The organism is Corynebacterium incognita (assembly GCF_014217255.1).
Classification (GTDB): domain Bacteria; phylum Actinomycetota; class Actinomycetes; order Mycobacteriales; family Mycobacteriaceae; genus Corynebacterium; species Corynebacterium incognitum.
The window spans coordinates 2,122,477-2,237,819 of sequence record NZ_CP059404.1 but is presented as its reverse complement, the minus strand read 5'-3'; the positions used below and the strand labels follow the sequence as shown (position 1 = coordinate 2,237,819).

Below are 115,343 nucleotides of genomic sequence, written 5' to 3'. Positions count from 1 at the left end.
CCCAAGGGCACCATGGCTGATGAGCTCATCACCGCTGCGAGCTCAGTCCCGAATGTGGAGGTGGACTCCATCCGGCCATTCGTCGGCACCATCGATCGGCGCGGCCACATTGCGCTTCTCGCGCGCGTCGCGCAAGCACAATCGCGTGACGACGCCCTACGTACCCTCGTCGATGGCCTTCCCAGCGCAATGACATCCACCTGGGCGATCGTTGCAGATTCTACCGCCCCGATGCACCGTGTGGTCTCTTCCGACGCCGCACCTACCGACGACGGCACTGTCCCAGAGAACCCAAAACTCAATTCTCCGCGTACCCTGCACCGCGACAACGACCCTTGGGTGCCTGAACCGTGGACCCTTTTGGATTCAGCACTCGCCGTCGCCCCGGTAGGGCCCGACGGCCTAGTAGTCATCCTCGGCCGCACCGGCGGCCCTGACTACTTAGCCTCAGAAGTCGAGCACTTGGGCAACATCGGCTCCATCGTGGGCGCCACGCTGCGCTAAGACTGCACCGCCTCGGGTCCTTTCTCAAGGAGTTCGGTGAAACCGTCCTCGTCGAGAATCGGAACGCCTAGCGCTTCCGCCTTCTCCGCCTTGGAGCCTGCGTTGGCGCCCGCCACGACAAAGTCGGTCTTCTTGGACACCGATCCCGCCGCCTTCCCGCCGCGGGAGATAATGGCCTCCTTGGCGCTGTCTCGTGAGAAGTTCTCTAAAGTTCCAGTGACCACCACGGTGAGTCCCTCGAGGGTCTGCGGGGCCTTGTCCGACTGGTCGTCTTCCATGCGCACCCCCGCCGCGGCCCATTTGTCGACGATGTTGCGGTGCCATTCCACCGCGAACCAATCTTTAAGCGCCTGTGCCGAGATACTGCCGACGCCGTCGGTCTCCGCGAGGTGCTCCACTGGGGCGTCGATAAGCGCGGGAAGCGCGCCGTACCGCGATGCCAGAGCACGCGCGGCGGTGGGCCCTACATGGCGGATAGACAAAGCCACGATGACTCGCCACAGGTCCGCCTGTTTTGCCTGGTCTAGGTTCTTGAGGAGCTTCTTTCCGGAGGCGTTGACCTTACCGGCCTTGGTGGTATACACCGCCGATTTCTCGAGCTCTTCTTCGGTGAGGTTGAAGAGATCTGACTCGTCAGTAAGGACGCCGCTCGTGATGAGGTCGAGGGCTCCCTTCTCCCCTAGCGCTTCAATGTCGAACGCGCCTCGTCCGGCGAGGTATTCCAACCGCGCCGACAGCTGCGCCGGGCACGATTGGGTATTGGGGCAGCGCCAGTCCGCGTCCCCCTCCTTCTGCGGCGCAAGCGTAGTGCCGCACGATGGGCAGTCCTTGGGGAACTGCCACTCGACTTCGGTGCCGTCGCGCTTTTCTGCGACGGGTCCCAAGACCTCGGGGATGATCTCGCCGGCTTTGCGAATCACCACGGTGTCGCCGATGCGTACGCCCTTGCGCTTGACCTCTGTCTGGTTGTGCAGCGTTGCCATGGACACCGTGGAACCGGACACGAACACCGGCTCCATGACGGCGTACGGGGTCACGCGCCCGGTGCGCCCCACGCCGACCTGAATGTCGATGAGCTTGGTGGTGACCTCCTCCGGCGGGTACTTGTAGGCAATCGCCCACCGCGGGGCACGCGACGTCGCGCCCAGCTGGCGCTGCGAGGCAAGGTCATCGACCTTCACCACCAGTCCGTCCATCTCAAACACAGCATCGTGGCGATGATCTGCCCAGTAGCTAACACGCTCTTGCACTTCGACGGCGGTGTGTACGCGCTCCGTGTACTGCGATACCGGCAGCCCCCACGCCTCCAATGCTTTGTAGGCGTCAAACTGCGATGCCGGCTCGAAGCCCTCCCGGGCGCCGATGCCGTGGCTGACCATGCGCAGGCGCCGCTTCTTGACGTCCTCTGGGTTCTTCATCCGCAGGCCACCGGCGGCCGAGTTGCGCGGGTTGGCAAACGTCGGCTTGCCCTCCTCCGCGCGCTCGGCGTTAATCTCCGCGAAATCCTCCGGCGTCATGTACACCTCGCCCCGAATTTCCACGAGCGCTGGCACGGGATACTCAGCGGTGCCGGTGAGCCGATGCGGAATGTCGGCAATAACCTTGGCGTTGGTAGTGATGTCTTCGCCTACGCGGCCGTCGCCACGAGTTGCCGCGGTGGCGAGTTCGCCGTCGCGATACACCAAGTCAATGGACGCACCGTCGATCTTGAGCTCGGTGAGATAGGTCTGCGCCGGCGTGCGATCCAGCCAGTCTTGCAGTTCGGCAGCGTCGAAGACGTTGTCCAGGCTCATCATGCGTTCAAGGTGCTCGATGTCCGGCAACGCGGCGTCCACCGGCGCGCCGACCTCCATCGTCGGCGAATCTGGAACGGCAAGCTCCGGGTGCTCCGCCTCCAACGCCTGGAGTTGTTGGAACAGCGCGTCAAAGTCTGCGTCGGGGATAGTGGGCTCACCCTTGTAGTACAGCTCGCGGTGGTGTCGCACCTCGTCCGCTAGCTCGCTCCATTGCCGTTGCAGGTCGCTCATCTCAGTCTTGTCAGTCACGCTGGCCATTCTAATGCGCCCTGCAGCATTTTCCCGACGCCCATGCCATCATGTCTCGGGGGCAGTTAGAGTGTTAGCTATGAATTTCGACGCCTCCCGCATGCTGTCTTTCGACCTGGAAACTACCTCTGCCAATCCGCTCGAAGCCCGAATCGTCACCTCGGCTCTCGTGCGTATCGACGGCTCGCAGGTCGACGCCAAGGAGACCCTCGCCGACCCCGGAGTAGAGATCCCCGAGGAAGCAGCGAAGGTACACGGCATCACCACGGAGAAAGCCCGCGCGGAGGGACGCCCGCACGACGAAGTCCTCCAGGAGACCGTCGCAGCCATCAAACAGGCTTGGAACGAGGGACTCACGCTCATCGTCTACAACGCACCGTATGACCTCACGGTTCTGCGCCACCTGACCGGAGACTTTACGGTGACGGGTCCGGTGTTCGACCCGTTCGTCATTGACCGCGCCAAGGATCGCTACCGCAAAGGCAGCCGCACCCTAAGCAATGTGTGCGCGGAATACGGCGTCAAGCTCGATAACGCCCACGAGGCAACCGCCGACGCCATGGCGGCCGCCCGCATTGCGTGGGTGCAGGTCCGCAACCGCTTCCCGGAACTGGCTCAGATGGACGTCGGCGAACTCATGGAATTCCAGGCCACCAGCTTCTACGATATGCAGATTAACCTCAAAAAATACCTCGATGGCCAGGGCAAGGATGTCACGAACCTGAGCACCTCGTGGCCAATGCGGGGATAGGAACCAACATTTCAAAGCTCAACTAACGTTGCACATTTTCCAAATTTCTGTATTTTTAAACATATGGAAAATTCCTCGTACGGAAATGAACTAGAGTCACGGCTGCAGGCTCTCGAGGAGCGCGTAGCGCAACTGGAAACGTCTATCCCTGAGACTGCTTCCAATCCCCCCTTAGACTCGAATGCCGGCGAAAAGTTTTGGGCAATCGAAGAGCTGGCATCGGAAGACATTCCGAACGGCTCTGTCATCTTTGCCGGAATATCACGCTTGCCCAGCGGCGAAGAAGTGAGCTACCAGTGGCAACGGACCACAGATTTTCTTCGCACTACTGAATGGGACATCCATTTCGCCCGGCTCGCCGCCATTAGCCATCCCATTAGAGGGAAAATCGCTCAGCGCCTTCTCCACGGCCCCATGTCGATTCACAAGTTCGTCGAGGAAGAAATCGTTAGCTCCATCGGAGCGGCTTATCACCACTGCGGAGAACTAGAAAAGGCTGGCTGGATTATCAAGGAAGGTAAAGGAATCTACCGCCTCGCTCCTGCGCGAATCATCCCGCTTCTCACCATCATCGCTGCTACAGAAGGACATTAATCCATGAATACGACACCAACTCGGCTACTCGCGATAGTCGTGACCACCTTGTCCGTCGCGGGAATTCTTTTCGCTCTCGGCCCCCGGCCCATTTCGATGGCTGAAAACCAGACTGGAGATAAAACACTTTCGAACACGATCCTTAACAACGCCAAACCGGGCCATCACCAGATCAGCAGCTTCGCCCTTTTCGGCGATGACGTTGTTTTTGGTGGGCTAGGAGCGGACGCCGATACCGAAATTGAAATTGGCTCTATAACTAAAACGTTCACCGCGGAATTACTGCGCCAGCAGATTGAAGCCGGCGACATATCCCTAGATACCCGCGTGGGCGAGATCCTTGACGTAGGCGACACCGCAATTGCGGATGTCACTATGAAAGAACTCGCCACGCACACCTCAGGATTGCCTAGAGTAAGAGTAACTCTGCGAAGCCTCACTGCCGGTTTCAGCAATGTAAATCCTTACGCGGGCGAAACAACGCACGACATAATTCATAAGGCCAGCAACTCCAAACTCTCTAAGCGTGGCGAATCTAACTACTCCAACCTCGGCTTCGGCCTCTTGGGGGCTGTTCTCGCCGAAAACGCCAAAGTTACTTACCCGGAATTGGTACAACGACAAATTTTTCAACCGCTCAACATGAACGATACTTACGTTATGGAGCCCGGCACGGTTCCTGAAACCGCACCGCGAGGCTTGTCGTTCAATGGCAAATCAGCAGATCCCTGGGAAATGGAAGGCTGTGCCGCGGCGGGTGCTATTCGTTCAACTCCCCGGGACATGGTCAAGTTCGCAAAGCATATGCTCGAAATAACTCCGCCGGAATACACCTGGATCGCTGAAGAAGACGGTATCTTTTGGCATAACGGTGGCACCGGAGGCTACTCCACAATGTTGTTGATTGACGTTGCACAGCAGCGCGCAGCGTTTGTTGCCGGTGATACGCCGCAAGACACGGAATACCTCGCAAAACAACTCTTGGAGGTGAAGGAACAGTGAGTGGCCTTGTCCTTTTGGTACTCGCCTTCGTGATAGTCGCTAGCAGTGCCTACAACCTGATCCGCGGCCGAAAAACTAATTCTTACCTTTGTTCAGAGGCGATACTAACCGTCGTTATCGTCCTCCTCTTGGCACAGCTAATCCCCTGGGGTCAGGATATTCCCTACCCGCTCTGGTACGCACTTGCCGGTACTACACTCTTCTATTGCGCCGGTGTAGTTTCCCGCACAACCCGCCACCTTTCGCTGGCACTGACGCCGAATGTTCAAAGGTCACCCGCATCTCGCGCGAGCATTTCACCGGTGACGCGTGCGAAGCGGTAGCGGCGTGCGGCGTCGAGTAGCTCGCCATCCTGCGCCTGGCCTCCGGCCTCGTGAATAATGACCTGGCGGGTGAGGCGGTCCCGGTCAAGACCCAATCGGTCGAACAAGCGCGCTACTTTCGTCGCCGCGGCGCGCGGGGCGGCGAGGTCCTCGTCCACGGTGTCCTGGGCGCGCACCACTCCGAGACCGACGCGTGGCCCCAGCTCGACCAATTGGGCAAGCCCGTCGAGGTCGCGGTTGTTGCGTGTGGCTTGGGCAGCGTCGAGTAGTACCGCTGCCACGGCGGCGCTGTCTACGCCGTCTCGCCTCGAGAGCTCGTGCGCCACCTCCCAGTCCACGGTGCGGTGCTCGTGTGTCAGGTTGAGCCAGACCTCATCCACGGTGTCATCGACACGCAGTACTGCGGCGAGCTCCGCTATCCGGCCGGCCGCAATGTCACCAGGAACGGCGGGAATACCATCGAAGTCGGTGGTGCCGCGCAGCCGCCCGCCCGTGACGTCGGAAAGCAAAGGTTCGTCCACCTGCACGGTGACCGTCCCATGGAAGCGCCGCGCCAAGTCTGCGGCGCGAAGTTTTATACCTTCTGCCAGCGTCAAGCTCAGATCCCGCAACGCACCCGGGTCCGTGATGGCACGGTGACCGGAAGGCAGCTCGAGCGCCGCGGCCAGCGACCACGGACCCACCACCTGCATCTTCAGGTGCTCGACTGTCTCGCCCCAGACCTCCTGGATCACGTCCGTGTCCCGCGCGACGTCATCCCGCATGTGCCGGGTGAGCAACTGCGGGCGCGCCGTGAGCGCCCATCCCCGCGGTCCCCGCTCCACATCAATGCTCGGCAACAACACGGCGGTCCGCGCAATGTGGTCGTGGCCTAGCCCGCGCTGGGGCAGGTCCGGGAGGTGCGGGAGGTCGCCGAGCTCACCGCGCACCACGTCGGCGGCCTGGGCAATGTCGGTTCCCGGAAGCGGGCTAAGCCCGATGGCGCGGGGCATCCTATGCCGTCCCGCAGATGGTGCCGGAGCCCAGCACGATGTCGCCGAGATCATCAGGGCTCGGCAGGTACAGCACCGCCGCCTGCCCGCGGGCCACGCCGCTCAGCGGCTCATGCAGACGCAGCTCCATGCGGTCATTGTCCCGATCCACGCGCGCGGTGCACTGGACCACGGAGCCATGGGCGCGCACCTGAACCTCACAGTCAAACTCACCGTCCATTGCTGGGTGTAGGTACTTGAGCCGGTCGGCCACGATGGTATCGACCGCCAGGTCCTCGCGCGCCCCCACCGTGACGGTTCCGGTTTCCGCATTGATGTCGGTAACGTACCGGGGGCGGCCGTCCACGGTCGGGGTCTTAATGTCCAAGCCCTTGCGCTGACCAATGGTGTAGTTCCACGCGCCGTCGTGTTCTTTGAGTGCTGTGCCCTCCTGGTCAACGATCATTCCCGGGCGCAACCCAATGCGCTTGCCCAGAAAAGCTTGTGTGTTGCCGTCTGGGATGAAGCAGATGTCGTAGGAATCCGGCTTGCTGGCCGTGGAAAAGCCGTGGGCTTTCGCCTCCTCGCGAATCTGCGGCTTCGGGGTATCCCCGATAGGGAAATAACAGTGGCGCAGCTCTGAAGCCGAAATCACACCCAGCACGTAGGACTGGTCCTTATTCTCGTCCTTGCTGCGGCGCATGTAGCCCTCGTCATCGAGGGTGGCGTAGTGCCCGGTGGCCACCGCGTCAAAGCCCAAGGCCATGCCCTTTTGCAACAGCGCCCGGAACTTGATCTTCTCGTTGCAGCGCAAGCACGGGTTAGGGGTCTCACCCCGGGCGTAGGAGTCCACGAAGTCTCCGATGACCTCTTCCTTAAAGCGGTCGGAGAAGTCCCACACGTAGAAGGGGATGCCCAATTTGTCGCAAATGCGGCGGGCGTCCGCGGAGTCCTCCAGCGAGCAGCACCCACGCGCCTTTTCGCGGGTCTGCTGCGCGTCTTGGTGCAGCGCCAAGTGCACACCCACCACGTCATGGCCGGCTTCTACCGCCCGCGCCGCTGCCACGGACGAGTCAACGCCACCGGACATCGCCACTAGAACGCGCATCGTCTCCCCTTTTCATTCCTACGTCGTGCATTGTCAGCCGCATGTCACTTTCTTTCAACATCGCCGCCCCTCGGCGGTATTCCGCACCTCCGAGCCAGCGGTAGCCTACTGGCACAATCTACTCGCGTTGGCGCGCGAGACGAAACGACCTTTGGTGATTTTCGTAGCGTGTGCGAAAGTGAGGGGGACAAGCACCAGATAGGGCAACAAGGAGCCAAACACACAGTGGGACGGCAGCGAAAAAGTCGCGGCGCGCAATCAGACGCGACCAGGGACATCGTGGGGACCTACGGCATCTCCACCGGCACCGCCGAGGTTGTGGCTGACGACTACCGCCCGGGCGCCTACGTGGTGCATGTCAACGGTGTGCCGAGCTCCCACATCGTCCCCGGGGAGCCGCGGGCCTTAGAATTTGAATACATGCGGTGGATGGCCGCGGCCCTCGAACGTGGCATCACCGCGCGGCCGGAGTGGGACGCGGCAGCCTTGCGCGTCACGCATCTTGGTGGCGGCGCCTGCACCATGGCGCGTTATCTAGCCGCTGTCTGGCACGGTTCGCGCCACACGGTAGTGGAGTTGGACGCCAAGCTCGGCGACTTAGCACGCCGCCTCTTCGATATCCCCCGCAGCCCCATCGTCAAGATTCGCGCCGGAGAAGCGCGCGCGGAAACGGAAAAGTTCCTGCCCGCTAGCCGGGACATCATCATCCGCGACGTCTTCGCCGGCGCCACTACGCCACAACCGCTCACCACCGTGGAGTTCTTCCAGGCAGCCCATCGCTCCCTAGCGGCGGGCGGCATCTACATCGCGAACTGTGGCGACCACTCGGACCTCGCGGGCGCCAAGGCGGAGATCGCGGGAATGCGAGAAGTCTTTGCCCATGTCTCTTGCATCGCTGACCCGCCCATGCTCAAGGGCCGTCGCTACGGCAACATCATCCTCATCGGTTCAGACGCACCCCTTGTCGAGGAAGGATCTGCTGCCCTGGCAGGCCTGGGCAAAGACCTACTCGGCGGTGCTGTGCCGGCACATTTCAAAGACGAGTCATGGACAGCGCGGTTGTCAGGCGGCGCTTCCCCGCGCCACGACACGCCCGCACCCACGGCGGAGTAGCGCTTAGCCGAAACGACGCATGGTGGCGGCGAGGGCGTTAACATCACGCGCCACCTGGTGGGCATCAAAGTCCGGGACGCTCACGCCGGCGCCCCGCGCAGCCCCGGCGGCGGCCTTGACCTGGGACGCGTCAGCCTTCTGGGGAGCACCGCCACCGCGGCCGACCGCCCGCTCCTTCTGTGCGGCGTCGAGATGCTGGGCGTTGTCGAGCAAAATCAGCAGATCGCCGATGTTGTAATCCCCGACCGCCATCTTCTTCAGATCTGCCTTCGGCAGCTTTCCGGCTTTGTCGAGCGCCTTAACCTGGCCCAGAATTTCCTGCGCACCGGAGCCAGACAGGCCTGCCTTCTCAGCAGCGTCGATCACCGCTGGCGCCGCGGCGCCGGTGGCTGCCAGAGCGAGGATCGCGCCGATGAGTGCGGTGTTGTCGGCCCCGAGGGCGTCGAGAGCCCCACCGGGGAGGACCAGGTCATCGATGACGCCGCCGAAGTTGTTGAGGTTTCCGGAGCTAAAGGACGCCAGCTGACCGGCATTGCCGTTGAACAGGTTCATGTCCACTGGGGCGGCGATGCCCTTGACGCGACCAGAGTCCGAGCGCTGCCAGAACGCCATCTCATCCCAACCGCCCATGGGCTTCGGCGCCTTGGCCTGGTACGCCGCGAGCCACAGCGGGTACTCGGAGAACTGAGTCGTGTTGCCCATGTGGTCGGTCCAGAAGTAACGGTAGGTGTAGACCATCGGCTTCTGTCCCGTCAGCCGCTCAGTTTCGGACAAGAAAACGCGGGTCCAGTTGATGAGCTGCTGCGGGGACTTCCCTTCGGAAACCTCGATGTCCAAGACGGGTGGCAGAGAGCCCGCGGGCAGCTGCTCCACCTTGGAGGCGAAGTGCTGTGCCTGGCGCGCGGGGTCGTCGGAAGGCAGGGCGTAGTGGTAGGCACCGACCTTCATGCCGGCAGCCTGGGCCTGGCGGACGTCGTCAGAGAAGTGATCGTTGGTGAAGTCGGAGCCCTCAGTGGCCTTGATAAAGGCGAAGGACTGACCGTCTCCGCGCACCTTGTTCCAGTTGATTGCCTGACCACCGGGGTGCTGGTGCGCCGCAACGTCGACGCCCGATGGGGCGGCGGTTCCGGGGATGGCGTGCGCGACGCCACCGCCGAGGGTGGCGGTGGCACTGATGGCGAGTGCGGAAAGTACTGCTACAAGGCCTCGGGTCGAAGTCATGACGAACACCTTATAACAGACATCAACATCTGTCACTCTAAACCACTAAAATCACTCTAAAAACTTTAGTCACATTAGTAACATCAGTCTCAGTGGGAGATTTAGCCATGCACCAAGCGCGCTCGCTCAATAACCTCCGGGAGGTGCGTCAGGAGCTTGTCGACGTCCCCCTGGGTCGTCGAAGGCCCGAGGGTAAAACGCAGCGACCCCAGGGCCAGGCTCTCCTCCACACCCATCGCCTCGAGTACGTGTGACAACCGATTGACCCCAGCGTTGCACGCCGAACCCGTCGCCGCCTCGATCCCCAACTGGTCCAGAAGCAGGATCAAACTGTCCCCGTCGGTGCGCTCGAACGACACGTGGAGGTGCCCCGGCAGCGCCGGCTCCGCCGTATTAATCACCGCGCCCGGAATGTTGTTCCTCATGTATTCGCGAATCTGGTCCCGAAATACACCTACTCGGGCGGCTTCCTCCGCGGATTCCGCCAGGGATTCCCGCAGCGCGGCCGCCAACGCGCTGGCGCTCGCCACGTCCACCGTGCCCGGGCGGATCCCCCGTTCCTGTCCGCCCCCGCGCATGATGGGTTGCGGCGCCGGAGTGCGCTGTGCCAGCAAGAGCCCGGCACCGCGCGGACCACCAAATTTATGCGCGCTCGCCGCCAGTGTCGTCACACCCAGCTCAGCGAAGTTCACCGGCTGCTTCCCCACCACCTGCACCGCGTCTGTGTGCACCGGGGTGCCCGTGGCCTGGGCCCGTTCAACGATCTCCGTGATGGGTTGGATGGCGCCGGTCTCGTTGTTCGCCCACATGCACGTGGCCAGCGCCGCCGGGGCATCTAACGCGTCGAACCGTTCCACGTGTCCGGAGCGTCCCACGTCGAGAAAGTCCACGTGGGCCCCCGCGGCATGGAGTGCAGCAACAGGCTCCTTGACCGCCGAGTGCTCAATACGGGTGGTCACTACTCGTCCTGCGCCCGGCGCCTCGGCCACGGCGGCCGCAGCGTACAAGCCTTGAACGGCGATGTTGTCGGCTTCCGTGCCCGACGACGTGAAGATGACTTCGATGGGTTCGCACCCCAAGAGCTCCGCGACGGTCTCGCGGGCGTCGTCAAGCAGGCTGCGGGCGTGGCGCCCCGACGCATATTGCGCGCCGGAATTGAGCGCGCCCGACGCCGCCACCCACGCCTCCACGGCGCTGCGGCGCATGGGCTGAGTAGCGGCATGATCGAAATAGGCCATCGGCGGGCTTTGCTCCTACTGGCCGCGGCGAGCCTGGATCTCCCGCGTCAGTGCTGGGGCGATCTCATGCAGGTCGCCTACGACGCCGAGGTCAGCGATCTTGAAGAAAGGCTCGTCCTGGTCCTGGTTGACTACCACAATGGTGCCCGCGGTCTGCATGCCTGCGGTGTGCTGGATGGCACCAGAGATACCCAGGCCGATGTACAGATCTGGGGACACAGTAACGCCGGTTTGGCCGATCTGATGCGCGGCGTCGTAGTGCCCCTCGTCCGCCACGTCGCGGGTGATACCCACCGCGGCGCCCAGCACATCGGCGAGTGGCTCCACAACGTTGGCGAAGCCCTCAGCATCGCCCACGCCGCGGCCACCGGCCACGACGGTCTTGGCAGACACCAGGTCGGGGCGGTCGGAGACCTCGGCTGGGGTAAAGCCAATGACCTGGACGTCCTTTGCCGTGGCTGCGGGCAGCGGCATCGCTGCTACCGCGCCGGCGGCCGCCACGGGCTCAGCCACCACAGCACCCGGGCGCACCGTGAAGATTGGGCAGGTTCCCGCAGCCTGCGCAGTTGTGGTCATCTTGCCGCCGAAAATCGAGTGCTCCGCGGTGCGGTCGGCGTTAATGGCGGTGACGTCGTACAACGCTCCGGAGGCGAGGCGCGCTGCCAGACGGCCGGCGATCTCGTTGCCCGCCGCGGACGCCGCAATGACCATCGGGGCCGGGTTGGCGGCACCGAGACCGTGCAGGGCGTCGACCTCGGGCAGGATGAGGCGCTGGTCGTAGTCCGCGGCGGAGGCGTCCACTACCTGCGCCGCCCCCAGCTGCGCCAGTTCCGGAGCAAGCTTCTCAGCAACACCGGGGGCGCCGACCACCACGGCGGAGACCGCACCCAGCGGGCGGGCGGCGGTGATGAGCTCAGCGGTGGTGTCCGACAGCTGGCCGGCGGCATGCTCAACAAGTACGTATGCGTGAGACATAATTGTGTTTCTCCCTTAGATGAGGTTCTTCGCTGCCAGGTAATCTGCGATCTGCTGTGCCGCTTCGTCAGGGCTTACGCCCTCGATGCGCTCGCCTGCGGTGCGTTCCGGGCGCGCGGTAGCGGCCGTCACCGACGTCGTCGCGGCGGCCAGGCCCACGTTCGCCGGGTCGACCCCAATGCCAGCCAGATCCAGAACGGTAATCTCAGCCTTCTTCGCAGCCATGAGGCCCTTGAAGTTGGGGAAGCGCGGCTTGTCCGCTTTGTCGGTCACGGAGACGATGGTCGGAAGGTTAGCCTTGAGCTCCCAGGTGCCACGAGAATCCTCGCGGGTCGCGGTCAGCGCTCCCCCGTCCAACGCCACAGTGCGCACGTTGGTCACCGCAGGCAGCTGGCGGTACTCAGCCAGCAAGCCAGCCACGGCGCCGGTCGAACCGTCGGAGGACTGGTTGCCCATGATGACGATCTGCACGTCGTCGATGGTGTTCAACGCGTTGTTGAGCGCCCAGGCAGTACCCAGGGCATCTGAGCCAGCAAGCGCCGGGTCGGTGACCTGTACCGCTGCGTCCGCACCCATGGCCAGCGCCTTACGGAGCGCCTCATCGGACTTCTCCGGCCCCATGGTCAGTGCAACCACGGTGTACCCTGCGTCCGGGTTGTCGTCGCGCAGGCGCAGCGCCTGCTCCACCGAGTACTCGTTGATCTCATCGATTACGTTGTCCACGGACTCCCGGTCGAGGGTGTGGTCGGCCTCCAGGGCTTTCTCACTCCACGTATCAGGAACGTGCTTAACCAGCGCCACAATAGCGGGCATCGGCAACCTCTTTCACATATTCCGAAACTTCAATGTTGTGTAATTATCGCTCCCCGCCATCGTAGCGCGGCGCGGGCTACGAGCACACACTCCCGTAGGCTTAGCTGCTTCTCGCCTCGCATATTATTCCGACACCATCGCGTCCGATCCGGGTCAGCACGAGCGCCCGTGGCGTCGCCCCCTTCAGCTTGAGCTTCTTCCGCACGGTATCCGGATCGGCATCAATGCCGCGGACCAAGATTTCCAGGGACCCAGCATCCCACGCGGACACGGCCGCACGCAGTTTCTTCATCGGCACCACGTCGAGGATCCTAAAACCGGTCGTCCCCTCGGGGATCCGATCACCGGTGAGGTAAGCAATGCGAGGGTCCAACTGCCACAGCCCCTCCCGCGCCGCGTAGTGCCGCACCAACCCGGCGCGCACGATGGCGCCGTCTGGGTCGATGAGGTATGTGCCCAACGGACGGTCCGAGTCCGCCTCGGTGATTTCTGGGTCACGGTCACTGATCACGTAGGGGTCGCCTGCGCCCAACACCACGGCTTCTCGACGCCCCGCCCCGCCCAAGCCGGGGCTATACAAACAGGTCTCCTTGACCCCGCCCGCGACACTGACCACGCTGACGAGGCCGCCCCACTCGGAGTAGTCGATGCCCGGCGCGCACTTGATTGCGCACTCGCTGCCCTCCCAAGCTTCCAGAAGAGCCGGGAGCGGCGGGAGCAGCTGCGCCGGATCGGTGATGCGCTTGCCTCCCGCTCGGCGCGCCGGGTCCGCCACCACGACGTCGCCGTCGCCGAGGCCTCGCACCGCGGGTACCAGGGCGTCGGCACGCAGCAGAAGTGCGTCGGCCCCGAGGTTGGCGCGTGCCATTCGCACTCGGACGGCATCGAGGTCCGAGCCAACGTAGTGCAACCCGGCGGCGCCGAGGGCATGTCCCTCCGTGCCGATGGAGCACGTGACGTCGAAGGCCCGGGTCACTCCCGCGGCACGCAGCTTTTCCGCGCGGTAGCGGGCTACCGGTTCCGGGGTCGCCTGCTGCGCGGAATCGGAATCCGCAATCCAGTGTGCGGGGATTTTACCCACTCCTGCCCGACGCGCAAGGAGCAACTCCGCCACCGCTCGTCCGCGGTCGCCGAAGCTAGACCGCAGCGCCGCGACGTCGTTAAGCATCGTCGCCTTGGTCAGCGCCAGGTCCGTGCCTGCGGCGGTAATAACGCCGCGTTGCTCTTGGAAGTACGCGATGTCGTCGATGGTGAAACTCATGCTGCCTTAGCTCAGGGTGTCAGGGGTGTCAGGTCTAAGTGGCTCCCCGATGTCATATTTTGGCCCAATACGGTTGGTGGGCGTGGTGGTGAAGTACTCGCGGTAACGTTCATCGTCCACTGGGTCTCCAATCACCGGCCGCATATCGGAGTAGTCTGCGTCCGCCATCACCCCGGCTACGCTGTTATGCCGTGCCAGCCTCTTAAGCTGGGCATACGTCGGGGCCGCGAGTCGAACCAGCCCGGCCCGCCACCCGTCAAGCAACAATCCCGGTGGGAACCACCCGGCGTCATCTGTCTCCCCGGAATCGCCATCGGGTTCCTGGCCCGGAGGGGCGTAGGCGATGAAGAAGAACGTATCAAACCGGTTGCCTGCCGACGACGTGCCTACCCACCGGCTCCAGGGGCGAATAAGGTCGGCGTTCACGCGGAGCGCGTTGTCATGGAGCAGGTCCGAAAACGCCGCGGCGTGGGTTTCTAACTGTTCGCGGTAGTCGTGAAACATGTGGGCGTCGCGGATGAGATCGCCCTCGTCATTGACCACGAGCAGGGTGCCGGATTCTTCAAATACCTCCCGCAAGGCCGCGAATACGAGGGCATGCGCTTTGTATTTGGTCACGCCCATGCGCCGAGCCACGGACACAACCGAAGGTCCAGTCCAGAGGTTGCCCGAGTCCCAAGAACGGGGTGGGAAATCACGGGGGTCCACTCCGCCGCCGGGAAACACCGTCATGCCTGGGTAGTTGCGCATGGTTACCACGCGTTCTTGGGCCCACACCTCTAGCTTCCCGCGGTCGTCGCGCACCAAAATCACCGTGGCAGATAGCCGCGCTCCATTGAAGCCGCGCGAGTCATTCGGGTCGATCGCATCGAGGTCCCGATGAATCGCACTCGTCACGGCATCGGGGTTGTGCGCACCATGAGGCCCTGATCTCAGGGTCGGCTCGTCGCGGGAGGTGCTCATGCCTTCCCAGGATAGTGGAAATCTAGCGGGCGGTGCGGCGAGCGAAGTAGCGTTCCCCGATGCGATCCACTTGAATGGGTTGGTGGAATGCCTTCGACAGGTTTTCGCTGGTGAGCACGGAGTTGATAAGGCCTTGTGCGACAACCTCGCCTTCATCGAGGAGCATCGCGTGCGTAAAGCCGTAGGGAATCTCCTCAACGTGGTGAGTAATCATCACGATGGCCGGGGCGTCAGCGTCGAGCGCCAGCTGACCGAGGTAGCCCACGAGGTCTTCACGGCCACCCAAATCCATACCAGCGGTGGGCTCGTCCAGGATGAGCAGCTCCGGGTTAATCATGAGGGCGCGTGCCAGGATGACACGTTTCTTTTCCCCCTCGGACAGCGTTCCCCACGTGCGCTCCTTGAGGTGGGTTGCGCCCACCATCTCCAACAGCTCGTCAGCGCGGGAGAAATCCAGCTCGTCATATTCCTCGCGCCATCGGCCCAGGACGGCGTAACCGGCGGAGACCACGAGGTCTTTGACAATCTCACCGTTGGGGATGCGTTGCACCAACGCCGAGGAGGAGATGCCGATGGCGGCGCGCAGGTCGCGCATATCGGTCGCGCCCACCTTCTCCCCCATGATGTACGCCTGTCCCCCGGAGGGGAACTCCTCCGCGGAGGCCATGCGCACGAGCGAGGTCTTGCCCGCGCCGTTCGGGCCAATGATGACCCATCGCTCGTCGAGTTCTACCTGCCAGGTCACCGGGCCGACCAGGGTGCGGCCGCCGCGCCGTAGGGCTACCTCGCGAAAATCAATGAGGGCGTCCGGGTTGAGCGGGGCGTCGGAAAGCGCGCCTGCGTGGTTCGTTCCAAGCTCTGAGCCGTGTTCTGGGTAAGTCACATCCCCCATTGTGGCCGATTTGTTGGTTGCCCGGTGAAACTGACACAGCTGCACTAGTCTGGATGGCATGCATGCCTCCCTACAGCGCCTGAATCTGGACGATATCCGCCCCCGTATTTCCGATGGTTCCTTGCCCGCAAAGGCCGTGGTTGGGGAGGTTATCCCCGTGACTGCCTTGGCGTGGCGTGAAGGCCACGATGCCATCGCAGCGACGTTGACCGCATGGCCCGCGTCCGGTTCGAGCGAGGTGCGCTCCTCCATCACGATGACCCAGGATCCCTACAACCCCGATCGCGTGCATGGCGTCTTTACTCCCGGCACGGAGGGCACGTGGCACTTCCAGGTGTCAGTATGGTCCGACACGGTATCCACGTGGTACAACGCGATGGACAAAAAGCTGGCCGCGGGACAGGATATCGCGGCACTGAGCAACGATATCGCCCAGGGAATCGAACTCTTGCGCCGTGCGGCCCAGGACATGCCGGGCAAAGAGGGAAAGCCTGTAACGAAGGCCGCCAAGGCCCTGGGCGACGCCACCCTCCCCCTGGAAGAGCGCGTGGCGAAGGCACTGTCCGAGGAGGTCCGGGAATTACTGCGCACCTACCCGGTGCGCGACATGCTTATCGACGGTCCCGTGTGCGAGGTCCTTGTCGAGCGCCCCAAGGCGTTGTTCAGTTCGTGGTATGAGCTCTTCCCGCGATCCACCGGAGGCGTCGATGAGAACGGCCAGCCGGTCCACGGCACTTTCGCCACCACCGCCAAGGCTTTGGAGCGCGTGGCTCGCATGGGCTTCGACACCGTCTACTTCCCGCCGATTCACCCCATCGGCCACATCAATCGTAAGGGTAAGAACAACACGCTAACTACCGAGGACGGTGACGTCGGTTCGCCCTGGGCTATTGGTTCCCGCGACGGTGGCCACGACGCAGTCCACCCCGAGCTAGGAACCATGGAGGACTTTAAGGCCCTAGTAGAGCGTGCGGAGGAATTGGGGTTGGAAATCGCTCTAGACCTCGCGCTGCAGGCTGCGCCCGACCACCCGTGGGCCAAGGAGAACCCCGAGTTCTTCACCGTGCTGCCGGACGGAACCATTGCCTATGCAGAAAATCCGCCGAAGAAGTACCAAGACATCTATCCACTGAACTTCGACAACGCTCCAGACGAGATCTACGCGGAAATCTACCGCGTGGTGATGGTGTGGGTTGAGGCCGGAGTGACCACCTTCCGCGTGGATAACCCGCACACTAAGCCGGCGAACTTCTGGGCGTGGCTCATCGCTAAGGTGCACGCTACCCACCCGGAGGTCATCTTCTTGTCTGAGGCCTTTACCCGCCAGGCGCGCCTACTGGGCCTCGCTAAACTGGGGTTCACGCAGTCCTATACCTACTTCACGTGGAAGACCACCAAGTCTGAGCTCATGGAGTTCGCCCAGGAACACGTGGGCCACGCCGACATTTGCCGCCCCAACCTCTTTGTTAATACCCCGGACATCCTGCACGAGTCGCTGCAGACAGGGGGACGCGCCATGTTCGCTATTCGGGCGGTCTTGGCCGCCACGCTGTCCCCGCTGTGGGGCGTGTACTCGGGCTACGAGCTCTACGAGCACGTGCCCTTAGCACCCGGTAGCGAAGAATACCTTGATTCCGAGAAGTACCAGCTGCGGCCGCGCGATTTCCAGGCCGCGGCTAACGCGGGCAACTCGCTCGAGTCCTACCTACGCTTGCTCAACCACGTCCGCAAGGAAAACCCGGCGTTGCAGCAATTGCGCAACCTCCACTTCCACCCGGTGGACAACGACAACATCATCGCCTATTCCAAGGCCGACCCCGCCACCGGAAACGTGGTCTTGGTAGTCGTGAATCTGGATCCGCGCAATGCCCAGGAGGCTTCCGTCTCCGTCGACATGGAAGAAATCGGCCTGCGCCCCGGCGACATCTTTGGTGTCCAAGACGCCATCACCGGCGCGGCCTATACGTGGTCGGACCGCAACTTCGTCCGCTTGGAACCACTGCGCGACGTCGCCCACGTCTTCATTCTGCCCGCGGTAGACCAGGAGCGCCGTGAGCGCCTTGCGTGGCGTAAGGTAACCGATTACCGCGCATAGCTAGGAGCCAGCTCTCAGACAGGCGCCACTCAGTTTCGCACCCAATAATATTCAAACCCCACGCCATCACTGGCATGGGGTTTCTTTGTCTAGCCAACTAAATCCTTAGAGTTCATCGTGAGTTTACTCATCTAGCATTGAAAATTTTAATCCTCAGATCGACAATATAGGTTCGACTGATAGAAACGGCCGAGGATTCAGAAACCAAAAACTGTAGCCAAAAAGGGAATATCCGTTTAAATCCGGAACACCACTCCCTTAGGATTGAAGATGCGAGGCGTCAAGAATGTTAGCAGAAACTTATCAGTATTTAAGTATGACCATCTACGGCGTTGCCGTAGTCTTATTCTTTATCGTTAATAGTCACCCAGTCGTCAAACGAATTACCGCGGCTATCACCGTTCCACTCTGATCGTCCGCACGGCCCGCATTGGTCTTGCTCTCGCCGCCAGATTCGGGCTCATCGGCGCGGTCACACAGTACGGAATGTGGGACTACGCCGCCATCATGGCGATCTTAGTGTGCACCTTCCTCTTTTCCGGCCTCCTGCTCACCCAGCGCATCAAGATGCAGGAGCAAAAGCGGAAGGCGTCCGTCCTCATCCTTGCCGCCCACCCTGATGACCTAGAAATCGCCTGCGGCGGCACCATCGCTACCCTCATCGATCGCGGCCACGCCGTCCACGCGGTCATCATGTCCAACGGCGCCAAGGGCGGCGACGCCTCGGTGCGCCCCGGCGAAGCAAAGCGGGCCGGACGCTTCTTGGGTATGGACAGCGTCGACGTGAACGACTTCCCGGATCTCAACCTGGCCAGCGTCACCAACGACATGATTGGCGTCATCGAGCGCCACATTAAGCAGCGCGACCCCGATTTGATTCTCACCCACTCCGAGCACGATATTCACCAGGACCACTACGCAGTACACCAGGCGGTTCTGCGCGCGGCACGCAACCACCACTCCATCTTGTGCTTCGAGTCTCCTTCTGTGACCAAGGACTTCACCCCTTCTGTCTTCATCGACGTCAGCGAGTACGCAGACGTGAAGAACACCGCAGTGAACGCTCACGCCAACCAAATGAGCAAGCCCTACATGACCCGCGACATCATCGATGGCATTACCTCTTTCCGCGGTCGCCAGGCCCGCATCAACCGCGCCGAAGGATTCGAGCCAGTCCGCCTCCGCCTCGACGATCCGCTGAACCTCTAGTGTGCCGCAGGCGCAGCGATCAGCGCCTCACACCACCACGACGTACACCACAGAACCAGTCAAGGAACACGCCACACAATGAACTCCCCCTCAATCGACTCTGCACGCTCGCGCACGGTTTTGCTGACCGGCGTGGGTGGACCTGCCGGAAAGTCTCTAGCTCGGCAGCTTCAGGATCGCGGCCACACCGTCATCGGCACAGATATCAAGCCGACGGATACCCCCGTCTCACGATTCATCCAAGGACCGCGCGCCGATGACTTGGCACTCGTTCCCTTCCTCACCCGCGTTCTCTCCGACCCCGTTCTGGGCATTGACACCTTCATCCCCACAGTCCAAGATGAGCTTCCGGCCGTGGCCGTCGGCGCCCCGCTTTTCGACGCCGCGACGGTGGTGTCCAACGCCGGCGCTGCCGCACTCTGTCAGGATAAGTGGCTGACGTGCCGCGCCCTGGATGCTTACGGGGTCGCGGTGCCCACGACCGTGGCGGGGAACGAAGAACCGCTGGATTTCCCGTTCATCGCAAAACCCCGTGTGTCGCGTGGTGGCCGCGGCGTCACCGTCGTGACCGGAGAATCTGAATTGCCCCACCCGGACGCCACATTGGTGTTCCAGTCCTTTGCCACTGGCGTCGAGTATTGCCCGCAGGTCTACCGTTCGCCGCTCACCGGAGAGGTCACTGTCCGCGTGTTGGAAAAAACTAAACTCCGAGACGGCAACGTGGGCAACGCCGACGCCGTGGAGCTCGCCGAGGGGGACGCTGTCGCGGATATTGAGGCGCTGGCGACCGCGGCCGTGGAGAAGCTTGATCTCGTCGGGGCGGTGGACATGGATATCCGCCGCACCGCAGCGGGCCAGCCGGTGATTTTGGAGATTAACGCCCGCTTTGGTGCCAACTCTGCGCACACTCCGGAGATGCTAACGCTGCTGCTGGCCGATCTGGAAGCAGGGGCCTTCGCTCGCCCCCATTCTTAAGAAGAGGGTGAAATCTGTGTACGTTCTCGAGCCCTTAGTGGACGCCGTGGCGCTCGCCGCCTTTGTGCTGTTCACTATCACCACGGGCGTGTTCTTGTTCCGTATCTTTTTCGTCCCCTTGGCCTTCGTGCATCAACGCATTGACCTGCGCAGACGCGAAGAAGGCGACACCGGTGCGCTGGCTGATACTCCGAGTATCTCGGTGGTGATCCCGGCGTACAACGAAGAGGCCACGCTGGAGTCATGCGTGCGTTCCATCGCCTCCACGGATTACCCCAACATCGAAATCCTCATTGTCGATGACGGCTCCAAAGATCGCACGGAAGAAATCGGTCGCGCCCTCGACGCCGATGACCCTCGGGTGCGGTATATTCGCCAGGTCAACGGCGGGAAAGGTTCGGCGCTCAATCACGGCTACCGCGAATCTACGGGCGAGTTTCTTATGTTTATTGATGCGGATTCCGTCTTCACCAATGACACCATTCCCGAGATGCTCCGTGGCTTCCGCCATGAAAACGTGGGCGCGGTGTGTGGTGACGACCGCCCAGTCAACCTCAACCGCGTCTTGACCCGGTTCCTGGCGCTCATTACCTACGTAGGCACGGCCTTGGTCCGCCGCGCTTTCGACGTCTTGGGCTGCGTGCCTGTGGTCTCCGGTAACTGCGGCACTTTCCGCAGGGAGGCTTTAGATGAGCTCACTGGAAGTGGTCCTGGCCCGTTGCGAGAAGACACCATTGGCGAGGACTTGGAAATGACCTGGCGCTTCCACCGCCACGAGTGGGACGTCGCGTTCGCCCCACGCGCCATCGTCTACGCCGAGTCGCCGTCCACCTTCAAAGCCCTGTGGAAGCAGCGTGTGCGCTGGGCTCGCGGGCTCCTCCAATCGCTGGGCTATCACTGGCGCTGCGCCCTGTCACCCCGTTACGGCGCCTTCATGCCGTTTCTCATCTTCACCATTTTTGCCATGGCGATTCTGCCGCCAGTGCAAATTCTCTCCCTACTCATCGTCGTCGGCTGGGGTGTGTGGTCCGCGTGGCAGCGCTACCAAGAAACCCGCAACGGTGGGGCACCCGGCAACGCGGGGGACGGCCCATCGCGCTGGCTCGACGAGATTCTTTCGTGGGAGGTGGCCTGGATTATTCTCTTCGGTTCCGGCCTCGTGGTCTCCCTCGTACTTCTGGTCATTGCCATGGCCATGGCCAATTCGCTGCGCGATCTCCGCTTCATCTGGACCATACCCATCTGGCCCTTCTACTCCACTGCCATGTCACTGACCATGATTCGCGCCTGGTACCTCGAAATTGCCAAGAAACCTCAAGTGTGGAACAAGCCCGAAAGAACAGGAGTCATCTCACACCGTGATGCAACCGCGCTCACCCCGAAAACCAACGCACCACAACCAGCAATCGCCGCAGCCTCAAAGCCGGCTACGAAGCCAGGATCGACCGCACGCCCAGGCACGGGCAACGTCAGCATGGCCGGGGATTCTCAGCCGGCGCCGTAACCGCGTGGCGCTCGGCGTCCTCCCCCTCGTTCTCATCGTCTTAGGTGTCGCAATGTTTGGACTATTGTCGAAAAAGGCCCCACCGCTAGCCATTGGCATCGGTATGGAATCCCTCCAGGACGGCACCGATTTCGCGCAGGTGGCGCAACGCTTCGATGACGCGAACGCCACCGGCTACTCCCTGGCGGTCGGCCGCATCGAATGGGTGGCTTTTCCGTGGAAGGACCACGAAGATAAATTGTCTGGCATCGCGGAACGCGCCGCCGAAGAAAACACTGATCCGGTGAAGTCCGCGATGGACGTTCTCGGCCGAGAGCGAGAGGCCACACTCACCGTGGATATCCTCACCCCGTCCACCAATGAGGAGAACCCAGAGTATATGGGCCGCTTTGCTAACGGGGAGGAAGCCAGTGCCTTCCCTAACGCCGTGGCGCTCGCTGAGGGCAGCGTGGGCGAGGACGTCGAGAAGCTCTGCAGTGAAATCTCCCAACGCTATTCTCCCGACCGAATCGCACTTACCGAATTGATGGGTGACGCCTTCTTTTCCGAAGGCGACGAAGAGCTCTATTCTGCAATGACAGGTGCCCCTGGCTTCCCACGGCAGCCGGATGGTTCTATCAATACCGCAGATCCCCAGCTCACGGCGTGGCAGTCCGACATCATTACTGGTCTTCTGGACCGCTGCCACCAGGCAGCCGGCGTACCCGTAGAAATGGACGCCCGTGTCAACTGGGACAACCCCGGCGCTAACCGCGACGACTCCGGCCACGACTACGAGAAGTTTCTCAACGCGCAGCACCACCTCACACTGTGGGCGTACACGGATATCGATGGCCAACGCCCAGAGACCACCGCAAAGGTCGTTAAAGGGCTCAAGAAACGATTGGGCGCACAGGCGCTGGACAACATCACCATGTCTGTGGGCCTGTGGGCACGCGGAGACGCCCCGCTGAACCCCGCCGATCTCAAGACGTCAGCCGAGCACAGCGACGGGGCCTCGCGCGTATTAGTCACGCCGTTGTCGAAGATGACCGACGATCATTGGAAGGCGCTTGAGGAGATGAACCGCTCTTAGGGCACTGTTTTTCGGTAGCCTTAAACCTATGACCTCGCCCCATTCCTCTGCTCCTGTCCCCGCTGCCTCCGATGCGGCAGTCCCCGATGCGCTGCGCCCTTTCCCCGAGGATGCGCAGCGTCTGGCGCAGTGCCAGCACCACGACCCACATGGGGTTTACGGCTGGCACGCCATGGATAATGGATCCCTCATCCGCACCCGTCAGCCGGGTGCGGAGAAGGTGGAGGTCGCCCTGGAGTCTGGGAAGGTGCTGCCCATGGTGGCGCTTGGCGAGGAACTCTGGGCAGTCGAGCTCGACGACGCGAATAAACCAGACTACCGCTTGCGCGTGACCTACCCTGGCCGCGAGGCAGTCGAGGTCGCAGATCCTTATCACTTCCTCCCCTCCGTCGGCGCCATGGATCTCCACCTCATTGGCGAGGGACGTCACGAGCGGTTGTGGGAGGTCCTGGGCGCCAACGTGACAACCTACACCACCGCCATGGGCGAGGTTTCCGGCACCGCCTTCGCTGTCTGGGCGCCGCACGCCAAGGGCGTCGCGGTGGTTGGTCATTTCTGTGGCTGGAACCCCATCCAGTACCCAATGCGTGCGCTGGGCTCTACCGGCGTATGGGAGGTCTTTGTCCCCGGAATCGGGGCGGGCGAGCACTATAAGTTCGCGGTCCAGACCAGCGCGGGGCACCGCGTCGACCACGCCGATCCCCTGGCCAAGGCCAGCGCCTGCCCGCCGGAGACCACCTCCGTCATCGCCCCCCCAGCGGGCACCTACCAGTGGCAAGACAACGCGTGGATGGGGGCGCGCGGAAGCCTGGATCCGCAGCCGATGAGCGTCTACGAGGTGCACGTGGGCTCGTGGAAGAAGGATTCCAACTACCACACGATGCGCGAGGAACTCATCCCCTACCTCGTGGAACACGGTTTCACCCACGTGGAGCTGCTTCCCGTCGCCGAGCACCCATTTGGCGGTTCGTGGGGTTACCAGGTGACCGGCTACTACGCACCTTCGGCGCGCTGGGGTTCACCGGACGATCTTCGCGCCTTCATCGATGCCTGCCACCAGGAGGGCATCGGTGTCATCGTGGACTGGGTCCCCGCCCATTTCCCTAAGGACGAGTGGGCACTGGGCCGCTTTGACGGCGAGGCCTGTTACGAGCACCCGGATCCCCGCCGCGGCGAGCAGTCAGACTGGGGCACGTACGTCTTCGACTTCGGGCGCAACGAGGTCCGTAACTTCCTCGTGGCCAATGCCCTGTACTGGGCCGAGGAGTTTCACATCGACGGTTTGCGTGTCGACGCCGTCGCGTCGATGCTCTACCTGGACTACTCCCGCGATGAGTGGCTGCCCAACATCCATGGCGGCCGGGAAAACCTCGAGGCCGTCCAGTTCCTCCAGGAAACCAACGCCACCCTGCACCGCACCCACCCGGGCGTGATGACTATCGCCGAGGAATCTACCTCGTGGCCGGGGGTCACGGCGCCGACTCACGAAGGGGGCCTGGGCTTCGACTTCAAGTGGAACATGGGCTGGATGAACGACACCTTGGAGTATTTCACCCTCGACCCGATCTACCGCGGCTACCACCACAACGACATCACGTTCTCTTTGGTCTACGCTTATTCCGAGCGCTTCGTCCTGCCGTTTAGCCACGACGAGGTCGTGCACGGCAAAGGCTCGCTCTGGGACCGCATGCCCGGCGATACGTGGAACAAGGCCGCCGGCCTGCGCAGCCTGTTCGGCTACATGTTCTCCCACCCCGGCAAGAACCTCATGTTCATGGGTTGCGAGCTGGGACAGCCAACCGAGTGGGCGGAAGGCGATTCCGTGGGCTGGTGGGCTCTGGAGGGTTGGGAGTCTGAGTACCACCGCGGCATCAAGCGCTTGGTCAAGGACATCAACGCCATCTACCGCTCCACCCCGGCGCTGTATACGCAGGACGACAAACCGGAGGGCTTCCAGTGGATCAAGGGCGACGACGCCGCCAACAACCTGCTGGCTTACCTACGCTGGGGTTCCCAAGGCGAGGCCCTCCTTGCGGTCGTGAACCTTTCCGGTTCCTCGCATCCGGAGTACCGCTTCGGCGTCCCTCTTCACGGTGAGTGGGAGATGGTGCTCAACACTGACGACTCCGTGTACGAAGGCGCCGGTAACGATCTCCCGCGCCAAATCCATGGCTCCGCGGAAGGCTGGGATGGACAGCCCCACTCACTGACGGTTCACGCCCCCGCCAATTCCGTGCAGTGGTACGCCTTCCGCGGTTAGCAAAATGACGTGAGCTGGATGGCGTGAGCTACAGCTCTTCGACGAGCTGGCGGACGCGGGCATCAATGTCGTCGCGCAGCACCCGCATGCGCTCCATGCCCTCGAGTCCCTGTTCGGAGGGCTCGGGGGTGTCCCAGCGGATGAGTTGTCCGCGGGCGTCGGCAGGCCACTCGAGGTCCGCGGTGCCCACGACGACCACGGCGTCGGCGGTGCGCAGCAGCTCCGGATCTACGGGCTTGGGGGTGTCATCGGACATGTCCGCACCCACTTCCTTGAGTGATTCCGCGGACTCGAGGTTCACGTTACCCTTGGTGCCTACCTCAGACACCTGCACACCGGCGGAGTAGATATCCCACTCCGGCGCATGTTTGGCGGCCAAACCGGCTGCCATCTGTGACTTACCCTTGTTGGAATTGCACAAGAACAAGACCTTCTTGGTCATCAGTTGCTCACTTTCTGATTACGCGGAACGGTGGCGTCGCCGGCGAACAAGCGCGGTGCCAGCCACAAGGATACGTACACTAGTCCCACGAGGACGGGTACTTCAACTAAAGGACCAATGGTGCCCGCTAGTGCCTGCGCACTAGTCATCCCGAAGGTACCGATGGCCACGGCGATGGCCAGCTCAAAGTTGTTGCCTGCGGCTGTAAAGGCCACCGTCGCGGTGTGCGCGTAATCCATCCCTGCCGTCCGAGCGATAAAGAACGCCAAGAAAAACATGATGACGAAGTAGCCCAGCAACGGCACCGCCACCTTAGCCACGGTGCCCGGGTTAGCAAGGACCTGCTCGCCTTGCAGCGCGAAGAGGGCGACGATGGTAAACAACAATCCGATAAGCGCCAACGGAGACACCGCCGGGAGGAAAGTTTCCTCGTACCACTGACGCCCGCGCGTCTTTTCACCGATGATGCGGGACAGCGCACCCGCGAGAAGCGGGATGCCAAGGTAGACCACTACCGAGGCCACGATCGCCCAGAAGGAAAACTCCACCGAAGTCGTCTGGAGGCCGAACCAACTCGGGAGCACCTGCAGGTAGAACCAGCCCAGCACACCGAACATGAGAATCTGGAACACAGAGTTGATGGCCACCAAAACTGCGGCGGCTTCGGTGTCGCCGCACGCGAGGTCGTTCCACACCAAGACCATGGCGATGCAGCGCGCAAGGCCGACGATGATGAGGCCGGTGCGCAGCTCGGGCTCGTCAGGAAGGAACGCCCATGCCAGTGCAAACATGAGCACCGGTCCGAGAACCCAGTTCAGCAGGACCGAGACCACCAGCAGCTTCTTGTCCGCGGCGACCTCGGCCGTTTTGTCATAGCGCACTTTGGCCAGTGGCGGATACATCATGACGAGTAGACCGATGGCGATGGGGACTGAGTTTCCAGCTACCTCCCAGGACGCCAGCACGTCGCCAACGGCTGGCACGAAGCGACCGAGCAGCAGCCCGAGCACCATTGCCAGGCCGATCCAGACCGGCAAGAGCCGATCAAGGAGTGAAAGTTTTTCGGACACGTCGCCTCCTGATATAGATGAGTATCAATGTGTACAGTAGAACACATCACTACCCACCGCAAGACAGGACCCGCCGTGCCACCGACTCCCAGCTGCTCCCCCACCACCGAGTGCTGCGCCATGACTACCCGGGCGCTGACGCCCGAAGAATCCGCCTCCTACGCAGCCCGACTCAAGGTTCTCGCCGACCCTACTCGGCTGCGCCTGCTCTCCCTCATCGCCGCCGACGGCTGCCGCAGCGTGACTGCCGGAGACCTCGTCGGCGAGCTCGGCATTACCCAACCCACCGTGTCCCATCACATTGCGCGGCTGGTGGAAGCCGGTCTACTAGAACCGGTACGACACGGCAAAACGCAGCTCTACAGGGTCCTTCCGGAACACTTCGCAGAGCTGCGTACCATCCTGCAGATGGATTAAACTACTTCGCCGCGGCGTCACCCTCGTAGGCGGACAGGTCCACCTGCGGGGTCGGCTGCAGCGACTCGGTGGCCGGGTTAACCACCTCAGGCTTCTTCAGATCCACGTTGTGGTCGCCGCCGGTGTCCACGTATGGAAGCTCACCGGACAGCACCTTGCGGGCGCGGGTGGCATCGAAGGTACCGGTCTTGCCCACTACGCCCGCGATAGCGCCGAACGCGCCGATGGGAGCGATCCACAGGATCATGGTGAGGACCTTGAACGTCAGGCGCTGCAGGTGCGCGATACCGGCGAGGATTGGCTCACCGCGGGTACCCATGGACTGGACCGCAAAACCAGTGAGCAGCGCGATAAACAGCACCTGGAGCACCGAGCCCGAGGTAAACGCGGAGAATACCGTGTCCGGAATAATGTCGGAGATAAAGTCAGTCAAGCCGGCCTGGCTCGCCTCGTCAGCCTTGGCGGCGTATTCCGCACCTTTGTCCGCGGTAGCGGCAATGTTCAGGCCGGACCCCGGCTCGATGATGTTACCCACGAGCAGGCCAGTAGCCAGCGCGAGGGTGGACATGAAAATAAAGTAGCTCAGCGCGATGCCGCCAGTCTTACCCACCGACGCCGCGGCGCGGACGGATCCGATACCCAGCACGATGGTGCAGAAGATCACCGGAGCGATGATCATCCTGATGAGTTTGACGAACATCTTGCCCACGACCGATATTGGTGCGGCGACCTCCGGCGCGATAAGCCCCAGGGCGATACCGCCCACGACGGCGATAATAACGCCGATGTACAACCAGTGGGTGCGGTCTTTGCGCGGACCTTTGGGTTCAGCGATGTGCGGGCCAGAGGTATTTAGTGTGGCCACGGAAAGTCTCCTTCTTCTGGGAGCACATCGTGCGGTGCCGCCTCCCCCAAAAAGGGGGTGGTGTATGACTGTTGAATCGTAAACCCAAGGAAGGCGAGATTTATAAACCGAAGATCCCGCCAATCGTGACTCAGTCAACAAGTAACGGGGCAGAAACATTACTCCGGAACGGCGGTCACAGAGCCCCAATTCAAACCTAAACCGGAAGAACAATGGGAGAGCCGCCCCACAACACGGCCTCGACTCCCCCTATTCCTACCCCCTGTTGTGATCCGCGAAATTGTGGCCTATTTCTTTTTGTTAAGTTGGCCACACCAGGTTTTGGCCACGGTATGAAGCTGTTTGAGCTGGGGAGATGCCGTCTAGTACAGAGCGCTCGCCAGCGCCCGTCGCGCATCCAGTACCCGCGGATCGGCCGCGTCGAACATCCCGAACAACTCCAACAGGCGTTCCCGGATGCGGTCCTTCTCCCCCGGCACCTCGCGCATGCAGGCAATCAAACGGGCAAAGGCCTTCTCCGGCGCTCCGGCGACAATCTCGGCGTCGGCGGCAACCATCTGCTTGTCGACGTCTCCCGGCGCCGCGTCCGCATCGTCCACCGGGTCGCCGTCGCGCTCGGCGGGGTTGAGCCGCTGCAAGAGTTTTGTAGTGTCCAAAGCCTGCTTTATCTCGGAGTTGTTCGGCTCCTCGCTCAGGATGCCTTCGTACATCGCGATGGCGCCGTCAAAGTCACCCTTGTTGAGCAGTTCCATCGCGGCGTCCAGGCGTGGGTCCGCGGGGGTGTCCGGCGCATCGTCTGCTCCGCCCTGCCCCGCTGTCCCGCTGGCGGAGTCAGGATTCTCGGCAAGCCCCGAGAGCTGCGGACCAACCTGCTCCACGAGGGCAGTGACCCACTGCTCCAGGGCTGCACGTGGCTGGGCCCCCTCGAAGTTGGTGAGCGGCTGCCCTGCGCCGAGAGCGATGACAGTGGGAAGCGCACGGACACCGAATACCTGCGCCAGCTGCGGGGTGACGTCGGCGTCGACGTAAGCGACGACGAATTTCTTCCCACCTTCCAAGGCCAGGCTCTCGAAGTCGGCCTTCAGCTGTTCAGAAGCGTCTGAGCGTGCTGTGCCGACCAGCACCACCACCGGCACCTGCGCCGAACGGCGCACGACATCAGACTCGAAATTCCCCTCCGTCGCAGTAAAGAAAGGTGCCACGCCGCCTGTTGCGGCTGCATTCGCTTGATCAACGCCGTCCTCGCGTTCGGCCTTGGCGCGCGCCTCTTCTGCCTTGGCACGGGCTTCCGCGCGCGCCTTCACCTGCGCTAGATCAATGGCCCCGCCAACGAAGCCCCCTTGTGGATTAGTCATCGCATACCTGCCTTATGTGCTTAGTCGTGTATATCCTGAGCCAAATGCCGCTCCACCGCGTCTACTTTGGCGCGCAACTGTCCACTGTAACCCGGCCGAATATCGGCCTTAATGACGAGGCTGACTCGCGGAGATACTCGCTCTACCGCGGCCGTGGCCGCTTTGATCACGGCGAAGACCTCGTCCCACTCGCCCTCGATGAGGGTGAACATGGCGTTAGTTTCATTGGGTAGTCCGGATTCGCGCACCACGCGAATCGCGGCGGCGACGGCCTCCGACATTTCTGCCTTCGCGTTGGGCACCTCCGTCGGCGCGACCGAAAAAGCGACAATCATGGCCTCGATCCTACCTGGATTCCCAGCAGCGTTTGTGCCAGTGCCGCCTATCGTCCACACCGCGCCCAGACTCCACAGGCCAGGCCACGATGTGACTCATGCCGGGCGGGATATTGTGGTTGCACCCCGGGCACACGTAGTACTTCGTCGCGCCGGCCGGGCCAACATGCCGCATCTGATAAGGCCGTCCGAAGTCCCACGAGGGACCGTCCACGCGCTGTGCTCCGAGAAACACCGCGCCGTCGCGAGGCAAGGAACGCTGCGGCAGCGGCTCGCCCCGCTTGTTCGTCGCGCCTTTCGGGCGCCTATTCTTCCGCGGCACTAGAACAAGCGCAGCTCGTTGGACTCGATCCCGCGCAGCTCGTCATAGTCGAGCACAACGCAGCGGATCCCCCGGTCTTCTGCCAAAGTGCGGGCCTGCGGCTTAATCTCCTGCGCGGCGAACACACCGGTCACGGGAGCAAGCAGGTCATCGCGGTTGAGCAGATCCAAGTAGCGGGTCAGCTGCTCCACGCCGTCGACTCCTCCACGGCGTTTAACCTCTACTGCGACGTGCTTGTTATCGGCGTCGCGCGCCATGAGATCCACGGGGCCAATTGCCGTGGGATATTCGCGGCGCACCAAGGTGTAGCCCTCGCCCAGGGTGGTGATGTGCTCCGCGAGTAGTTCCTGCAGGTGCGACTCCACGCCGTCTTTCACCAAACCCGGATCCTCACCGAGCTCTATGGAGGTGTCGTGGTGGATCTCTGAGATGGTGATGCGCAGCTGCTCGCCCTTGGAGTTCTCCACGGTCCAGAGCTTGTCGCCGGTAGGTTCACCATCCAGGTCCTCGATATCCGACTCGGTGAGGGTGCACGGCGGCGTCATCCAGTTCAGCGGCTTGTACGCGCGGTCATCCGCGTGCACGGACACGGATCCATCCGCCTTGATAAGGATGAGCCGGTCCGCCTTGGGCAGGTGAGCATCAAGGCGGCCGACGTAATCTACTGAACATTGGGCGATGACTAAACGCATGCGCTCTACTCTATCGCGCGCCCAAGATGAATCACGGCTAGGGCTTGGCGACGCACCTCTTAGTCCTTGTCGAACTTTCGGCGCAGCCTCTGCACATCAATGCGTTCTTGGCGCTGATGGGGAGCAGACTCGACCCAGGCCCGCAGCGCCATAGCGCTACGGGGAGCAAGGGCTAGCTCATATGTGCCGGAAGGTGATTCAAGGACACACACCACGTGGTGCGCATCCATGAAACCAGCTTCGCCTGCAGTGAGCTCGCGGGTCTCCACAAAGTCGAGGGAGCTGCGAGAAAGCTCGACGTCCGCCTGTGGGGAGACTGAACGCAACTTGAAGAACTGCAACTCGTAGCCACCGTATTTAATGACGCCGTGCCGCCACCCGCGCGTTCCCGGGTTCGGGACGCGACGCATAATGGCTGACGTACCGCGCGAACGCAATGTCATAAATCGCCACGCCGCGAGGAGGACCGCGATGCACAGCAGGGCAAACAGGAGCCACATCAGGGCGTCGAGCACCGTTTCCAACCTCCTTGTACGACCGTATGAACGACTGGACAAAGCACCGAGCGCTTAGTCTTTGGGGACGATGGTTTTATCCATGTAGCTTACTACAAAGCGCAAAAATCCCACCACCGTCCCGGATATCCGGGGCGGGGTGGGATTAACGCTGTATGAAGGAGAGGAAGGGCAGGTACTGCCCCATCCACGACAGCCGAGTTAGACGGTCATCTTAGCGCGGCGCAGGGCGCGCAGCGCAGCGTCACCACGGGACTTACGAATCTCGTCGTCGGAATCGACGTCGGTGGAAGCCTGGGACTCGTCGATTTCGTTGGACCAGATGGCCCAATCGGCGAGAACCGTAACCTTCTCCGCGTTCACGGAGAGGAAGCCACCCTGCACGGCGGCGACGCGACGCTCGCCGTCAGCTGGGGTGATGGTGACGACGCCGTTCTCAACCAGTTGGCCGAGCATCGGCTCGTGGCCGGGAAGCACACCGATCTCACCCTCGGTGGTCTCAGCGGTGACCATGGTTGCCTCGCCGGTCCAGACGAGACGATCAACCGAGACCAATTCAACGGTGATGGATGCCATGTGCCTACTCCTACTTCTCGGTCATCTTCTTGTATGCAGCCTCGACGTCGTCCAGGCCACCCAGACCATTGAAGGCCTGCTCTGGGTAGTGGTCGAACTCGCCATCGCAGATGCGCTCGAAAGCGTCGATGGTGTCGGTCAGCGGCACGTAAGAACCTGGCAGGCCGGTGAACTTCTCCGCAACGAAGAAGTTCTGGCCCAGGAAGCGCTCCAGACGACGTGCACGCTGCACGGTGATCTTGTCTTCCTCGGACAGCTCGTCCATACCCAGGATGGCGATGATGTCCTGCAGCTCCTTGTTCTTCTGCAGAATACCGATGACGCGCTGTGCAATCGCGTAGTGGCGCTCGCCCACGATGGACGGCTCCAGAATACGAGAGGTAGAGGTCAGCGGGTTCACTGCCGGGTAAATACCCTTAGAAGCGATGGAGCGGTCAAGCTCGGTGGTCGCATCCAGGTGGGCGAAGGTGGTTGCCGGAGCCGGGTCGGTGTAGTCATCCGCAGGGACATACACGGCCTGCAGAGAGGTAATCGACTTACCCTTGGTGGAGGTAATGCGCTCCTGGAGAACACCCATCTCGTCAGCCAGGGTCGGCTGGTAACCCACGGCGGAAGGCATACGGCCCAGCAGGGTCGACACCTCGGAACCGGCCTGGGTGAAGCGGAAGATGTTGTCGATGAACAGCAGCACGTCCTGGTTCTGCACATCGCGGAAGTACTCCGCCATGGTCAGGCCGGACAGAGCCACGCGCATACGAACTCCTGGCGGCTCGTCCATCTGGCCGAACACCAGGGCGGTGTCCTGCAGCACGCCCATCTCTTCCATCTCGAGGAAGAGGTCCGTACCCTCACGGGTACGCTCGCCAACGCCGGCGAACACGGAAGTACCGGAGAACTCGCGGGCGATACGGGTAATCATCTCCTGAATCAGGACGGTCTTACCCACACCTGCACCACCAAACAGGCCAATCTTGCCGCCCTTGACGTACGGGGTCAGCAGGTCGATGACCTTGATGCCGGTCTCCAGGATCTCGGTCTTACCCTCGAGCTGGTCGAATGCCGGCGGCTCGCGGTGGATGCCCCACTGCTCGCCATCGCGACCCAGGCCAGGCTGGTCCAGGCAGTCACCCAGTGCGTTGAACACGTGGCCCTTGACCACGTCGCCCACCGGCACGGAGATTGGCTTGCCGGTGTCAACGACCTCAGCACCGCGGACCAGGCCGTCGGTTGGGGCCATAGACACGGCGCGGATGATGTTGTCGCCGAGGTGCTGAGCGACCTCGAGAGTTACGGTCTTCGCAACGGCTTCGAGGGAGACCTCGACCGTGAGTGCGTTGTACAGTGCCGGCAGCTCGCCGCGTGGGAATTCCACGTCAACGACCGGACCGATGACGCGCACTACGCGGCCGGCAGTCGCCGAAGCCTGTGCGTTCTGCTCTTGCAGAGCTGTAGTCATAATCTAGTCACTTTCTGCGCTTTCGGCGAGCGCGCCAGCGCCACCGACGATTTCTGTGATTTCCTGGGTAATCTGCGCCTGACGGGCCTGGTTAGCCACGCGGGAGAGGTCCTTGACCAGCTCGGTTGCGTTGTCAGTAGCAGACTTCATTGCGGTACGACGAGCCGCCGACTCGGAAGCCGAAGCCTCCAGCATCATGGCGAACAAGCGACGCGACACGTACTTGGGAAGCAGCTCCCCCATCAGCGTGTCAGCATCGGGCTCAAACTCGTAGTCCGGAGATACCTCACCGGCGTCCTTGCTATCCAGCGCGGACTCACCAGTGTCGAACTCCTCTTCCTGAATCACCGGAACGACGGGCAGCAGCTGGTGCGCGCGTGCGGTCTGGGTCAGCATGGACTCGAACTCGGTGTACACCACGTGTACCTGGTCGAAGCCGCGCACGGTGTAGCCCTCACCAACGTTGAGGCCCTCACGGTACTTAGCTTCGTCCTGCGAGCCAGCCAGGAAGCCATCAATAAGGTGGTGACGGACGTCGTGGGTCGAATCCCAGGACGGATCCTGGGAGAAACCGGTCCACGCACCAGCAACCTCTTCCTCGCGGAACTTATAGTAGCCCACAGCCTTGGAACCGGTGACGTAGCGGACGACCTCGTATCCCGCGCCCTCAAGCATGGCCTGCAGTTCAGCAGCCTTCTTGAAGACGTTGTGGTTGTAGCCGCCACACATACCGCGGTCAGAGGAGACCACGAGGATTGCGGCGACCTTGCCGTCCTCACGCTCACGGAGCATGGGGTGATCGAGGGAGCTTGCCGCCGCGAGCCGGTTCATGACATTGGTCAACTCGTGGGCGTACGGCATAGAAGCTTCCACGCGTGCCTGCGCCTTGGTGATGCGCGAGGTAGCGATCAGCTCCTGAGCCTTGGTGATCTTCTTGGTCGAGTTCACGGACCGAATACGGTCACGCAATTCGCGAAGATTAGCCATGGTTCACACTCCTCCCTTCAGTCTTTGTAATGGTCAATGTGAACGACACGTTAGTCGTGCCTACTTTGCCTGGGACTTGCGGGAGACAGTGAGCTCGGTCTTCTTAACCTCGCCGGCGTCCAGTGGATCCACTGGCTCTTCGGCGCCGAGGTTGTGGCCCTCGGTGGTCTGGAAGGACTTGGAGAACTCCTCAGACGCGGCGAGCAGTGCCTGCTTGGAATCGTCATCCAGAGCCTTACCGCCTGCAATCTGGTCGTAGACCTGCGGGGTGTTCTGCTGGAGGTAGTCCTGCAGCTCGAACTCGAAGCGGCGCACGTCTTCGACGGGAACGACGTCGAAGACACCCTCGCCTGCGAGCCAGATGGAGACCATCTGGAACTCGACCGGCTGCGGAGAGGACTCTGCCTGCTTCAGCAGCTCGACCAGACGCTGACCACGCTCCAGCTGAGCCTTGGAGGCGGAGTCCAGGTCGGACGCGAAGGTAGCGAATGCTTCCAGGTCACGGTATGCGGCAAGATCCAGACGCAGGTTACCCGCGACCTTCTTCATGCCCTTGGTCTGCGCAGCGCCACCCACACGGGAGACGGACACACCGACGTTAATTGCCGGACGAACGCCCTGGTTGAACAGGTCGGACTCCAGGAACACCTGGCCATCGGTAATGGAGATAACGTTGGTCGGAATGAAGGCGGAGACGTCGTTCGCCTTCGTCTCGATGATCGGCAGAGCGGTCATCGAACCAGCGCCCATGTCATCGGAGAGCTTCGCAGCGCGCTCCAGAAGACGAGAGTGCAGGTAGAAGACGTCGCCCGGGTAAGCCTCGCGGCCCGGCGGGCGGCGCAGCAACAGGGAGATCGCACGGTAGGCCTCAGCCTGCTTGGTCAGATCATCGTAAATGATGAGGACGTGGTTGCCCTGGTACATCCAGTGCTGACCCAGTGCGGCACCGGAGAACGGTGCAAGCCACTTGAAGCCCGCGGAGTCGGAAGCCGGAGCAGCCACGATGGTGGTGTATTCCATAGCGCCGTGCTCCTCGAGGGTGCGGCGAACACCGGCGATGGTGGAGCCCTTCTGACCAATAGCAACGTAGATACAACGCACCTGCTTGGTCTTGTCACCAGACTCCCAGTTGGCCTTCTGGTTCAAGATGGTGTCGATGCAGACCGCGGTCTTACCGGTCTTACGGTCACCAATGATCAGCTGGCGCTGGCCACGGCCGATCGGGGTCATTGCGTCGATAGCCTTGATGCCGGTCTGCATCGGCTCTTCGACCGGCTGGCGCTGCAGCACGGAAGGTGCCTGCAGCTCGAGGACGCGGTCCTCTTCAGCCGTGATCGGGCCCAGGCCGTCGATAGGCTGGCCCAGGGGGTTGATAACGCGGCCGAGGAAATCCTCGCCCACAGGGATAGAAAGGACCTCTCCGGTCCGCTTGACCTCGTCGCCCTCCTTGAGGGACTCGAAGTTACCCAGGACCACGACGCCGATGGAGTTGGTGTCAAGGTTCTGTGCGACGCCAATCACGCCGCCTGGGAACTCGAGCAGCTCATTCGCCATAACTGAAGGCAAGCCAGATACCTGGGCAATACCGTCAGCCGCCGAAATAACCACGCCGACCTCCTCACGGGAGGCCTCCGCGGAGTAGCTCGAGGTGTAGTTCGCAATCGCGCTACGGATCTCGTCGGAGGAGATCGTCAGCTCCGCCATGTTGTTCCTGCTCTCGGTTGTCTCGTCCAGCAATTTCTTAAATGTTTTCAAACAGTGTCGATGTTGAGCGTCTTAAGCCATCTGGGCGCGCAGGCGGGCAATCTTGCCTGCCGTCGAGCCGTCGATAACCTCGTCGCCAACGCGGATGGTCATGCCACCGAGGAGGCTGGTGTCAACCTCAGAGTGGATGGACATCGCACGACCGTAAATATTTCCCAGCTTCTCAGCGAGTGCCGCCTGCTGGCCTTCGGAAAGCTCCCCAGCAGTGACCACATGTGCCACCTTACGACCCTGCAGCGAAGCTGCAAGCTCTGCCAGCGAAGCCATATCGTCAATGGGGTTGTGCTCGGGGCGGTCGATGGCCTGAAGCGCGAGCGCCTCGGTAGCCATGGTGACCTTGCCTGCAAGCACGTTGGCCAACAGTCGCCGTTTGTTAGCGGATTCGGCATTTCGATCAGTAAGCAGCTGGGTGAGCTCTGCTTCGCGGTCCAAAAGGCGGGACAAGCGGAAAAGCTCGTCCTCAACCTGACCCAGCTGGCCCTGCTTCTCAGCGCCACGCAGAAGTGCGCGGCGACCAAGCTCAACCAGGCCGGCTTTCAGGTCACGCGGTGCGGACCAGTGAGCGGACACGACAGCTTCCAGAATCTCCTTGGCAGGAGCGGTAAACTTCGCGCCAAACAGGTCATTGACCAGCGCCTTGCGAGCCTCGACGGGAGCGGCAGCGTCGGCCATGGCAACGCGAACTTCGCGCTCCCCTGCTACGACGTTGACTGCTTCGAAGAGGTCCAGACCGGTCTTGGCAGAAGCGTCGGCATCAGCAGCACCCAGAATCTCATCCAGGCGCTGGGAAACCTGCGCTAGTGCTTCGCGGCTCGCTGCTTTCATCTTCGTTGCCTACTTTCCGGCTACTGCCACGTGGTCAAGCTCGGACAGGAACTGATCAATCGTGCCGGAACGCTTGGTGGAGTCAGAAAGCTCGCCACCGAGCAGCTTCTCAGCAAGGTTGATGGAGTTCTGGCCGATGTCGGAGCGCAGCTCCGAGATGACCTTGGTGCGGGAAGCCTCCAGCTGCTGGTTGCCAGCGGCAACGATGCGCTTGGACTCTTCCTCAGCATTGGCCTTAGCCTCCGCCTCGATCTGCTTACCGCGCTCGCGCGCCTGCTCACGGATCTCTGCGGCCTCCTGGCGTGCCTCGGCGAGCTGAGAGTTGTACTTCTCCAACGCAGCCTTGGCCTCGGCCTGCTGCGCTTCAGCGCGCTTGATGCCGCCCTCAATCCGGTCTTCGCGCTCCTGCAGCATCTCCTGGTACTTCGGAAGCACTAGCTTCCAAAAGACGAGGAAGATGATGATGAACGGAATAAGAGACCAGACGATGTCATACGACTTGGGCAAAAGGATCGAGTTGCCGCCTTCCAAGGGAAGGGTCTCAGCTCCTTCTGCCGCAAGGTAGTAAAAGACGTTGTTCATGAGTCTCCAGTCTTAAAAAGGGTGGGTATGGGATGTACGCGCGCTTTTTAGAACAGGAAGCCTGCAACCAGGCCAATCAGGGCGAGCGCCTCAACGAAGGCGATACCCAGGAACATGGTGGTGCGCAGCTGGCCAGCCATCTCCGGCTGACGAGCCATGCCCTCGACGGTCTTGCCGACCAGGATGCCGATGCCCAGGCCCGGGCCGATGGTTGCGAGGCCGTAGCCGATGGTGCCCAAGCCCTCAATGCTCTGAGCTGCGTCCTGTGCCAAGATGATCTCGTTCATGAAAGTCGTTCCCTTTCGAAAGTTTCCCCGCCGGCTTTATTGCCAACGGAGGCGGTGTTGGTTTGATGTGGGGTATTCAGTTGACCGCGAGGTTCGCGGGTTGTGCTAGTGCGAATCTGCGTGCAGCGACAGCTCGATGTACACCGCTACCAGCAGGGCGAAGATGTACGCCTGCAGGAAGATAACGATGATTTCGTACACCGTGAACAGTACGGCTGCAAGGATCGTGACACCAGACAGCGCCGTCCATCCGTTGAACTGGAAGAAGAAGAAGTTCGTTGCGGAGTAGAGCAGCACCAAAATGATGTGGCCAGCCAAGAAGTTCGCCATCAGACGAAGGGCCAGGGTGACCGGGCGCAGAATGAACGTCGAGAAGAACTCGATCGGCACAACAAGGATGTGCAGCAGCGGCGGCAGATTAGGAATCACCACAGAGGACTTCACAAACTTGCCAAAGCCATAACGCTTAGCACCGGCGTAAATCATGGTGATGTAGCCGACGATGGCCAAGACGATTGGCATACCAATGCGAGCGTTCGGCGAGATATTCAGGAACGGGATAATCGTGGACACGTTCATGAACAAGACGGTGAAGAAGATCGTCGCGATAACCGGCAGGAATCGCTGACCCTCCTTCTTGCCCAGGATGTCTTCCGCGATGTTCACCCGCACGAAATCAAGCGCGTGCTCAGCGACGTTCTGCATGCCCTTGGGAACCAGTTTAGGGTTCTTGAAGGCAAGCACAAAAAGGATCACCAATACCGCCGCCATGAACAGGCGGACAAGCATAATGCGATCCAATGCGAACCAGCCTCCGGCAATATCGCCAAAGAGGAGCTGGTCATAGTATTGCCCCGGGAAAAATTCTGGGTCCAATTCGGGTGCGTGAAATTCACCCTTCATGGCCAATGTTGTAACGCTCAGCGTTCTCTCCCGTGTTTCGGGCCGCAGACCATTTCAGTCTACGGTGCGATGGACGTCTCAAACTCTCTACTGCAGCTACGGACTCCGTCGCACATCAGCGAAGCTACAGCAGGGATTCACCGCTACGGACATCAACCACTCGGAGAAATACCGCTGTTTTCACAGCCGATATTTCCAAAAACTGCAGTTCACAGTAAGCGAAGGCCGACCTCCGCGGTAACCCGCAGGAAATAATATCAGTTAGCTTCTGTTTTTTCGCGAACGAGGGCTGTCTTTCTACGCCCATCCAGGGCCACATTCCGCGCAGAACCCAGGAATTCCCCAACGAAGATTGCATCTGTCATGGTCACAGGCACGAGGTTAGCTTTGTCACACCCACTTCAAAACCCATCTTTGTGGGGGTAGTTGACACGGCAAATACCAGTGCGCGGACACCACATACCCACTGTTTAAAACAGGAAATCCCCCATGCCCGACAGAGCATGTCGACGCCGCGTCGCGCGATCGCTATGCCATGCGTGTGCTGTGCTATGCCGACACCGCGTCGTGCATCCCGCTGTGAGACGCTCCCGCACCGAGGCCCCGCGCCAACCGGCAGCACCGCTTATAGCCATCCCCCACGGAAATGATGAAGGCCTTTAGCTCACGTAAGTCACGCGCGCGGTGATAATGCCCCAGACTTCGGTCCCCAGCACCACGAGCAAGGCGGCGACCACGGTGACAAATAGCGCTGCGGTGTCATAAAACTCCATGTCACGGATCACGACCAGCACGCCAATCAAGAGCACAATCTTGACTAGCCAGCCTCCCAACACCACGGCCGCGGTGTTAGCCGGCGTCGTATTCGAGGTCACCAGCACCGAAAGCGCGGTCAGCAGCACAAAGCCCCCTCCGATCGCAGCGCCGATGAGAACGCCCCACAGCCCAGGCAGCCCACGGAGCGCGCCCCACGCGATAAGGGACACGATGGTGATGCCGACCAGCGCGATGGCGCCAAAGCGCACCGCGCGGACAAGCTGGCGGCGGGGATCGTCGAATTCGGACGGCGAATCGCCCACAACGGAATGGTCAGGACGGCCGCCGTGAGTAGCGGATGGATGTGAAGTCATGGCTAGGTATCCTACCGCGGATCCTCAGAAGCGACGATGCGTGTCCCCGGTTCGGGCGCGATGCGGCCGATCTTGCCCTGCCGCAACGGAATCATCGTCACGCCGATGGCCACCACGATGGACAACACCGCGATGCCCGCCGCCACCGGCGTGGGGACCATAGAGAAGCTCACCGCGCCGAAGGCGACGGCGGACACCCACAGATACAACACCAACACCGTACGGCGGTGAGTATGCCCCAGGCTCAAGAGACGGTGATGGATATGCAACCTATCCGCTGCAAAGGGCGAGCGGCCGGCCTTCACGCGGCGAATGACCGCCCAGGTCAGGTCGAGGACCGGTACAAATACCGCCGCGGCCACCACGATGATGGGCGACATCAGCGCCACCACGTCCGCGGTGCCATACAACGCCATGTTGATCTTGCCGGACGCGGACGTCGACGCCGCCGCGAGCAAGAGGCCAATGAGCATGGCACCCGAGTCCCCCATAAAGATTCTCGAGGGTTCGAAGTTATGGGGCAAGAAGCCCGCGCACACTCCCACCAGGGCCGCGGCGATGATAGCCGGCGGATATGCGGAGACCGCGCCGCCTTGGTCATGAAGCACCGTGAGTGAAAACAGCAGGATGGAAGCACCTGCAATCATGCCCAACCCCGCCGCCAGGCCATCGAGGCCATCGACAAAGTTGACGGCGTTAATAAGCAACACAGTAAAGAACGAAGTCAAGATGACTGACTGGACTTGGTCGAGAACGACCGTTGTGCCGCCGTCCAGCGGGAAGAACAAGAGATTCCACATCAGCCCCAAAGACGACATCACGATAGCCGCGACAACCTGCCCCGCGAGCTTAACCAATGCACTGAGCTCAAACAGATCATCGAGCACGCCCACCACCACGATGGCGCACGCGCCCCACAACACCGCGGTCATCTCCGGGGTCACGGGGGCAAAGCCACGGGTCAGTGCCGGCAACTGCGAGGCCAAGAACGTCGCGGCCACCAGGCCGCAAAACATCGCCACGCCGCCGAGCTGCGGCGTGGGCTGGGTATGCGAATCACGTTGCCGGATTTCCGCCACTATGCCGTTGCGCACCAACAGCGAGCGGACGACGCCGGTGGCTAGATATGTGATGGCCGCGGCCACCAGCAACACCAGCCCCAGTTCACGCAGGGGAATTCCGGACGCTCCCATCCTAAGCGCCGGCCTCCGGTGAGCCTTCCTGACCCGGGCGCAGGCACAGGATATTCGGATCGCCGCCGATCACGTCGGTGATCTGCTCCGCGGAAATGGCACCTTCGCGCAGCAGGTAGGGGCGTCGACCCGACAGATCGATGATGGTGGACGGCTTGCCCACCGGAGTCTCGCCGCCGTCGAGGTAGACGCTCACAGCCTTACCCAATTGCTGTTTCGAGGCAATCGCCGTGGTCGGCGGGGTATGGCCGGAGATATTCGCCGAGGACACAGCCATTGGCCCTACCTCCCGCAGGAGTTCGATAGCAATCGGGTGCAGCGGCATCCGCAACATGACAGTGCCGCGCGTATCGCCAAGGTTCCAGGGCAGCGACGGCGCCTGCGGCACCACGATGGACAAACCGCCCGGCCAAAATGCCTTCACCAGTAGTTCGGTGTTTTCCGGGTAGGTGGCCACCAGGCCCTTCACCGTCTCCCAGGAACCGACGAGCACGGGCACCGGCATATCCGGGCCGCGGTGCTTCGTTGCCAGGAGGTTGGCCACCGCGTCGTTGTCAAAGGCATCGCAGCCGATGCCGTAGAGAGTGTCGGTCGGGATAACTACCAAGCGCCCCCCACGTACTGCCTGCGCGGCGGCATCCATGCCTGCTGCGCGTGATTCTGGATCAGCGCACGAGTAAATCTTTCCCTGCATTTAAATCTTTCACACTTTCGTATTGACGCATCCGCATTTACTCAACGTATCGGCTCATCATAACGCCACCAGAGGCACCTCCACCATTTGAAAGCGCCGCGGGCGTCCGTCATTGACGGCGCCCCAGCACAAACCTCGGCGTGCCAGTGAGGTCTTCCAATGGGCGAACGTCGACAAAGCCCTCCTGGAGGGCGCCTTGGACGGCGGCCGACGTGGCGTCGTCATGCTCAATGCCCACTGCCCCACCGGGGGCTAGAAGGTGACGCACCAGCGGCACCATCGCGGTGATGACCGTCATGCCGTCGGCGCCGCCGAAGACGGCCTCATGCGGGTCGTGGTACACCTCCGCGTCCAAGTCGGGGGTCTCCGGGACATACGGCGGGTTGCTGACCACCAGGTCAGCCTGTCCATGAAGCTGGGCAAGCAGGCCCGGGTCCGTGACGTCGCCCCGGATGAGTTCCACTGCGTCGTCACTGCCGGTGACCGCGCGGATATTGCGGCGGGTATAGGCGATAGCCTCCGGCGACTTCTCCACGGCCACCACCTGGGCGCCCGGGACCGCGTGCTTGATATACAGCGCCAGGGCGCCGGAACCGGTGCACAGGTCCACGACAAGGGGCCGGTAAGAGCGCGGATCGGGAGTGTTTTCCTGCTTTTCGACGCCGCGTGGGGCACCGCCACCTATCGCACCGCCGCGGGAGGCGTCCGGGAAGCGCTGCGCCAGGTAGCGCACCGCCCAGTCTGCCAACACCTCCGTCTCCGGGCGCGGGATGAACACCCCTGGACCCACCTCAAGCTCTAGCGGGCCGAACGGGGCGACGCCCAGGATGTGTTGCAGCGGCTCGCGCGTGGCGCGCCGGTCCACCAGGGCGTCGAACAGCTCCTGGAACCGCTGCGCCTGAGGGCCGTCGAGAAGCCCCGGCGGGTCCCCCGCGCGCACGACGTCCATGTGGCTGACGCCCAGCAGATAACCCGCGATGATACGGGCCTCAACGGCTGCGGAGTCGACTCCGGATCGGGACAGGCGCCCCGCGGCATCGCGAAGCGCCTGTGAGATATTCACCTGCACGGTGCGTGACTCCCTTTGCTTAGCCTTCGGCCTCAAGGCGCTCGGCGCGCTCCTGATCCTGCAGCGCCTTGATGAGGTCATCCATCGCACCGTTGAGTACGGCGTCTAGGTTGTTCGCCTTGTAGCCAATGCGGTGATCAGAGATGCGGTTCTCTGGCCAGTTGTACGTGCGGATGCGCTCCGAGCGGTCCATGGTGCGCACCTGGGAGGCGCGCTGCTCGCCCGCCTCGGCCTCGGCCTTCTCCCGCTCCATCTGGTCCAGGCGAGCCTGCAGCACCTGCATCGCGCGCGCCTTGTTCTGGATCTGGGAACGCTCCTTCTGACACGTCACCACCAGACCGGTGGGCAGGTGGGTGATGCGCACCGCGGAGTCCGTGGTGTTGACACCCTGGCCGCCCTTACCGGAGGAACGGTACACGTCAATGCGCAGGTCCTTTTCGTCAATATTGACGGCCTCGATCTCGTCCGGCTCCGGGTACACCAGCACGCCCGCGGCGGAGGTCTGGATGCGGCCCTGAGACTCGGTGACCGGCACGCGCTGGACGCGGTGCACGCCGCCCTCGAACTTAAACACGGACCACGCACCGTCGCGCGACGGAGTCTTGGACTTGAACGAAATCGACATGTCCTTCACGCCGCCGAGATCGGACTCAGTCAAGCCCAAAACCTCCCAGGCAAAGCCGGCCTTGTCGGCGTAGCGCTCGTACATGCGCGCCAAATCGCCAGCGAATAGCGCGGCCTCCTCGCCGCCGGCACCGGCCTTGATTTCCATGATGATGTCGTCGCCATCATGCTCGTCGCGCGGCGCCAAGAGGTCAGCGAGCTTTTCTTCCAGCTCGTCCACCTCGGTCGTCAGCCGGTTCGCCTCAGCCTGGAACTCATGGTCCTCGTAGGCCATTTCCTTAGCGTCCTCGAGGTCTGCGCGGGCCTGCTCCAGCTGGTTGTTCACCGCGATGATCGGGCGCAGCTCCGCGTAGCGCTTGGACAGCTTGCGGAAGAGCTTCTGATCGCCGGCGACCTCAGGGTCGCCCATCTGGGCCTCGATACCTTGATATTCGGAGACGATGTCGTCAACGAGTGAGACTTGCTTTGCCATTTAGGAGTACTCCTCCTCGTCTTCCAGACCCGCCATCGGCGCGCTAGAAGCCAACTGCATGAGGAATTCACCGTTGGACTTGGTCTTCTTGAGCTGCTTGATCAGCAGGTCAATAGCCTGGTGGGAATCCAGGCGCGAGAGGATCCGGCGCAGCTTAAGCATGATCTTTGCTTCCTCCGGAACGAGCAACAACTCGTCCTTACGGGTGCCGGACGGAGACACGTCCACGGCCGGGAAGATGCGGCGCTCGGAAATCGAGCGATCCAGCTTGAGCTCGGCGTTGCCGGTGCCCTTGAACTCCTCGAAGATGACGGTGTCGCCAGTAGAGCCGGTCTCCACCATCGCGGTCGCGATGATGGTGAGCGAGCCACCGTTTTCGATGTTGCGGGCGGCACCAAGAAAACGCTTCGGCGGGTAGAGCGCGTTCGAGTCCACGCCACCGGACAGGATGCGGCCGGATGCCGGGGAGGAGTTGTTGTATGCGCGGCCCAGGCGGGTGATGGAGTCCAGCAGCACCACGACGTCCTTGCCCTGCTCCACCAGGCGCTTTGCGCGCTCGATGGCCAGCTCGGCTACAGCGGTGTGCTCTGACGGCGGGCGGTCGAAGGTGGAGGCAATGACCTCGCCCTTGACCGAGCGCTGCATGTCCGTCACTTCTTCCGGACGCTCGTCCACCAGGACCACCATGAGGTAGCACTCCGGGTTGTTGGTGGAGATAGCGTTCGCGATGTTCTGCAGGATCGTGGTCTTACCGGCCTTCGGCGGGGACACGATGAGCGCGCGTTGGCCCTTACCGATGGGCATGATGAGGTCGATCACGCGGGTGGTCAGGATTTTCGGCTCGGTCTCCAGACGCAGGCGCTGGTTCGGGTACAGCGGAGTCAGCTTGGCAAACTCGGGGCGCTGCTTCGCTTCCTCCGGAGTAAGGCCGTTGACGGAATCCACCTGCACCAGCTGGTTGTACTTCCGGCGATTGCGGCCGTTGCCGTGGGTGTGGGCGTTGCCGTTCATCTTGACCTGGCCGGTGATGGCGTCGCCATCACGCAGCCCCAGTCGGCGAACCATGTTGTTGTTCACAAAGACGTCGGACGCGCCAGCGCGGTAGCCGGTGGTGCGTACGAAAGCGGCGTTGTGGTCCACGATGTCCAGGATGCCGCCGACTGCCTGCAGCTCATCGCCCTCGCGCACCTGCGGCTCACTGTTGTTGCCGCCGTTGTTACGGCCGCCTTCATTGTTGCCGCGGTTACGGCGATTGCGGCGGTTGCGGCGCCCGCGACGCTCGTTATTGTCCCCGCGGTTGTCCCCACGGCCGCGGTTGCGATCGTTCCGGTCATGTCGATCGTTGCGGTTCCCCTGCTGTTCTCCGTCGCCGTCGCGCTGTGACTCACGGGAGCGGTCGTCGGAATCACCGTCACGGCCTGGGCCGTTGTCGCCCCCGTCAGCGTGGTGGTCACCGCGGCGGTTGTCCCCGGAACCCTGCGCCTCATCGTCGCGGTTCTCGCGCTCGTCGCGAGCTTGAGCACGGGCACGGTTACGGCGGGCACGGCGCGCCTGTGAACGGGACTCAGCGCGACCATCATCGCCCTGCCCGTTCTCGCGCGCAGACTCCTGCTGGCCATCCTGAGGGTCCTGGTTGGCGGACTGTTCACCGCTCTGGGTGTCGTCGGCAGAGCGGCGCGTGGCGCGGCGGCGGGAAGCCTTCTTCGTGTCCTCCCCCTGTGGCTCCGCTGTGTTCCCCGATGCGGAGTCGCTCGTGGCACCTTCGGCGGCGGCAGCTTCAGCCGCAGCCTTCTTCGCCTTCGCCGGCACGGTGCCAGTCTGGATAGCGGTGATGAGTTCACCCTTACGGAGCCCAGAGATTCCCTTGAGGCCCTGGCCCGCGGCGATTTTACGGAGGTCCGCCAGCTTCAGCGCGGCGAGATCCTGCGGTGCACCTGCGTTGTTGTCCGTAGTGGTCACGGATATCCTTTCGTTGCTTAACCAGTCTCCCGCACGCGGGTGTCACGTGTGGTTGTCTCCCCCGGCGCCTGGTTGCGGCGCAGTCAGGAAAGAGTTCGCGTCCGGAAGTTGTCTGCGGTAAAGCCTTATGTGCAGTTAATTGAAAGTTTGTCATCAAGTCCGCCCGCGCCGCCCTTCATCAAGAAGACGAGGCTCCCCCTAGCTTGAGCGACCTAGGCCCTACGGCCGGCACACTCGCGCCACAAGGTACGGCGAAAAAGCGCAGTGATGTAAAAATCTAGCCTCAAAACACGCTTGCCCTCGTCAGGCGAAGCGGATAGGCCCAGAGTTCTGTGCCCTTCCACATGGTTGTCACCCCGGCAACGTAGTCGATTGTGTCGATGTACCGTTCCGTGATGATTGAGGCTTCTACAACTATAACGCATTCACGCATCTGCGCCACATTAGACACCCATTACCTAGCGAGCGCTAAAGTGAGGAGCATGCGTTCCACTATGCAAAACGTCCCCCTCAGCGTTGCTCGGATCCTCGACTACGGCCGTTCCGTCCACGGTTCTACTGCGGTCACCACTTATCATGGCAGCGCGGAGTCTGGGGACGACGCCGAGGTTGTCACCTTTGAAGACATCGGCGCGCGTGCTGCGGCCTTTGCCTACGCATTAGAAGAGGACCTGGGCATCGACGCCGATCAACGGGTGGGGTCCTTTATGTATAACTGCGCCGAACACCTCGAGGTCATGTTCGGTACAGCCTGCAAGGGTGCGGTCTTTACCCCGCTCAATAAGCAACTGATGAATGACCAAATCCGACACATCATCAACCATTCCGGCACCGAGGTCATCGTCGCGGATCCCCGCCTGGCACCACAGCTGGGCGCGGTGCTCGAGGGCGCGGAATGTGTGCGTGCGGTGGCATTTGTAGGGCTTGCCGACGTTGCGGCGTTGGAGCAGGAACTGCCCGAAAACGTCTCGGTGTACTCCTATGAGGCCCTTCTCGATGGTAAGTCCACAATCTATGAGTGGCCGGAGCTGGACGAGAATACTGCAGCGGCCTTGTGCTACTCAACCGGCACCACGGGCGCACCGAAGGGCGTAGCCTATTCACACCGCTCCATTTTTTTGGAGGCTATGCTGCTGCGCGCCACGGACGGGCTGGCCATCACTCACGGCGAAACTTTCTTGTGTTGCATCCCGATTTATCACGTATTGAGCTGGGGCGTTCCCTTCGCGGCCTTCATGACCGGTACGCCCTTGGTGCTCCCAGACGCCGATGTTTCGGCGCCAACGCTGGCCCGCATCGTCGCGGAGTGCCACCCTCGCGTGGCGCACGGCGTGCCCACGCTGTGGATTCAGCTCATGGTGCACTACAACAACAATCCGCCGGAGCGCATGTCACTGCAGGAGATCTACGCCGGCGGCTCCCCCGTGCCGCCCGCGCTCATCAAACTCTGGGAAGAAAAGTTCGGTGTGGACGTCATTCACGTCTGGGGAATGGCCGAGACCTCCACGGTGGGGACCGTCGCCCGCTCGCCTTCCGGCGCAGGCGGCCAGGAGCGGTGGGCCTACCGCATTTCTCAAGGGCGTTTCCCCACTTCGCTGGAATACCGCGTGGTCAACGACGGCAAAGTGGTCCGCTCCAGCGATCGCAACCAAGGTGAAATCCAGGTCCGCGGCAATCTAGTAGCAGGCTCCTACTTCACTACCGAGCGCGCAGATGGCGACGGCCCGGCGGCCACCTTCCGCGGCGAACGAGTGGAAGCCGCCCGCCACAAGTTCACGGAGGACGGCTGGTTACGCACCGGCGACGTCGGCTCCGTGACCGAGGACGGGTTCCTCACCGTCTCCGACCGCGCGCGTGATGTCATCCGTTCCGGCGGCGAGTGGATCTATTCCGTTCAACTCGAAAACCTGGTCATGGAGGCTCCGGAGGTCGTCGAATGCGCAGTCATCGGCTTCCCTGATAAGAAGTGGGGCGAACGCCCGCTTGCGGTCACGGTGCTGCACTCTGGTGTCGATCCTTCCATCTCCACCGCTGAGACCCTCCGAGATCGCCTCCGCGAGTCTCTCCCGAGCTGGATGCTGCCTGAGTACTGGACCTTCGTCAAGTCCATCGACAAAACATCAGTCGGCAAGTTCGATAAGAAGGACTTGCGCAAACACCTCGCCGCGGAGGAATTCAACATCATCCGTCTTGCGGGGCCTGGCGAGCGGCGACGCCTAACGAACTCTCAGAATGATTAATTCCAGTATTTAGTTGTTAAAATGCGAGCATGACTTCTCCGCGCAACTCTCGGCCGATGAATCTGCCTCTGCCTACGGTAGGTGGTCCACGGCCGCAAGGGCTCGCGGATGGCGGGTCCTTGGACACCACCCCACCGGATCTCCCGGCCGCCCACGACGATGGTTCCCGCAGCCTCGTGGACAAGTACGGGCGCGTGGCCCGCGACCTCCGTGTCTCCTTGACCGACCGCTGTAATCTCCGTTGCACTTACTGCATGCCCGCGGAGGGTTTGGACTGGATGCCTACGGAGCAGACACTCTCCGATGAGGAAATGATCCGACTCATCACCATCGCCGTGGAGCGCCTCGGGATCCACCAGGTACGTTTCACCGGCGGCGAGCCACTCCTACGCAAATCCTTGGAAGAGATCATCGCGGCCACCAAGCAACTCACTACGGATGAGGGATGCTCCCCATCTACGGCTCTCACCACCAACGGCCTGGGCTTGGACAAGCGCGCCGGGGCGTTAGCTCAGGCGGGGCTTGACCGCGTCAATATTTCGCTCGACACCATCGACCACGAGCGTTATGCGCGACTAACTCGCCGCGACCGGCTTCACGACGTCCTGGCCGCCATCGACGCTGCCACCGCTGCGGGTCTCACTCCCGTGAAGATCAACGCCGTCGTCATGCCAGGTGTGAATGAGGACGACGTCGCTCCTCTCGCCCACTTCGCTCTCACGAAGGGCGCGCAGCTGCGCTTTATCGAACAGATGCCGCTCGGCCCGCGGGAGCAGTGGCGCCGCGATCAGATGATCACCGCCGACGATATCCTGATGCGCCTCCAACAGCACTTTGAGATGACTCCCGCCCGCGAACCTCGAGGTTCCGCCCCGGCAGCCCTGTGGGATGCGGTAGCCGCGGACGGCACGCACGGCAAGATCGGCATCATCGCTTCGGTATCGTATTCGTTCTGCGGCGACTGCGACCGTACCCGCCTGACCACCGACGGGGCGGTCCGCAACTGCCTGTTTGGCAATTCCGAGACGTCGCTGCGGGACCTGATGCGCGCCGGAGCCACCGACGAGCAGATCATGGAAGCCTGGGCAGGCGAAATGTGGCGCAAGCTCCCGGGCCATGGCATGAACGACGAGGGATTCTTGCAGCCCGATCGGCCGATGTCCGCCATTGGCGGCTAAGGCGCTAACTTATCCCCTATGAGTTCTCCATCCGCTCACCCCGGTGAGCACCGCAGTATCGCCGAGCACCTCACTGCCGTGCATGAGTTGCTTCATGACGCCACGTCGCGGACGCCGCGTTCTACCGAGCGCGCCGCGGTCTCCGCCGCGCTGGCGGGTCGTGTCGTGGCACAAGACGTGTACTCCCAGCTGGCAGTACCCTCTTTCTCACACTCAGCTATGGACGGCTTTCTCGTGCATGCTGCCGACGCCGTGCCTGGTGCAACGCTACCGATCTCGGGCGATGTTCCAGCGGGCGCCGCACCACAATCCGTGCCCGCAGGCACCGCCGTGCGCATCATGACTGGCGCTCCAGTCGGCGACCCCGTCGATCCGGGACTGAGGGTTATCCCCGTGGAAGATACTTCCATTCCTCCGGGGCCGCACCCGCTCCCCGAGTACGTCACCCTTAACTCAGTGAAGAAGGACCGCCCACACATCCGCCACCGCGGGGAGAATCTCGCCGATGGTTCCTTACTACTTCAGCGTGGGCACACGTTGGATCCGGCCGCCATCGCGGCGCTCCTGTCCGCGGGCATCCGCGACGTCGACCTCGCAGCCCCACTGAAGATCGCGGTGGTGTCATCAGGCGATGAACTCGTCCCCTTCGACGCCGAAGGTCTGGCCACGACCACGGCAGGTACGCTAGGCACGCGGCCAGAACAGCTGCCCCCGGGGCACATTCCAGATTCCAACCGCCCGATGCTCGCGGCTCTTGTCGCGCAGGTCGCCGGCCCTGCGGCTGCAGTATCGCAATACCACTGCGCCGATGACACCACCATGGTTGCGAACCTATTGCAGGACCTCGCCGACAACACTGATCTCATCATCACCGCCGGTGGTGTTTCGGCTGGCGCCTTTGATGTCGTTCGTGCCGCGGTCGGGGAACTGGCCTCCGCCCAGCTGGCCACCGCGTGGTTCGGTGAGGTGGCTCAAAAACCCGGCGCGCCGCAGGGTCTCGGTCAGGTAAGAAGCACACCCCTCATGTGCCTGCCGGGAAATCCCGTGGCGGCGTTCGTAGCCTTCCACCTCTACGTCTCCCCGGCACTTCGCCACCTGGCAACGGGAAGTGTTGAACAGCGCGCGTTGCTACGGATGCCCGCTGGTGCTGACTTCCCTGTTCCCCGCCCGGGCAACCGTGACTTGGTTGTGCCCGTAAGGTGGGGGCTCGACGCTGCCGGGCAGGCCCAAGCTATCCCCTACAATGGCCCTCACTTGGGGTCACACTTGGTGGCCTCCTTGCTGGGCACTCGCGGCCTCGTCCGGGTCCCAGCCGGGGCCACCGCGCCTGCCCACGGCGAACTGGTCGAAGTGATCCCATTTTTGTCACCTATCCCCGATACCTGGAGGTTCCCGCAGTGAAGTTCACGCATCTCAACGAAGCTGGCTCTGCCTACATGGTGGACGTGACGGAAAAGAAGCCCACGGTGCGCGCCGCCACCGCCCACGGTGAGGTCTTTTGCTCCCCTGACGTTCTGCAGGCCCTCACTGACGGCACCGTGCCCAAGGGCGACGTGCTAGCTGTCGCGCGCGTGGCGGGAATCGCGGCGGCGAAGAAAGTACCGGAGCTGTTGCCGCTAGCCCATACCATTGGCGTTCATGGCGCAACCGTGGACCTGGAGATTCGTGAGGACCACGTGTTCATTGAGGCCACTGTGCGCACCGCGGATCGCACCGGTGTAGAGATGGAGGCGCTGACGGCGGTGAACGTCGCCGCCCTCGCAATCATTGACATGGTCAAGGGTGTCGACCGCGCAGCATACATCCGGCGCTGCGGCATCGTGGCCAAGTCCGGTGGCCGTTCCGGTGACTGGTCCCGCGAGCTTCCTCGCTTGCGCGCTGACGACGCCATCGCAGAAGACTCGACCAAGTAGAACAGTCGCGAGGAGCACAGACCATGCCAGCGTTGGACAGCCGCAACAACCCCGCTGGGGGATCTCATGGACCACCGTCGACCTCGCTGGGTGTCATCGTGGTGGCCGGAGGCCGGGGCTCCCGGATGGGCGGAGCCAACAAAGCGGCACTGTCGTGGGGAGGACAGTCGTTCCTCCGGGTGTTGTTAAATTACCTCTCGGCTGCTGCCCCCGCCCCTCCTGCCGGCACGAGCGCCCGTACCGGAGCTGGATCCCACATCATCCGTGATGTGGTGGTGGTGAGTTCCCGCGACATCCCCGCAGACTGCACGGAGTGTGCTGGCGCGGCGCACGAAGGCACAGGAGAGCCAACTCGTTACGCCGTGGTGGCCGAAATCCCCGCCTTCTCGGGCCCTCTGGCCGCGATCGCAGCGGGTTCCCAGACCTTGCTGTCGCGACCGGAGAAGCACGACTACATCGCGGTGTTCGCCGTGGACGCTCCCGCCTCCCCGCTGTTGCTCCCGGGATTGACCGCAGCAGTGTCTGGGGATCTAATCGAGGCCCCCTCCAATTCCCCGGCTGACGCCGTTGATGTCGCGTTGGTTGTGGATAGCGAAGGCTTCCGGAACCCTCTGTGCGCGCTATGGCGCGCTGAGGCGCTCCACGCGGCCGTCGACAAGCTTGCCGAGCGCGACGAACTAGTCAACGGCTCCGTCCGCTGGCTGCTGCGGGAACGGCGCATAGCCGAGATACCGGCCACCACGAACGTGCGTGATTTTGATACCCCTGAAGACCTTGCGGGCCAGGCGGGCGCAGCTATTCCGTGACCACGATCTTGCCGTGCTGCCCCTTCTCGGCATTGGTCATGATGTGGTTGACGAAGGTGTACGTGCCAGGCTCATCGAAGGTCATCTCCACGTAGCCACCCTGGGCAGGCAGTAGCGGCAGCACCTGGGCGCCGGTGGTGCCCTTGGCGTTTCCGCCGCCACCATCCTTGACTGTAAAACCGCCCTCGGTGAACACCGTGTCAAAGATTTCGCCGACAACGTGGAAACTCAACGGCTGATCGGGGCCGACGTTCATCACCCAGATTCGAATCGTGTCGCCCACCTGGGCCTTGATGGGACGGTGGTCGTACTGGTTCGGGTAATAGTTAAACGCCATGAGGTCGAACTGGCCATTGGTCACGCGGTTGGGGTCCGCACCCTCTTCCTTGCGGCCCAGGAACATGTCACTGGCGACGAGCGCGTATTCGGCATCGACGTCGGCAAGCTCCAGGTCGGAATCACTCGGGGGATCGATGATGACGGCCCCAGCCATACCGTTGGCGATGTGCAGACTCATGGGCGCGGTCGCACAGTGGTACATCCATATTCCCGAGCGCTTCGCGGTGAATTCGTACACTACTTCCTCGCCCGGCTCGATGGTGGCCATGGGTGCGTCGGGGCTGACCTCGCCCGCGTGAAAGTCCACGGAGTGGCCCATGGTGCCGTCGTTGCGCAAGGTTATCTTGAACTTGTCGCCGACCTTTCCCCGCAACGTTGGCCCCGGCGCTTGTCCGTTGAACAACCACTGGGCTTGTTCGACCCCAGGGGCCACCTCGCGGACTTCTTCGGTGGCCACCCAGGTGTACTCGTGGGTCCTGCCGGTCGGGGCGGGGTTAAGCTTCGGATCGAAAGCCTGGAAGCCCTCCCCGGGGTCCTGCAGGCGCTTCGCGGAATCTGGCACCTCCACGTGCGGGTTAGCGGCGGGAGCCATGGCGTGGTCGTGTCCGCCCGTGGCGCTGCCTGCAACGTTCACAGTGAGCTCCATACCCTGGGTGCGGTGCCCGGCAATGGTGCACCACCCCACCGTGGTTTCATTGAATACCCCGGCATCGAGAGTGACCGTGTCCCCTGCCTTGATTCGCCCGGTTTCAGCACCATTGATCTTGAGGTCATGGGTTTGGTCGCCGCCATTGGTCACCTCCAGAATGAGATGGGTCCCTGGCGCGACCTCAAGGCTGTTAGGGACGAAGGCCATGCCCTCCACGTCGATTTTTTTCGTGACGGTCTCGCCACTTCCAGGCGCACCGCCGGCGGCCCCACCCGCAGCACCGCCTGAACCGCCGTTGCCGCTGCCGTTGCCGCCTCCCAGTGTGGATACGGCAGCCAAAATTACCACCGCCATGATCGCGATGCCGATGAGCAACCACGCCGCCCAGCCACCGGCCTGGGATGCTCCTGCGCTACTGGGCGCCCCTGTCTTCCCACCAGGCGACGTTGACTGCTGCGCGCCGCCGTTATCCTTGTTCGCGCCCGACGGGCCCTGGGGTGACAAAGGAATGCTCATGGTGTGTCCAATCGTTTCTGCTTGTAGACCGCCGCGGCGAGCGCGACGACGTGGCCGAAAAGGCCCATGACAATGAGGATAAACCCCACCCCCAACTGTTCGGTGGGAAGGAGGGTCAGTAGTGCACCGGCATTAATGAGAAGCAGGCGTGCTGGGCCTCCACAGTCCGCGGTCTGTCGGCCGGCCCAGACCTTCTCGGGCCCACCGCCGCGCAAGGTGGGCAGCAAGTGCAACAGCACGCCGGTGATAAGTTGGGCGAGTCCACCACCGAGCAGGGCCGGAGCGAACTCCAACGTGACACGCCGCGGGAAGACGCCCGCAGCCAACATCGCCGCATCGCCCCAGCACAAAGCGATGAGCCAGACGAGCCCCGCGACCACGGACACGGCCGCCGTGCTGCGCCGGGCGCCGGGGGTAAAAACCCCAGCGATGACGGGCTGTGCCACAAGGACAGCGGCGAGGCCCACGAACGCGAGGCCTAAACCGGCAAGAGCCGCGGACTCGGTAACGAGAGCGGCGATAGCGATTGCGAGGCCGAGGCAGTGCACCATCAATGCTCGGCTACAGCGTGCCCGGGCTACTGGAGAAATGGCAGTGCCCGAGAGTGTCGGCAGCAAGGTCACGACGGTGCCCACGACGGTCAACCAGGCAAAGCCCCACACCGTCGCCCGCGAATGCGCGGCAATCAGCGCGGAATACTCCCCCACGCCATGGCCGGCCACGATGGCCAGAACAATTGCCGCGATGAGGAAGCACACCGCCGCGATATAGAACGGCACGGTGACCGCGAAGCTTCCAGACAAAGAGCCCCGTAGCGCGCGCCCGACGACCACCGCTTGCCATAGCGCCGCCACTATAACGAGCACCGCGCCGGCATCAGCGAGCGCGCCCCAGTCAAACCCGGCACGGTCCGCCAACAAAAGCACGAGTCCCCCGTGCACGAGCGCGATCCGCGTGGCCACCCACCGGTAGGGTGCGGCCTTGGTCCTGGTCAGGGCCTCGGTGAAGTGCGTGGAATAGGCAAAAATAGCTGTCGTCACCGCGCCGAGGGTGAGCGAGTGGATGATGTCCCACCACACCACGGCAGCCCCGGCCCGAGCGGCAATGATAAGCCCTGCTGTGACCAGCATCCAACCGCAGGCGACCGCGGCAACGAGGCTGTGCCACCGGCCGCGATCCCGCAACGAGACGTCTGAGACCTGCAAGGAGGATGTCTGCGGTGAAGGTTTGTGCATGTCTGCTCAGGCCTCCTTTCGGGCGTGGCGAATACCGAGGGTGCTAGCAGTGGCAAGGAAACAGATGATGGCGACAACGCCGACAATGCCTCCGGCTTGCCACCCCATTATCGCGCCGCGGGCATCGCCGATAAAACGCACCACGAGGCTTGCCTGCAGAAGCACCAGTGGCACGTAGAGCGCCGGGTGATACGGCACCTTTACTCGCAGGACGGAGGTCACAATGATGGGTGCGTGGGCGAAGATCATGGACATGACGAAGCCAACAAATACAGCGTGGACCGCGACGTCGTAGGTCAGGCCACCCGCCGCATGGCCGAAGGCGACCCACACCACCCCGGCGAGTACCAGCCACAGATAGCCTGCCAGCATACAAGCCGCCGAGTATCGCGGCAGGCCGGAACTATGGACGAGACGACGCGCGACATCGACCCGTGCCGTGACGACCGCGACCGCCAAGAGCGCTACGCCCATGAGGACATATCCAATGGCCGGGCTCTCCAAGAAAACAAGTGCTGCCAACGCCAGGGCATACACCGCAACAGTGATGTGAACCTCGGCGCTGCTCCCAGCCACCGTGAGGCGCGCGAGTTCCATGCGTTCGCCGATGATGGTAGCCACGACGTACAACACTGCTAGCGGCATCGCGGTGGCAAAGCTGAAGCCCACACCCCAGAGCACCGCGGCGCTCACCCCGCCAACAACGCCGGTGGCCTGCACCAAGATGGACAACGTCGCTTGTCTGCGATAGATGGTGGTGTATATGGCACCGAGCACCACAAAGCTCAGCGCAAAGAAGAAGGCAGGCGCGGTGGTGGGAGCGCCCGCCAGCAGCGTCAGGACCCCCAAGACATGGAACACCGGGCCGGCCCAGGCCCACGAAGCGCGCACCGCCACGGTGCGTTCAAGACCAATGGCGCCGCCAACGAAGCCGAACACCATGAGGGGACCATGGTCGGCAGCAAGCCGAGCTGGTACGGGGGCGACGTCCAGGAGGCCGAGCGCGGCGACGAGTCCTGCGACCAACCCCACACCGGCGGCGACGAGGAACGCGAACCGGGGCACCCTAGAATTGTTTTCCACGACTTTCATCGTACTAATAATTGTTCTAGGGTGGAAGTCGCCACCGACGCCCAGGCACCCGCCGCAGCGCCAGCGGTGACAAGAGCTACAACCCGCTTTCGTCTAGTCCCGTTGATTGAAGGAGAACTCGTGCAACTTCCCATCTCTGACGCCCACTCTGCTGGCGACATCCCCGTCCTCAACGCCTCGGAGATTCCGCACGCGGTCCGCCACGGCGCCATCCACGGCGCGCTGGACACCCGAAACGTCGGCGAATCCATGATCCTCATCGCCCCACACAACCCAGTCCCACTCCTCAAGGAAGTAGAAGACCGCGAAGAAACCTTCGAGCTCGAATACCTCAAAGAGGATCCTCAAGACTTCCACATCAAGTTCACGCGCACGGCTTAAAATTCACACCCACTACCTCACTGCTCCCGCCAGCCCCGGCACACCACGTGACAATTCCCCTTTGAAGGCCGCCGACGCCCCACGGGTAGGATGAACGCAGTCTCATGCGCTGGAGTCTCATGAGCTGGAAAACGGTGAAGAAAGGACGGTCGCGGAGCCTGTGAAAATCCATCCCCCTCGTCTAGCTCGCGCGCGAGCCTTGGCTGCATGCGGGGCCGCCGTGTTCGCAGGCGCCGCCTTGTGCAGTTGCCTGCCCGGCCCCCCAGGCGAGGATGTATCCGGAAGCCCTCGCGGGGCGTCGGAAGGCTCTGCGACTGTCCCCCTCACCATCGCTGGGGCTTCCTCAACCAGGGTGCTGAACGACGCCCTGTCCGAGCGCGCCGCCGCTCAGACCCCGCCACTACACCTGGATTTCAACAACGCCGGTTCCTCCACCTTGGTCCAGCAGCTTGCCGACGGTGCCCCCGCTGACGTCCTCCTCACTGCCTCGCGCGCGACTATGGACCAAGCAGTCAAGGACGGCACCGTGACCGCACCAGTAGAACTGGCCTCCAACCACATGGTGATGGTGGTTCCCCGCGGCAACCCGGCCGGGATTATTTCGGTCGCCGATCTCAGTACACAGCACGCATTCGTTGCGTGCGATCCCCAGGTCCCGTGCGGGGACACCACTGCCACGCTCAGTGCACGCAACCACCTGACACTGGACGCAGATTCCTTGGAGCACCAGGTCGCCGATGTACTCGGCAAGGTAGCCTCAGGCGAAGCCGACGCCGGATGGGTGTATTCCACCGATGCCGCCGCGGCTGGAGAGAGCGTTGAGGTCATTGATATCCCCGGCGCACACGAATTTTCTAACGCAATCATGGGTGCAGTAACGACCTCCTCTGCCCACCCCGAGGAGGCACAGACACTGCTCACCCTCATCGACACAGACTTTAACGCCGAATGGAAGCGCCACGGTTTCGATGACTAAGCCATCCGCGGCGACACTGCAACCCCGCCCCCACCGCGCGCCGTGGCCGCTGATTCTCGTTGCTGTGGCCGCGGTGTGTTACATCCTCGGGCCCATGGTGGCCCTGTTGACGCGGGTGCCATGGGGCAGGCTTGGCGACGCCCTGTCTTCCGCTGACACCGCGTCCCTGTTGCGGGTGAGCCTGTGGTCCTCGGTGGAAGCCACAGCGATGACGGTGCTGCTCGGTGTCCCCCTGGCGCTGTGCTTGCAGTACTTGCGTCGCGGCGCACTGATTGCCCGCGGCTTAGTCTTGCTCCCCTTGGCCATGCCCCCGGTCGTAGCAGGCCTCGCACTCACCGCGGCGGTAGGACGCCAAGGGCTCGCGCAGCCTATCCTCGATCTATTCGGTATTCAGCTGGCCTTCGCTTTCCCCGGCGTCGTCGCCTCCCATGTCTTCGTGTGCCTGCCCTTCGTGGTGGTCACAGTCGACTCAGCGCTACGCCACCTAGACGGTGAAATATCCGCGTCCGCGCGCAGCGTCGGTATGAGCGACGAAACGATCGTCCGGCGTATCACGCTGCCGACCATCGCGCCGGCACTCGCCACGGGCGCCGGGTTAGCCTTCGCTCGCTCCTTAGGGGAATTCGGTACGACCCTCACGTTCGCCGGTTCCATGCCCGGAGTCACACGCACTATGCCGCTGGGTATTTACCTCATCCGCGAGGTGGATCAAGAGGCCGCCTACGCGCTGTCTGCGTTGCTAATTGGTTTGGCAATCGCTTGTCTCGCCGTGGCCAGCATTCCTGCTCTGCTGCGGCGCTCCCCTGAGCCCCGCCCACGGACCATTCACCCGCTGGATGCCGAGGCTTTGGAGCGGCTCACCACCCCCCGCGGCTCCGCGATGGCGATAGATGTCCAGACGGCCGGCGCGCCTTTACGCTTTTCTTCCGGTCACACCACGACCGTCGTGGGGCCAAACGGGTCCGGAAAAACCACGCTCATGAAAGCCATCGCCGGGCGTATTCGTGGACCCGAGGTCAGCTACGGCGACGCGGGGACATCCGTGGACGCTGTACCGGCTCCTGGCATGGTAGTCATGCTTACACAGAACCCAGGCCTGCCGCCGCGCGCCTCCGCCGCGCAGGCGATCACCATGGTTACTCGCTCCGCCGCGCGGACTCACGAGCTGCTTGAAGCGGCGGGTCTGCAGGAACTGGCAGATGTGCGCGTGCCTGCGCTGTCCGGCGGCCAGGCTGCCCAGATCGCACTGGTGCGGGCACTGGCAGCTCGCCCTCGCGTGCTCATCCTGGACGAGCCACTCTCGGCCATTGATGCTTCTTCGGCCGCGCGATGGCGGCGCCTGCTCCGCGCGGGCGCCCACACGCGAACCACGCTGCTGGTAACGCACGACGCCACAGACATCCACGCCCTTGCCGACGAGGTAGCCACTATGGAACACGGTCGCGTCGTCTCCATCGTGCCGGCTGCTGAGTTTCGCGATGCCCCTCCGACCGCTTTTGCCGCCGGGCTCGTCGGGCACAACGTCATCAGCGGAGCGGTGCTAGCGGTGAAGGATGCCGCCGAAGCCACCACGGCTAACGGTGCAACGTGCCGACGCCGTGCCGTCACTCTGGGGTTGCGCGGAGGCGCCGCACCGAACCTGAATCTCACTGGCTACACCATCGATTCGGGGATTCAGGCCGGCGATGTGGCGTGGGCTAGCTTCACGCCCCACGCCGTCCACCCTGTAGATACCGCCGCGCTGAGCGCTACCAGCGAGCACAACCTCATCCGGGGCACCGTCGTAGCCATCGAGGACTTGGGCGCGCAGGCAAAAGTAACGCTCGAGTGTGGTGAGTACGACATCACAGTGTTGTTATCACCACACGATTTCTCCAATTTTTCCCAGTTATTTGGTACTACAATTGATTGTCAGCTCATGCCTTATAACCTGCGCGTCGAAAGGAGCCAATGAATGGCTACTCAACATTCCGCGCCCCGCGCTGCAGCGGAACTCTTCCCGGAATCCCTCACGCTTTCACCGAAGCAACGAGAGGTGCTCAATACCCTACAAACGTTCCCGGAAGGCGCCCGCGCCGCCGACGTTGCGGCCAAGCTAGGCATGCATGTCAATACCGCCCGCGGACACCTAGACGAACTTGTAGCGCACGACGCCGTGCGCGTCGTGACCGCCCCAGCGAAGGGCCGCGGCCGCCCGTCTCTGATTTTCCAAGTGCGCGTGCCGGACAATCGCTCCATCGCAGAAGAATACGTCACGCTCATCGAGGTCCTGGCCGGCATGGTGGCGTCGCGGGATGATCTCAGCTCCGCCGACCTGAATATGGCCCGGGAGATCGGCACAAAGTGGGCACGCACAATGAAACTCTACGGAGAAGACCTGGCGAACTCGGGCAGCGTGCTCGCACCGGTCTTCCGCCGCTTACGCGACATGGGCTTTGACCCCACAGTCCAGCCCGACACACCTTCGGGCGAGTCCCAGGTGGACCTCAATGCCTGCCCTTTCACCACGGCGTCTGCCCAGCCCTCGCCCTTCATCTGTGCAGTGCACGACGGCTTCCTCCAAGAGGCCATGCGTTCTCACACCGACGGCAAGACCTCGTTGACGCTTATCCCTCGTTCCGGCCCAGGCACCTGCGCTGTTCGCCTAGCACCGGCGGGTGAAGAACGAGACGCATCCACGCCAAGCGCCTAAAAGTTCGGGTCAATTCGAGTCGTATCAGGCTACACAGAAGCAGTAGCCCCGCGGTCCGGCCGCAGCGAATAGACCACGAGACCTTCCTCCTCGGCGCGGGTGAGCAACTCCGGAGCCAGGGGTTCGGTGTGCAAGGCCAGTACCGTGGGCCCCGCGCCAGACAAGAACGCCGCGACGCCCGCCTCCCGCAGGCGTCGCACCCACTCGAACGACACACCCAGCACGCCCGCCCGATACGGCTGATGCAACACGTCTCTCGTGGCCTCAAAAAGTAGCTCCGGATTGTGTTGCAGAGCGAGAACCTGAAGTGCTCCGCGAGCGACATTAAACGCGGCGTCGGCATGCGAAACGGTGTCAGGCAGGACCCCGCGCACCTCATTCGTGGAAGCGTGGAACTGCGGGACGAACGCCGTCGCGCGAATGTCCTCGTGCACCGCGAAGCATTGTGCCTGGTATTGCACCCCAGACGTCGCGGTGTCGCTTCCGGTCCAGGACACTACAGCTCCACCGAGTACCGCGGCCGCGGCATTATCGGGATGGCCCTCAAATTCAGAGGCCAGCTGGACGACGTCCGCGTCGCTCAAGGAAAACCCAGCCAGGGCGTTGCCCGCCATTACGCCTGCGACCGCCGCGGCGGCCGAAGACCCCAGCCCCCGCGACTGCGGGATGTTGTTTGTGCAGGACACCTTGAGGCCTGGCACTTCCATCCCGGCAGCACGCAGCGCAGCAGTGATCGCACGGACCACCAGGTGCCGTTCATCGCGCGGGAGAGTCTCTGCTCCCTCACCGTTGATGACGACGGCGATCCCGGAATCCACGACCTCCACCGTAACCTCGTCATACAGGCTCAGGGCCATGCCGAGGGTGTCATACCCCGGGCCTAAGTTGGCCGAGGTCGCCGGGACCGAAACCCGGACAAACGAAATCTTCGACACGCTATGCACCCAGCCGGATCACTGAATCCACAGCCTTGACGCCCGGGACGTTGGACAGCGCATGGACGGTAGCGTCTAGAACTTTTTCTTGTGCGGAGTGGGTAACCACGATGAGGCGCGCGGTATGACCTGTGTCCTGCTGTCGCACGGTACGGATGGACACGCCCGATTTGGCGAATTCCTGAGCCACGGCGGCGAGCATGCCAGCACGGTCATCGACCTCCATATCGATGTGATAGCGCGCGGTCACTTCGCCGAAGTCTGCGAGCGGCAGGTTGGCATAGGTGTTCTCACCTGGCGCGCGGCCTCCGTGCACCTTGTTCCGGGCGGCACCCACGAGGTCACCGAGCACGGCGGACGCGGTTGGGTTGCCACCCGCGCCGTTGCCGTAGAACATCAGCGAGCCCGCGGCCTCGGCCTCCACGAAAATGGCGTTGTAGGACTCGTTAACGCTAGCCAGCGGGTGTTCCTTGGACACGAGTGTCGGGTGGACGCGCGCGTTGACCGATTCGCTGCCGTCCTCCGCGACGAGGCGCTCGCAGATCGCAAGGAGCTTGATCACGTAGCCAGCCTGGTCGGCGGCGGCAATGTCCTTCGCCGTCACTGCAGAAATACCCTCGCAGTGCACGTCCTCAAACTTCACGCGGGTATGGAAGCCCAGCGAGGCCATGATGGCGGCCTTGCTAGCAGCATCGTGCCCTTCGACGTCCGCGGTCGGATCAGCCTCTGCGTAGCCCAACCGGGTAGCCTCAGCCAGCGCTTCGTCATAGGAAGCACCTGTGGAAGCCATGGCATCCAGGATGAAGTTGGTGGTGCCGTTGACGATGCCGGAAATGCGCTGGATTTTGTCGCCTGCCAGCGAGCGCCGCAGCATGCCGACGACGGGGATCGCGGCGGCCACGGCCGCTTCGAAGTACAGGTCGACATCGGCGGCGTCGGCGGCAGCCGCCAATTCGTCCGCGTGGGCGGCGACGAGCGCTTTGTTGGCGGTCACCACGGACTTTCCTGCCTTCAGCGCCGCCAGCACGAGTTCACGTGGATAATCAATACCACCGATGACTTCCACCACGACGTCCACGTCGTCTCGATTGATGAGCGCATGTGCATCATCAGTAAGCAGTTCATCGGGCACTCCCGGACGTGGCTTCGACATATTGGAGACGGCGACGCCCTTGATCTCCACGGCCCCGCCGATGCGGTGCGTGAAATCGTTGCTGTTTTCTTCCAGCAGGCGGAAGACCTCGGCTCCCACCGTTCCCATACCCAACAGGGCCACACCAACGCTTCCCGCGCGAGCCCCGGAGGAAGAGCCGCCAGAGATAGTCGCATCCTGTTTCTGGTTCGATGCTGCTGCTTGAGTCGTAGCGTTCATGGCGCTCCCCTCTCTACCTGATCCGGAAATGAATAGTTACCACGCCAATGATACAGACTTAGTAGTCTATTTAAGGCTTTTCGGCAACTATTATTGTCCCCCGCCTGCCACGCTCCCCCTTTGCTTCATCCCGCCACGCCTGACCAGATCCGGAAGCCGCCTATACCCTCCAGGGCGCCGCCCCTGTAATGCCGACAGGCCCGACCATCCCACCATTTCACATGGTCACAAACGCGTCACCTTCCATCACATTCGCACCACCCGTCACCATGAAAGTGAAATATAGGTGAACTTTCATGCGCTCACGCGAACCCACCGCAGCCTGGCTGCTAACTTGGGCGCTAGTGCATGCACTGTAACCAAGGACACAGTTTGTCTGGTTTGGTTCGCGGGGACGTGGAACTTTCCACTCCCCTGGGCATGCGCATTTTATTCACAATACCCACCATTACCTACGACGTTTAGGAGTAACCCATGAAGCGCTTCTCCCGCTCTGCAGCAGCTATCGCTACCTCCACCGCCCTGGTCTTCGCAGGCACCGGTGTTGCCAACGCCGAGTCCTCCACTGGCTCCGCTGAGCTGACCGGCTCCGCCATCGGCACCGGCTCCTCCGCTCTGTCCCTGGTCTACACCGCAGCTTCCATCGCCATCGTCTTCGGCCTGTACAACATGCTGGCTGACCAGGGCTACGTCCCGAATGTCATGAAGCACCTGCCTAAGTTCTAAGCAGAATCGACTCCCCTCACAGCACACCCCGCCGTGTCGGCCTCACCGCGGGGTTAGTCGGTGGAGTTCTCTAAGAATGAGACCTCAAGAGAGAGCAGATCATCGATGGTTTCCCTGCGCAGCATGGGCTTCACTACCCCGGCGCGCACGGCAACAACGGCCGGGCGCACAAAAGCGTTGTAGCGCGAGGACATCGAGTAACAGTAGGCGCCCGTCGCCGCCAGCGCGACAAGGTCACCCGGTGCAACGTCGTTCGGCAGCGACAGTTCGTCCACCAGGATATCGCCAGACTCGCAGTGCGATCCCACCACGCGGGCGTCGACAAGCTCGCCCTCGGTGTAACGGCCCACCACGCGCAAGTCATAGTCGGCGTCGTAGAGCGCCGGGCGAATGTTATCGCTCATGCCGCCGTCTACGCTCACGTAGCGACGTACAGGAACGTCTGACTTCCCAGTGTGAACATCCTTGATGGTGCCCACCTCGTAGACGGTCACCGCGGCCGGGCCGACGATCGCGCGACCGGGCTCCACCAAAACCTTAGGGGGCTGGATCCCCAGCTCTTCCGCCGTGCGCGCTACCGCGGCCAGCAGTTGCTTGGCCACCGCCGCGACGTCGAGGGCACGCTCCGGTGCGGTATACGGAATCCCGTAGCCGCCGCCCAGGTCCAGCTCCCCCAGACTCACGCCGAGCTCACGGTTGATGCGTGAGTACAGTTCTAGAACACGTTCCGCCGCGAGCGTGAACCCATCGGCGTCAAAAACCTGCGAACCGACGTGGCAATGCAATCCCTGGAGCGAGATATTTTCCGCGTTCAGGCAGGCTTGAACAGCGGCGAAGGCTTCGCCGGTGGCCAACGACACACCAAATTTCTGGTCCTCGTGACTCGTCGCGATGAATTCATGCGTGTGTGCATCCACGCCGGGGGTCACCCGGATGAGCACGTCTTGGCGGCGCCCCGCCTTCGCGGCAATATAGTCCAGCAGCTCGATGTCGGCTGCGGAGTCAATGATGACGCGCCCCACACCTTCGGCGACGCACAGGCGCAGGAAGTCCGCGCCTTTGTTGTTGCCGTGTGCGGAAATGCGAGCAGCCGGGAAGTGAGCTGCCAGTGCGATTTTAAGCTCGTTGATAGACGCTACGTCGAGGTTCAGGCCCTCTTCGTCCACGAAGCTGGCCACCGCCTTGGACAGGAACGCCTTGGCGGCGTAGTGCACGCGGTCCGGGCCGCCGAAGGCCGCCGCCATCTCGCGGCAGCGCAGCCGGAACTCGTCCTCGTCAAAGACCATCACTGGGGTGGAGAATTCCTCCGCCACTTCCGGCAACGGAACGCCCGCGATGGTGATGACGCCGTCTTCCTCCCGACGGGTGTGGCGGGGCCAGACGTGAGCGGGAAAATCGTTGAAGTCTGCGCTCGTGTCGTTCGCCGACATCTACATCCTCTCCGGCGCGCTCACGCCCACCATGGTCAGGGCGTTGGACAGCACCTGGCGGGAGGCCGCAGCCAGCGCTAAGCGTGCGCCGTGGATAGGCTCGGCTTCCGCGCCCGCCTTGGGCAGGATCTGGCAGGCGTCGTAGAAGCGGTGGAACACACCAGCCAGCTCCTCAGCGTAGCGGGCCACGCGGTGTGGTTCACGCAGGGTGGCAGCCGCTTCCACCACGGCGGGGAACTCACCCAGGGTGCGGATGAGGTCACCCTCGCGATCGTGTGTCAGCAGCGACAGGTCGGCGTCCTGCGCGCCGACGCCAAGCTCCGCGGCCTTACGCGCAATCGAACACAGGCGGGCATGCCCGTACTGCACGTAATACACCGGATTGTCGGACGACTGCGAGGCCCACAGTTCCAGGTCAATGTCCAGCGACGAATCTGCCGAGGAACGCACCAACGAGTAGCGCGCGGCGTCCACGCCGATGGCCTCCACGAGATCCTCGAGGGTAATCACGGTGCCGGCGCGCTTGGACATGCGCACCGCCTGGCCGTTGCGCAGCAGGTTCACCATTTGGCCGATGAGCACCTCCACCTGGTCCGGGTTGTAGCCCAGCGCCTGCGCCGCGGCTTTCAGGCGGGCGATGTAGCCGTGATGGTCCGCACCCAGCATGTAAATGCAGAGGTCGTGCCCGCGGTCGATCTTGTCGGCCACGTACGCGATGTCGCCGGCGATATAGGCTGCGTCGCCGTCAGACTTGATGACTACGCGGTCCTTGGAGTCGCCGAACTCGGACGACTTCAACCACCAGGCGCCCTCGCTTTCGTAAAGGTAGCCATTGTCCTTGAGCGCATCGAGTGCGCGGTCCACGGCGCCGGACTCGTACAGGGAGTTTTCATGGAAGTAGACATCAAAGTCCACGCCGAACTCGTGCAAGGAAGCCTTGATGCGCTCGAACATCATGTCCACACCCAGAGCGCGGAAGGTTTCTTGAACGTCCTCCGCGGAACCTTCAAGGGCATCCGGGCGCTTGGCGACGACCGCCTGGCCAATCTCCGCGATGTACTCGCCGCCGTAGCCGTCCTCCGGGGTGGGCTCACCCTTAGCGGAGGCCACGAGGGAGCGTGCGAAGCGATCAATCTGACCGCCGTGGTCATTGAAGTAATACTCCCGGGTCACCTTCGCACCGGCAGCCTCAAGGACGCGGCCGAGCGAGTCACCCATAGCAGCCCAGCGGGTGCCGCCCAGGTGAATGGGCCCGGTCGGGTTGGCGGAGACGAATTCCAAGTTAATGGCGGTCCCGGCATAGAGCTCGCTAGCCCCGAAAGCCTTCCCCGCTGCAAGGATCTTTGTCACCATTTCGCCCTGCGCGGCGGCGGCGAGGCGAATATTAATGAAGCCGGGGCCGGCAACCTCGCAGGAGTCGATCGCGGCGTCGGCACCCAGGGCGTCGGCAAGCCATCCGGCGAATTCGCGTGGGTTTACCCCGGCCTTCTTCGCCACCTGAAGCGCGAGGTTGGTGGCGTAATCGCCGTGTTCTGGGTTACGAGGACGCTCTACTGTGACGGCCTCCGGAAGCACCGTGACATCGAGCTGCCGGTCGTTCATGACGGTGGTCGCCGTAGACTTAACAAGCGAAGAAAGTTCAGCTGGGGTCATGGCGCCTTAGTTTATCGGAATGCCGTTTTCTACGGTATTCAGGTATCACAGTACCTATAAGTCAACTAGGATGGAACGCATTAGTATCTGAAAACTGAATCGATAATCCTTTAGCTTTTTACCTTGCATTTCATCCCCGAATCCCCGTGAGGACGGTCCTTATGGATATTTTCCAGATCACAACGGACGCGGTGGGAGGAAGCACCGGGCTTTCTGCGGTGGTTTCTGCAGTTCCCCTGGTCACCTTCTTCGTGTGCCTTCTTCTACTCAAGATGCGTGCGCATACCTCGGGGGCGATCGCCCTCGCTGCGGCACTGCTCGTAGCAATCTTTGCCTTTGATATGCCCTGGGACATGGCACTGTCCTCGGCCGGTCGCGGCGGGCTCTTCGGTTTATTGCCCATCGTCTGGGTCATCGTCATGGCCATTTGGTTCTACGAGATCACAGTGGCGGCCGGGCGTTTCGATGACCTGCGCAAGACCTTCGACCTGCTGGGCGAAGGTGACATTCGAGTTCAGGCCATCCTCATCGCGTTCTGCTTCGGCGGCATGCTTGAGGCGCTCGCCGGCTTCGGCGCTCCCGTGGCCATCACCGCGACCATGATTATGGCGCTGGGCATCAAGCCACTGAAGGCGGCCACCGTGGTGCTCATCGCCAACACTGCCCCCGTCGCTTTCGGCGCCGTGGCCATTCCCATCACCACCGCCGGCGAGGTAGGCGGCCGCACCGCGGAGCAGACCGCGGACATTGCATCGCTCACCGCGTCGGTAGTCTTCCTCATCGCGGCCTTGGTGCCGATGTTCATCCTGTTCATCATCGACGGCGTCCGCGGCATGAAAGAAGCCGCACCAGCTGCGTTGGTCATTGGCTTCTCGTTCGCCATCACGCAGTGGCTGGCCGCCAACTTCTTTGCCTACCAGCTCACCAACGTCATCGCCTGCATCGTCTCGCTGGCCGCGGCATTTTTGTTCATGCGAATGTGGCACCCCAAGGGCGTCGCCGAGCTCCGCGAACGCTTGGACGTCGAAGCGGCGTCGACAAGCTCGGACCTCAACGGCCGCCGCATCTGGATGGCCCTGCTGCCCTACGCCATCGTGACCGTGGTCTTCGGCCTAGCCAACGTCGGTGGTGCCATCCCGAAGCTGCTCAATGCAGTCAAGATCAAGCTGGACTGGCCGCTGCTGGACGGCACCGTACTCGCGGCCGACGGCACCCCGATGGACACCTCGTACTCCCTGTCCGTCTTCGGCAACCCCGGAACACTGCTGCTCATCTCCGGTCTTATCGTGGCAGTGGTCTACTACTTCTTCAACGACGGCGGCAAGTTCGCCCTGGCTCCTTCGGCGCCCTGGACTAAATTCCTCGAAGTAGCCAACCGCATGAAATGGTCGGCCCTCACCATCGTTCTGGTCCTCGCCCTGGCCTACGTGATGAACTACTCTGGCCAAACCATCTCCATCGGTGAGTTCGTGGCCAGCGCCGGCGCGCTCTACGCCCTGTTCTCCCCCGTTCTCGGCTGGGTGGGCACCGCGGTTACCGGCTCGGACACGTCCGCCAACGCGCTGTTCGCCAACCTTCAGGTCACCGCCGCCAACAACCTGGGTGTCAGCCCGGATCTGCTGCTGGCATCCAACACCTCGGGCGGTGTCGTGGGCAAGATGATTTCCCCGCAGTCCCTGGCTATTGCCGCCACCGCCGTGCAGATGGAAGGCCAAGAGTCCAAGATTCTCAAGGCGGTCGTCGGCTACTCCTTCGTGTTCTTGGTTGCCGTCTGCGTCATCGTCTTCCTCATGACCAACGTCCTCGGATTCTTGGTCCCGGCTGTATAGCTCTGGCTCCCTGATGTGAACACCACTAAACTTGTCCTAGTCCCCCTATTGCATTGGAGTACCACATGAAAATCGCACTCTTTTCCACATGCATTGGTGACGCATTGTTCCCAGACGCGCACAAGGCCACTGCTTTGTTGCTCTCACGCCTGGGGCACGAGGTCGTCTTCCCTGAAGGCCAGACCTGCTGCGGCCAAATGCACATCAATACCGGTTACCAAGAAGAAACCGTCCCCATCATCCGCACCTACGCCGATGCGTTCGCGGACCCTTCCATCGACTACGTCGTCTCCGCCTCCGGCTCCTGCGTGGGCGCGGTGCGCGAGCAGCACGTCCGCATCGCGGACCGCTACGGCGATGCCGCGCTTGTCGACGGCGCGAAGAAGGCCGCCGACAAAACCCTCGACCTCCCAGAATTCCTGGTCGATGTCGCAGGCGTCACCAACGTCGGCGCGTTCTTCCCACACCGCGTGACCTACCACTCCTCCTGCCACGGTCGCCGCTTCCTCAAACTCGGCGACCGCCCTTACGAGCTGCTGCGTCAGGTCGAAGGTATCGACCTGGTGGAGCTGGACAACGAAGAAGAATGCTGCGGCTTCGGCGGCACCTTCGCGATCAAGAACGCCGAGGTCTCCGCCGCCATGGTGGGTGACAAGGCGCACCACATCAAGGACACGAAGGCAGAATACGTCACCGGCGGTGACTCCTCCTGCCTCATGAACATCGCGGGTTCCCTGTCTCGCCAGCACACCGGTATCCGCGCCATCCACATGGCGGAAATCCTGGCCTCCACTAAGGACAACCCCTGGACGCCGACCACCGCCGCTTATTCGAGGGAGAAGATGCTGTGAAAATCGGTCTGAACACCCCCACCATGCCGCCACATGCCCCGCACGTCCCGGGCAACCTCCGCGGCACCGAACAATTCCCACACGCGGCGCACGATGCGCTTAACAACGCCACCCAGCGCCGCAACCTGCACCACGCCACCACGACGATTCGCGACAAGCGCTCCGGCGCCGTCGGCGAGCTCGATGATTGGGAGGCGCTGCGCGAGGCAGGCTCCGCCACCAAGCAGGACGTCGCCGCCCGCATGGGCGAGCTCCTCGAGCAGTTTGAGGCGTCCGTGGTTGCCCGCGGCGGCCACGTGCACTGGGCACGCGACGCCAAGGAAGCCGGCGAAATTGCCACCCGCCTGGTGAAGGAGACTGGCGAGGACAACGTGGTCAAGGTCAAGTCCATGGCCACGCAGGAAATCGCCCTCAACGAGCAGCTTGAAGAGGCCGGCATCTTCGCTCAAGAGACCGATCTGGCCGAGCTCATCGTTCAGTTGGGCGAGGACAAGCCGTCGCATATCCTGGTGCCGGCCATCCACCGCAACCGCGCGGAGATTCGCGAGATCTTCTTAAAGAAGATGCCCGACCTGGGCCCCGATATTTCCTCCGAACCCGCTGAGCTTGCCGAGGCCGCACGCATGTACCTGCGCGAGCAGTTCATGAAGGCCAAGGTCGCCATCTCCGGCGCCAACTTCGGTATCGCCGAGACCGGCACCATCTCCGTGGTCGAATCTGAGGGCAACGGCCGCATGTGCCTGACCCTGCCCGAGACGCTCATCACCGTCATGGGCATTGAGAAGTTGCTCCCGACGTTCTCCGACCTCGAGGTGTTCATGCAGCTCCTACCGCGCTCTTCGACCGCCGAACGCATGAACCCGTACACCTCCCTGTGGTCTGGCGTCACCGAGGGTGACGGCCCGCAGAACTTCCACGTCATCCTCTTGGACAACGGCCGCACCGCGGCGATGAGCAACGAGATTGGCCGCGAGGCGCTCAAGTGCATCCGTTGTTCCGCATGTTTGAACGTCTGCCCGGTCTACGAGCGCACCGGCGGTCACGCCTACGGCTCCACCTACCCTGGCCCTATCGGCGCGGTCATTACCCCGCAGCTCACCGGCATCGATGACTACAAGGACCCCAACGCCTCCCTGCCCTACGCCTGCTCCCTGTGCGGGCGCTGCGACGAGGTCTGCCCGGTCAAGATCCCGCTGTCCGACGTCCTGCTGGAGATGCGGCACCAAAAGATCAAGCATCACAAGCCGCCGATCGAAGGCGCGATGCTCGGCGCCGCCAACATCGTCATGAACAACCCCGCCCTGTGGGACAAGGTCATGCGCATGGTGGTCTTCGGCCGCGTCTTGGGCGGCTTCAACGGCCAAATTGATTCCCTGCCGTGGATCTTTGGTGGCTGGTCTGAGGTGCGCAACACCGCGGTCCCGCCGAAGAAGTCCTTCCGCCAGTGGTTCGAATCCGATGAGGCGAAGAAGCTCCTGGCGCAGGCCCGCGAAGAGGGCCTGGCGCAGCAATCCCCTGCCGACCAGCACGTCGGCCCCAACCCGGATCAGCACGGCGAGAAGGAGGCCTAGACCATGGCACCGAAGTCTGCACCATTAACTACCCACCCGGCGAGCCCGGATAATGCGGCGGCGAAGAAAGAGATTCTTGCGCGCATTGCGAATGCGCAAAAGATTTCCAATATCCCCGCCTCAGTGGACGTCCCGCGGGACTACCACCGCGAGTTCGATTACCCGCGCGCGGAACTCATCGAGATCCTCGTCGACCGCCTAGAGGACTACAAAGCGGACGTGCACACGGCCACGGCGGGAGACCTGGGCGAGAAGATCGCCGAGATCCTCAGCCAGCGGGAGGCCCACAACGTGCGCTTTGCCCACGGCATGGACGCGGAGCTGTTCTCCGCGTTCAACGCCCGCGGCGGTAACGCACGTGCTGATGACGGCACCGCAGATCCGCGCGAACTCAACTCCGAGGACGCTGTGGTGACCGAATCCACCGCGTCCTCCGCACAGACCGGCACGATTGTCCTCACCTCCGGGGAGACGAACGGCCGCCGCGCACTGACGCTGGTTCCGGACCGCCACCTGTGCATCGTACGAGCTGAGGACATCGTGTACTCGGTGCCGGAGATGTTTGCCCGCATCACCCCGGATCGCCCGGCCACGCTCATCTCGGGCCCGTCTGCTACCTCGGATATTGAGCTCTCCCGTGTGGAGGGCGTGCACGGCCCTCGCGATCTCATCGTGGTCATCGTGACGGACTAGCGACTACTCGCGCGCGGGCACCCGGATTCCCGTCCGCGCGCTGATTGGTGCTAGAATCACATCGTTGTTGCCCAACACCACGGGCAGCACACTGTCTCCGTAGCTCAGCGGATTAGAGCATCGGTTTCCGGTACCGAAGGTCGCAGGTTCGATCCCTGTCGGGGACACGCATTGACCGGCGGTTTCTGCAGAATGCAGAGCCGCCGGTCTTGCTTTTCGGCTTAAACGACAAAATGTGTGTCTGGCTCGGCGTGTCGGGGTTAAGTAGCAAAAAGTGTGTCTCTCGGCGTGTCGTCGGTAGACACACTTCTTTTATCGGAGGGGGCCTTTTCTGATGCCGATGTTGTGTTGGTATTCGTCTCCGATAGCCTTGTCATAGAGGGCTGGGCGTCCGGTTTCGTTATCGGCGGCGTTGAGGTCTTCTGGTTCTAGATCGGTAACTTTGGCGAGTTGATCTAGTCCAAAATTGCACTGCCTGGCGATCTGTAGTGGGTCGTCAGGCAGTTGTGTTTTAGCATTGAGCCACCATTCCAGCATTTTGCGTTGCCGTTCTCCGCTTCGCCCTCGGTGCATTCTTGCTAAGAGCTTCAGTTGGGAGTTGATGCCGCCTTCCAGGCTATTTGTGGTTGATGCCCACGAAGTATCTGTCGATTCTGATGAGGGTTCGAGGTAGGTAAATAGGTATCCTTGTTTGCTGAGATGAAGTAGTGAGTTGTAGGCCTTGCGGACTCTGACGTGGGTGTATTCCCAGGTTCGGGTAGCCGTGCGTCGTTCTTTCGGTAGGGGTGTCTTTTCGTTGAGGAACGATTTGTAGACTTCGCCGAATTCATGCAGGTTGATCACCCATTCAGCGGCTTGTTCGGTGTTGGTTATCTGAGTCAGTTTTAACGCTAGGGCGTAGATGGTGTGCCCGGCTGGGGTGCGCGGTCGGCTGGTGGTGTACCGGCGGACAACACGTTGAGCATGGACAAGGCAGCGTTGAATTCGAGTGGTGGGCCAGCATGATTTGATCGCACTGTAGGCTCCTTGACCGCCGTCTAGAACAACGCATAACGGTGGCGCTAAGTGCTTGAGTAATTGGGTGTATGCGTAGGTTGATTCGCTTGTGGCCCACTGCCAGCACAGGACGTGGCTGCGTGTAGAAGCTATCAGAAGGCATCCGGCGGAAGTGTAGGTACCGTCGATAAAAACTTGATCGTAAATGCGATGCGGGTCTGGGGTATTGGGCACATCGATGTACCAAAAGGTTCTGAACCTGCGGTCTAAGGTCCATCTACTGACTCCACGGCGTGCAGCGATGTCAGCGAGCGTTTGGTGGCCGGTGACGTAGCTGTAGAAGTCGTTGAAGGCAGTGGCTTGGTGGATATCGGTGCGTTTTCGGGTGTGGGATTGTCGGCAGTTGGGGTTGGTGCATCGCCATCGTGTTGTACCGGCGGTCGTTGTGCCGTTTTTCTTCATTGGCCCTGCACAACCAGGGCACCGGGGTCTGTTTGTGGTCACTGACTAAGCAAACAGCACACCTGTACCACACGTTCGTGTCAGATCCCGATATTGAAGCAGAATCGGCTTGGAATAACACCTTGAAAGCTATTCCAAGCCGATTTTGAGAGCCTAACCAGCAACAACCGTCAAAAGCAGACACACTTTTTGCTACTTAACCCGCGTGTCGCGTGGGGGTTAGATTTGGCCTTTCTGGATGCCGATTGAGTGGGTGTAGTCGGTGTCGATAGCGTTGTCGTAGAGGGCTGGTCGTCCTGTTTCGTGGTCGGCTTGGTTCTCGTGTTGGGTCAGGGTGGAAACTTTGGCGAGTTGGTCCTGGCCCCAGTTGGACTGCCTGGCGATTCGTGCTGGATCGTCGGGCAGTTCGGTTTTTAAGTAGAGCCACCAATCCAGCATCCGGCGTTGTCGTTCGCCTGATCTTCCGCGGTGTGTTCTGGCAAGTAGTTTGATCTGGGAGTTGATGCCGCCTTCAAGGCTGTTGGTGGTGGATTTAATCCGGTTTTTCTCCAGCACACCTTCTGGTGGGGTGAGGTAGACAAACAGCAGGTCGGAGCGCCAGAGGTGGTTGAGGCTGTTGTAGGCCTTGCGCACGTTGTGATGTGTCCACGTGCGGGTCCATGTACCTGTTTTAGGGTCTTTGACCGTGGTTTTCTCGTCCATCCAGGAACGGTAGATCGTGGAGAATTCGTGCAGTTGCGCACCCCATGCTGCTGCTTGGTCCAGGGTGGTGATCCGGGTCAGTTTCAGCGCCAGTCGGTAGATGGTGCGCCCAGCATCAGTGCGGGGACGTGAGGTGGTGTAGCGGCGTACCACGCGTTGGGCGTGCACGAGGCAACGCTGGATTTTCGTGGTGGGCCAGCACTTTTTGATCGCGCTAAACGCTCCCTGGCCGCCATCGATAACGGCGATAAGTGGGGCTTCGATGCGCTCGAGAAGTCGTTGGTAGTCGCGCGTGGTTTCGTGTTTGCACCAGTGCCAGGCGATGACATGGTCGATAGTGGCGGCAATGATCAAACAGCCGCCGGCGGTATATGTGCCGTCTAGAAACACCTGGTCGTAGACCCGCCCGATGTGTCCGATGGTTGGATCGGGTACGTCAACGAGCCAGAAGGGTTCGAAGCGGCGTTGCAGTGTGCGCGGCGAGCATCCCACACGGCTGGCAATGGTATCGAGGCTGGCGCCAGTGGTCAGGTGGTCAATGAAGGCGGTAAAACCCGTGGAATTGGTGATGTCGATCCGGCGCTTCACACGCGACGCGCCGCAGTGTTTGCATCGCCACCTGGTAGTTCCTTTGCTGGTGGTGCCGTTGCGTTTCATCTCACCGCCGCAGTGGCAGCGTGGTTGGTTCTTTGACATTGTGACACCACACCACGCCGCATGTAGCACATCACTGCTGCCACACCGTGGATTTACCGTCCCGGAGCCAGATATATGCTCCCGGAGCATATACTTCTCTGAAACCTAGAGGTCAACCACTACAAGTCACCGAATCCAGACACACTTTCTGTCGTTTAACCCTGCTTTTCTCCTAGAAAACTGGTCTCCCAGAAAAACGAAAATAGGGTTAAGTAGCAAAAAGTGTGTCTGCTTTTGACGGTTGTTGCTGGTTAGGCTCTCAAAATCGGCTTGGAATAGCTTTCAAGGTGTTATTCCAAGCCGATTCTGCTTCAATATCGGGATCTGACACGAACGTGTGGTACAGGTGTGCTGTTTGCTTAGTCAGTGACCACAAACAGACCCCGGTGCCCTGGTTGTGCAGGGCCAATGAAAAAAAACGGCACAACGACCGCCGGTACAACACGATGGCGATGCACCAACCCCAACTGCCGACAATCCCACACCCGAAAACGCACCGATATCCACCAAGCCACTGCCTTCAACGACTTCTACAGCTACGTCACCGGCCACCAAACGCTCGCTGACATCGCTGCACGCCGTGGAGTCAGTAGATGGACCTTAGACCGCAGGTTCAGAACCTTTTGGTACATCGATGTGCCCAATACCCCAGACCCGCATCGCATTTACGATCAAGTTTTTATCGACGGTACCTACACTTCCGCCGGATGCCTTCTGATAGCTTCTACACGCAGCCACGTCCTGTGCTGGCATTGGGCCACAAGCGAATCAACCTACGCATACACCCAATTACTCAAGCACTTAGCGCCACCGTTATGCGTTGTTCTAGACGGCGGTCAAGGAGCCTACAGTGCGATCAAATCATGCTGGCCCACCACTCGAATTCAACGCTGCCTTGTCCATGCTCAACGTGTTGTCCGCCGGTACCCCACCATCCGACCCCGCACCCCAGCCGGGAACACCATCTACTCCTTATCGTTAAAACTGACTCAGATAACCAACACCGAACAAGCCGCTGAATGGGTGATCAACCTGCATGAATTCGGCGAAGTCTACAAATCGTTCCTCAACGAAAAGACACCCCTACCGAAAGAACGACGCACGGCTACCCGAACCTGGGAATACACCCACGTCAGAGTCCGCAAGGCCTACAACTCACTACTTCATCTCAGCAAACAAGGATACCTATTTACCTACCTCGAACCCTCATCAGAATCGACAGATACTTCGTGGGCATCAACCACAAATAGCCTGGAAGGCGGCATCAACTCCCAACTGAAGCTCTTAGCAAGAATGCACCGAGGGCGAAGCGGAGAACGGCAACGCAAAATGCTGGAATGGTGGCTCAATGCTAAAACACAACTGCCTGACGACCCACTACAGATCGCCAGGCAGTGCAATTTTGGACTAGATCAACTCGCCAAAGTTACCGATCTAGAACCAGAAGACCTCAACGCCGCCGATAACGAAACCGGACGCCCAGCCCTCTATGACAAGGCTATCGGAGACGAATACCAACACAACATCGGCATCAGAAAAGGCCCCCTCCGATAAAAGAAGTGTGTCTACCGACGACACGCCGAGAGACACACTTTTTGCTACTTAACCCCGAAAATACCCCGCACCAAGGCGGGGTCAGGGTAGCTAAAAACTAGAGCTGGAACGGGCCCGGCTCCAGAGCCAACATGCCGAGCATCATGGCGCCGATCAGAACAAAAGTGAAGATAGCGCCTGCGAGCCACGGGCCGAAGACCTCGCTGAAGAAGGAGTCATTGTCGCGTGCTTCCTGCTCGCGCTGCGCCTGGGCGTCACGCTCAGCGATGATGTTGCTCATGCCGTGGTTCCTCTCTAAAAATAAGCTGGTAGACGAGTAAAGTATAGCGCGCTATCCCCTGAATGTCACCAGAGGGTAACGATATGAGGCCGTGTCCCCTACCCAGCGGGGGCACCCACGGCGTCGGCACGCTAGACCACTCCTGGATCCTCGCCGTTTTCTAGCGCGTCCACAAACTCGTCGCGATCGGCGAACATGCGCGCGATGTCCTCCTCGGCCCCAGCAATCCACAAGCCGAATGATTCATCGTAGGTCAAGGCTTTACCCTGGTTCTCGGCGAGCATCCCTTCCATGACCTCGGCTTGGTCCGCAGTGGGCTCACCATCGGTGAAGTCCTCTGGATCCCCCAATACCTGAGACTCCTGAGTAAAGGACGTAATGCGGTACAGCGAGTATTGCTTCTCGACGTCCTCGAAGAGGTCTTGGCTCATCATGGGTCCATCACGGCCTTTCTGGTGAGACGACAAAGGGCGCGGCGCATAATTGGCACCGCGCCCCATCCTAGCGGTTTAGCCGCGCGGCATGATGATCCACATGATGAGGTACGCCAGAAGCTGCGGACCGGGGAGCAAGAACGAGCAGATGAACAGCACTCGTACCAGAGTGGAGTTGATGCCGTAGGTCTCGCCGATACCGCCCAGAACGCCGCCGACCATGTTGTCGGTGGTGGAGCGGTGGAGTCGGCGCTGCAAGACCGGGGTGGGTTCCGAGTGGTTCATGAAGCCGTCGTTGTAGGTGGCCTTCGGAATATCGTTGTCGTTGCCATTCATGGAATTCATGGCGAGCCTCCTTGTGTATCTGGTCCAATGTTGTTTTCTTTTGGCACTTTCCATTGAACCCAACTACTCGAAGGAACGCATCAGGGCGATCCCTGATCTTTCCCCTGACCCGGCCCTGAACTTGACCTGGGGCGTACTGATTAGGCGCGGGACGCGGGCAAGAGGTCGTCGCCCGGGAACCCCGGCACGCCCGGAACATTATCGACGGCAAGAATGCCGTCGAAGAACTTCTTGAACACCGGTAAGTCCGCGGGATCTAAGTGGTCGAATACAAGGCGGCGCACGGACTCCACGTGATTCGGAGCGGCGTTTTTCAGCCGTTCAAACCCCGTATCCGTGAGGCGAACGACGATTCCACGTCCATCGCCTTTTGCCTTGGACTTTTCCACGATGCCGCGGCGCTCCATGCGGGTGACCTGGTGGGAGGTGCGGGAACGATCCCAATCCAACTCGGCACACAGCTCGCGAAGACGCAGGCAGCGATCGTCGGCTTCAGAAAGAGTAACGAGCACCGCGAACTCCGATGCGGAGATCTCGCTTCCCAGCAAGAGGGTCTCGTCCATACCACGGTCTACCTTGCGCATTGCGGCGAGATAGGTACGCCAGAAGTCCTGTTCTTGGCCATTGAGCCATCGCGGGTTTGTAGTCACGTCAACAATCTATCCTGATTTAGTACCTGGGCACAAGCCCAACTAAACACACTCGTTTTCAATAGTTATCGCTTTAGATTATGTAAGAAACCCACAGGATGCAATACCTTTCTGAAAAATCGTGACTATTGTCATGCCAACTTCAGTTCCCGCATACTGCGCTCGGTTTTGTCGCGCACACCGGAATAGCGCTCCGGGACACAGGTGAACACAACCACTTGATTGTTCGCGCCCACGGCGTTGAACACCGCGGCCATATCGAGAAGGCGCCCAGTGTCGGTGGAACCCAGCGCATCGTCAACGATTACCGGTACCGGTTCCCTACCTCCGATTCGTCTACTATTGGATTCCTGATCTGTACTGCTGCTATCAGCGACCAGGTCCGCAATGGCGAAGCGCGTGAGCATCCGGAGCTGTTCCTTCGCACCACCCGATAATGCCCCGAGCTCTACGGTGCGACCGTCCTTAGTCCGCGACACTACGTTCAGCTCATCGTCCAGCTCGAAGTTGACGCCCTTACCAAACACCACGCTTGCCAACCCCGCCAGGCGAGAAACAAAAGGTGCTGCGTACCGCGCACGCGCTGCATCGCGGTGACGCACCAACGTTTCCCGCAGGAGTTTCACTGCGCGGGCCTGTCGCTCGAGGCTGGCAGCTTCCGCGCTAAACTGCTCTACCCGCATCTCCGCTCGCTGAAGCTCCTCTTCGGCACCGGCGGCATGCGAGATTCTCGCCTCGAGGCCGGCAAGCTTCAGTGCGGCGTTCTCAATGGTCTCCTTATGCGTTGCCACGGCTGTTTCCGCAGCAGTAGCACGGCGTCGCAGCTGCTCGACGTCCTTTTCTTCCAGCACGGCCCGCTGTGTGTCTCGTTCCCGGCAGGCAGCCGCTAATGAAGCCTCGGCCTCCTCCACTGCAGTGTTCAGGTCCTCGTCGCTGTTGCTTTCCACGGCCGTGTTCAAAACCTGACGGGCTTCCTCACGGGCTTCGATGACGCCAGCACGCTGTGCATTCGCCTCAGACAGCGCGATGGTCGCCTTTCTCGCCTGCCAGGGTTCAAGCTGAGCCCCTACTGCGTCGACCGCCGCAGCGGCGTCGTCGACGGCCTGCTCCGCCTCATCAAGAGCCCTGCGAGCTGCATCCAGTGTCAACTCTTCCCCGCTGCTCGTGGCGACTTCCTGATGCTGTTCGATAGCTGCCTCAATGGCCTTTAGCTCGGCCCGCAAAGCTGCCACATCCGCCTGGGAAGAATCGCTGCCCCGGAGAGTAGAAACCACGGCGGCGCGCTGCCGTTTGAGCCCATTGATTTCTTGTTCCAGTTCGTCTTGCTCCCGCTTCTGCTGCCGCAGTTCAGCGAGACTTTCCACCCCGAAGCGCTCGATGAGCTGAGCGAATTCTTCTTCGACCCGAGTGCGCTCCGCGCGGTCTTTTTCTAGCTCCCGGGCCGTGCGACCGGGATCAAAAACAGCACGCAGCGATCCCACGGTGATCTCCGTGCCAGCCCCCAGCTCCACCACCAACTCGTCGCCCGAAACGGAAACTACGTGCTCGACACCGTCAACGTTGAGAGTGTCTTCCCCGGTGGAAGTAACCCGCAACTTAGCGGCACTTGCGCTAATCCGTTCCCGGAGCTGGTCCGCGGTGTTGCGCAACTGTTCCGCCGTATCAACGTCCTTGTCTTTAACCCGCGGCGCTAACGCGGCCAGCTTTTCTTGGGCCGCGGCCATGTCGGCGTCGATGCCATCGATTGCTTGCAGCGTATCGCGCAACTGCGCCGCCCGGTCGCGGTTTTGCGCCAGGTGAACCGCTGCCGCGGCCTCCTTCCGCGCTGCCTTGGCGGAGTCCACCGCACCCCTCTTTTCCTCCAATTCTTTGTTCAGCGCAGTGATCGTGTTCTCTTCTACGGTGGCGCGTTCCTTTAAGGCAGGGAACTTCTCCTCTATCGCCACCACCGCGGCTTCCTTCTCCGCGAGCACGTCGCGCAGGTGTCGGCGCTCCGCAACCTTCGCGGCCGCGTTGTCGCGCAGGGCCTCCTGTCGAGATACTTGGTTAATAGCCAGTTCAAGTTTCCGCTCGACGGCCTCGAGGGCGTCCAACTCCACGGAATAGGCTTCATATTCCCGCTGGGCCTCTGGCAATGACCGGCGCGCCGATTCTAGGCGCAGCGACTGCTCGCGGTGTGCTTCCACGTCACCTTCAAGTTCTGCGACGCTGCGCCGCGCTTCCTCCAACGCATTCTCAGCCTGCTCAAGATTGTCCTGAGCCTTGGCGTATTCCTTCACGGGCTTGCCGGTCTTGCTGAAAAACTGAAAATAGCGGCGTTCCACTTCCTGGAACAGTTCGGTGTCATGCTGTCCCAACTCGACCTGGGACTCGGAGTCACGGGGATCATCAACGGCCGTGGAGACGCGGGCAGCCTCGCCTAGCGCAGCGGATACGGAAGGTATGCCTGCAGCGGCGATACCATCATTGAGGTCATCTTGGCGCATAAACAGGGTCTCCCGCAACGAGGCATCCACATATTCATCGAGAATGCGTTGGAGCTCGTCGTGTGCCTCTTCACCGCGCAGCTCGCGGCGCTGCGGAGCAGTGATGGTCAGCTCACACTTCCGCTGCTTCAGGAACTGCTTGAGAACCGTGAACCGATACGGGCCGACGGTCGCCTCCAACCTCACGGTCAATGGCGCATCCTTGCCCACAGTGCCCATCGCCATGACATCTTTGTGCTTCGTGGTGTGCTTGGTGTTGAGGACTAGGTTGATGGCTTCTGCGATAGTGGACTTGCCGGATTCATTCGGCCCGGAGATTACCAACACGCCGTTGTCCGGAATGTCGTCTAAGCGCAGGCGCTCGATGGAGCGCATGTTTTCAATCTCAATGCTGTGCAACTTCATGGCGGCCTAGCCTTCCTTTCGAGCAAGACGGTAAAGCAGGTTGGCAGCATCCCGCGCAGTGGGATCATGGTCCATGTCGGCTACTAATTCATCTAGAGCGGCTTGTGCGAAGCCGCTGATATCCGCATTGGCAAGCTCATCTTCAGACGGCGCAATGATGAGATCCATGAGCCGTTCCCGCGGATAAATATTCGCGAACACCGGCCGGAGGCGCTCCAGTTCCTCTTCCAGCCGGCGGTTGTCTTCCATTCCGATTGCCCCCTCCAGGGCGTACTTCACCACAGTGGAGTCTTTGCGGGGATACGCCTCAAGGCGTTGGATGAAGCGGTCAACATCTTCAGAAGAGCTCAAACTCTCTTTGAAGGTATCAAAAGTCCACGTCCCTACTTCGCGTTTGTCCACGCTCACCTGCGCTTGCCCGGGTCCGTCCTTGGTAATGTCCACGACCAAGGCATTGCCCGAATCATGTTCGCCGCCACCCGCCGAGTCCAAGTCATGGAAGTCGGTGACCTCCGGGCTGCCGGAGAACCACACCGCACCCGTGGAACCCAGCTCTTCAGTGTTATGCGTATCGCCCAGCGCCACGTAGTCGATGGCGCCGGCACGCAGATTCTCTTCCACATTATTGAGGTCAATCAGGTCCGGCTTCGGCTCGCTCGAGCGGCCTTGGACCTGACCGTGCCCCACGACGATCCGGATCCTCGGATCAGGGTCGAGGCCAGCGATGGCGTCAGCCACCAGATCCGTAGTAGCGGTTCGCGCGCGCAGCGGCGCCCCGATAAGTTCCACACCCGGGCGCACCTCCAGCGGTTCGATGTCTGCGAAATAGTAGACCCCGTCGAGATCCTTCGTTTTGTGGAAGATGGAATGCGCCACCAAGGGATCATGGTTACCGGGCAGTAGATAGACCGGCACCGGTAATGCCTTGAGCACTTCCCAGATGCGCCCCTCCGTCTGGCGGGTCAACGAGTTGTAATCAAAAACGTCCCCCGCGACGACGATGAACTCCGCATCCACCTCCTCCGACAGTTCACCCAGCGCGGCAACGGCACGCAGGCGCGCTGCGGAAAAGCGCGCCTGGGCTTCGGCCTTGTCGCCGCCGCCATCGGCCAGAAAGTGGCGATACATGCCGAGCTGCCAGTCCGAAGAATGAATAAAACGGACTGACTCAGCGTGTGAGCTATTTCTACTGGTGCTCTGTGACGAGGTTTTGTGGGTGTGGGTCATACTTCACGTTTCTAGCAGACGACCCAGACATCAGCTCGACAGTTGCTCACGACCATCGAAAATCAGTGCGTAAGACCGTGATACAGGTCTTCGACGTCGCTGATAGCACGCAGCAAATCGATGTTGGTGTAGCTCACCGCGCGCATCGCCTTGCGGAGCAAGTCGGGGTCGGAGTCATCCAACGCGGGCGCCACCTTGGGGCGGGGTAGGTCCGGCAGTTGACGCCCGTTCCAGAAGCGTTCATTGCGTTCCGCGCGGGCCTGTTCGTCATCGCTCTCGCCGGAGTCGTCGGTATCCAGCCCAGCGTTGCGTTCTGCTTCCTTATTCGCATGCGCGATGGCGGACTCATCGATCGTCGCGAAGCTCAGTCCGCGCAGCGCCAACACCTGCTCAGGGTCCGATTCCAGGCGTTGGCTCCAGCGCGTGGCCACCGCCATCACGTGTTTGCATAGCCGCTCCGGGTCCGGGCAGTCGCAGCTGATGCGCAGATCAAATGGTTCCTCGCCGAGTATGTAGTCAAGCAGCTCTTGGGAAAATTCCCCAGAGCGGGCGCGCTGCATGCCATTGGGGACATCGGCGATAAGTGTGGTCACCGCTTGCTTGGCACCGTCGCGCCGTGGAAGTTGGATAACCACTGCGAAGGGCTCGTTTTGACTACCGGCCACCCGGCCGTGCACAGCGCCGTCGCGCAATTCCAGGTCCACCACGTTCCCGGCGCGTGCATAGGTCAGCCCTCGCTTGGCGCGACCGGACTCGACATGTTCAAAGATGAGGTTGTCCAGATGGCGTTTCAGGTCACCAGGATTCCAGGTTCCCGGCGCTTCTCGACGCCGCTCGGTCTCACGCACCAGATCCCGCGCGGCGTCGAGGGGCGAACGCCGCTCAGGTTCACTGGTCTCAGCGGCCGAGTTCACACGCTGCTTGCGGCCGAAATTGAGGTAGATGACGTTGTCGTCGTCGCCGTTACCGCGCACTCCTTGTGGTGCCATAACCTATACCTCTCCCTTCTGATACTGGAGACCAGCGCCGGGGCGGTCGGCGCCAGGTTCCGCGCCCCGGTAGCTCATGAGCTCTGCCAACTGATCCGCGTCCAGCTCAGTGAGCCAGCCCTCGCCCTCGCCGACCACTGCACCGGCGAGGTGCATCTTGCCGTCCACAATGTCCTGGATGGATTCCTCCAGGGTGCCCGCCGTAATCATCTTGTATACCTGCACGTTGCGCTGCTGTCCGATGCGGAACGCGCGGTCCGTCGCCTGGTTCTCCACCGCGGGGTTCCACCAGCGATCCATGTGCACCACAACGTTCGCCGCGGTGAGGTTGAGCCCAGTACCGCCCGCCTTCAGCGAGAGGATCATCGCCGGCGCGCCGTCACTGGATTCCTGGAAGTCCTCCACCATGGCATCGCGCTTCGTCTTGGTCACGCCGCCATGCAAGAACGGGATGTCTCGTCCGTACTGCTCAGAAAGGTACGGCTGCAAGATATCGCCGAAGGCCTTGTACTGGGTGAAGATGAGCACCTTCTCCCCCGCCTCGACTGATTCGTCGATGATCCGCATGAGCTCGGCCACCTTGCCGGAGCGGTGCTGGCCCTTCAGCGTCACCGCGGAGCCGTCGCCGAGATAATGCGCAGGGTGGTTGCAGATTTGCTTGATACGGGTCAGCGAGGAGAGCACGAGGCCGCGGCGCGCGATGCCCTGGGATTGTTCGAGGCGCTTCTGCACGTCGTCGACAAGCGCCTTGTACAAGCTGGCCTGCTCGCTGGTCATCCGGACCGTAATGATTTGCTCCGACTTCTCCGGCAGATCGTCGATGATCGTCGGATCCGTCTTTAATCGGCGCATGATGAACGGTGCGGTGAGCAGCCGCAGGCGCTCCGCCATCGTTTCATCGTTGTCCCGCTCGATGGCTTTGGCGAAATGGTTGCGGAAGAAATTAGCAGTGCCCAGCACACCCGGATTACAGAAATCCAGAATCGAGCGCATCTCGGACAGGCGGTTTTCTACCGGCGTGCCCGTCAGCGCGATGCGTTGACGCGACGGCAGCGAGCGGACCGCCTTGGACGCCCTGGTGGTGGAGTTCTTGATCGCCTGCGCCTCGTCAAGCACCACCCGGTCCCACTCCACCGCACCCAGCGTCTTGAAGTCACGGGCGACGGTGCCGTACGAAGTGATTACCAGGTCGTGCTCGGAGGCCGCGTGGACCAGCTCCGCATCCTTCAAGCGCGCGGGGCCATGCTGGACCATCACGCGCAGCGAGGGAACAAACTTTGACGCTTCCCGTGCCCAGTTACCCACGACCGAGGTGGGTGCCACCACGAGCGTCGGGCCCGGAGCTTCATCGCGAGTATGCTCGACTGCCAACAACGACAACAGCTGCAGGGTCTTGCCCAAGCCCATGTCATCAGCGAGCACGGCACCAATGTTGTTGCGTGACATCCAATACAGCCAATCGACGCCACGGCGCTGATATTCGCGCAACTCCGCGTGAACGGTATCGGGGATCTCCACCCGATCGGGCGCCTGCGTCGCCATGCCGCCCACGAGGCTGGAGTGCCACGTCGATCCCGTAAACTCCACAGGCTCGGAAGCCAGAGACTCCAACGCCAGCTGCCGCAGCTCCGTCACGGTGAGTTCGCCGGTGGTCTCATCCGCGTGCTGGGCGTTGAACTCTTCACGCGCTTTCTCTGCTTCGGCCTGCAGCATCCGCCGTCCGGGGAGATCTAATTGCTTCGCGTGCTCCGCTTTGGCCGCGAGGCGTTCGACGTCTTGTCGCTTGCGATCCCGGGCCTTCTGGGACAGCTGCTGCATGTAGTCCTGGATCTTGCCCAACGCGGAGGTGTCCGCCATAACCCACTCGCCACGGAGGCGGATGAGGCCGGACTTGGATTGAACGAGGCGTTCCATCTCGTCGTCGGAAAGCTCAGTGTCGCCGACGGACAGCCGCCAGTTGTACTCCATGAGCTTGTCCATACCCAGATGCGACGAGGTTGCGGCAACGGCCGGGTCGCGCACCTCGCGAGTGTCCAATTTCGCGGTGGTCTCCGCATGCGCCCACGCCCGCGGCAGCATGACCGTGAACCCCGCCGCCTTCATTTTCTCTACGCCAGTAGAGACGAAATCCACCACGTCCGCGGTGGATAAAAACACGTCCCACTCCCCCTCCACCGTTGCGTCCAAGGGGGCAATTCCGCCTTGGGTTTCCAGTTGGGGCGCCAATGCAACCGCACGGCGGTGGGCCTCCCGGAGCTTCTCGACGCTCGCGACATCCAAGTCCTGCAAACGCACCGGCATCGGCGAGTCAGTACCGGAGCGCACACGCACGCGCACCGGCCACACCGCCTGCGCTTCGGCGGTCTCGTCATCGAGTTCGCTATCTACTGCGGGCGGCTCCTCCACGATAAAAACCAGTTGCAGATCCACCGAGGTAATCGAGTCTTTCCACTCATTCAGCGCGCGCAGCAGCTGGGCCCGGCCGCGCCGCACGGGGCGCGTGGTCAACAGGGCGTCGGCAAACTCGTGCCAGGGATAAGGCCGCGGCTCAGTGCGCAGGGGTTGCAAGTGGGTGAACGCGATCCAATGAACTAGTTCATTGGCGAGGTCCTCGCTCAACGATCGGTTATTCGCCACCAGCACGCCGGGCGCCGACCCGAGCATTTCAGCGAGCCAACTGCGCTCCCCCAGCCCAGAAGCCAACTGCCACATGGGGAACCACTCGCCGGCCTGATAGGAAAGCCTGATGGTAACGCGGCCGGCTTTCACGAAGCGACGCAAACCCCGGTAGGCATGAACAAGCCATAGAAGATCTGGCGCCAGCGTTGCCTTGTGTTCCGGGGACACCGAACTCTGCGACTCGGTCACGAAAGTGAGCTGTTCGAGAACCCTGATGGCTTCCTCTGGCGCATACATCGCCATGGGCACCATGAGCGAGACATCCCGCCCCTTCGGGGTACGCAGCGAGACGCGAGCCCGGTTGCGAAAGCTCTTCTTCGCAAGCATCTGTTCGACTACATCCGGGAACGTCCCCGCGGGCACATTGGACGGAACCATAATCTTGTGGCCTTCTACCTGTTCGATCCACAGACTCAGGCCCGAGACGGGCAGCCAGAGACCGTGTACCAGGTATTGAGACATGCCGAATATTCTATCACCGCGAGAATTTTCGCCGCCGGGCTGCAGTTTTCTGCATAGTTTTCACGATCGTTACAGTTTCGTTATTTATTGCGAAGTTCCCTGCATGCATACATTTTCCGACTCCACTGAGTCGTACAACACACTGTGAAATAGTTTGGGTCACATTCAATATCCCGTTACCGTGATCAAGGTCCCTGTGCAGAGAGGTTACACACAGGCATCACACAGTTCTAGAGAAGATTTTGACTGACTAGTTCACGTGCACCGCGCCGCCCTGACTCGCGGCGCCATCAAGTTTAAGGAGAAAAATGGCTGAGAGTACTTGGTACCTCATTGCGATTATCATCTATCTATTCGCAATGCTCGCCATCGGATACTGGAGTTACAAGCAGACCGACGAGTACGACGACTACGTCCTCGGCGGCCGCGGCCTCCACCCGTTCGTGGCAGCATTATCCGCCGGCGCCTCAGATATGTCCGGCTGGCTACTCATGGGCCTCCCCGGCGCCCTATTCCTGTCCGGGATGTCCGAGATCTGGATGGCCGTCGGCCTCCTCGTCGGCGCCTGGGCCAACTGGAAGTGGGTCGCCCCGCGCCTGCGTTCCTACTCTGAGGTTGCAGAAAACTCCATCACGGTCCCTTCCTTCTTTGAAAACCGCTTGGGAGACAAGTCCCGACTGCTCCGCATCATCGCCGCAGTCATTATTATCTTCTTCTTTACTTTCTACATCTCCTCCGGCATGGTCTCCGGTGGCCGCTACTTCGAGTCCACCTTCAACGGCGACTACCTCACCGGAATGATCATCGTCGCCGCGGTAACCGTGGCCTACACCTTCATCGGCGGCTTCCTCGCGGTGTCCTACACCGATGTCGTCCAGGGCGTCCTCATGTTCCTGTCCCTTATGATCGTCCCCGTCATGGCGCTGCTGGCGCTGGACAACCCAATGGACATCTTCACTTTCGCCTCCGAGAACCCCTACGGCTCCAACGGCGTTGTGGACAACCCCGACTACTTCAACCTGGTCAAGGGCGTCTCCGTCGGCGTCATCGTGGGCAACCTAGCCTGGGGCCTGGGCTACTTCGGCCAGCCGCACATCATCGTGCGCTTTATGGCCCTGCGCAAGCCTTCCGACGCCCGCGCAGGACGCTTCTACGGCGTCACCTGGATGTTCCTGTCCATCCTGGGCGCAGTCTTCGTCGCGCTCGTCTCCACCGTGTTCTTCACCGAGACCGGCAACTCGATCACCGACCAGGAAAACTTCGAAACCGTATTCCTCGACCTGGCTCAGGTCATGTTCCACCCGCTGCCAGCAGGCTTGGTGCTCACTGCGGTGCTCGCCGCCATCATGTCCACCATGTCTTCCCAGCTGCTCGTGGTCTCCACCTCACTGATCGAGGACCTGTTCAAAATCTTCGCCAAGAAGCATCCTTCCCAGGACACCCTGATTAACCTCTCCCGGACGATGATCGTGGCTGTCTCCCTCATCGCAGCAGTACTGGCCATCAACCCGTCCGACTCCATCCTGGGCCTCGTCGGCTTCGCGTGGGCCGGCTTCGGCTCCGCCTTCGGCCCAGTGGTTCTGCTGTCGCTGTACTGGCGTCGTCTCAACGCCACCGGAGCCATCGCCGGCATGATCACCGGCGCCGTCGTCTCCCTGGCGTGGGGTATGTCCCCGCTTTCCGACGTCCTCTACGAGATCGTCCCAGGCTTCTTCCTCGCCCTCGTGGTCACCGTGGTTGTCTCCCGGATGACCAAGGCCCCGAACGAGAAGATCACCTCCGAGTTCGATCGCGCCACCAAGCTGGCCCGCATCGTCGGCGACGATGCCGATGCTTCCTTCGAGGAAGCCGCCGCACAGGTGGACAACAACCCGGGAACGGCCCGCGCCTAAACACCCCGGAACGAAAGAAGGCTCACCCCTAGTCCAACTAGGGCGTGAGCCTTTTGCGTTTCTACTTCCTGCTGCTGACCACCGCGACGGTGTGCTGGGCAGCGACCCTGGCCTGGCCGCGGCTCAACGCCACGGATGAGCCAGGGCTGCCGTCGGCAAGCGCATTGGCGGCCCAGGTCACTGTGGTGCCGCAACGCCCAGCGACCCCCGGCTACGAACGGGAGCACTTCGGCGCCGGGTGGGCCGACCTTGAGCATTGCACCGCTCGGGAGGACGCTATTCTTCGGCAAACTAGCGGTCCCGCACGACTACCGGGACCCGGTTCCCCGTGCAAAGTAGACATCGGCACGTTCTACGACCCTTACGCCCACGCCACGGCCCCCATCGCGACACAGACCATTGAGGTGGACCACGTCTTCCCGCTGGCCGCCGCGTGGGACTTGGGCGCGCACTCGTGGGACGACGCCACGCGCCAACGCTTTGCCAACGACCCGCGGAATTTAATTGCCACGGCGAAAGACCTCAACCGCGACAAATCAGACCAGCTTCCCTCCCAATGGCTCCCGCCATCACCGCGTACTCAGTGCTGGTACGCGCGCCGTGTGCTGGCGGTAGCCGTCGACTACGGCCTCGCGGTCCCCCGCGCAGACGTGGCCACGACGCGGCGCATCTGCCTGCTGAGTGCCCGGTGAAGTCCACTTTTCATGCGGAAACAGGTAGGGTACCGAATTATGAATTTCCTCATCGCACTTCACGTTCTCGCGGCAATATTGTTCCTCGGCCCGGTCACCGTGGCCGTTTCCTCCTTCCAGGTCAAGGCGCTCAAGGCCTCTGAGGGCGACGTCGCCTCCCGTGGCGCGGCACAGACGCTGGCTAACATCACGAAGAACTACGGCATGCTCTCGGCTATCGTGCCGGTCATCGGCATCACGATCTTCCTGACTGATATGGCTACCTACGGCAAGATGGGCCAGTTCCACGCCTCTATCCTGCTCTCGGTCATCGCGTGGGCGCTGCTCTTCTTCCTCATCGTGCCCCGCCAGCAGAAGGCCCTGGACGCCCTGGCTAACCCGGGTGCCGAAGGCTCCTTCGACTGGGCCAAAATGAAGTCCCAGCTGTCCATGTTCGGCGGCATCTTCTCCCTACTGTGGGTGGTCATCGCCATCCTCATGTTCATCTAGCGCTTCTACGCAACTTCGCCGGCAGCTCTCCCGCTGCCGGCTTTTGCGCTTTTCGACGCCGCCCGCGCCCCAAGCACCCCACTCGGCGCCGACCCAAGCACCGCAGCCGCGCGAGTGTGGCGGTTTGGGCGCACGGCCTAAGTACCCCATCCAGGCTGGCCCACCTCACCGCAGCCGCGCGAGTGTGGCGGTTAGGGCGAGGTGGCCTAAGTACCCCACAAACGTCGGCGCCGGTCACCGCAATCGCGCGAGTGTGGCGGTTAGGGCGAGGTGGCCTAAGTACCCCACAAACATCGGCGCCGGTCACCGCAATCGCGCGAGTGTGGTGATAAGGGCACGCCCAAAGTACCCCACTCAGTGCCGCCTCCGGCGATGCAGCCGCGCAAGTGTGGCAGTTTGGGCGCGGCAGGCTGACGGCGGCACGACAAAACCCGGGAGCGCAATGCGCATCCCGGGTTAGCGTCTAGAGGGCGAAAGACGGAGACTAGTCGCGCCAGCTACCTCGGCGGTCGTCACGGTCGCGTCCGCCGCCGAAGCCACGGCCACCGCGGCCACCACGACGGTCATCACGGCGATCTCCACCGCGATCATCACGGCCACGTCCGCGTCCGCCGAAGCCACGGCCACCGCGGTCATCACGGTCACGTGGCGGGCGTCCAGTGTCCTTCTCAATGTTGATGAGCTGGCCCTGGATACGAGTATCGGACAAGCGGCTCAACACGGAAGGATCCAAGTTCTTCGGCAGCTCCACGATGGTGCGGTTTTCCGTAATCGTGATGCGTCCAAAGTCGCCGGAGGACAAGCCGCCCTCATTCGCGATAGCGCCAACGATGGCGCCTGGTCGCACGTTGTGGCGACGGCCCACCGCAATACGGTAAGACTCGAAGTCACCATCCGGGCGGCGCGGTCCGCGGTCGCGGCCACCGCGACGGTCGTCACGGTCACGGCGGCCACCGCGACGGTCATCGCGGTCGAACTTGTCCCGGTCGAACTTGTCGCGCTTGTGCTTTGGCTGCTCCTTCATCAGGAACTCAGTGTCACCCTGCAGGGCAACTGCCAGCGCAGCAGCGATATCGTCCATCGCAACGTTGTTGGTCTCCGAGTACTTACGCAGCATCCCGCGGAACATTTCCATCTGGGAATCATCGAGCTTCTCGGTGATCTTCTGGGTGAACTTAGCCTTGCGGGCGGTATTCACCTCATCGACGGAAGGCAGATCCATTTCTTCCAGGCGGGCCTTGGTGACACGCTCAATGTTGCGCAGCATGCGGCGCTCACGAGGAGTCACGAACAGGATTGCCTCGCCGGTACGGCCTGCACGGCCGGTGCGGCCAATGCGGTGGACATAGGACTCAGTGTCGTTCGGAATGTCGAAGTTGACCACGTGAGAGATACGCTCAACGTCCAGGCCACGCGCCGCAACATCGGTAGCAACGAGGATGTCCAGGCGGCCGTCCTTGAGCTGGTCGACGGTGCGCTCACGCTGGTTCTGCGCGATGTCGCCGTTAATGGCAGCAGCGCTGTAGCCCTGCGCACGCAACTGCTCTGCGACGTTCTCCGTCTCATGCTTGGTGCGCACGAACACGATGATGCCGTCGTAGTCAATGACCTCGAGGATGCGGGTGAACGCATCCATCTTGGCGCGGTGCGGGGTCAGCAAGAAACGCTGGGTGATGTTCGTGTTGGTACGGGTCTCCGACTTCACGGTGACCTCGGCTGGGTCGTTCAGGTATTGCTTGGAAATCCGGCGGATGCCATTCGGCATCGTCGCGGAGAACAAAGCCACCTGCTTGTCATCCGGCGTATCCGCCAGGATGCGCTCCACGTCTTCCTGGAAGCCCATGTTGAGCATCTCGTCAGCCTCGTCCAGAACAAGGTACTTCAGCTGGGAGATGTCCAGGGACCCCTTCTCCAGGTGGTCGATAACGCGCCCCGGAGTGCCCACGACGATCTGCGCACCACGGCGCAGGCCGGACAGCTGGATGCCGTAGGCCTGGCCACCGTAAATCGGCAGCACCTCGATGCGTCCGAGGTGATCCGCAAACGACTGGAACGAGTCGGCAACCTGCAAGGCCAGCTCACGGGTCGGAGCCAGGACCAATGCCTGCGGGTAGCGCGCAGCGGCGTCGATACGCGACAGCACCGGCAGCGCAAACGCCGCGGTCTTGCCCGTACCGGTCTGCGCGAGGCCGACGACGTCGCGACCTTCCATCAGCAGTGGGATGGTTTCTTGCTGGATCGGTGAAGGGGTGGTGAAACCAACCTTTTCGACGGCCTTAATAACCTCGTCTGGCAGGCCGAGAGTGTCAAACCCCTGGGTACTTTCGTTGGCCGAGTCCTCGGACTCAGCGCCGGTGTCCTCAGAAGGTTCCGCATTCCCCTGGCCGGTGTCGGCCTGCTGCTCAGACACGCGGGCATCGGTGACGCCGTTGTCCTGAGATTGAACGTCAGCCTGTGGCTGCTCGTTCTGCGAAGTTTCCTGAGATTCCGACTGACTATTTTCTACGTCCGGCTCGTTCACGCCGCCGGTGGCGTTATCGGTAATGCTCATTGCCCGCTCCACAGTACGCGACAAACGCAATAAGCACCATACGAGACTTTCTTGCCTCTACCTCCAGGGGTGATTTCCGCTGTGAGCACGGAGGCACGCGGCGCGCGTAGCCCGCGACGGCACCCGCCATGGATCCGCTTGTCGACGTCCCGCGATCCCAGCAACAATCCCTACCCCCGTCCCCCCACTCCACCCGAAGGATCACAAAGTCAGAACCCCGCATTACAATAGTTTATATAATTATGTAATGCCCGAAAATCCGGCGCCAGCGCGGGGTACGGGAAAAAATTGGGTGGCAACATCGCATGACAAAACATTTGCGAGAGGGTAACCCCTGACTTGTAACTACAGCGAACTCGCTCGCGTTACAGCACATCAGTCCACTCTCTCTCGAAAGGCCTTTGTATGCGTACTCCAAAGATGCCAAGCCCGAAAGAAATCATGCAGATGCTTCCACAGGCGAAGGAAGCCATCGCAGCCGCCATCACCATCATCACCCTCATCGCGGGCGCGTTGGGCTCCGTAGGCAGCTCCACCTCCGCACCGTCCAAGGGCAACACCGGCATCAATGTCCCGGCACCGAAGCCCAGCATCGGCATTGGTACCGTCTGCACCGGCAACTTTGACTACTGGGGCGACATCAATGGTGGCTATCAATTCCGCGACACAGTCGTGATTGGCAACAAGAATTACCTCAAGTCTGACCGCTCTCCAAATAGACACTACGGTGCAGCACTCAATGGCTCCTACAAGGAGTTCAAGACCGTTCTCGGGCCTATTGGTGACGGCAATGTCGCAGGCGTTCTCCACGTCTACCTCGACGGAGAGCGCATCAAAACCATCACCCACAACCTAGGCGATGCGCCAAAGCTCATCACGGTTCCCCTGTCCCGCACGAATAAGGAATTCGCAGTTGAGCTTGCGGAGACGGATGGTTCCCGCGGCACCGATCTCGCCCTGGGCACCCCGTGCTTCCAGAAGTAAAGACCCCTTCTCTCTCGGGGAATACAGTGTGACGCAGACACCCGCTGCTGGGCCGCTCCGGTAAAGGAGGGCCCGGCAGCGGGCTTTGTCTAGTGTGGTGTTGGTGGGGTGGCTAAAACACCTGCTGGCCGGCGACGTAGGTGTGCCAGGTCAGTGGCATGCCGGGGCGGTAGGCTAGGTCGATGGCGTTGGCGGTGTCCAGGACGTGGAGGTCCGCGGCGGCGCCGACGATGAGCTGGCCCTTGGCGGGTCGGCCCTGGGCGTCGGCGCCGGCGTTGTCACCGGTCTCGCTCACGGCGTGGCGGCGGAGCGCCTTAGCGCCGCCCAGAGTACCGGCGGCGATGGCCTCTTCCAGCGTGAGCTCCTGCTGCAGTACCGCGGTGGTGATGCAATAGTTCATCGCCGAGGTGTAGCTGGTGCCTGGGTTGAGGTTGGAAGCGATGGCCACGGTCGCACCGGCGTCGATGAGGCGACGGCCCGGCGCGAGCGGCTGGCGAGTAGACAAGTCGCACGCCGGGAGCATGGTCGCCACCGTATCCGAGTTGGCCAGCGCCTCAACGTCCTCATCGGTGAGGTAGTTGACGTGGTCCACTGAGGCCGCGCCGAGTTCCACGGCCATCTGCACGCCGGGGCCGTCGCCAAGCTGGTTGCCGTGCACACGCACGCCCAAACCCTTTGCCTTGCCGGCTTCGAGGACACGGCGGGACTGCGTTTCGTCGAACGCACCGCGCTCGCAGAACACGTCAATCCACTGCGCGTGCGGGGCCACCGCATCGAGCATGTCGCCGACCACGATGTCCAGATAGGGCTCCGCGTCAGAACCCGGCGGCACGAGGTGAGCGCCAAGGAACGTGACGTCATCGACGTGGCGGGCGGCGAGTTCCGCGGCCTGGCGCTCAGACTCGACGTTAAGGCCGTAGCCGGTCTTGGTTTCCATGGTGGTGGTGCCGCCCGCATGGGCCGCCGCGATACGCCCCAGGAGGAGCTGCTCCAGCTTCTGCTCACCCGCGTTGCGGGTGGCTTCCATTGTCACCGCGATGCCACCAGCCGCGTAGTTCTCCCCCGCCATGCGGGCCTCGAATTCCTCGCCGCGGTCGCCCGCAAAAATCATGTGGGTGTGCGAGTCCACCCAGCCCGGCAGCACGGCGCGGCCGCCGAGATCCACCTTCTCGTCCGCCGCGGGGGCGTCAGCAGCAGCACCAATCCAGGCGATGCAGCCGTCTTCCACCACCAGCGCAGCATCCTTGATGGTGCCCGCCTCCGCAACGGTGCGCAGCTCAGAGATACCGGTAAACAACGTAGACATCTTTTTCTCCTTTAATTGATTAACGCGCAAAACCCGCAAGGACAATTGTTCCTTACGGGTTCCACGGTACGTCGATGAGCGTGTTAGCTCTCGCGGGACTTGAACGGCATCGGGATGCGCACGCCGCGCTCGCGGGCGACTTCGTCCGCACGGTCGTAACCAGCGTCCACGTGGCGGATAACGCCCATGCCCGGGTCGTTAGTGAGCACCGCGCGCAGCTTGGCGGCGGCCAGCTCAGTGCCGTCGGCCACGGAGACCTGGCCGGCGTGGATGGAGCGGCCCATGCCCACGCCGCCGCCGTGGTGGATGGAGACCCAGGTAGCGCCGGAGGACACTGCGGTCATGGCGTTGAGCAGTGGCCAGTCGGCGACGGCGTCGGTGCCGTCGAGCATCGCCTCGGTCTCGCGGTACGGGGAGGCCACGGAGCCGGAGTCCAGGTGGTCGCGGCCGATGGCGATCGGCGCGGAGATCTTGCCCTCCTTGACCAGGTCGTTGAATAGCAGGCCAGCCTTGTGGCGCTCGTCGTAGCCGAGCCAGCAAATACGTGCTGGCAGGCCTTCGAATTCCACGTATTCCTCAGCGGCGTCCAGCCAGTTGTGCAGGTGCTCGTTGTCCGGGAACAACTCCTTGAGCGCCTGGTCGGTGACCTTGATGTCCTCCGGGTCGCCGGACAGTGCTGCCCAGCGGAATGGGCCGAGACCCTCACAGAACAGCGGTCGGATGTAGGCAGGCACGAAGCCCGGGAACTCGAATGCGCGGTTGTAGCCGGCCTTGCGGGCCTCGTCGCGGATGGAGTTGCCGTAGTCAAAGACCTCGGCGCCCTCGTCCTGGAAATCCACCATGGCCCGAACCTGTGCAGCCATGGCCTCGCGGGACTTCTTGGTGAAGGTGACCGGATCAGCCTCAGCCTCGCGGTGCCAGTCCTCCACGGAGATCTCGGTAGGCAGGTAGCTCAGCGGATCGTGCGCGGAGGTCTGGTCGGTAACGACGTCGACGGTGAATTCGCCGGCGCGCTGACGGCGCAGGATCTCTGGGAATACCTCGGCTGCGTTGCCTACCAGGCCGACGGACAGGGGCTTCTTCTCCTCCTTGGCCTTGAGTACCATCTCCAGCGCCTCATCAAGGTTGGTGGTGACCTCATCCAGGTAGCGCTTGCCCTGGCGACGCTTGAGTCGGGTCTCGTCCACATCCACGATGAGGCAAGCGCCGCCGTTGAGGGTGACGGCCAGCGGCTGCGCGCCACCCATGCCACCGCAGCCACCGGTCAGGGTGAAGGTGCCGGCCAGGGTGCCGCCAAAACGCTTCTTGGCCACTGCCGCGAAGGTCTCGAAGGTGCCCTGCAGGATGCCCTGGGTGGCGATGTAAATCCAGGAGCCCGCGGTCATCTGCCCGTACATCATAAGCCCCTCGGCCTCAAGCTCGCGGAAGTGCTCCCAGTTGGCCCAGTCGCCCACCAGGTTGGAGTTGGCGATGAGCACGCGCGGCGCCCACTCGTTCGTCTTCCACACGCCGACGGGCTTGCCGGACTGGACCAGCAGGGTTTCATCGGCTTCGAGATCCTTGAGCGTCTCGACGATCGCGTCGAAGGCCTCCCAGCTACGCGCGGCCTTGCCGGTGCCTCCGTAGACCACCAGGTCCTCGGGGCGCTCCGCAACCTCGGGGTCGAGGTTGTTCATGAGCATGCGCAGCGGGGCCTCGGTCTGCCAGGACTTCGCGGAGATTTCGGTGCCGCGTGGGGAGCGGACTTCGCGGGGTTGAGACATGGTGGTCAGCCTTCCTGTGTATTAGGGGCCACATAAAAACATGGCGCGAACTTCATTACATGATTAATGTAACGCCGACCACGCCACGATGGGCTGGGAAAACCAGCCCAAGTGTCTCACATGCGAGATTTAGCTATCTTCTTTACGTCGCCGCGACAGCACCGCACCAAGAGCCACCAAACCTCCGGCCACCAGAACCAGGCCAACCACACTGGCACCAGTCGATGCCAGCGCCCTAGCCAGCGGACCCTGCGGCTCGCCAGGTTCTCCCGGTATCCCTGACACCGGCGGCGCTGGGGTCACGGAGCTTGTCGACGTCGTGGGAACCACCGGCGGGTCCGACGGTCCCGGCCCCGGCTCCTCAGGCGGGGTCGATTCCTTCGGAGTGTCCGGCGGAGTAAACGGCGGCATCGTCGGGGTCTCCGGAAGCGTCTCCGGTGGAGTGGTCTCCCCTGGCGGAACCTTGTCGGTCTTGGCCAAAAGCTCCACATCGTAATCCCACACACCGTTTTGTCCGTCGCCGATAGGCAACGTGACGAGGAACGGACGGGTAGCCACGTACTCAACGTCAGGGTTAGACGGAACAGTCTCCTCCACAAGGTAAAGCCCTGGGGTGAGACCAAAGAAACTCACACGCCCAGAATCATCAGTCTGGGCACGGGCCGCTTCGGCCAGCCCCTTCTCCCGAGCCTGCGCTACGGTCAGCTTCTTTGCGGTCTCCCAGCCTGCCACAGTGGTCAGGTCCACGCCCGAGACACGCGACACAGTGATGATGTGACCGCCCATCGGCCCCTGCGGCAACTGCCCCGGCTCCTGATCGTTATACGGGTTCGGGTGCGTCATCTGCAGAGACAGCGACACCGCGCGGCTTGGGTCAATGGCCGCCACGCTGATGGCGGAGACGTCGCCAGTCACCGTGCGGGCATCGGCCAACGCCGGTCCCACGAAAATCGACAGGCTCAGGCCCGTGGCGCAGGCGAACGCCACGAAAGGGGAAATTTTAGAGCGCATCCGGGTGATCGCCCTCCTCAATGCCTTGATTGTTCTGCGAATTCTTCCGCTTGTTACGGCGCAACCACCACAACAGGCTCAACAAAATAAGCGCGACGATAGCCAGCACCAGCCACATCCACCACTGCATCACAAAGCCCGAGGTATTCTCGAATGCCTTGTGGTCTGCCTCATCCATCGGCACACGGTGACCGTGCACGAGAAGTCGGTGGGAGTTCACGCCGTACGGAGTACAGGTGATGAGCGTGATAAGGTCCTTGCCCTCCACCGGGTTGAGAGAATCCGTCTCCTCAGGGAGCACGACCTCGATCTTGTCCACCTCATACTTCATCGGCTCGCCGAAGGTGTTGAGGTAGACCGCGTCGCCTTCGTTAACCTCGTTGAGGTTATCCCACAACGTCGCGTTGGTCAGTCCAGTATGGCCGGTGAGCACCGTATGGGTACCGGAACCGCCCACGGGCAACGCCGATCCGTAAAGGTGCCCGACGCCCTTTTGCAGGGTCCCGTGATCCGTGCCGTGGTAGACGGGCAGGTTCGAGTTGATCGCCGGGATAACCACCTGGCTCATTGCCGGTTGCCCGGAGAGTTCTTTGAGATACGCCTGGTAATCCACGTTGTCCTTGGACAGGCGGTTAAGCCACGGGTCCAGGATCGGGATGCCCGAATGCTTTTTGTTGTAGTCGCGCGCGGACTCGATGGCTTCATTGCGCTTCTCGGGTGCCACGTGGTTGAGCTGCTGCTCGTACTGCTTGGCCACGCGCGCCTGCTGCACATTGTTCCATTGGCTGGCCACCACTGGGTAGAGCAGAATCAACATGCCCAACACCACCAACAACACGGGCAGCAGCGCCTTCTTGCGCCCCTGACCACCCGCTGCGGGCGAGGCCCCGGCGGGTCGGCTGGCTGTGGTGGTGCTGTTCATGAATCTTCTTTCCTACGGGATTGCGGTTGCGTGCGGTGATTTGTAGTGAGCTTAAGCCTGCTTGCTGTTGCGCTTAGCGGCGTAAGCACCTGCACCCACAACAGCCGCACCAGCAATGAGGATGAAGGTCACACCCATGCCACCGGTGCCCGGCAGCGTGTTGTCCTTGTAGTTCACGACGTCAGCGGTGTACTCGATGTTGCCCTCGGCGTCGGTGCCGGTGACGTCCGCGGCGCCCTCCTGCAGCTGGAATGGGATCGGCTCACGCAGCTTGGCAAAGCCCGCAGGAGCCTGCTCCTCAACGAGGCAGTAATTCTTCGGCTCCGGCAGCGCGGCGCCGTTCTCGTAGTTGGTCACGTGCAGACCATCGATGACGACGGTGCCGTCGGCAGCGGTGGTGAACTGGGACCCCGCGTACTGGTCGGAAGAATCCTGGCCCTGCAGGGTCAAGGCATCGCCGACAGTCTGGCCGTCAGCGGTGCACTCGTAGACCGAAAAGATTGCGCCAGCAAGGGCCGTGCCACCCTCGTCCTTCTTGTTGATGTTGACCTTGCCCCAACGGGTGATGACCTCGTTAGACGGAGTGGTGGTGTCACCACCGCCGCCGCCGTTGTTGGTGATGGTCTTCGCGTCGTTGGTGACCACGCCGGTGCCATCGCCGATGGCGCCGACGGTCGCGGAGATGGCGGTCTCCACGCGAACGGTGTCATCTGCACGCTTAGCAGCGGTGAGCTTGGACAGACCGGCCGGGGTGAAGACAACCTCAACCTGCTGGGTCGTGGCGTCGACCGTGACGTTGTAGTCGGTGCCCTGGACATACTCGGTGCCGCCCACGTTCACAGTCACCTTATCCGGAGACGTGGTCAGCATAGCCTCGTCCAGGTCATCCTGGACGATGTACTTCTCGAGCTCGGTCGTCTCGTTCGCGAGAGCCGGAATGTCCGAGGTGATGGTGTAGGTGATGTCATCACCGACGTTCTTGTCGGTGTCGTCAATCTTCTTGTCCACCTTGGTCTCGGTGTTCTTCGGGTACGCGTGAACGTCGAAGTTCCAGCCCGAGCCGTCCGGGTTGGTCATTGGCAAGAAAACCAGGAACGGCGGAGCCTTCACGACGCCGTCCGGGGCGGAGACCTCAGTGACCAGGTAAACACCAACCGGCAGGTTGCTGAAGGTAGCCAGACCGCCATCAGCAGTGGTCTGGGTCTGTGCGGCGAAGCCGGTGTCAATCTGCGCGGTATCCGGGGTCAGCTTGGAAGCGGCCTCCAGGCCAGCGTTGGTGGTCACGTCAGCCTGCACGCGCTCAACCTTGTACTCCACTCCGTCGAGAGCGACGCCCATACCGGCGGTCGGCATTTCCTGACCGTTTGCCTGCTCACCGATTGTCGTGTTGACGAACTTGTGAATGTTGATGTTACCGGTGGCATCAGCTGGGATTGCCTGCGCGGAGACCTGAGCGGTGGCGACAGGGACGGTGGTATCGAAGCCGAAGGAACCAGCAACGAGGGTGGCGCTGACCGCCGCGGTGAGAGCCAGGGCGCGAGGAGCAATACGAGAAGTCATGGTGATTCTACTTTCTGTGAAGAAAAGAGCGAGAGGATTCGGTGGGGTATGACGATTGTGGAGTTGGAGTGAACTGTGCGAGGACGGACCGGCGCGAGGCCCATGTCGCGCCTTAGTCCGAGCCTGCAAACGGGTTATGCGAGCCATTGTCGCCTCATCCCTAAGGCCAGGCCGACGGCTATGATGAGCCCGGCGAAGGCGAACAGTGGTGCCACGCCGTAAGAACCAGTCTTCGGCAGCGTCGGTTCAACGATGAGATCGTTGACGAACGAACCGACGTTCACCGAACCCGAATCCGGGACGATGAAGTAGCGAATAGTCGGATCTACCCGGAATCCCAAAGGCGCCTTGGTTTCTTGAAGCGCGTAGCGCCCCGATGGAAGACCCTTGATCAGGAAGTCGCCCGGCGACGGATCAGAATCCTTGAGGTCTTCCGTACAACCAGCAGCAATACAGTCCTCTATTACGCGAGCGGCGCCGGTCGGCCTGTTGTTGGCATCGACGGGAGTAATCGTCCACGTTGACCCACCAAGCAAAGACGGATCACTCGGCATGTTGGGGTTCTCGGCGAGCTTCTGCCAAATCACAGTTCCAGTGATCTGAACGTTGTCGATATTGCCCAGATCTTTTTCGTTGTAGTTGACTGGCCGAAGGCTAACGGATCCACGATCAACGGTGACCGGAATGGGATTTTTAAGAAGCTCGTAGCCCGTTGGCGCCTTGGTCTCCACCAGCTCGTACTTGCCATACGGGATGTTGTCCACCAAGAACTCGCCTTCGGCGGGGTTTAGGTCGTAGTTTTCCCGCAAACATGCTTCAGCAATTTCAGCCACGCAGTCCTTGAGCGCGAACCTACGAGGTGTCGTGCCCGCGGGCGCGTCGGTTTGCCGCAGCTCCCATTCGGAACCTGCCAGCATCGAAATTGATCCGTCCTTCGCAGTATCCGTCTTATTGAAGGTCAGCGTACCCACGCGTGCCTTGTTGACGTATTTACAGGTCACGGCGGCCACGCTGGTGGAAGAGTTCGGTACCACCACTTCGTACTGCCGCGTCGGCGGTGACGTGACAGTGCTGACGTCCGTGACAGGCAATATGGCCCCTGTCGTGTCATTCACGCACTGCAGAGTCACGTTGTACTCGTTGGCATTCGGGGCCGCGCCAGCGGTGCCCTCACGCACGGTGCCTGTCTCTCGGAGGATGTAGGTCTGCCCCGCACGTGCCGGAACCGGGCCTGCGAACTCATCCTGACGGCCCTCCCTAATGGATCCGTCAGGCTCCAGGCCGTTGGTCACGGCGGAGCCCACTGGGATGTTATTGCCTTTCTGGAGAATCTCCAGCTTAACCTCGTGGTTCGAGTTCGCGCGCTGGAAGTCCTTTTCCAAAGCGATCGTCGGGAAGCTGTTACAGCCAGCCGTATCCGTGTGTTCACCTACTCCGCTATAGCCCAGGCTGGAGCTGACGACCTTACCGGTTGCTGGGTCGATGTTGACGTACCGTGGCAAGCCGTTATTGTCATCGGTTTGCGCAACGATGGTGCCATCGGAAATAAACGTCATACCGTAGTAGACAGCCCCTGTTCCGGGGAGCGCAGGGGTCGCCTGTGCCGCGAGTTCGTAATACTCGTTGGTCTTTTGATCGTCTATACCAACGGGCAACCGGCTCTCCGCGGCTGCAATCGATTCCTTGGTGATCGGCACAATCTTAGATTGCGACGTCGTTGAGTAGAGGACGTAAAGGTTGCCCTCAGCGTCGAAGGAGATGTCGCCGTTTGCTGGCGGCAAAGGGGAATAACTGGTGACAACCGGGGTATAGCCCAGGTACGCGACGGTATTGGTTTCAGCGTCGTAGCGCCACAGGTTAAACCGCACGGTGTGTTCAGTGACCGTTTCGTAGTAACCGCCACCCACCTGGTACCAGTCATGGTAGAGGTAACGCCCATATCTATCGTAGAAGGGACGCCATTCGTACCTCGGCGGAACCCAGTACTGAGTGGAAACCTGTCCCGTGGTAAATCCGCCAAAGTAGTAGTCGTTATCTCCAGTTTTCTTTGACACCGCACCGCCCACGATGCCGGTGGTGCTGAAGTTGGTGCCGCGCGGCGCCTGAATTGTGATGCGCTTAGGTACCGTAGAGGTGCCGGTTGCGGTGTTGTAACGCAGGATGTCAACGGTATTTGCCCAGTCAAAGCGATCCAAAGCGTAGGCGATCGATCCGTCGGAGTTAATGCCCAGTCCGTTGACCTGTGAACCGTAGTAAGGGTACCCCTGGTAATTCAAGGTGTTACGGCGGAATTGGAAGGTCCTAGTCGGAGCCGTATAGGTCGTTCCGCTCTTCGTGCCGCGATAAACTACACCATTCAAATCCGTGCTGTAGTACGAACCTGGTGAACACGTGAGGTTGGCAGCCGCCGCAACGGCTAGTGCGCGCGACATCGAACGGCTCTCGGCAGGCTTTTGGGCGCTGGATGAAGCCGCGGCACTCTCCTGCTCAGCTGCGGCACTTTCCTTTTCAGTTTCCGCTTCATTGCTCGGCTGAGCGTCTTCGGACATCCAAGAAAACAACGGATCGTTTTCATCCGGAATGCCTTCGGGAGACAAACCGTTCAGCGCCGCAATGGCATCTTCTTCACCTGCGGTCGTCTCCGGGGCCTCGGTGGTTTCCGTGACCTCGTTGGTCAAGCTCGTGGAGGCTTCTGCATTGTCTTCTTGAGTAGAAGTTTCCACAGTAGTTGGCGTGGAAACTTCTACGCTGGGGGATTCAGGGGTCTCCTCGGCAGCCGAGGACTCAGCGCTCGGAGGTTTCAGCAGAGTCGGTTCCGTGCTCTCCACCTCAGTGGGGCTGTTAACTAGCGAGGGTTCAGAAGCCTGAGCCTTGGACGTTTCCTTCTGAGTGGAAGAAACTGTGGGCTCGACCGAACTAGAAGAAGCACTTGAGCTAGGTGAAGTCGATGCACTTGAAGAAGCGCTCGAAGGATGCGTCGATTTAGCATCCGCTACCTCAGCCATCTCCTCCGAGAGCATGTTCTCGTCGATGACCAGACGATCGTCTTGCCCGTCCTCCCCCATAACCACCGCTGGGCCGACCGAGGAATCTTCCGCCACTGCGGCACCAGCGCAGCCGAACATTACCACTAGACCTAAACTCAAGGCTCGGGTAATAGCCTTTCCGCGTTGCAATAAAGGGGAGTGTGAAGGGGTCATATGGCGTCCTATGTCGAGCAGTGCTTCCGCATCCACAATTAAAGGTCTACTTATTCTAAGAGTAACCATAATGAAACTTAGTACAGCTGTCAGGAATTGTAAATCTTCCACCAATGGGTAAGTAAGGCCTATTTTCCCAAACTCTAATCAACCACAGTGGTAGTTAAGCACTTCCCAACTCCGCACCCCACATAGAAACCTTCAGGTGATTATTCACACATTCTCAGTGTGTAACACGTTACCCACCTGCACAGATTGTCTTTAAATACTTGTTTCAACAGTTTTTCCTCACCCCTCCTGTTATCTCCAGCCCCACTAAAGAGAGCCAAGACAAAACCCGCCAGCCCAGATCGGGCAGGCGGGCACATATAGAGAGTTGTGCTTACCGGCTAATTGGAGCGCACCTGCTTATTTGAGCGCCCCTACCGCCCCTTCCGCTGCGCGGAGCACCTCGCCGGAGGCGACGAGTGAGACAGCGGCTTCAATCTCTGGGGAAAGGAAACGATCCGGGCCAGGCCCTTCGACGCGCTCCCGCAGAGCTGCTATTACAGCCCCGGTTCCGGCTGCAGGCTGTCCGCCGCGGGCATCGATGGCACGCGCCGCGGTGAGAATCTCAATGGCGAGGACTCGCTGCAGGCCGTCGATAGAGCGGCGCAGCTTTCGGGCGCCTGACCAGCCGAGGGATACGTGATCTTCCTGCATCGCCGAGGACGGAATAGAGTCCGCCGAAGCCGGAACCGCGTTGCGCTTGAGTTCCGCGACGATGCCCGCCTGGGTGTACTGCGCGATCATGTGACCTGAGTCCACACCGGGGTCGCCGGCGAGGAACGCGTTGAGGCCGCGGTTGCGGGCGGGATCCAGGAAACGGTCGGTGCGGCGTTCCGACATGGAAGCCAGGTCGGCAGTCACCACGGCAAGGAAGTCGAGGACGTACGCCACAGGCGCGCCATGGAAGTTGCCATTAGAGGCCACGCGGCCGTCCTTGGCCACCACTGGGTTGTCCACGGCCGCGGCGAGTTCGCGTGACGCCACCGTCGCTGCGTGGGCGATGGTGTCGCGGAAACCGCCTGCTACTTGCGGGGCACAGCGGACCGAGTAGGCGTCCTGCACGTATTTCTCGCGGAAATCCTCTTGGGCCGCCGCCAGCATCGGGGAACCCGCCGCCACGGCAGCAATGTTCGCCGCCGAGTCAGCTTGACCCGGGTGCGGGCGCAACTCCTGGAGATCGGCATCGAAGACGCTGAGCGTGCCCAGGAGTCCCTCGACGGTCATGGCCGTGGAAATATCAGCAACCTTCGCGAGGTCTTGCAGGTCAGCAACGGCCAAGCACAGCTGCCCCAACATGCCATCGGTGCCGTTGATGAGGGCCAGCCCCTCCTTCTCCTTGAGCTGCAACGGCTCGATTCCTGCGGCGGCCAGGGCGCTGGCCGCCGGCTGAACATCGCCGCCCGCAACGCGAACCTCGCCCTCGCCGAGCAGGGCCAGGGCGCAGTGTGCCAGCGGCGCGAGGTCGCCCGAGCAGCCCAAGGAGCCGTATTCCTTTACCACCGGATGGATCTTTGCATTGAGCGCAGCCGCGTAGGTTTCGACCACCACGGGGCGCACGCCGGTGCGGCCGGTCGCGAGCGTCGACAAGCGAAGGAGCATGAGTGCACGCACGACCTCTTCTTCGACCTCCGGGCCGGAACCCGCCGCATGGGAACGGACCAAGGACAGCTGCAGCTGCGCGCGCATGTCCGCAGGGATATGCTCGCGGGCCAGGGCGCCAAAACCGGTGGACACGCCGTACACCGGGACGGGGTTCGCGGCCAACTCTTCAATGCGCTCGCGGGTAGCTGCAACTTCTTTGAGCGCAGCAGAGTCCAGGTTCACCGACGCGCCGTAACGCGCTACCGCAACGACTTCGTCAATAGTCAACGGGCCGATGCCCACGGTCACTTCTGCGGGGTAGGACTTCGACCCAGCATTGAAAGCCCTGCCAGAATGTCCAGAGTTGGTGTCCTGATGGTCGGCCACGGCGTCATCCTTTCAACGTTTGAGTAACACCCACTACATTATGTGAAGTTTGTGCTGCTCGTTACTTTTTGAACACCTTTCACGGTACTCGATGGCATGCTGGTCTCGCGGCGAAAGGAGCGGCTAGGCACGACCACGCCCGTACATCTTGTCTGAAATCACAGACGCGATGTCGCCCAATTGCTTGGCGACGCCCGCGATGGTCTCGCTCCCCATGGCGTCAACCCGCGCGGTCACGGCCAAGGCGGCCGCCGGGCGCTCGAGGTGGTCAAATACCGGAACGGCTACCGAGGCCTGTCCCCTACTCACCGACTCCACTTCCTCTGCCCAGCCGGCCTCGCGGATAGTGCCCATCACCGTGGCGAACTCGCCATAGGTCAACGGCGAACCGTTGTAGAGCTCCCGCACGAGGGGAGACATTCCGTCAAATGTTGCGCGCGCTTGCACCGACGGCAAATGGGCGAGCAACACGCGCCCCGACGCCGTCTGCAAGGCTGGCAGGTGCACCCCAACCTCCGTAATCAGCGAGGGCGCACCGGTGGCGCGAATCTCCTGCAGGTAGACGATCTCCTGCCCCACCAGGCGCGACAAGTGCGCGGATCCCGACAGGTCCTCAGCCACGGATTTCAGATACTTGTCCGCAAGCCGGACCAGTGGCTGCTGCGTGGAATAGGCGGCAGCCATGGAGTATGCGGCCAGCCCCAACCCGTACGTCTTAGTTTCGGGCAGGTACACCACGAACCCCGCGTCCACCATTTCATTGAGCAGGTGATAGGTACTCGAGCGCGGGAGCTCCAACTCCGCACGGATGCGAGCTGCAGAGACGGGGACGTCGATAGTGCTCAGTAGTGCGAGGATGCGCAAAGTGTTGCGTGCGGCGGGAACTTGCGGCTTGGATGTCGCGGGTGAAGCGGTCATTAAAATGTCTCCCTCTCAGTGCACAAACACACAATTTTTTACACCGATGTGCATAATTCCCAGTCTGGGTGTACAGTAAACCACATGCTTTCGAACTTGGTTTGGGTTTCCACCCAGCATCATCCTTCGCGGGGAACGCCCGCCGTCTAAGTACAAGCCCTCACGATGAAGGTAGACGGCGACAGTTCCCCTACAGTCCCCTGCGCGGAAAATCCCGCGCGGAGGGGCTGTTTTTTATTTCCAGATTATGCTTCCCCACGTTCGGGCATGACCCCAATATTGTAATCCGACCCACTTTCACATCTTTCACATCTTTCACATCATTCAAGGAGTTTCACGGTGAGCGCTTCACGCCAAGCCTCGTCCGCCACGGCGCGGACCACGAAGTCGTCGACAACTAAAGCCCCTGGCTTGTCGCACCGCCACCTGCACTTCATTGCGCTGGGCTCCGCGATCGGCACCGGTTTGTTCTACGGCTCCGCCAGCGCCATCCAGGCCGCGGGACCTTCGGTATTGCTGGTGTACCTCCTCGGCGGCGCGGTGGTGTACTTCATGCTCCGCGCGCTGGGCGAGATGTCTGTACGCAACCCCATCACCGGTTCGTTCGCTGAATACTCCCGACGCTATTTGGGCGGCTGGGCCGGATACATCACCGGCTGGATGTTCGCCTTTGAGATGGTGATCGTCTGCCTCGCGGATCTCACAGCTATCAGCATGTACATGGGCTTTTGGTTCCCCGATACTGATTCCTGGGTCTGGGTCGCCGTTACCCTGCTGATTGTCGGTGCTGCCAACCTGGCCATGGTGAAAGCCTTCGGCGAGCTGGAGTTCGCTTTCACCATCATCAAGGTCACGGCGGTCGTCGCCATGATCGCCGGCGGCGCGGCCATCGTCATGTTCAACCTCGGCGAGGGCGACGTGGGTGGCTTTGCCAACCTCACTAACGACGGCGGCTTCTTCCCTAACGGCCTGTCGGGCATGGCCGCTTCCTTCATCCTTGTTCTCTTCGCGTTCGGCGGCACGGAAATCATCGGCGTGGCCGGCTCTGAGGCCGAGGATCCCGCGAAGTCTGTGCCCAAGGCGGTCAATACCGTCCCGGTTCGCATCCTGCTGTTCTACGTCCTGGCTATCCTGGTGATCCTTCTCATCAACCCGTGGCGCAGCATCGACGGCGAGGCCTCCCCGTTCGTCCAGATCTTCTCCACGTTGGGCATCAACTGGGCCGCGGCGTTGCTCAACGTCGTGGTGATTACCGCCGCGTTGTCCGCGATCAACGCTGACCTCTTCGGCGCCGGCCGGGTCTTGACCGGCCTGGCCAAGCAAAACCTGGCCCCGCAGGTCATGGCAAAGACCGTCCGTGGTGTCCCCGTCATGACCACTGTCATCTTGCTCATTGTGTTGGTCGTCGGCGTCGTGCTCAACGCCATGTTGCCGGAGCGGGTCTTTGAAATCGTCGCCTCCCTGGCCACTTTTGCCACCATCTTTGTCTGGCTTATGATCCTGTTGGCCCAGGTGGCTTCCCGCCGCAGGATGACCAACGAGGAAGAGCGTGGGCTGCAGTACTCCGTCCCGTTCTGGCCGTATGGGCAGTATTTCGCCATCGCTTTCATCCTGTTTACTTTCGGAATCATGGTCTGGCAGTCGGACTATCACATGGCACTTGCTGTCGGAGTTTCCTTCACCGTCATCATGACGGTGCTGTACTACGCCACTGGGCGTCAGCGTTTCGACGCCGCGTACACCGCGGCAGCCGAAGCCGAAGACGCCGAATCCCGCGCCGCCCAGTCTTAAAGAGACGTAGCTAACACACCGCGTCACCACCATGGTGGCGCGGTTTTGCCTACCCTTGGGCACATGAACGATTCGCCTGCTTCTGCCAACAACACGACCAGCTCCGCTCCCCTGTACTCGCCCGCTCAGCCGTGGGAGGGCCGCAATGACGGTCCCGGTGCGGAGCACGCGCGCTGGCACTCGGTCGTGCGCACAGACGACGTCTTTTCCTCTGCCTCCGGCACGGACTCAACCCCCGAAGCCCCCGGAGTCCCAGCGGACAAGGTGGCGGTTTTAGGCTTTGCCTCCGACGAGGGGGTACGCCGCAACCACGGACGCGCTGGCGCGGTGGCTGGTCCCGAGCACCTGCGCGCGGCCCTGGGCGGATTGGCGGTGCACGATTCTTTCCCGCGCTACGACGCGGGCACCGTGACTACGCAGGGCACTGACCTCGAAGGCGCGCACGAGGAACTGTCGAACCGCGTGGAGGCGCTCTACCGCCAAGGCTTCCTCACGGTGGTCCTGGGCGGCGGACACGAAACCGCTTTTGGCTCCCATCGGGGCGCCTACCGCGGCAATGAGGAGCAGCCGCTGGGCATTATCAACTTGGATGCGCACTTCGATCTCCGCGCGGCAGATCAACCCACTTCTGGTACCCCGTTCTTGCAGATCGCACAGCTGGTGGGCCGGGGCTTCGACTACAGCGTGGCGGGTATTTCCAAGCCCAATAACACCGCGGCGCTGTTCGCCACCGCTAAGAAGCTCGGGGTGCGCGTGGTGTTGGATGAGGATCTGGCAGATATGCCCATCAAGGAGGCCGCGGCACTAGCCCGTCAGATGGCCAGCGGCAAGGACGCTCTCCACCTGAGCATCGACCTCGATGTCTTGGCCGCGAGCGTCGCACCGGGTGTGTCCGCCCCAGCCGCGCTCGGTGTGTCTCTGGAACACATCCGTGCGATGGCCATCGCCATTGCCAAGACGGGCAAACTCCGGCTTGTCGACGTCGTCGAGCTCAACCCCTCCTTCGACATCGACGAGCGCACAGCCAAGGTGGCGGCGCGCCTCATCGATGACATCGTCACCGCCCACGCCTCCGCCAGCCAGCGCTAGGCGACGCTCGCCGCCCTCGCCTAGCCGTCCTCCCCCAGCCTTCCGCTGAGAGACTCGAGTCGGGCCTTGCTGGCGCCGTCAAGTCCGATGAATTCGACCGTGGCGCCACGAGTTTCATACTTGTGGCGGATAGAATCCAGCGTGGCCACCGTCGACGCGTCCCAGATCTCCGCAGCGGTGAGATCAACAACGACATGCTCAGAGGGGTCGGAGTAGTCAAAGCTATAGACCAGGTCGTTGGAGGATGCCCAGAACAGCTGGCCAGTCACCCGGTAAGTAGCAGTTTGTCCTCCCACGACGACCTTTTCCACGGAGACCAAGTGCGCGACACGGCGTGCGAACATCACCATCGCGGTAAGCACGCCCAGGATGACCCCCACGGCCAGGTTGTGTGTCACGAGCGTCGCGATGACCGTGACCAACATCGTGATGGTTTCGCTTAAAGGCATCAGCTTGAGTGTCCTCGGGTGCACCGAGTGCCAGTTCACCGTACCAATGGACACCATCACCATGATGCCGACGAGCGCTGCCATCGGGATGAGCCCCACGACGTCGCCTGCAAAGACCAAGAATGCCAGCAATGCTGCGCCGGCCACGAACGTCGACAAGCGGGTTCGGGCTCCGGACTCCTTGACGTTGATCATCGTCTGGCCAATCATGGCGCAGCCGCCCATACCACCGAAGAAAGACTGGACGATATTGCCGATACCCTGGCCGATGGACTCGCGCGTCTTATTCGAGTGTGTATCCGTGATACCGTCCACTAGCTTGGCCGTCATGAGAGACTCCATGAGCCCCACCACGGCGAAGCCCAAGGAATAGGGCGCGATGATGCGGAGAGTTTCTACCGTCAATGGCACGTCAGGTACAAAGAAGGAAGGCAACGAGTCCGGCAGCTGCCCCATATCCGACACCTGCGGCACCTGCGCTCCGCTACCGATTGCGACAAGGGCGACGAGCACAATCGTCACCAAGGGTGCAGGCACCGCAGTGGTGAATTTGGGCCAGAAAATCATAACCGCTATTCCCAAGGCAACCAAAGGATAAACGGCCCAGGGGACGTCTACGAGATGTGGGAGTTGCGCCGTAAAAATGAGGATTCCCAAGGCGTTAACAAAACCGAGCATCACCGAGCGCGGAATAAACCTCTGCAGTTTGGCCACTCCGATGAAGCCCAACAGCACCTGGAACACTCCTCCCAGTAACACTGTGGCGATGAGGTAGTCCATCCCATATTGAATAGCAACTGGTGCCACGACGAGCGCGATCGCGCCAGTTGCCGCCGAAATCATGGCTGGACGCCCACCCGTCAAAGCGATGACCATAGCGAGCAGCGCGGAGGCGTAGAGGCCTACGGCAGGATCAACATTGGCGACAATTGAAAAAGCGATGGCTTCAGGGATAAGCGCCAAAGCCACAGCAAGGCCGCCTAAAACTTCGATTCGGAGGCGTTGGGGCGAGGAAAACGCCTCCCGGAAAGAGCTGACGACAGATAACGAATCGGAGTTGTGCTGGGGTCGCAAAACAGTGCTCAAAGAAATCTCCTCACAGCGGACGGAATGACACTAACCCTAAAGCAACTTCAGGTTTTGAACTTCGCTAAGATTACGGAAGGAACAAAATTCGCGCAAATTGAACCCCAGCCCCTAGAGGTTGCGAACTAATTAAAGGTAAAACCGTGCCCTCAGCAACAAACACCGGCCACCAGACGCCGTCAGGGATGAAAATCGGAGAAGTTTCAGAAGCTACTGGCATCTCGATACCCACCCTTCGGCACTACGATCACGTCGGACTCGTCTCCCCGTCCCAGCGAACCGCGGGCGGTTTTCGCTTATATTCAGAGCTAGATTTTCGACGCCTTAAACTCATTCGCCGAATGAAGCCACTAGGCTTCAGCCTCGACGACATGCGCGCCTACATCACCGCCTCTGAGACGTTGACAGCAGCCGCCTCCTCGCAGGCAGCTATCGACGCACAGGACGTTGCCGACGCAAAGAAAGTCAAAAAGAACATCACCGAACGCGCCTTGCAGAGCTACGAGACCTTGCAACGCAAGCTCTCGTATGCCAAAGAATTCCTTGCCGATCTCGACGCAACTCCCCACTCCAGTTAGCACTGGAACGCCCAGACGCCTCATTACACAAGTGGCGCAACAAGGTACAGGTTTGCAAAGGGAGTCACTAAAAACACCGTGAAAACCACTCGCTGGAGCCACACGATGACCATGTCTCGGATCGACAAAGGAATCTTGGAAGCCAGGACGCAGGGTACCACTCCTGAAAAGAAGACCACTCCCGAGATGGACGCCACGCCCACGACAAAGCGCAGGACGACGCTGTCATGTGCTCCCACTGCCCACCCCGCCAGCGCCATCTCTGCCAACCCGGCGGCGAGCGCCTCGCCGGCCAAGACTGGCTCGGGCAGGCGCACCGCCCACGCCACAGGGACGAAGAAGTAGCCCAGCCACTCGAAAACTGGAGTATGGCGAGCAACCAGCAACGCCAAGGTCCCCACCGCCAGAATGCCCGGGATGACCCGGGCGGCCATGCACACCGCGCCACGCAGGAAGTGCCACATGACCAGATGACAACCCGGCGCGGCGTCCAACACTCGCAGCGCGGTGCGCCATGCAGCTTGAAAGCGCGAGGTGTACACCACGGTGTCGGGGAGTGCGTCGGCATGCTCGTAAAAGTCAGTCGATACCCGCGACAGCGGAGGGATGCGTACGGTGACGATAGTGGCGAGGAGCGTGGAGAGGACCGTCGCTGTGAAGAACGGCAACGCCAGATGTTCCAAATCCAAGGCCCTGATGACTACCACCATGAATGACATGGACACCGTGGAGAACCCGGTCGCCATAATCGCGGCGTCACGCGCGGTGTACCCTCCAGACCGGTAGACGTTGTCAGTGACCATGATTCCCACGGCATAGGAACCGAAGAAGCTCGTCGCCGCGTCCACCACCGCGCGCCCCGGGGTGCGGAAGACCGCGCGCATCACCGGGTCGAGGAGCACTCCACAAAACTCCAAGAAGCCGAAACCCACGAGACAGGCAACGGCCAGCGAACCAAGGGGGATCAACCAGGCGACTTTGGCGGCGATCTCATTCCACAGGAAAGGCACCATCGAGCTCGCCGTCAGCTCTTGAGGCAGGCGCCCGCTCACGTGCAGCACTGCGATAGTTAGCGCCAACAGCTGCATGATCACCACCCACGTCCTCGCTGTAGGCTTCTTCTTCCAGCGGCGATGAATTGCGCTCGCCACGCCGTAAAGACAGAGCAGCAACACCAGGGCGTCGGTAAGCAGCGGCGCACGGGACACGAGAAGCCGCACGATATGACCGACGGGGACGTCGAGGGCCCCGTTTGCTGGAAAAGGGACAAATACCGCAAGGAGGCCTACGGCGGAGAGAACGTAAAAGCGCCACGCACCGGTGCCGCCAGGTAGCTTCGCCGCGAATTCGGGTTCACTGACCGGTTGACGCGGCGGCAGCGGAGGCAGAAAAGAGTCGTGCGTACCCACTGCACCACTCTCCATTCCCGTGTATATTATGCCGCCCATTTTCGCCCTAGATCTTCCACATCGCGGAAACACACAGGGCAAGAAATGCAAACTATTTAAGCCATCATATATTTACACACTTAACAAGTCTAATTTCCCGGAGAAAATCACACTTTTGACGCTATCTTCGCTGGCCATACGCTTTCTTTTTCCACGAGTACCCTTGGACTTATGTCGAACAACACAACAGAAAAACCCAGCAACGGCGCCGACGCACGCCACTTCGAGCTCAAGGCCCCCGGCGGCAAGCTGATTGTCGTGGACCTCGCCATCGATCCCACCACCGACACCGTGGCACAGGCCCAGATCTCAGGCGATTTCTTTCTGGAACCGGAGGAAGCCTTTGAAGCCCTCTCCCCCGCACTCGTGGGAACACCGCTATCCGCAGCAACCGCTGACATCGAGGCCCGCCTCGATGCCGCACTGACACGCATCGATAGCGAGGTTCACCTCCACGGCTTTAACACCCACAATCTCGCGGTCACCGTCAAGCGCGCCTTGGCCGGCGGCACTGACTTCACCGACCACACCTGGGAGATACTGCGCCCCGGCGCGCTGCCCACGCCCGTGAACGTGGCCCTCGACGAAGTCCTGCTTAATCAAGTCGCTTCCGGCGAGCGCGGGCCCACACTGCGTTTCTGGGAATGGGACGATAAGGCCGTGGTGTTCGGTAGCTACCAGTCCTATTCCAATGAGTTGAACCAAGAAGGTGTCGACAAACACGGCATTACGCCGGTGCGCCGCATGTCCGGTGGTGGCGCCATGTTCATGGAGGGCGGCAACTGCATCACCTATTCCATCTATGCGCCGGATTCTTTGGTCGCGGGATACTCCTACGAGGCCTCCTATGAGTACCTCGACCAGTGGGTGCTCGCCGCGCTAGCAAAGCACGGCGTCAACGCCTGGTACGTCCCGATTAATGACATCACCTCCGACGGTGGGAAGATCGGCGGTGCGGCCCAGAAGCGGCGTCGTCACGCAGTGCTGCACCACACGACCATGAGCTATGACATCGACGCAGACAAGATGATGGAGGTACTGCGCATCGGCAAGGTGAAGGTGTCTTCCAAGGGACTAGCCTCAGCGAAGAAGCGCGTGGATCCGCTGCGCCGACAGACTGGTGTGTCTCGCGAGGAGATCATTAACACTATGGCCACGGAATTTGCCACGCGTTACGGCGCACAGCAGGCGGAGCTTTCCGACGCCGACATCGCCGCAGCCGAGCAGTTAGTTTCGGAGAAGTACGGCACCGAAGAGTGGACGAAGCGCCTCCCCTAGTCGCGCCTTCACTTTGGAGGGGAATTACTTTCAGGCGTAGCATGTTGCAGGTATCAAACGGAACAGTCTAACTTTGCTAGACCGATCTGTTCATATCTAGCGCAATCTACTCCCAAGGAAAACCTCCATGTCTACTCGCTCTGCTACCGCGCCCAAGTCCGGGCTCCCCTCGTGGGCCACTGGTTTCGGCGCCCAAGTTATCGCTGGCCTCATCATCGGCCTCATCCTCGGCTTCGTCGCCGCCGGGATGGACGCCGGCGCCGAGGAGCCCGGCTGGTTGAGCTCCCTACTTACCGGCGTGGGCTCCGCCTACGTGCAGCTACTTAAAGTGATGGTGCCGCCGCTCATCTTCGCCGCAGTGGTCACCTCCGTCGCCAACCTGCGCAAGGTCACCAACGCGGCGAACTTGGCCGTATCTACCCTCGTGTGGTTCGCGATCACCGCCTTCCTCTCCGTTCTCGTAGGCATCGCAGTCGCAGTTGTCATGAAACCGGGCGTGGGAACCACCGTGGACGCCGCCACCGCCGCCGAGCCTTCCTCGGTAGGCTCCTGGACCGCCTTCTTACAGTCCATCGTCCCGGCCAACTTCTTCGGCCTGAGCGGATACGTGGACGAAGGCGAAGTCTCCTTGAGCTTCGGCGCGCTCCAGCTGCTGGTCATCTCGCTAGCCCTGGGCATCGCCGCCGTCAAGGCGGGCGAGGCCGCGGACCCATTCCTGCGCTTTACCGAATCCTTCCTCAAGATCATCCAGGTCATCCTGTGGTGGATTATTCGCCTCGCCCCCATCGGCACCGCCGCGCTCATTGGCAAGGCCGTAGCGACTTACGGCTGGGACGCGCTGAGCTCCCTCGGCAAGTTCGTTCTGGCCATGTACGTCGGCCTCGCGCTGGTCATCGCTGTGGTGTACCCGCTGGTCCTGAAGGTTAACAGCATCCCGGTCATCGGGTTCTACAAGCGCGTGTGGCCGGTATTCTCCCTCGGCTTCGTCACCCGCTCCTCCATAGGCGTGATGCCGGTAACGCAGCGCTTCAGCGAGCGCGCCATGGGCGTCCCGCGCGAGTACGCGTCCTTTGCCATCCCCCTGGGCGCCACCACGAAAATGGACGGCTGCGCTTCGGTCTACCCGGCTATCGCGGCCATCTTCATTGCGCAGTTCTATGGCATTGACCTGTCCCTGACGCAGTACCTACTCATCATCCTGGTCTCGGTCATCGGCTCCGCCGCCACGGCGGGCACCACCGGCGCCACTGTAATGCTTACCCTCACCCTATCTACCCTGGGCCTACCGCTGTCGGGCGTGGGCCTCCTACTGGCTATCGAGCCCATCATCGACATGGGCCGCACCGCCGTCAACGTCACCGGCCAAGCGCTGGCCGCCACCATGGTGGCCAAGCGCGCCGGCATCCAGGACCAGGAAGTCTGGGACTCCGCCGAGCATGGCGTATCGCACATCATGAATGAAGAGAATGAGGACGCGGCGGACACCGCAGTACGGGTTTAAGCCACCCCTCGGAAACTACGTAGCGCCTATATGACCCAAGCAGGTCATATAGGCGCCTTTCTGCACTGAAGTGGGTCTCGAATTACAGACGGGATGTATAAAATACCCCTGGCCGACTGCGCTAACCCAAACTACGGTAATCCACTAAGCGTGAAGCAGATCACCTTGTTGCGCACAATGTTTTCTGCGACACATGGAGTTTGAATTTTATTGGAGGTTACACATGGGCGGCCGCTACCCTAACGGGGACTTTTACTTCTTCGAATCGCAACTTTCTCCCGAGGAACTGAACATCCTCGAGAAGGTTAAGACGTGGACCCGGGAGAAAGTCACTCCCATTGCCAACGACTACTGGAACCGTGCGGAGTTCCCTTTCGAACTCATCCCGAGTATTCAAGACCTCAACATCATCAGCCTGAAGCGGGGGCAGGGATACTCCGGCCTGCTCGCTGGGCTCGTGACCGCTGAAATCCATCGCGCAGACGCATCGGTGGGCACCTTCTTTTCTGGCCAAGACGGACTCTTCACTGGTTCCGTCGAGCTACTAGGCTCCGAGGAACAGAAACAGCGCTTCCTCCCTGATCTCTATGCGGTCAAGAAGACAGGAGTCTTCGCCATCACCGAGCCAAACGCCGGATCGGACGTGGCTAAGGGAATGTCTACGACCGCCGAGAAGGTCGAGGGCGGATGGATCATCAACGGCGCGAAGCGCTGGATTGGCAACGCCACCTGGTCAGACTACGTCTGCGTGTACGCTCGCGACATTGCCGACGACCAGGTGAAGGGGTTCATCGTGGACACCTCGACCGAGGGCTATGCCGCAACGCTCATGCAAAACCGTATTGCTTTGCGCGCCGTCCAAAACGCCGACATCACGCTCACCAACGTCTTCGTTCCTGATGAGAACAAGCTCGATAAGGCCGACAGCTTTAAGGCAACCAACGAGGTATTCAAGTCAGCCCGCGCCACCGTGGGTTGGCAAGCAGTAGGTCTCCAAATGGGGATTCTCGACGCCGTCTTGGAATACCTGGACGAAAGGACCCAATTCGGCCAAAAACTGTCGAGCTTCCAAATCAACCAGTCGAAGGTGGCAACCATCCAGGGCAACCTCATCGCCTCGCAGTCCATGATGGCCCAGCTGAACCGGCTCCAGGAACAAGGAGAGGACAAAAACGAGCATTCCGCCCTCGCGAAGGCACACGTGACCCGAATGATGCGCGAATCAGCGGCTCTGGGCCGCGAGCTCGTGGGCGGTAACGGCATCATCTCTGACTACAAAGTAGGCAAGCATTTCTGCGATGCAGAAGCCATTTATTCCTACGAGGGCACCTATGACATCAACCAGTTGGTCGTAGCACGTTCGCTGACCGGCGAATCTGCGTTCGTTTAAGGAAGGGAGCCACCATGACCACTCCAACCAACACCGCTGACCCCGACCACGCTGCCTCGCAGAAAAAGTCACTCGAGGGCATCCGTGTCCTCGATATGTCGCGAGTGCTCGCCGGCCCCTTCTGCGCCTCGATACTCGCGGATCTCGGCGCTGACGTCATCAAGATTGAATCCCCTTGGGGTGACGACTCTCGTGCGGTCGGCCCATTCTTCAACGGTGAGAGCGCGTACTACCGCCTATTCAATCGCTCGAAGAAAGGGATCACACTCGATCTCAAAAACCCCACCGATGTGTCCACGTTTCTGGAACTGGTGAAGCGTGCCGATGTCCTGATTGAAAACTTCCGTCCCGGAGTCATGACCAAACTTGGTGTTTCCCCGGAGCAGCTTCTCGCCATTAACCCGCAGTTAATAGTCACGTCCATCAGTGGGTTCGGCCAAACTGGCTCGATGGCCAAGGCCCCTGCGTACGACATCGTTGCCCAAGCGATGAGCGGGCTCATGTCCGTGACAGGACATGACGTCACCGGACCTACCCGAGTCGGCGTGAGTCTGGGTGA

Annotated in this window: 97 protein-coding genes, 1 tRNA gene and 1 pseudogene (2 of these 99 only partly in view); 39 read left to right on the top strand and 60 right to left on the bottom strand. The window is 61.6% G+C overall.

Going from position 1 to position 115,343, the window contains the following annotated elements; genetic code table 11:
- Positions 1-504, top strand: partial view of an ACT domain-containing protein gene (locus H0194_RS10390; RefSeq protein WP_185175797.1) — the 3' portion only. It extends 156 nt beyond the left edge of the window; the window shows 504 of its 660 coding nt (coding positions 157-660); the start codon falls outside the window, past its left edge; its stop codon occupies positions 502-504.
- Here the strand turns inward: H0194_RS10390 and ligA are convergent.
- Positions 501-2,558 (bottom strand): NAD-dependent DNA ligase LigA, encoded by a 2,058-nt coding sequence (ligA, locus tag H0194_RS10385; protein ID WP_185175796.1) that lies wholly within the window; start codon positions 2,556-2,558, stop codon positions 501-503. The two genes, H0194_RS10390 and ligA, sit on opposite strands and share 4 nt — an antisense overlap.
- 70 nt (positions 2,559-2,628) lie before the next feature.
- Between ligA and H0194_RS10380 the strand changes: the two genes are divergently transcribed.
- The 3 genes from H0194_RS10380 to H0194_RS10370 all read left to right on the top strand — a co-directional run bounded on the left by H0194_RS10380 (position 2,629) and on the right by H0194_RS10370 (position 4,896).
- Positions 2,629-3,300 (top strand): 3'-5' exonuclease, encoded by a 672-nt coding sequence (locus H0194_RS10380; RefSeq protein ID WP_185175795.1) that lies wholly within the window; start codon positions 2,629-2,631, stop codon positions 3,298-3,300.
- A gap of 63 nt (positions 3,301-3,363) precedes the next feature.
- A complete protein-coding gene (locus H0194_RS10375) occupies positions 3,364-3,894 on the top strand; it encodes an ArsR/SmtB family transcription factor (RefSeq protein ID WP_185175794.1) in 531 nt (176 codons plus the stop codon).
- 3 nt (positions 3,895-3,897) lie between these two features.
- Entirely contained in the window at positions 3,898-4,896 is a 999-nt protein-coding gene (locus H0194_RS10370) for a serine hydrolase domain-containing protein (protein WP_185175793.1), read from the top strand.
- 265 nt (positions 4,897-5,161) lie between these two features.
- On the opposite strand, the gene H0194_RS10365 is transcribed toward H0194_RS10370, so the two are convergent.
- Entirely contained in the window at positions 5,162-6,211 is a 1,050-nt protein-coding gene (locus tag H0194_RS10365; protein WP_185175792.1) for a uroporphyrinogen decarboxylase/cobalamine-independent methonine synthase family protein, read from the bottom strand.
- Position 6,212: 1 nt separating this feature from the next.
- Positions 6,213-7,298 carry a tRNA 2-thiouridine(34) synthase MnmA gene (gene mnmA, locus H0194_RS10360; protein WP_185175791.1) on the bottom strand — a complete coding sequence of 362 codons (1,086 nt, stop codon included), beginning with the start codon at positions 7,296-7,298 and terminating at the stop codon, positions 6,213-6,215.
- Between the two features lie 225 nt (positions 7,299-7,523).
- On the opposite strand from mnmA, the gene H0194_RS10355 reads away from it, so the two are divergent.
- Complete coding sequence (locus tag H0194_RS10355) at positions 7,524-8,411, top strand: spermidine synthase (protein ID WP_185175790.1); 888 nt, start codon at positions 7,524-7,526, stop codon at positions 8,409-8,411.
- A gap of 3 nt (positions 8,412-8,414) precedes the next feature.
- Here H0194_RS10355 and H0194_RS10350 read toward each other — a convergent pair whose 3' ends face one another.
- The 7 genes from H0194_RS10350 to H0194_RS10320 all read right to left on the bottom strand — a co-directional run bounded on the left by H0194_RS10350 (position 8,415) and on the right by H0194_RS10320 (position 15,774).
- Positions 8,415-9,632, bottom strand: a complete 1,218-nt coding sequence (locus H0194_RS10350) for a glycoside hydrolase family 25 protein (protein ID WP_185175789.1) — start codon at positions 9,630-9,632, stop codon at positions 8,415-8,417.
- Positions 9,633-9,733: 101 nt separating this feature from the next.
- Positions 9,734-10,870 (bottom strand): cysteine desulfurase family protein, encoded by a 1,137-nt coding sequence (locus tag H0194_RS10345; RefSeq protein ID WP_185175788.1) that lies wholly within the window; start codon positions 10,868-10,870, stop codon positions 9,734-9,736.
- A gap of 15 nt (positions 10,871-10,885) precedes the next feature.
- Entirely contained in the window at positions 10,886-11,845 is a 960-nt protein-coding gene (locus tag H0194_RS10340; RefSeq protein WP_185175787.1) for an electron transfer flavoprotein subunit alpha/FixB family protein, read from the bottom strand.
- A gap of 15 nt (positions 11,846-11,860) precedes the next feature.
- Positions 11,861-12,658, bottom strand: coding sequence for an electron transfer flavoprotein subunit beta/FixA family protein (locus H0194_RS10335; RefSeq protein ID WP_185175786.1), 798 nt, complete (start codon positions 12,656-12,658; stop codon positions 11,861-11,863).
- Between the two features lie 100 nt (positions 12,659-12,758).
- Entirely contained in the window at positions 12,759-13,919 is a 1,161-nt protein-coding gene (locus H0194_RS10330; protein ID WP_185175785.1) for a THUMP-like domain-containing protein, read from the bottom strand.
- Between the two features lie 6 nt (positions 13,920-13,925).
- A complete protein-coding gene (locus H0194_RS10325; protein ID WP_185177003.1) occupies positions 13,926-14,816 on the bottom strand; it encodes an NUDIX hydrolase in 891 nt (296 codons plus the stop codon).
- A gap of 88 nt (positions 14,817-14,904) precedes the next feature.
- Positions 14,905-15,774 (bottom strand): ABC transporter ATP-binding protein, encoded by an 870-nt coding sequence (locus tag H0194_RS10320; protein ID WP_185175784.1) that lies wholly within the window; start codon positions 15,772-15,774, stop codon positions 14,905-14,907.
- 58 nt (positions 15,775-15,832) lie between these two features.
- On the opposite strand from H0194_RS10320, the gene H0194_RS10315 reads away from it, so the two are divergent.
- From H0194_RS10315 to glgB, 6 genes are all read left to right on the top strand, one after another.
- Positions 15,833-17,869 carry an alpha-1,4-glucan--maltose-1-phosphate maltosyltransferase gene (locus H0194_RS10315; protein ID WP_185175783.1) on the top strand — a complete coding sequence of 679 codons (2,037 nt, stop codon included), beginning with the start codon at positions 15,833-15,835 and terminating at the stop codon, positions 17,867-17,869.
- Between the two features lie 486 nt (positions 17,870-18,355).
- Positions 18,356-19,078, top strand: a complete 723-nt coding sequence (locus H0194_RS10310) for a PIG-L deacetylase family protein (RefSeq protein ID WP_185175782.1) — start codon at positions 18,356-18,358, stop codon at positions 19,076-19,078.
- Between the two features lie 78 nt (positions 19,079-19,156).
- The gene (locus tag H0194_RS10305; RefSeq protein WP_185175781.1) at positions 19,157-20,053 is read left to right on the top strand and encodes an ATP-grasp domain-containing protein; all 897 of its coding nucleotides are present in this window, start codon (positions 19,157-19,159) and stop codon (positions 20,051-20,053) included.
- 7 nt (positions 20,054-20,060) lie between these two features.
- Positions 20,061-21,557 (top strand): glycosyltransferase family 2 protein, encoded by a 1,497-nt coding sequence (locus H0194_RS10300; RefSeq protein WP_185175780.1) that lies wholly within the window; start codon positions 20,061-20,063, stop codon positions 21,555-21,557.
- Positions 21,558-21,609: 52 nt separating this feature from the next.
- Positions 21,610-22,632: a hypothetical protein gene (locus tag H0194_RS10295; RefSeq protein WP_185175779.1), complete on the top strand. Its 1,023-nt coding sequence runs from the start codon at positions 21,610-21,612 to the stop codon at positions 22,630-22,632.
- A gap of 28 nt (positions 22,633-22,660) precedes the next feature.
- On the top strand, positions 22,661-24,892 hold the full coding sequence (gene glgB / locus H0194_RS10290; protein WP_185175778.1) for a 1,4-alpha-glucan branching protein GlgB: 2,232 nt from the start codon (positions 22,661-22,663) through the stop codon (positions 24,890-24,892).
- 28 nt (positions 24,893-24,920) lie between these two features.
- On the opposite strand, the gene H0194_RS10285 is transcribed toward glgB, so the two are convergent.
- Positions 24,921-25,334, bottom strand: a complete 414-nt coding sequence (locus tag H0194_RS10285; RefSeq protein ID WP_185175777.1) for an arsenate-mycothiol transferase ArsC — start codon at positions 25,332-25,334, stop codon at positions 24,921-24,923.
- Positions 25,334-26,404, bottom strand: a complete 1,071-nt coding sequence (arsB, locus tag H0194_RS10280) for an ACR3 family arsenite efflux transporter (protein ID WP_185175776.1) — start codon at positions 26,402-26,404, stop codon at positions 25,334-25,336. Before arsB ends, H0194_RS10285 begins: the two co-directional genes overlap by 1 nt.
- Before the next feature lie 75 nt (positions 26,405-26,479).
- On the opposite strand from arsB, the gene H0194_RS10275 reads away from it, so the two are divergent.
- Positions 26,480-26,821 (top strand): ArsR/SmtB family transcription factor, encoded by a 342-nt coding sequence (locus tag H0194_RS10275; RefSeq protein WP_425486430.1) that lies wholly within the window; start codon positions 26,480-26,482, stop codon positions 26,819-26,821.
- A 148-nt stretch (positions 26,822-26,969) separates the two neighbouring features.
- Here H0194_RS10275 and H0194_RS10270 read toward each other — a convergent pair.
- From H0194_RS10270 to rho, 20 genes and pseudogenes are all read right to left on the bottom strand, one after another.
- Positions 26,970-27,686: pseudogene (locus H0194_RS10270) on the bottom strand (cation:dicarboxylate symporter family transporter); the annotation flags it as partial.
- Between the two features lie 362 nt (positions 27,687-28,048).
- Positions 28,049-29,041, bottom strand: a complete 993-nt coding sequence (locus H0194_RS10265) for a tetratricopeptide repeat protein (protein ID WP_185175773.1) — start codon at positions 29,039-29,041, stop codon at positions 28,049-28,051.
- Between the two features lie 20 nt (positions 29,042-29,061).
- On the bottom strand, positions 29,062-29,376 hold the full coding sequence (locus H0194_RS10260) for an MTH1187 family thiamine-binding protein (RefSeq protein WP_185175772.1): 315 nt from the start codon (positions 29,374-29,376) through the stop codon (positions 29,062-29,064).
- Positions 29,377-29,386: 10 nt separating this feature from the next.
- Positions 29,387-29,644, bottom strand: coding sequence for a hypothetical protein (locus tag H0194_RS10255; RefSeq protein WP_185177002.1), 258 nt, complete (start codon positions 29,642-29,644; stop codon positions 29,387-29,389).
- A gap of 53 nt (positions 29,645-29,697) precedes the next feature.
- Positions 29,698-30,390 (bottom strand): endonuclease NucS, encoded by a 693-nt coding sequence (gene nucS, locus H0194_RS10250; RefSeq protein WP_185175771.1) that lies wholly within the window; start codon positions 30,388-30,390, stop codon positions 29,698-29,700.
- A 59-nt stretch (positions 30,391-30,449) separates the two neighbouring features.
- Positions 30,450-30,905, bottom strand: coding sequence for a DUF2550 domain-containing protein (locus H0194_RS10245; protein ID WP_246388921.1), 456 nt, complete (start codon positions 30,903-30,905; stop codon positions 30,450-30,452).
- A gap of 201 nt (positions 30,906-31,106) precedes the next feature.
- Positions 31,107-31,481, bottom strand: a complete 375-nt coding sequence (locus tag H0194_RS10240) for a F0F1 ATP synthase subunit epsilon (RefSeq protein ID WP_185175770.1) — start codon at positions 31,479-31,481, stop codon at positions 31,107-31,109.
- Positions 31,482-31,491: 10 nt separating this feature from the next.
- Entirely contained in the window at positions 31,492-32,937 is a 1,446-nt protein-coding gene (gene atpD, locus H0194_RS10235; RefSeq protein WP_185175769.1) for a F0F1 ATP synthase subunit beta, read from the bottom strand.
- 3 nt (positions 32,938-32,940) lie between these two features.
- Positions 32,941-33,924, bottom strand: coding sequence for a F0F1 ATP synthase subunit gamma (locus H0194_RS10230; protein WP_185175768.1), 984 nt, complete (start codon positions 33,922-33,924; stop codon positions 32,941-32,943).
- A gap of 60 nt (positions 33,925-33,984) precedes the next feature.
- Positions 33,985-35,628 carry a F0F1 ATP synthase subunit alpha gene (gene atpA, locus H0194_RS10225; protein WP_185175767.1) on the bottom strand — a complete coding sequence of 548 codons (1,644 nt, stop codon included), beginning with the start codon at positions 35,626-35,628 and terminating at the stop codon, positions 33,985-33,987.
- 72 nt (positions 35,629-35,700) lie between these two features.
- Positions 35,701-36,513: a F0F1 ATP synthase subunit delta gene (locus tag H0194_RS10220; protein WP_185175766.1), complete on the bottom strand. Its 813-nt coding sequence runs from the start codon at positions 36,511-36,513 to the stop codon at positions 35,701-35,703.
- A gap of 9 nt (positions 36,514-36,522) precedes the next feature.
- A complete protein-coding gene (locus H0194_RS10215) occupies positions 36,523-37,095 on the bottom strand; it encodes a F0F1 ATP synthase subunit B (protein ID WP_185175765.1) in 573 nt (190 codons plus the stop codon).
- A 47-nt stretch (positions 37,096-37,142) separates the two neighbouring features.
- On the bottom strand, positions 37,143-37,382 hold the full coding sequence (locus tag H0194_RS10210) for an ATP synthase F0 subunit C (RefSeq protein WP_185175764.1): 240 nt from the start codon (positions 37,380-37,382) through the stop codon (positions 37,143-37,145).
- A gap of 105 nt (positions 37,383-37,487) precedes the next feature.
- Entirely contained in the window at positions 37,488-38,285 is a 798-nt protein-coding gene (gene atpB, locus H0194_RS10205) for a F0F1 ATP synthase subunit A (protein WP_185175763.1), read from the bottom strand.
- A 659-nt stretch (positions 38,286-38,944) separates the two neighbouring features.
- Positions 38,945-39,415 carry a Cg1360 family ATP-synthase-associated protein gene (locus H0194_RS10200; protein WP_185175762.1) on the bottom strand — a complete coding sequence of 157 codons (471 nt, stop codon included), beginning with the start codon at positions 39,413-39,415 and terminating at the stop codon, positions 38,945-38,947.
- An 11-nt stretch (positions 39,416-39,426) separates the two neighbouring features.
- On the bottom strand, positions 39,427-40,608 hold the full coding sequence (locus H0194_RS10195) for a glycosyltransferase family 4 protein (protein WP_185175761.1): 1,182 nt from the start codon (positions 40,606-40,608) through the stop codon (positions 39,427-39,429).
- A 1-nt stretch (position 40,609) separates the two neighbouring features.
- The gene (locus H0194_RS10190) at positions 40,610-41,302 is read right to left on the bottom strand and encodes an L-threonylcarbamoyladenylate synthase (RefSeq protein WP_185175760.1); all 693 of its coding nucleotides are present in this window, start codon (positions 41,300-41,302) and stop codon (positions 40,610-40,612) included.
- Between the two features lie 109 nt (positions 41,303-41,411).
- Entirely contained in the window at positions 41,412-42,371 is a 960-nt protein-coding gene (locus H0194_RS10185; protein WP_246388919.1) for a N5-glutamine methyltransferase family protein, read from the bottom strand.
- A gap of 19 nt (positions 42,372-42,390) precedes the next feature.
- On the bottom strand, positions 42,391-43,467 hold the full coding sequence (gene prfA / locus H0194_RS10180) for a peptide chain release factor 1 (RefSeq protein WP_185175758.1): 1,077 nt from the start codon (positions 43,465-43,467) through the stop codon (positions 42,391-42,393).
- Entirely contained in the window at positions 43,468-45,426 is a 1,959-nt protein-coding gene (gene rho / locus H0194_RS10175; RefSeq protein ID WP_185175757.1) for a transcription termination factor Rho, read from the bottom strand.
- A 482-nt stretch (positions 45,427-45,908) separates the two neighbouring features.
- Here rho and H0194_RS10170 point away from each other — a divergent pair, with 482 nt between their 5' ends.
- From H0194_RS10170 to mobA, 5 genes are read left to right on the top strand one after another with little or no spacing between them, the layout of a single operon-like run.
- Positions 45,909-47,666, top strand: a complete 1,758-nt coding sequence (locus H0194_RS10170; protein WP_185175756.1) for a long-chain fatty-acid--CoA ligase — start codon at positions 45,909-45,911, stop codon at positions 47,664-47,666.
- Between the two features lie 29 nt (positions 47,667-47,695).
- On the top strand, positions 47,696-48,844 hold the full coding sequence (moaA, locus tag H0194_RS10165; RefSeq protein ID WP_185175755.1) for a GTP 3',8-cyclase MoaA: 1,149 nt from the start codon (positions 47,696-47,698) through the stop codon (positions 48,842-48,844).
- A gap of 18 nt (positions 48,845-48,862) precedes the next feature.
- The gene (locus H0194_RS10160; RefSeq protein ID WP_185175754.1) at positions 48,863-50,245 is read left to right on the top strand and encodes a molybdopterin molybdotransferase MoeA; all 1,383 of its coding nucleotides are present in this window, start codon (positions 48,863-48,865) and stop codon (positions 50,243-50,245) included.
- Positions 50,242-50,757, top strand: coding sequence for a cyclic pyranopterin monophosphate synthase MoaC (gene moaC / locus H0194_RS10155; RefSeq protein WP_185175753.1), 516 nt, complete (start codon positions 50,242-50,244; stop codon positions 50,755-50,757). Before H0194_RS10160 ends, moaC begins: the two co-directional genes overlap by 4 nt.
- A gap of 23 nt (positions 50,758-50,780) precedes the next feature.
- The gene (gene mobA / locus H0194_RS10150) at positions 50,781-51,563 is read left to right on the top strand and encodes a molybdenum cofactor guanylyltransferase (protein ID WP_185175752.1); all 783 of its coding nucleotides are present in this window, start codon (positions 50,781-50,783) and stop codon (positions 51,561-51,563) included.
- On the opposite strand, the gene H0194_RS10145 is transcribed toward mobA, so the two are convergent.
- Genes H0194_RS10145 through H0194_RS10135 form a run of 3 tightly spaced genes read right to left on the bottom strand, consistent with a single transcriptional unit; the run spans position 51,553 to position 55,385 of the window.
- Positions 51,553-53,067 (bottom strand): multicopper oxidase domain-containing protein, encoded by a 1,515-nt coding sequence (locus H0194_RS10145; RefSeq protein ID WP_185175751.1) that lies wholly within the window; start codon positions 53,065-53,067, stop codon positions 51,553-51,555. The genes mobA and H0194_RS10145 overlap by 11 nt on opposite strands.
- A complete protein-coding gene (locus H0194_RS10140) occupies positions 53,064-54,302 on the bottom strand; it encodes a beta-carotene 15,15'-monooxygenase (RefSeq protein WP_246388917.1) in 1,239 nt (412 codons plus the stop codon). The genes H0194_RS10145 and H0194_RS10140 overlap by 4 nt, the downstream gene beginning before the upstream one ends.
- A gap of 6 nt (positions 54,303-54,308) precedes the next feature.
- Positions 54,309-55,385 (bottom strand): hypothetical protein, encoded by a 1,077-nt coding sequence (locus tag H0194_RS10135; RefSeq protein WP_246388915.1) that lies wholly within the window; start codon positions 55,383-55,385, stop codon positions 54,309-54,311.
- A gap of 129 nt (positions 55,386-55,514) precedes the next feature.
- Here H0194_RS10135 and H0194_RS10130 point away from each other — a divergent pair, with 129 nt between their 5' ends.
- The 4 genes from H0194_RS10130 to H0194_RS10115 all read left to right on the top strand — a co-directional run bounded on the left by H0194_RS10130 (position 55,515) and on the right by H0194_RS10115 (position 59,443).
- Complete coding sequence (locus H0194_RS10130) at positions 55,515-55,775, top strand: DUF2249 domain-containing protein (RefSeq protein WP_185175749.1); 261 nt, start codon at positions 55,515-55,517, stop codon at positions 55,773-55,775.
- 160 nt (positions 55,776-55,935) lie between these two features.
- Positions 55,936-56,751 carry a molybdate ABC transporter substrate-binding protein gene (gene modA, locus H0194_RS10125; RefSeq protein ID WP_281382546.1) on the top strand — a complete coding sequence of 272 codons (816 nt, stop codon included), beginning with the start codon at positions 55,936-55,938 and terminating at the stop codon, positions 56,749-56,751.
- Positions 56,744-58,705, top strand: a complete 1,962-nt coding sequence (locus H0194_RS10120; protein WP_185175748.1) for an ATP-binding cassette domain-containing protein — start codon at positions 56,744-56,746, stop codon at positions 58,703-58,705. The genes modA and H0194_RS10120 overlap by 8 nt, the downstream gene beginning before the upstream one ends.
- A complete protein-coding gene (locus H0194_RS10115) occupies positions 58,706-59,443 on the top strand; it encodes a helix-turn-helix transcriptional regulator (RefSeq protein WP_185175747.1) in 738 nt (245 codons plus the stop codon).
- A gap of 29 nt (positions 59,444-59,472) precedes the next feature.
- Here the strand turns inward: H0194_RS10115 and thrB are convergent, their stop codons facing one another.
- Positions 59,473-60,378, bottom strand: a complete 906-nt coding sequence (thrB, locus tag H0194_RS10110) for a homoserine kinase (protein WP_246388911.1) — start codon at positions 60,376-60,378, stop codon at positions 59,473-59,475.
- A 1-nt stretch (position 60,379) separates the two neighbouring features.
- Entirely contained in the window at positions 60,380-61,750 is a 1,371-nt protein-coding gene (locus H0194_RS10105; RefSeq protein ID WP_185175745.1) for a homoserine dehydrogenase, read from the bottom strand.
- 474 nt (positions 61,751-62,224) lie between these two features.
- On the opposite strand from H0194_RS10105, the gene H0194_RS10100 reads away from it, so the two are divergent.
- Positions 62,225-62,476: a hypothetical protein gene (locus H0194_RS10100; RefSeq protein WP_185175744.1), complete on the top strand. Its 252-nt coding sequence runs from the start codon at positions 62,225-62,227 to the stop codon at positions 62,474-62,476.
- A 53-nt stretch (positions 62,477-62,529) separates the two neighbouring features.
- Here H0194_RS10100 and lysA read toward each other — a convergent pair whose 3' ends face one another.
- Together lysA and argS are read right to left on the bottom strand one after the other, a co-directional pair.
- Complete coding sequence (lysA, locus tag H0194_RS10095) at positions 62,530-63,906, bottom strand: diaminopimelate decarboxylase (RefSeq protein WP_185175743.1); 1,377 nt, start codon at positions 63,904-63,906, stop codon at positions 62,530-62,532.
- Positions 63,907-65,559, bottom strand: a complete 1,653-nt coding sequence (gene argS / locus H0194_RS10090; RefSeq protein WP_185175742.1) for an arginine--tRNA ligase — start codon at positions 65,557-65,559, stop codon at positions 63,907-63,909.
- A 161-nt stretch (positions 65,560-65,720) separates the two neighbouring features.
- On the opposite strand from argS, the gene H0194_RS10085 reads away from it, so the two are divergent.
- The 5 genes from H0194_RS10085 (at position 65,721) to H0194_RS10065 (ending at position 70,670) form a co-directional block, all read left to right on the top strand.
- Complete coding sequence (locus H0194_RS10085; RefSeq protein ID WP_185175741.1) at positions 65,721-67,388, top strand: L-lactate permease; 1,668 nt, start codon at positions 65,721-65,723, stop codon at positions 67,386-67,388.
- A 65-nt stretch (positions 67,389-67,453) separates the two neighbouring features.
- Positions 67,454-68,239, top strand: coding sequence for a (Fe-S)-binding protein (locus H0194_RS10080; RefSeq protein ID WP_185175740.1), 786 nt, complete (start codon positions 67,454-67,456; stop codon positions 68,237-68,239).
- A gap of 23 nt (positions 68,240-68,262) precedes the next feature.
- Positions 68,263-69,810, top strand: coding sequence for a LutB/LldF family L-lactate oxidation iron-sulfur protein (locus H0194_RS10075; protein WP_185176998.1), 1,548 nt, complete (start codon positions 68,263-68,265; stop codon positions 69,808-69,810).
- A gap of 3 nt (positions 69,811-69,813) precedes the next feature.
- Positions 69,814-70,503, top strand: a complete 690-nt coding sequence (locus H0194_RS10070; protein WP_185175739.1) for a LutC/YkgG family protein — start codon at positions 69,814-69,816, stop codon at positions 70,501-70,503.
- Positions 70,504-70,596: 93 nt separating this feature from the next.
- Positions 70,597-70,670: transfer RNA gene (locus H0194_RS10065), tRNA-Arg, on the top strand.
- 145 nt (positions 70,671-70,815) lie between these two features.
- Here the strand turns inward: H0194_RS10065 and H0194_RS10060 are convergent.
- Complete coding sequence (locus H0194_RS10060; RefSeq protein WP_185175738.1) at positions 70,816-72,003, bottom strand: IS1249 family transposase; 1,188 nt, start codon at positions 72,001-72,003, stop codon at positions 70,816-70,818.
- A gap of 177 nt (positions 72,004-72,180) precedes the next feature.
- Positions 72,181-73,359, bottom strand: a complete 1,179-nt coding sequence (locus H0194_RS10055; RefSeq protein ID WP_185175509.1) for an IS256-like element IS3507 family transposase — start codon at positions 73,357-73,359, stop codon at positions 72,181-72,183.
- A gap of 366 nt (positions 73,360-73,725) precedes the next feature.
- On the opposite strand from H0194_RS10055, the gene H0194_RS10050 reads away from it, so the two are divergent.
- The gene (locus tag H0194_RS10050) at positions 73,726-74,913 is read left to right on the top strand and encodes an IS1249 family transposase (RefSeq protein WP_185175737.1); all 1,188 of its coding nucleotides are present in this window, start codon (positions 73,726-73,728) and stop codon (positions 74,911-74,913) included.
- Between the two features lie 97 nt (positions 74,914-75,010).
- Here the strand turns inward: H0194_RS10050 and H0194_RS10045 are convergent, their stop codons facing one another.
- The 8 genes from H0194_RS10045 to H0194_RS10010 form a co-directional block, all read right to left on the bottom strand.
- On the bottom strand, positions 75,011-75,193 hold the full coding sequence (locus H0194_RS10045) for a hypothetical protein (protein WP_185175736.1): 183 nt from the start codon (positions 75,191-75,193) through the stop codon (positions 75,011-75,013).
- A 131-nt stretch (positions 75,194-75,324) separates the two neighbouring features.
- Positions 75,325-75,627 carry a molecular chaperone GrpE gene (locus H0194_RS10040; protein ID WP_185175735.1) on the bottom strand — a complete coding sequence of 101 codons (303 nt, stop codon included), beginning with the start codon at positions 75,625-75,627 and terminating at the stop codon, positions 75,325-75,327.
- 75 nt (positions 75,628-75,702) lie between these two features.
- Positions 75,703-75,912, bottom strand: a complete 210-nt coding sequence (locus H0194_RS10035) for a PspC domain-containing protein (RefSeq protein WP_185176997.1) — start codon at positions 75,910-75,912, stop codon at positions 75,703-75,705.
- 200 nt (positions 75,913-76,112) lie between these two features.
- Complete coding sequence (locus tag H0194_RS10030; protein ID WP_185175734.1) at positions 76,113-76,622, bottom strand: MarR family winged helix-turn-helix transcriptional regulator; 510 nt, start codon at positions 76,620-76,622, stop codon at positions 76,113-76,115.
- Positions 76,623-76,753: 131 nt separating this feature from the next.
- The gene (locus H0194_RS10025; RefSeq protein ID WP_185175733.1) at positions 76,754-79,513 is read right to left on the bottom strand and encodes an AAA family ATPase; all 2,760 of its coding nucleotides are present in this window, start codon (positions 79,511-79,513) and stop codon (positions 76,754-76,756) included.
- A 6-nt stretch (positions 79,514-79,519) separates the two neighbouring features.
- A complete protein-coding gene (locus H0194_RS10020; RefSeq protein ID WP_185175732.1) occupies positions 79,520-80,740 on the bottom strand; it encodes a metallophosphoesterase family protein in 1,221 nt (406 codons plus the stop codon).
- Between the two features lie 62 nt (positions 80,741-80,802).
- Complete coding sequence (locus H0194_RS10015) at positions 80,803-81,729, bottom strand: hypothetical protein (RefSeq protein WP_185175731.1); 927 nt, start codon at positions 81,727-81,729, stop codon at positions 80,803-80,805.
- A gap of 3 nt (positions 81,730-81,732) precedes the next feature.
- Positions 81,733-84,870, bottom strand: coding sequence for a DEAD/DEAH box helicase (locus H0194_RS10010; protein WP_185175730.1), 3,138 nt, complete (start codon positions 84,868-84,870; stop codon positions 81,733-81,735).
- A 308-nt stretch (positions 84,871-85,178) separates the two neighbouring features.
- Here H0194_RS10010 and putP point away from each other — a divergent pair, with 308 nt between their 5' ends.
- The 3 genes from putP to H0194_RS09995 are packed head-to-tail and all read left to right on the top strand — an operon-like array spanning position 85,179 to position 87,943.
- Positions 85,179-86,762, top strand: a complete 1,584-nt coding sequence (putP, locus tag H0194_RS10005; protein WP_185175729.1) for a sodium/proline symporter PutP — start codon at positions 85,179-85,181, stop codon at positions 86,760-86,762.
- Positions 86,763-86,806: 44 nt separating this feature from the next.
- The gene (locus H0194_RS10000; RefSeq protein WP_185175728.1) at positions 86,807-87,454 is read left to right on the top strand and encodes an HNH endonuclease family protein; all 648 of its coding nucleotides are present in this window, start codon (positions 86,807-86,809) and stop codon (positions 87,452-87,454) included.
- Positions 87,455-87,490: 36 nt separating this feature from the next.
- Positions 87,491-87,943, top strand: coding sequence for a DUF2269 domain-containing protein (locus H0194_RS09995; protein WP_185176996.1), 453 nt, complete (start codon positions 87,491-87,493; stop codon positions 87,941-87,943).
- Between the two features lie 484 nt (positions 87,944-88,427).
- Here H0194_RS09995 and H0194_RS09990 read toward each other — a convergent pair whose 3' ends face one another.
- A complete protein-coding gene (locus H0194_RS09990) occupies positions 88,428-90,494 on the bottom strand; it encodes a DEAD/DEAH box helicase (protein ID WP_185175727.1) in 2,067 nt (688 codons plus the stop codon).
- Positions 90,495-90,899: 405 nt separating this feature from the next.
- Between H0194_RS09990 and H0194_RS09985 the strand changes: the two genes are divergently transcribed.
- A complete protein-coding gene (locus H0194_RS09985) occupies positions 90,900-91,478 on the top strand; it encodes a hypothetical protein (RefSeq protein ID WP_185175726.1) in 579 nt (192 codons plus the stop codon).
- 112 nt (positions 91,479-91,590) lie between these two features.
- On the opposite strand, the gene hutI is transcribed toward H0194_RS09985, so the two are convergent.
- From hutI to H0194_RS09945, 8 genes are all read right to left on the bottom strand, one after another.
- Entirely contained in the window at positions 91,591-92,784 is a 1,194-nt protein-coding gene (hutI, locus tag H0194_RS09980; RefSeq protein ID WP_185175725.1) for an imidazolonepropionase, read from the bottom strand.
- An 83-nt stretch (positions 92,785-92,867) separates the two neighbouring features.
- Positions 92,868-94,547, bottom strand: a complete 1,680-nt coding sequence (hutU, locus tag H0194_RS09975) for a urocanate hydratase (protein WP_185175724.1) — start codon at positions 94,545-94,547, stop codon at positions 92,868-92,870.
- A gap of 129 nt (positions 94,548-94,676) precedes the next feature.
- A complete protein-coding gene (locus H0194_RS09970; RefSeq protein ID WP_185176995.1) occupies positions 94,677-95,558 on the bottom strand; it encodes an LPXTG cell wall anchor domain-containing protein in 882 nt (293 codons plus the stop codon).
- Positions 95,548-96,480, bottom strand: a complete 933-nt coding sequence (locus tag H0194_RS09965) for a class C sortase (RefSeq protein WP_185175723.1) — start codon at positions 96,478-96,480, stop codon at positions 95,548-95,550. The genes H0194_RS09970 and H0194_RS09965 overlap by 11 nt, the downstream gene beginning before the upstream one ends.
- Before the next feature lie 51 nt (positions 96,481-96,531).
- Positions 96,532-98,040: a SpaH/EbpB family LPXTG-anchored major pilin gene (locus tag H0194_RS09960; RefSeq protein WP_185175722.1), complete on the bottom strand. Its 1,509-nt coding sequence runs from the start codon at positions 98,038-98,040 to the stop codon at positions 96,532-96,534.
- 134 nt (positions 98,041-98,174) lie between these two features.
- Positions 98,175-101,276 (bottom strand): MSCRAMM family protein, encoded by a 3,102-nt coding sequence (locus H0194_RS09955; RefSeq protein WP_185175721.1) that lies wholly within the window; start codon positions 101,274-101,276, stop codon positions 98,175-98,177.
- Positions 101,277-101,648: 372 nt separating this feature from the next.
- Positions 101,649-103,178 (bottom strand): histidine ammonia-lyase, encoded by a 1,530-nt coding sequence (gene hutH, locus H0194_RS09950; protein ID WP_246389179.1) that lies wholly within the window; start codon positions 103,176-103,178, stop codon positions 101,649-101,651.
- A gap of 201 nt (positions 103,179-103,379) precedes the next feature.
- Positions 103,380-104,174, bottom strand: a complete 795-nt coding sequence (locus H0194_RS09945; protein WP_185175719.1) for an IclR family transcriptional regulator — start codon at positions 104,172-104,174, stop codon at positions 103,380-103,382.
- Between the two features lie 411 nt (positions 104,175-104,585).
- On the opposite strand from H0194_RS09945, the gene H0194_RS09940 reads away from it, so the two are divergent.
- Both H0194_RS09940 and hutG read left to right on the top strand, forming a co-directional pair.
- Positions 104,586-105,965: an amino acid permease gene (locus H0194_RS09940; protein WP_211996090.1), complete on the top strand. Its 1,380-nt coding sequence runs from the start codon at positions 104,586-104,588 to the stop codon at positions 105,963-105,965.
- 63 nt (positions 105,966-106,028) lie between these two features.
- Complete coding sequence (hutG, locus tag H0194_RS09935) at positions 106,029-107,054, top strand: formimidoylglutamase (RefSeq protein WP_185175717.1); 1,026 nt, start codon at positions 106,029-106,031, stop codon at positions 107,052-107,054.
- A 20-nt stretch (positions 107,055-107,074) separates the two neighbouring features.
- On the opposite strand, the gene H0194_RS09930 is transcribed toward hutG, so the two are convergent.
- Positions 107,075-108,595, bottom strand: coding sequence for a SulP family inorganic anion transporter (locus H0194_RS09930; protein ID WP_185176994.1), 1,521 nt, complete (start codon positions 108,593-108,595; stop codon positions 107,075-107,077).
- 179 nt (positions 108,596-108,774) lie between these two features.
- Here H0194_RS09930 and H0194_RS09925 point away from each other — a divergent pair, with 179 nt between their 5' ends.
- Entirely contained in the window at positions 108,775-109,167 is a 393-nt protein-coding gene (locus H0194_RS09925; protein WP_185176993.1) for a MerR family transcriptional regulator, read from the top strand.
- 23 nt (positions 109,168-109,190) lie between these two features.
- On the opposite strand, the gene H0194_RS09920 is transcribed toward H0194_RS09925, so the two are convergent.
- Positions 109,191-110,591, bottom strand: coding sequence for a YjiH family protein (locus tag H0194_RS09920; protein WP_185175716.1), 1,401 nt, complete (start codon positions 110,589-110,591; stop codon positions 109,191-109,193).
- 195 nt (positions 110,592-110,786) lie between these two features.
- Between H0194_RS09920 and lplB the strand changes: the two genes are divergently transcribed.
- The 4 genes from lplB to H0194_RS09900 all read left to right on the top strand — a co-directional run.
- A complete protein-coding gene (gene lplB / locus H0194_RS09915) occupies positions 110,787-111,893 on the top strand; it encodes a lipoate-protein ligase small subunit (RefSeq protein WP_185175715.1) in 1,107 nt (368 codons plus the stop codon).
- Between the two features lie 127 nt (positions 111,894-112,020).
- A complete protein-coding gene (locus H0194_RS09910; protein WP_185175714.1) occupies positions 112,021-113,394 on the top strand; it encodes a dicarboxylate/amino acid:cation symporter in 1,374 nt (457 codons plus the stop codon).
- 223 nt (positions 113,395-113,617) lie between these two features.
- Positions 113,618-114,784: an acyl-CoA dehydrogenase family protein gene (locus H0194_RS09905; RefSeq protein ID WP_185175713.1), complete on the top strand. Its 1,167-nt coding sequence runs from the start codon at positions 113,618-113,620 to the stop codon at positions 114,782-114,784.
- 14 nt (positions 114,785-114,798) lie between these two features.
- Positions 114,799-115,343 carry the 5' end (the start) of a CaiB/BaiF CoA transferase family protein gene (locus H0194_RS09900; protein ID WP_185175712.1) on the top strand. 670 nt of this gene lie beyond the right edge of the window, so 545 of the gene's 1,215 nt are visible here — the first part of the coding sequence; its start codon is at positions 114,799-114,801; the stop codon falls past the right edge of the window.

Excerpts from the sequence above, each read along its gene's own strand:
- ligA (WP_185175796.1), bottom strand. The coding sequence starts at position 2,558 with ATGGCCAGCGTGACTGACAAGACTGAGATGAGCGACCTGCAACGGCAA.
- H0194_RS10380 (WP_185175795.1), top strand. The coding sequence starts at position 2,629 with ATGAATTTCGACGCCTCCCGCATGCTGTCTTTCGACCTGGAAACTACC.
- H0194_RS10375 (WP_185175794.1), top strand. The coding sequence starts at position 3,364 with ATGGAAAATTCCTCGTACGGAAATGAACTAGAGTCACGGCTGCAGGCT.
- H0194_RS10370 (WP_185175793.1), top strand. The coding sequence starts at position 3,898 with ATGAATACGACACCAACTCGGCTACTCGCGATAGTCGTGACCACCTTG.
- H0194_RS10365 (WP_185175792.1), bottom strand. The coding sequence starts at position 6,211 with ATGCCCCGCGCCATCGGGCTTAGCCCGCTTCCGGGAACCGACATTGCC.
- mnmA (WP_185175791.1), bottom strand. The coding sequence starts at position 7,298 with ATGCGCGTTCTAGTGGCGATGTCCGGTGGCGTTGACTCGTCCGTGGCA.
- H0194_RS10350 (WP_185175789.1), bottom strand. The coding sequence starts at position 9,632 with ATGACTTCGACCCGAGGCCTTGTAGCAGTACTTTCCGCACTCGCCATC.
- H0194_RS10345 (WP_185175788.1), bottom strand. The coding sequence starts at position 10,870 with ATGGCCTATTTCGATCATGCCGCTACTCAGCCCATGCGCCGCAGCGCC.
- H0194_RS10340 (WP_185175787.1), bottom strand. The coding sequence starts at position 11,845 with ATGTCTCACGCATACGTACTTGTTGAGCATGCCGCCGGCCAGCTGTCG.
- H0194_RS10335 (WP_185175786.1), bottom strand. The coding sequence starts at position 12,658 with ATGCCCGCTATTGTGGCGCTGGTTAAGCACGTTCCTGATACGTGGAGT.
- H0194_RS10330 (WP_185175785.1), bottom strand. The coding sequence starts at position 13,919 with ATGAGTTTCACCATCGACGACATCGCGTACTTCCAAGAGCAACGCGGC.
- H0194_RS10320 (WP_185175784.1), bottom strand. The coding sequence starts at position 15,774 with ATGGGGGATGTGACTTACCCAGAACACGGCTCAGAGCTTGGAACGAAC.
- H0194_RS10315 (WP_185175783.1), top strand. The coding sequence starts at position 15,833 with ATGCATGCCTCCCTACAGCGCCTGAATCTGGACGATATCCGCCCCCGT.
- H0194_RS10310 (WP_185175782.1), top strand. The coding sequence starts at position 18,356 with ATGTGGGACTACGCCGCCATCATGGCGATCTTAGTGTGCACCTTCCTC.
- H0194_RS10305 (WP_185175781.1), top strand. The coding sequence starts at position 19,157 with ATGAACTCCCCCTCAATCGACTCTGCACGCTCGCGCACGGTTTTGCTG.
- H0194_RS10295 (WP_185175779.1), top strand. The coding sequence starts at position 21,610 with ATGTTTGGACTATTGTCGAAAAAGGCCCCACCGCTAGCCATTGGCATC.
- glgB (WP_185175778.1), top strand. The coding sequence starts at position 22,661 with ATGACCTCGCCCCATTCCTCTGCTCCTGTCCCCGCTGCCTCCGATGCG.
- H0194_RS10285 (WP_185175777.1), bottom strand. The coding sequence starts at position 25,334 with ATGACCAAGAAGGTCTTGTTCTTGTGCAATTCCAACAAGGGTAAGTCA.
- H0194_RS10265 (WP_185175773.1), bottom strand. The coding sequence starts at position 29,041 with ATGACTAATCCACAAGGGGGCTTCGTTGGCGGGGCCATTGATCTAGCG.
- H0194_RS10260 (WP_185175772.1), bottom strand. The coding sequence starts at position 29,376 with ATGATTGTCGCTTTTTCGGTCGCGCCGACGGAGGTGCCCAACGCGAAG.
- nucS (WP_185175771.1), bottom strand. The coding sequence starts at position 30,390 with ATGCGTTTAGTCATCGCCCAATGTTCAGTAGATTACGTCGGCCGCCTT.
- H0194_RS10240 (WP_185175770.1), bottom strand. The coding sequence starts at position 31,481 with ATGGCATCCATCACCGTTGAATTGGTCTCGGTTGATCGTCTCGTCTGG.
- atpD (WP_185175769.1), bottom strand. The coding sequence starts at position 32,937 with ATGACTACAGCTCTGCAAGAGCAGAACGCACAGGCTTCGGCGACTGCC.
- H0194_RS10230 (WP_185175768.1), bottom strand. The coding sequence starts at position 33,924 with ATGGCTAATCTTCGCGAATTGCGTGACCGTATTCGGTCCGTGAACTCG.
- atpA (WP_185175767.1), bottom strand. The coding sequence starts at position 35,628 with ATGGCGGAGCTGACGATCTCCTCCGACGAGATCCGTAGCGCGATTGCG.
- H0194_RS10220 (WP_185175766.1), bottom strand. The coding sequence starts at position 36,513 with ATGAAAGCAGCGAGCCGCGAAGCACTAGCGCAGGTTTCCCAGCGCCTG.
- H0194_RS10215 (WP_185175765.1), bottom strand. The coding sequence starts at position 37,095 with ATGAACAACGTCTTTTACTACCTTGCGGCAGAAGGAGCTGAGACCCTT.
- H0194_RS10210 (WP_185175764.1), bottom strand. The coding sequence starts at position 37,382 with ATGAACGAGATCATCTTGGCACAGGACGCAGCTCAGAGCATTGAGGGC.
- atpB (WP_185175763.1), bottom strand. The coding sequence starts at position 38,285 with ATGAAGGGTGAATTTCACGCACCCGAATTGGACCCAGAATTTTTCCCG.
- H0194_RS10200 (WP_185175762.1), bottom strand. The coding sequence starts at position 39,415 with ATGACTTCACATCCATCCGCTACTCACGGCGGCCGTCCTGACCATTCC.
- H0194_RS10195 (WP_185175761.1), bottom strand. The coding sequence starts at position 40,608 with ATGGGAGCGTCCGGAATTCCCCTGCGTGAACTGGGGCTGGTGTTGCTG.
- H0194_RS10190 (WP_185175760.1), bottom strand. The coding sequence starts at position 41,302 with ATGCAGGGAAAGATTTACTCGTGCGCTGATCCAGAATCACGCGCAGCA.
- prfA (WP_185175758.1), bottom strand. The coding sequence starts at position 43,467 with ATGGCAAAGCAAGTCTCACTCGTTGACGACATCGTCTCCGAATATCAA.
- H0194_RS10170 (WP_185175756.1), top strand. The coding sequence starts at position 45,909 with ATGCGTTCCACTATGCAAAACGTCCCCCTCAGCGTTGCTCGGATCCTC.
- moaA (WP_185175755.1), top strand. The coding sequence starts at position 47,696 with ATGACTTCTCCGCGCAACTCTCGGCCGATGAATCTGCCTCTGCCTACG.
- H0194_RS10160 (WP_185175754.1), top strand. The coding sequence starts at position 48,863 with ATGAGTTCTCCATCCGCTCACCCCGGTGAGCACCGCAGTATCGCCGAG.
- mobA (WP_185175752.1), top strand. The coding sequence starts at position 50,781 with ATGCCAGCGTTGGACAGCCGCAACAACCCCGCTGGGGGATCTCATGGA.
- H0194_RS10145 (WP_185175751.1), bottom strand. The coding sequence starts at position 53,067 with ATGAGCATTCCTTTGTCACCCCAGGGCCCGTCGGGCGCGAACAAGGAT.
- H0194_RS10140 (WP_246388917.1), bottom strand. The coding sequence starts at position 54,302 with ATGCACAAACCTTCACCGCAGACATCCTCCTTGCAGGTCTCAGACGTC.
- H0194_RS10120 (WP_185175748.1), top strand. The coding sequence starts at position 56,744 with ATGACTAAGCCATCCGCGGCGACACTGCAACCCCGCCCCCACCGCGCG.
- H0194_RS10115 (WP_185175747.1), top strand. The coding sequence starts at position 58,706 with ATGGCTACTCAACATTCCGCGCCCCGCGCTGCAGCGGAACTCTTCCCG.
- H0194_RS10105 (WP_185175745.1), bottom strand. The coding sequence starts at position 61,750 with ATGAACGCTACGACTCAAGCAGCAGCATCGAACCAGAAACAGGATGCG.
- H0194_RS10100 (WP_185175744.1), top strand. The coding sequence starts at position 62,225 with ATGAAGCGCTTCTCCCGCTCTGCAGCAGCTATCGCTACCTCCACCGCC.
- lysA (WP_185175743.1), bottom strand. The coding sequence starts at position 63,906 with ATGTCGGCGAACGACACGAGCGCAGACTTCAACGATTTTCCCGCTCAC.
- argS (WP_185175742.1), bottom strand. The coding sequence starts at position 65,559 with ATGACCCCAGCTGAACTTTCTTCGCTTGTTAAGTCTACGGCGACCACC.
- H0194_RS10085 (WP_185175741.1), top strand. The coding sequence starts at position 65,721 with ATGGATATTTTCCAGATCACAACGGACGCGGTGGGAGGAAGCACCGGG.
- H0194_RS10080 (WP_185175740.1), top strand. The coding sequence starts at position 67,454 with ATGAAAATCGCACTCTTTTCCACATGCATTGGTGACGCATTGTTCCCA.
- H0194_RS10075 (WP_185176998.1), top strand. The coding sequence starts at position 68,263 with ATGCCGCCACATGCCCCGCACGTCCCGGGCAACCTCCGCGGCACCGAA.
- H0194_RS10070 (WP_185175739.1), top strand. The coding sequence starts at position 69,814 with ATGGCACCGAAGTCTGCACCATTAACTACCCACCCGGCGAGCCCGGAT.
- H0194_RS10055 (WP_185175509.1), bottom strand. The coding sequence starts at position 73,359 with ATGTCAAAGAACCAACCACGCTGCCACTGCGGCGGTGAGATGAAACGC.
- H0194_RS10045 (WP_185175736.1), bottom strand. The coding sequence starts at position 75,193 with ATGAGCAACATCATCGCTGAGCGTGACGCCCAGGCGCAGCGCGAGCAG.
- H0194_RS10040 (WP_185175735.1), bottom strand. The coding sequence starts at position 75,627 with ATGATGAGCCAAGACCTCTTCGAGGACGTCGAGAAGCAATACTCGCTG.
- H0194_RS10035 (WP_185176997.1), bottom strand. The coding sequence starts at position 75,912 with ATGAACCACTCGGAACCCACCCCGGTCTTGCAGCGCCGACTCCACCGC.
- H0194_RS10025 (WP_185175733.1), bottom strand. The coding sequence starts at position 79,513 with ATGAAGTTGCACAGCATTGAGATTGAAAACATGCGCTCCATCGAGCGC.
- H0194_RS10020 (WP_185175732.1), bottom strand. The coding sequence starts at position 80,740 with ATGACCCACACCCACAAAACCTCGTCACAGAGCACCAGTAGAAATAGC.
- H0194_RS10015 (WP_185175731.1), bottom strand. The coding sequence starts at position 81,729 with ATGGCACCACAAGGAGTGCGCGGTAACGGCGACGACGACAACGTCATC.
- H0194_RS10010 (WP_185175730.1), bottom strand. The coding sequence starts at position 84,870 with ATGTCTCAATACCTGGTACACGGTCTCTGGCTGCCCGTCTCGGGCCTG.
- putP (WP_185175729.1), top strand. The coding sequence starts at position 85,179 with ATGGCTGAGAGTACTTGGTACCTCATTGCGATTATCATCTATCTATTC.
- H0194_RS09990 (WP_185175727.1), bottom strand. The coding sequence starts at position 90,494 with ATGAGCATTACCGATAACGCCACCGGCGGCGTGAACGAGCCGGACGTA.
- H0194_RS09985 (WP_185175726.1), top strand. The coding sequence starts at position 90,900 with ATGCGTACTCCAAAGATGCCAAGCCCGAAAGAAATCATGCAGATGCTT.
- hutI (WP_185175725.1), bottom strand. The coding sequence starts at position 92,784 with ATGTCTACGTTGTTTACCGGTATCTCTGAGCTGCGCACCGTTGCGGAG.
- hutU (WP_185175724.1), bottom strand. The coding sequence starts at position 94,547 with ATGTCTCAACCCCGCGAAGTCCGCTCCCCACGCGGCACCGAAATCTCC.
- H0194_RS09970 (WP_185176995.1), bottom strand. The coding sequence starts at position 95,558 with ATGCGCTCTAAAATTTCCCCTTTCGTGGCGTTCGCCTGCGCCACGGGC.
- H0194_RS09965 (WP_185175723.1), bottom strand. The coding sequence starts at position 96,480 with ATGAACAGCACCACCACAGCCAGCCGACCCGCCGGGGCCTCGCCCGCA.
- H0194_RS09960 (WP_185175722.1), bottom strand. The coding sequence starts at position 98,040 with ATGACTTCTCGTATTGCTCCTCGCGCCCTGGCTCTCACCGCGGCGGTC.
- H0194_RS09945 (WP_185175719.1), bottom strand. The coding sequence starts at position 104,174 with ATGACCGCTTCACCCGCGACATCCAAGCCGCAAGTTCCCGCCGCACGC.
- hutG (WP_185175717.1), top strand. The coding sequence starts at position 106,029 with ATGAACGATTCGCCTGCTTCTGCCAACAACACGACCAGCTCCGCTCCC.
- H0194_RS09925 (WP_185176993.1), top strand. The coding sequence starts at position 108,775 with ATGAAAATCGGAGAAGTTTCAGAAGCTACTGGCATCTCGATACCCACC.
- H0194_RS09920 (WP_185175716.1), bottom strand. The coding sequence starts at position 110,591 with ATGGAGAGTGGTGCAGTGGGTACGCACGACTCTTTTCTGCCTCCGCTG.
- lplB (WP_185175715.1), top strand. The coding sequence starts at position 110,787 with ATGTCGAACAACACAACAGAAAAACCCAGCAACGGCGCCGACGCACGC.
- H0194_RS09910 (WP_185175714.1), top strand. The coding sequence starts at position 112,021 with ATGTCTACTCGCTCTGCTACCGCGCCCAAGTCCGGGCTCCCCTCGTGG.
- H0194_RS09905 (WP_185175713.1), top strand. The coding sequence starts at position 113,618 with ATGGGCGGCCGCTACCCTAACGGGGACTTTTACTTCTTCGAATCGCAA.